Source organism: Pseudoalteromonas sp. 68 DY56-GL68 (genome assembly GCF_041414825.1).
Classification (GTDB): domain Bacteria; phylum Pseudomonadota; class Gammaproteobacteria; order Enterobacterales; family Alteromonadaceae; genus Pseudoalteromonas.
On sequence record NZ_JAOCZL010000018.1, the window covers coordinates 2,665 to 116,605 of the forward strand.

The following is a 113,941-nucleotide window of genomic DNA, read 5'->3' on the forward strand; positions in this document are numbered from 1 at the left end:
CGTGACCTCAACCTTGGCAAGGTTGCGCTCTACCAACTGAGCTAGTGCCGCATCATATTAACTCTAAGGTTAAATCTAAAAGTTTTAAAACTACACTTGGTGTTGCAGTTAACCACAAATGGTGCCCGGGGCCGGACTTGAACCGGCACGTCCTTACGAACGAGGGATTTTAAATCCCTTGTGTCTACCAATTCCACCACCCGGGCATCGGGTTGCTCTTAGAGCGTGTGGAGTGTTGAATGGAGGCGGAACCCGGAGTCGAACCGAGGTAGACGGATTTGCAATCCGCTGCATGGCCACTCTGCCATTCCGCCAAGCTAGATAATTGGAGCGGCACACGAGGCTCGAACTCGTGACCTCAACCTTGGCAAGGTTGCGCTCTACCAACTGAGCTAGTGCCGCTTTCTTTATCTTGGGGGCTATGCCCTCTCAACACGGACGCATTCTACAGAGATTATTAAACGCGTCAATATAAAAAATGCTAGTTTTGAACTGTTTGCTTATTTTTTATCTAAAACGGTGTGTAATTAGACGTTTAGGATCAATTTTTGGTCAACTCAGACCACGCAGCCATCAAATATTGCAACATAGAACTGAGCGTTAACAGTGTCGCGATATATAAAAGCCCATAACTTAAGTAGATCATCCAAGTGTCAAATTGCCAAATTAAGCCAATAATCGCTAGCATTTGTGCGGCGGTCTTGAATTTGCCCATATTTGATACGGCCACATTGTCGCGTTTGCCCTGCTCGGCCATCCATTCACGTAGCGCAGAAATAACAATTTCACGACTAATAATAACAAGTGCAGGTATTGTCATATATAAGCTCTGATAGTGACTAGAAAGCGCTACAAGTGCTGCGCAAACCATTACTTTATCGGCGACAGGATCTAAGAAAGCACCAAAAGGTGTTGACTGATCAAGTCGACGAGCTAAGTAGCCATCAAGAATATCAGTGATTGACGCAAGCCAGAATACAAATGCCGCTGCGAAAAACGCCCATGAGAATGGCAAATAAAAAATCACCAAAAAAATAGGGATTAGAAAAAGTCTAAAGGTTGTGAGTGTGTTTGGAATATTCCACATAACTACTTGGAGATGTCTTTTTTTCTATATTCGCATGAAGGCTACGCCTTGTCATGCAAATGATTAAATATCTTCTCAGCCATTTCAGGGCTGATCCCAGGAACTTGTTTTAATTGTTCTATATTAGCAGCTTTTACCCCTTGCATGCCCCCTAAATATTTTAAAATTGATTGACGACGCTTTTGCCCTACCCCAGAAATCTCTTCGAGTAGTGATTGAGTTCGCTGTTTTTGTCTTTTATTACGGTGACCTGCAATAGCAAAACGGTGTGATTCATCACGAATATGTTGAATTAAATGAAGAGCCGGCGCATCTGAATCAAGTGGAATTGTTTTGCGTCCTCCATCTATGAGTAAAGTTTCTAACCCTGGTTTTCGGCTAGTCCCTTTAGCAACACCCACTAACAGAGGCATTTTATTGTGCGGCCACGTTTCAAAATACTGTTCAGCACGAGACAGTTGACCTTTACCACCATCGATGAAAATAACATCGGGTATTTTTTCTTCGTCGACTACTTTGTTGTAGCGCTTATTTAATGCAAACTCCATGGCGGCATAGTCATCTCCACCAGTAATCCCCGTTACATTAAAACGGCGATACTCTTTATTATTGGGCCCTTGCGAATCAAACACAACACAACTTGCAACCGTGTTCTCACCCATTGTATGACTGATGTCAAAACATTCCATGCGATTAATATCGTCAAGGCGTAACGTTTCTTTTAATTGCGCATAGCGTTTATTAATTGAGTCTTGGGTACTTTGTTTTACACTGATGCTATTTAATGCATTTTTGTTAGCTAGCTTTAGATACTGTGCCCGCTCACCTCGATTGGCAACTTTTAAGCTCACTTTACGCTCTGAAATAGCGGTAAGTGCCTCACTTAAAGGCTCACCCTCTTCAATACTAAACGGTAATATAATTTCTTTGGCAATACGCCCTGTTGCACCAGGCGCTAAATAATACTGGCCTAAGAAAGAAGTCAAAATTTCTTCTTGTCCTGAATCCTTTGGCACTTTTGGAAAGTAGGTTTTACTGCCCAGCACTTTATGGTCGCGGATCATTAATAAGTGAACTGCATTTAAACCATTCAGATGAGCAAAGCCCACAACGTCCATTTCAGCATGATTACCTGAAATAGATTGTTGTTCCTGCATTTTCCTAAGTAGCATTATTTGATCGCGCACTTTTGCAGCTAATTCAAATTTCAGCTCTTTACTGGCTTGCTCCATCTTAGCAATCAAGTCAGCAATGACTTCATGTGATTTACCCAATAAAAATTTACGAACAAAATCAACTTCTTGCTTGTATTCTTCATCAGAAACTTTATTAACACAGGGTGCAGAACAACGCTTCAATTGGTATTGAAGGCAAGGACGACTTCTAGCTCGATAATAAGCATCTTCACATTGTCGAACAGGGAAGGTCTTTTGCATTAACCGCAAGCTTTCGGATACGGCACCTGCACTGGGAAAAGGCCCAAAATATTCACCTTTAATTTTGCGACTACCGCGGTGAAAAGCTAAGCGTGGATGTTTATGATCAGTCAGTAAAATATACGGATATGATTTATCATCTCGCAGTAAAATATTGTAGCGAGGCTGATATTTTTTTATTAGATTATTTTCAAGTAATAGAGCTTCGGTTTCGGTATTAGTTAGAGTGACTTCAATACCACAAATATTACTTACTAAGACACGGGTTTTACTATCAGTAACATTACTGCGGAAATAACTGCTAACACGCTTTTTTAGGCTTTTAGCCTTCCCTACGTAAATTACTTGCCCTTCATTATCAAGCATCCTGTAAACACCAGGTTCGCTTGATAATGTTTTAAGAAAGCGGGCAGAATCGAAATCAGACATTGAGCAAATTAATGCGAACTATCAATATCGATCATTTTATGGCGAATCGCTAAATGAGTTAGCTCTACATCACCACCCACATTAAGCTTTTCAAACATGCGGTAGCGATAACTATTCACTGTTTTTGAACTGAGGTTAAGACGGTCAGCGATATCTTGCGCTTTTTCACCTTTAGTAATCATTAACATAATCTGTAACTCACGCTCAGATAAACTCTGAAACGGATTTTCATCTGTTCGACCACTAACCTGTGCAAGTGCAATTTGCTGTGCTATTTCTGGTGCGATATACCTTTGCCCAGCATTTACAGCACGAATCGCGTTAACCATTTCATCTGAACCTGCCCCTTTGGTTAGGTAACCATGAGCACCAATCTGCATCACTTTACTAGGGAATGGGTCTTCGCAATGCACAGTAAGTACGATTATTTTTACGTCTGGGCAATAACGACAGATTTTCTTCGTTGCTTCTAACCCGCCTATACCTGGCATATTCATGTCCATTAACACTATATCAGGTGAATTTTGACGGCAAAATTGTACTGCTTCTTCACCGGTTTTAGCTTCACCAACCACTTTAAAACCACGAACATCATCAAGTATACGTCTGATCCCTGTCCGTACAAGTTCATGGTCATCAACTAAAAGTACATTAATCAATGGAACACCCTCGAATAACCCAAATATATGCTTTCGCACAATTTAATGTGCCACATTAGCACAGAAACAGCGAAACGATAAATCAAATATCGCCTCGCAAATTAATTTTATGACGAAGCTTTCTCGCTAAAGCGATCAACCCACAATGCAATAATACCATCGCCTGTAACATTACAAGCAGTACCAAAGCTATCTTGCGCTAAATATAGTGCAATCATTAATGCAACAGCGCCTTCATTGAAGCCAAGCATACTGGTTAAAAGCCCCAATGCTGACATCACTGCACCACCAGGTGCACCTGGTGCTGCAATCATGACGACACCTAACATCATAATAAATGGCAACATGCCGAATAATGATGGCACATCCATATTCGGTGACAAAAACATAACAGCTAATGCGCAAGTAACTATCGTAATAGTTGAGCCTGATAAATGGATGGTTGCACACAATGGTACAGTAAAGTTTGCAACATCTTCTTTTACATTATTTGCTTTGCTCGCACGTAATGAAACAGGGATCGTTGCAGCACTCGACATTGTCCCTAAAGCAGTAAAATAAGCTGGAAGCATATTTTTTACAAGTTCTATTGGATTACGTTTTAATAAAAGACCCGTACTAACATATAAAACTGTTAACCATAACCAGTGCATAATCAGTGCAGCAAGTAAGACAATACCAAACGTTTGCAGTGTATCAACGACTGTGCCTGCAACGGTCATTTCAGCAAAAACACCTGCAATATAAAAAGGAAGCGCAGGGATAATAACTTTTGCTAACAAGCCGTCAATTACATCGCGTCCTTGGTCTGACACTTTTTTTAATGTATCAAGTTGCAGTTGACTCATGCCAATACCAAACACAAATGCTGTAGCCAAGGCTGTCATAACCCCCATAAGAGGAGGAATTTCTAAATCAATAAAGCTTCCTACTTCAGTCGCAATTTCAGCTTCGTAGGTTAAGCCACCGTCAAACAACGGAATAATCGTACTAACTAGTAAGAAAGCAAGTGTGCCCGCAATAATAGTCGAGCCATAAGCAAACCCTACTGTTTTACCAAGCAAGTGACCTGAGCCCTTTGGTAAGCCTGCAATACCTGATGCAATAAAGAATAAAATGATCAACGGTATCGTAAAGGTAATCAACTGACCTATTATTTCTTTTACTGTATAAAGGAGTTCAACACCTGTTAATGGCACATATAGTCCCACTAAGATACCAGCAACAATGCCAGCAATTAACTTTAGAATTAAATTCATAACGATCACTTCAATTTTTAGGTGGTAATCTTTTACCACGTTTTGATTTACTTTTGTTATAAAACAGCCAAATTTACGTTTGATTGCGCAATTTACCATCACAACTGGCAAGAATCTAATTTGAAAATTGATCTCAGTTATAATTGTTGAATTAAATACATGCCAAGTGATTGCCTATTTGAAGAAGCCGAACTAATCACTCTCTTAATTCTTTAAGGGTAAAAACTCCCCCGACTATGTGGCAGCTCTGATGATTTTTGGCTTATTCCTAAAAGCTATAAGCCTATTCGCTATATGTTATAGCCAAACTTTACTTTCGTTTTTTATTTGGCAAAGTAAAGTGTGACTATTACAGATCGGTAGCCTAAGCTATTTGATCACGATTGATAAATTGCTTCCAAGGGAACACTATGTCTAACATTTTTGAAGATAATTCATTAACGATTGGCAATACGCCAATTGTAAAGCTTAATCGCGTTACCTCAGGTAATGTTTTCGCTAAAGTAGAATCACGTAACCCAAGCTTCAGTGTTAAATGCCGCATTGGCGCTTCAATGATCTGGGAAGCAGAAAAGTCAGGTGTTTTAACGAAAGAAAAAGAGTTAATCGAACCGACATCTGGTAATACAGGTATTGCTCTTGCCTTTGTTGCTGCTTCGCGTGGTTATAAATTGACACTGACCATGCCCAATACGATGAGCTTAGAACGTCGTAAACTATTAAAAGCATTGGGCGCCAACTTAGTCTTAACAGATGGCGCTAAAGGCATGAATGGTGCTATTGAAAAAGCAAAAGAAATTCAAGCGAGTGAGCCTGAAAAATACATTCTTTTACAACAATTCGAAAACCCAGCTAACCCGAAAATTCACTTTGAAACAACGGGTCCTGAAATCTACGAAGCAATGGATGGTAAAATCGACATTTTCGTAGCAGGTGTCGGCACGGGCGGTACTATTACAGGTGTAAGCCGCTACCTTAAACTAGAAAAAGGTTTAAATGTTCAATCTGTTGCTGTTGAGCCAACAAACTCACCTGTTATTAGCCAAACTTTAGCAGGTGAAGAAATCAAACCTGGTCCTCATAAAATTCAAGGTATCGGTGCAGGCTTTATCCCAGGTAACTTAGACCTAGAAGTTGTTGATGCTGCTGAGCAAGTATCAAATGAAGATGCGATTGCAATGGCGCATGAGTTAATGAAAAATGAAGGTATCTTGGTAGGTATTTCATCTGGTGCAGCAGTTGTTGCGGCAAAACGACTTGCAGAAAAACCTGAAAATGCAGGTAAGAATATTGTGGTAATTTTACCAAGTGCGACAGAGCGTTATTTATCAAGCCCATTATTTGCTGAAGAATTCAGTGACAAAGAGCTTGTTCAATAAACAGCTTAATTAAGATAAAAAAGGATGCATATTGCATCCTTTTTTATTATAAAATAAAAATAAACCAACCTAAAACACCTAACCTCCTTTACAAGAAAGTTATTTAGTCACACACTAAAGGCAAATTATATTTTCTAAACCATGAACAATGAAAAAAATACTTTTTATTTGTGCCCTACTAAGCAGTGTTCTACTGCTCGGATGCGGGCCTGAAGATGCTCCGAAAGGTGAAAAAAATACTCCAGGAGTAACGGCGACACTCTTCTTTGACGCTTTATATAATAAACAAGATTTAAACTTAGCGACCCAATATGCAACGCCAAAAATGGCGCGGATTATGCAATCTTATGGTACCGCTAACCAGTTTGCCCGTAATTTGGTTAATATGCAGTACGATGAAGTCGTGATCGAAGTCGACATGACGAATATGAGTTTGCGAGAGCAGTACGGTGATAAAGCCAATATCAACCTTATTTTCACTGGCTACTTCAATGGCAAAAAAATTGATGATATGCGTAGCGTTAAAATGATACGTAAGAAAGGTGATTGGTATATTGAAAAAATTAACCCCGACCCTTTTGCTAGATAAGTGAAGACAAAAAAGCCTTGCTAAGCAAGGCTTTTTAATGAACGCATTAAAGTTCGCCAGGCGCGAAATTATCCACAGCGATTGCTTGCTTACGTAGCGCATTTGCTTCACTCATACGCTCAGCGACTGTTGCATTAATTAAGTTTTTCTCAGCAGCTTCGACGATAGCATCCTCAAGCTCTAGATTACGGGAAATCGAGCCTTCTTTTTGCCATTTTCGTAATTGCTTAAAGTCTTCCTGCGTATCTATCATAGCTAAGAACGCATTTTCCATTACACCAGTTCCCGCTTTATCATCGACATAGCATAAATGGGTCAATCTATCCCTAAATACACCGGGGTTACTCATGTGCTCACACATAGTTTGTGCTAGCTCATCACTTGGGCGATGGTAATGGTTACCTAATGGGAAAACGATACGTTTCAGTAAAAAGTTAACAATCGGGTTCGAAAAGTTTTTGAAAAAGCCATCAAATGCTTGGCCAATACTATAAAGCGAATGTTCTACAGCATATTGAACAAACGGTAAATCGGCTTGTTGACGCCCTTCATCTTCGTAGCGCTTCAGAACACATGAGGCGAGATATAAGTGGCTCAGTACATCGCCTAAACGCGCCGATATCATCTCTTTGCGTTTTAACTCGCCACCTAATACCAGCATAGCAACATCAGTACAAAATGCTAAGCCTCGACTCATTCGGCTCAACTGTTTGTAATAATGACTTGTCACTCCACACACTGGAGATTTAGCAAAGTAACTGCGTGTTAAACCATGTACAAAAGCCATACCCGCATTGCTTGTTGCAAACAAAATATGCTGTAGCAGTAATGAATCAAACTCTTTCAGTGCAAGGTCATGATCTTCCATTGCAGCGGCTTCCATTTCTTTTAAAACAAATGGGTGGCAACGAGTCGCACCTTGACCAAAAATCATCAAATTACGAGTAAGAATATTTGCCCCTTCGACGGTGATCGATACAGGGATCCCCATGTAACCATGAGCAAGATAGTTATTAGGACCTACTTGAATACCCTTGCCTGAATGAATATCCATGGCATCGTTCATTACAGTGCGACCCATTTCTGTCATATGGTATTTAGCAATGGCAGTCACGACTGATGGACTCAGTTTTAAGTCTATGGCACCAGCGGTCATTAACCTTGCAGATTCAAGGGTGTATGTTAAACCACCGATACGCGCAAGCGCTTCTTGCACGCCTTCGAATTGCCCAATCGATACACCGAATTGTTGCCTTACGGTCGCATACGCCGATGTCATACGTGATGCAAGGTGGCCTGTTGCAGTGCTGAGTGCCGGCAGCGAAATACCACGACCTGCACTTAAGCACTCAACCAACATGCGCCAACCTCGACCAGCCCCCTTTTCGCCACCAATGATCCAATCAAGTGGAATAAAGACATCTTTACCATAGGTTGTGCCATTCATAAATGCCATATTGAGAGGATAATGACGCTCACCCGTTTGCACACCTTCGTGATCAGTCGGAATAAGCGCACAAGTAATACCTAACTCTTTTTTATCGCCCATCAGACCATCAGGATCGTACATTTTAAATGCAAGACCAAGCACTGTAGCTATCGGTGCAAGGGTAATGTAGCGTTTTGACCAATTAAGCTTTAAACCGATTACTTCTTCACCATTATGCATGCCCATGCAAACAACGCCAGTATCGGGAATACTACCGGCATCCGACCCTGCCTCTGGACCAGTTAACGCAAAACAAGGCACATCATCACCTTTAGCTAAGCTTGGCAACCAGCGCTCTTGTTGCTCTTTAGTTCCGTAATGAAGCAGTAGCTCACCTGGGCCTAAACTGTTTGGTACCATCACGGTTACAGCTGCCGTTAAACTTTTGGTTGCAATTTTTGATACGATGGTCGAATTAGCAATGGCTGAAAATTCACGGCCACCAAACTCTTCAGGAATGATTAACGCAAAAAAACCTTCTTTCTTTAAATATTCCCAGACTTCTTTTGGTAGGTCTTTATCTTTTTGAACAATTTGATAATCGTCAAGCATAGCAAGCAACGTCTCAACCTGCTTACTCATAAATGCGCGCTCTTTATCACTGAGTTCAGGTTTAGGAAAACTATGTAGTTTCTGCCAGTCAGGGTTGCCACTAAATAGCTCACCATCCCACCACACGTCACCCGCTTCCATGGCTTCACGTTCTGTCTGTGATAAGGGGGGTAATACTTTTTTAAACATACTAAACGTAGGTCGAGTGATCAGATTAATGCGAATATCTTTTACAGCAAAAATCACAATCACAGCAACCAGTAACAGAATGATTACGGTCGTCATTATGCAATCCTTTTATTTAAATTAACTGTCTTCAAGTATGACTGATCGTGTAATAAATACAACGTAAGCCATGTCTCGTAAATTGTTCTCATCTACATAGTTTGTTGTTTATCAAGACGCTGCTATTATGCAGGGGCAATAAATAACAATAAACTTCTAGGGAACGTTATGAAAAAGACTCCATTTAAACTCAGTGTGAGTGCTCTCATGGTGGCCAGTGCACTTGCACTTTCAGGCTGTAATGATGACGCTACAAATACCAAAACAGCTACGGCTGAAGTCAAAAAAAGTCAGGTGACGCCGCAAGATGCTGCTAAATTTATCGCCGATACAGAAAAAGAGTTAAGTGCGCTTTATTTAGAGGCTAGTCGCGCTGAGTGGATTTATGCCAACTTCATCACGCACGATACTGCAGAGTTATCTGCTGAGGTTAATCGTAAGATGACCGAAGCTGTTGTTCGTCTTGCTAATGAAGCTGCAAAATTCGATAGCTTAGAACTGGATTACGATGCGCGTCGTAAGCTAGATAAGCTAAAATTAGCGCTAACTTTGCCTGCCCCACAGGATGCTGAAAAAACAGCAAAACTCTCACAGTTAGTTGCTGAACTAGGAGGTATTTATGGTAAAGGTAAGTACTGTAAAGAAGGTGGTAGCTGCTTAAGCCTTGGCGAGATGACCGCTAAAATGGCAACAAGCCGCGACTACAATGAGCTACTGGATTTATGGCAAGGTTGGCGCCAAGTTTCCAAACCAATGCGCCCACTTTATGAACAACAAGTTGCGCTTACTAACGAAGGTGCTAAAGAGCTTGGCTATGCGGATACTGGCGCGATGTGGCGTAGTAAATACGATATGCCAGCGGATGATTTTGCAAAAGAACTTGACCGTATCTGGGGTCAAGTTAAACCGCTTTATGATTCATTACATTGTCATGTTCGTGCCAAGCTCGGTGAGAAGTATGGCGAAGATAAAGTTCCTCAAGACCAACCAATTCCTGCGCACCTTTTAGGTAATATGTGGGCACAAACATGGGGGAATATTTACGATGTAGTTGCGCCGGAAAATGCAGATCCTGGCTACGACGTAACAGAGTTATTAGCAAAGCATGATTACGACGAACTGAAAATGGTGCGTGGCGCCGAGAAGTTCTTTACTTCAATGGGCTTTGCGCCATTACCTGACACTTTCTATGAACGCTCACTATTCACTAAACCACAAGATCGTGACGTACAGTGTCACGCTTCAGCATGGAATATAGATAGCAAAGATGACCTGCGTATCAAGATGTGTATTCAGCGTACCGGTGAGGAGTTCTCTGTTATTCACCACGAGTTAGGTCATAACTTCTACCAGCGCGCCTACAACACGCAACCAACTTATTATCAAGAAAGTGCGAACGATGGTTTCCATGAAGCCATTGGTGACACTATTGCGCTGTCTGTTACACCTGACTACTTAAAAGAGATTGGTTTATTAAACGAAGTGCCTGATGAATCAAAAGATATCGGTCTATTAATGAAAATGGCACTGGATAAAGTTGCTTTTATCCCATTTGGCTTATTAGTTGACCAATGGCGCTGGAAAGTGTTCTCAGGTGAAGTAACACCCGAAAATTACAACAAAGCATGGTGGGATCTACGTGAAAAATATCAAGGTGTTCAAGCGCCTATCGCACGAAGCGAAGCAGACTTCGATCCAGGTGCTAAGTATCACGTACCGGGTAACACCCCTTACACGCGTTATTTCTTAGCGCATATTTTACAATTCGACTTCCACAGAAGTTTATGTGAAATTGCTGGTAACAAAGAAGCGATTCATCGCTGTTCAGTGTATAACTCAAAAGAGGCTGGTGAAAAGCTGAATGCGATGTTAGAAATGGGTTCAAGTCGCCCATGGCAAGAAGCCCTTGCTACAATAACGGGGAAAGAAGAGATGGATGCAACAGCAATCTTAGATTACTTTGCGCCATTACAAAAATACCTTGATGAGCAAAATAAAGACCGTCAGTGCGGATGGTAAAATACTAAAAACTAAAAAGCCCGCATGATGCGGGCTTTTTTACAATCAAATTAATGATTAGAACTGTAAGCTTACGTTAGCAAAGTATGCATCGTAATCTGAGTCATCCCAGTTGTTACCGTAACCCGCTTTTAAGCCAACGTTTTTATTGAAGAAGTGTTGAGCACCAAAGCTGTAATCATCTTCTTTGTTAAACGTTACAAATACTGACGTTGCTTTAGAGAAATAGTAGTTAGAACCTAACTCCCATGAGCTACCATTATCATCTGTATCAGAGATTGTACCTTCAACTGTAAGGTAGTTACCTTGTTGAAGATCTACGAAGTATTTAGCATTTACTGCGCGGTAATCAAACTCATCATCAGCAGTTAAAGTAAAACCAATATAATCAGTGCTGTTTAACTGATGGTTATACTTAAGATCAAACATCACTGAGTTGTCACCGTCTTCAACGTCAACGAAAGTCGCTTTTAATAATAAGTTTGGATTGAAGAAGTAACCAGCAGAAACGTTAAATACATCTGTGCTTGAACCAAAATCAGAGTCATAGTTATTGTAGCCAGCGCCGAATACAAAATCTTCTACGAAGTACTCACCACCTAAGCCTAATACATCACCAAAATCATCGTCTGAATAAGCACCATAAACGTTAGTCGTTTTGTTGATGTACTCAAACTGGTCGTAAGGACCCATAGTGTTCTTTGGTGCGAAGTAATAAATTGAATCAACACTTACTGTGTCATTGCCATCGGTGTCCGTATACCCTAAGTGGCTGATTGATTGATAACTGTCCGCAGCAGTCGCGGCAGTTGAAAGAAGCATACTCGAAATAATAACTGCTAACTTTTTCATAAACAGATTTCCCTATAAACATTGTTTTAATTGCTACAAAACTAGCCAAATGGCTAAGTTGGGCACATGCTAACGCGAGAAAACTGAACGGGAACTTAACTAACTCCTTGTTTTTAATCAACTAATTGTAATAAATTGTCGGTAAATGTAAAGAAAAAGTTGGCCCGAATTTTCAATTCAACACCAACTATATTATAAATCACTTTATTTTCATGGTGTTATAATGAAAATTCGCTAATTATTCTATAAACCTCATTAATGTTATCACCTGCTTTGAAGTCTTTGCTGATCGGAGTAGGATCTGACCCTACCCAAATTTTCAGCTCTGCATCTAAATCAAAATGCCCCGCGCTTTCTTTACTAAATTTAGTAATTTTTGAGTAAGCAATACTTAGCATTTCCACTTTAGACCCCGTAACACCTTGTTTATCAATAATAATCAATCTTTTATTGGTAAAGATAAACATATCACGGATCACCTTATAGGCCTTTTGCACTGTTTCACCCGCTATAAGCGTGTTGGCAAGTAATTCTTCTAGATCATCATTATCGACTTCGCTGGCATTACCCATTAATCCACTTAGTAAACCCATAACTAACTCTCCTTATGAAAAATTTGGTTTTCGAGTGTGTGACCATTCACTAGTTGACGATACTGCCAACCTTGTTGATAACAAAACTGTAATAGATTGATATCAAATGGTTCGGCTGTCTGTTCAAATTCAATGACATATTCTTTTGCTTGGCTCATATAAACATGATGTACATGGGCAAGACTTGCAAGCTTAGCTTCTACATCATCATAAAGTTGATTCAATTGTAGTGTTATATAATGCTTATTATCTTGTGTGCTAGAACGCGCTTGATGCTCACTCAATACCCCTTTATCTAGGTGTAATACTTGCGAACATAAACGCTCAAGTTCGGTTAGATCATGGGAGCTTAAAATAAATGTGGCTTCATTGCTTAAAGAGCTCACAAGCTCACGAACCTCACGCGCGTGGATAGGGTCAAGACCTGCAGTTGCCTCATCAAGCATTACAATTTCAGGTTCACCTATTAGTGCTTGCGCAATTGTGACTCGCTTACGCATCCCGTGAGAAAGATCATCTGGGCGCTGTTTAGCCACTTCAGATAAACCAACAAGTTCCAGAACACGTGCTGTTTCTTTTTTACGAACCGCGCCACTTAAACCTTGCAGTTGACCATAAAAATTTAATTGATGCGCAATACTAAAACGCGGATCAAGCTGTGCATCTTGTGGTAATGCCGTAAGCTTACCAAATAAAGCCGCACTACCTGGGGTCTGGCCCAACACTGATAACTGCCCGGAACTTGGTAAAATATAACCGCATAACAAACTAAATAAGGTTGTTTTACCAGCACCATTAGGGCCAACGAGTGCAACTGGCGCTCCTTTATTTATTTCAAAGCTGACATTATCAAGCGCTCGCTTAGCTCCATAGTTTTTTGATAAACCTTGTGCCTGAATTAATACTGTCATAGTGGGCTCCTTGCAAAAATTCGTTCACCCACCACAAGCAGCACAACTGTTTGTAAAACAGGTAAACCGACCCCTAACATCATGCCTGCTCTTTGTCCCGCGACTACATCGATTTGGTAGCCAGGAAATAAATAATATAGAACTTCAAGTAAAGGCAGCTGCCAAGTAAGCAAACCAATAATAATGTTGCCGCCAGCAAAAAATAAAATAGCTAATACAAATGCAAGACGAGATGAGCGCGCAAACGTATTTAGAAAACTCATTAAAGCAATAAACGGCATTACAGTAATTAGCAGAAACACCAATAGTGTCAGGCTTCTTGAAAAACCAGAAAGAAATAAACTTGGCTCACGATACGTCAACATAGCAAGCGTTGCCATCAGAGTAACAAATAACAATGCTGCTAAGATTAATAATTGCCCTAAAAAGCGGCCAATTATAATCTCTGAACGAGTTGCCCGTAGTGACAAAAAGCGTAGCGTACCACGCTGACGATCTCCCACAGTTTGGTCGCTACATAAAAACAAGCAAAAGCAAGGGAAGCTATATAAAGCGATTAGCCAGTACATCGCTAGCTCTGATTCAGGCCAATCGAGCAACCGACTGATACCAATAGCACCAAACGCCTGCCTAGCAAAGTCAGCAAACTCAGCAGAGCTAATCAAATTCACAGATTCAGCTATGGGATAGCGTAAAATAAGTAACCAACAAATGGCGAATGCAGCAACCGCTAGCAAACCACGTTTGGTCAAAAATAGTCGTACAAGTTCAAATTGAGCAATTTGCGCAAGACGTTTAGGGTGTAACTGCGTCACTCACAATCCTTAATGAATATTATTATTAGAATTACACTAAGGTGAAACAGCTTGAATTACCAGAAAAAAAAGAGCCGCATTGCGGCTCTTATGTAACAAAGTATAAACTTTTTAACTACAGATGGCTCTCGTAAACACCAAGAGCTTGATCTAGATCGGCTAGCAAATCTGTTACATCTTCCAAGCCTATATGTAAGCGGATCACTGGGCCTTGCGTCCAACCTGTTTCAGAGCGTAGCCCTTTCATCGTTAAATTTGCTGTAACTAAACTTTCGTATCCGCCCCAAGAAAAGCCCATTTTAAAGTGCTGCAAACTATCTAAAAACGCATCTATCGCTTGTTGATTTCCTTGCTTCATTACAAACGAAAATAAGCCATTACTCCCGTCAAAGTCACGTTTAAAAAACTCATGGCCTGGACAGCTCGAAAAGGCCGGATGGCGAATATGATCAACCAATGGGTGTGTTTCAAGCCATTTAGCAACTTCAATGGCGGCTTGCTCGTGCTGTTTTAAACGCACAGCCATAGTGCGTAAGCCACGTAATGCTAAATATGCATCATCAGCAGACGTACATTGGCCTAATAGATATGAGTTTTCTCTCAGTGTTGACCAGTATTTTTTATTAGCAACCGCCACTCCCATCATTACATCGGAATGGCCAACAATATATTTAGTCGCAGCTTGGATACTAATGTCCACCCCATGCTCAAGCGGTCTAAAATGCAGGCCATTACCCCAAGTATTATCTAACATCGTCATAACACCACGCTCGTTCGCTTTTGCGACCATAGCGGGTACATCTTGCACTTCCATGGTAATCGAGCCAGGTGATTCTAAAAATAATACACGGGTATTTTCTTTTATTAACTCATCAATGCCTGCACCGATACCTGGTGGATAATAGGTTGTTTCAATCCCAAGACCGGCTAATATTTTGTCACAAAAATCACGAGTTGGTTCGTAAGCAGTATCAACCATCAAAATATGATCGCCCGTTTTCACAAACGATAATAGCGCATTGCTTATTGCAGCCGCACCTGATGGATAAAGTGCACAACCTTCTCCCCCCTCAAGTTCAGCAATAGCTTCTTGTAGTGCGAAGTGTGTGGTGGTTCCACGGCGACCATAAAAAAGCGTTTTATCGCCCCGTTTTTTAGCTGCTTCTTTTAACTCAGAAACCGAGTCGAAAACCACGGTTGATGCTCGCTGTACGACTGGATTTACCACGCCTTGCGTATACGCTTTTTTACGCCCAGCACTCACTATTTGAGTATTTTTATTTGTCTTTGTCATCGTTATTCCAATCTAGTTTACAGGTTGCGCCAATGCTCAACCAAAAATCGAGAAATAGAGTCTTGTCGGGTTAATTTTAGGTGACTGCCCTGTTCATGCCATTGGCCAAATTGATTCAGATCATCACGACTAAACCACCTAGCGTCATCTAATTCATCTTTATCAACATGAATATTTTCTGACACTGCTGTTGCCATAAAACCAAACATGATTGAAGATGGAAAAGGCCAAGGTTGTGAAGCTATATACTGAATATCAGTGACAGCAATGCCAGCTTCTTCCATGACTTCTCGGGCGACAGCTTGCTCGAGTGTTTCACCTGGATCAACAAACCCCGCCAATGTTGAAAACACGCCCTCAGGCCAGCTTGCTTGACGACCGAGTAAACAGCGCTCAACACCATCAGCAAAGGTTTTTTTCACTATCATAATAACGGCAGGATCAGTGCGAGGAAACGTTTGATGCTGACACGTTTGGTTCTCACATAAGCGAGAGTGCCCTGCTTCAACCATATTATTTTCATGGCCACATCGGCCACAAAAACGATGGGTTGCATGCCAAAAACAAAGACCACGAGCAAGTGCAGCAATTGAGCCTTGCTTTAGTTCAACTTGAGGGCCTAACTTGCGTATATCAACAAACTCAGTACCATCAAGAACAGGGTCAATAAGTGAATCAGGCACATTGCTTACATCTAACGCAAAATGAGCAATTCCTTGCTCGTCAAGGCCAAGTAAAATACCTTTCGATAAATCAAGATGATCAACCTGAGATAGGCGCAAATAACACACCTCAGGGCACCCTTTAACAAATAGACTCTGATTATTTTTAACAAGTAACCAGCGACTCTGAGAATTAATGTTCGCCTTTAGCCACTTAGGATCTTTTCGATGATTAGAGGCACGGTCCAGTGGCATTTGAGAGTAATTCAGCATGGCGTTCCTTTGAAATTATTTACCCCCTAAAACTACCACAAGCTGATGATAAACCCAATTTATAACAGGCATAAAAAAAGCCCAAATGGGCTTTTTTGCTCTCTCTCACAATTTTACAAGGTCGCTAGGTGCGCTTGTAGTTTTTGGTTCTCAGCTTCAATGTGCTGATAGAACGCTAAATCTTCTAATTTACTTGCAGCCGCTTTATCAATGATGATGACAGCATCCTTATGCATTTGTAATGCAGAGGCTGGACACTTTGCCATGAGCGGGCCTTCAACCATTGCCTGTACTGCATCAGCTTTACTTTCACCCGTCGCTAATAGCACTACTTTTTTGGCTTCTAAGATAGTCCCAATCCCCATAGTGATTGATAAATGCGGTTGATATTCGCCTTCGCCAAAGAATCGTGCATTATCATCAATGGTTGCTTTGGTAAGTGTTTTTACCCGAGTGCGCGAGGTAAGACCTGAAGACGGCTCGTTAAAACCTATATGACCGTTACGGCCAATACCAAGTAATTGCACATCAACCCCTCCTGATGCTGCAATTTTTTGCTCATATTCATTGCACGCAACTAACGGGTTGATTGCATCTCCAGGCGGAACATGCGTGTTATCTTTGTTAATATCTACGTGATTAAATAATTGCTCATTCATAAAGTATCGATAACTTTGCGGATGCTCACCTGTAAGACCTAAGTATTCATCTAAATTAAATGTTGTCGCTTGGCTAAATGAAATATCACCCGCTTTATTTTTTGCGATAAGCTCCTGGTATAACGCAACAGGTGTTGAGCCAGTTGCCAAGCCAAGTACTGATGCTGGTTTTTTTATAAGTTGTTTAGCAAAGATGTTAGCCCCGTAGGCTGCCACTTGTGCGGCATCATCAAGAATGACTATTTGCATATTGATTAGCTCTAATTATAAATTGAAAAAAAATGGGATCTAAAACCCGACCCCACGTGCAATCGAATCGGGTTTTAGATCAAACTACTGCCAGGATACGGTACAGTAGCTATAACCATTATGACAACGCTGTCATTATCACTTTTAGATTTAACTTTGTAAAGTAAAAGTGAATAAAAATAACGTTTCTATCAGCGTTAACTAAACACTGACAAAGATTTTTCTACGGTACATCCAATGCAACACAAGCATTTGTACAGCAAGTAATGCTACCACGGCTATTAATGGCTGCCATGAATCAGGAACCGCGCGAATAACACCACCAAAAACACTTTGGCTTACATAACCCCAGTTCACTAAGCTCGAGGCTAGGTAAATAATGATCGAATTAGCACCTATAATAACAAATGGATACGCAACTCGCTGCCCTGGTAATATATCAACCAAGGCATAAAACACGGCTAATAAAATAGCGCTCCACCCTACCGTCACCAATACAAAAGAGCTCGTCCATAACTCTTTATTTACCGGAAACTGTAAATCCCAGAGCCACCCTAAGCTTACGCTAACAAGGCCTGAAATAAATAACACGCCAGACATTTTCCATTCACCAATTTGTTGTGCTCGTGCAATAAGCTGGCCTGCAAACACCCCCATAAGTGCGTTAACAATCGCTGGTAGATTAGACAACACGCCTTCAGGATCTACAACGCGATTTTGATAACTAATTCCCGGTAGTAAATACTTATCGAACCATGCATTCCAACTTCCAGCAGCAGATAAGTCTCCGGTACTGCCTCCTGGTACAGGCACGAAGCTAAGCAGTAACCAGTAGCCAAGTAAAATAGATACCGCTGTTATGACTTGGGTTCGTAAGCTTGTATGCCAAACCAACATGGCACAGAAAAACCACGCAATGGCTATTCGAGCTAATACACTGGCGTAGCGTATCTCATCAAACGCCATCGGCATGCCTGTACCCCAGCCGTGATTATATAAAATACCTAAAAAACAGAGCAGTAATAAGCGCTTAATAGCTTTGCGATAATAGACTTTACGCTCATCCCAACTTAAGTGATCAATGCGTTTTGGGGCAAGCCCCATAGCAACGCCAGATAAGAAAATAAATAGCGGGAATATTAAGTCGTAAAAAGTAAAACCGTGCCATTCACTGTGCACTGTATGTGCTTCAAATAGCTTCCAGCCTGTCCAGCCTGTTAGCACAAAAAGTGCTGCAAATATTGACTGACCACCTAAGATCCAAAACATATCCATGCCGCGTAATGCATCTAAAGAAGCTAAACGCTTTTTTGTAGGTTGTGTTGTTGTCATTTTATTACCTTTAATACAAAAAGCCCCGCGATACAACGGCGGGGTTTTTACAGGGAAGTTCTAAACTGCGTTACCTGCAATATAAGTTGCTTTTACATACTGATGCTCATCAAGTACAACAAAATCAGCATCGAAGCCATTTACCAGACGGCCCTTTTTGTTCAAACCAAGATATTGTGCAGGATACAAAGACGCCATTCTCAAGCTTTCGGCTAAACTCACATCCAATGTATTAACGGTATTGCGTACAGCACTTGCCATATCAAGCACACTGCCCGCAAGTTCGCCTGTTGTCGAATTTAAACGGTCACCGGTACGAATAACTTTTCGACCGTCAAAGAAATCAAACTCCATATCGTCAGTGCCCACAGGAGGCATTGCATCAGTTACTAACATAACCTTACCGCGTTGCTTAGTACGAATCGCTAACTTGGCTGACGATGGGTGAACATGATGACCATCAACAATTAAGCCACACCAGCTGTTATCATCCCAAAGAGCAGAGCCAACTACACCAGGCTCTCGCGAGGTAAATGCCGACATTGCATTAAATAAATGTGTAAAACCATCAGCGCCTGCGGCCAATGCTTTATTAGTCGTTGCAAAATCAGCGTTAGTGTGGCCAATACTTACTTTCATACCACATTCAACTAATCGCGCTATATCTTCTGCTCTGACATTTTCAGGTGCCAGCGTCACCATTTTTATGCCCAAGTCTTGACGTGCATATATCGCAAACTCTTGCTCTGAAATAGGTCTTATAAACTGTTCACTATGAGTGCCTTTCTTAGGTAAAGATAAATGTGGGCCTTCAAAATGAATACCTAACACACCTGGCACTGCTTGGGCAATTGCCTCTGCCGTTGCATCAGCAGCTTGTGCCATCACCTCTACTTTATCAGTAATGAGGGTTGGCATTATCGCAGTTGAACCAAATCGACCATGCGCTTTCGCAATATTGTGCAAACATTGTGGGGTTTGCTCTGCATTAAAAAATGCACCACCACCACCATTTACTTGCACATCAATAAAACCAGGCACCACGAGCCCCTCTAGCTTAACCGCATCGGTGCTTGCTTCAGTTAGGGTGAATACCCCACTATCTACACTAAAATAACGATCATTTAAAAATTCTTCGCCGGTAAATAGTGACTGAGCATGAAAAATCGTCATTAAATTGCTACCTCTTGGCTTTGTTCTAACACAGACTGTTGTGCGAAATATACTGCTCCCATTTCAGGTGGTTGAATTGGGTTTTCTACAAGCTTAGCGATATCAGAGTCTAGCCATTTATTTAATGGCTCAGCTAACCCACCTATCATAGACAAACGTGGTGGTTTGTTCTCTAATAAACGGTGTGCAAGTTTACTCACATACTCTGCACCGTCTTTAACAATAGCAAGTGCCACTGCATCTTGCTCATTTGCAGCATTAAACACATAGCGAGCAAGTTTTGCATAACTACTAGATGGTTGACCTGACATTTGCTCAACAATCGCCATTGCGTTATCAGCCGAGAAATGTTCGGTAATGACTTTGGTTAAACAGGTCTTTGAGCCTAACCCATCTAAATCCAGCAGCGTGGCTTTTATCGCTTCAAGTCCCATCCAGGCACCGCTGCCTTTGTCACCTAACGCAAAACCATGGCCACCAAAATTGGTGGTTTGCCCATTCACACAAGAAAAGCCGCATGAGCCCGTGCCTGTGATAATGACTGCACCGTCACTGCCTTCATGAGCGCCTATACAAGCCGTATGTAGGTCAGTCGTTAAAAACATTTGTTTGAACGGGTGTTCCCACTCCATAATTTTATCGTATAGGCTCGGCAAGTTAACACCTGCAAGGCCTAAACCTGCATAGAGTTGATGTACCGTCTCTAACGGTAACCCAGCATCACGCAACGCTAATTGAGTTGAGACCATTATAGATTCAAGTGTGCGCTCCAAACCATGTAGTGGATTTGCCGGACCGCCTAAGCCTGTCCCTAATACGCCATGTTTTACAGAGTAAATGGTTGCTCGGCACTTTGTTCCGCCACCATCGATACCAATAAACAATTGGTCCTCACTCACACTCTTCGCCATCATTTAACGACCCCTAACCTTCGTTTAGTTTTTGTATAAATCGCACTATTTTTTCTTATCAGAATGCGAAATCATCTCAACCCATGTTGATTTAATGTTACACAATAAATGACAGCGTTGTCATTACATTTTTCATAAAAATTCGTATAACTTTCATAATTATTTCTAATTTGTTGAATTAAAAAGCTTTATTAACAGAAAAGAAATTTGAAACAGACCTAGCAATTACTTGGTATGTCTTGTTCTCATTGTTTATTTGAATTAAAAGAGCCATTTCAAGTGCATATTACTATAACTATGAACGAGTCTAGCTCATATTAGCTTAGCTGAAATAATACTTTAGTTAAACAATTTATTTAAATAGGAATATTTATTGCTATTCTCTGCGGTTATTAAGTAACAAGCCGTCGTCGATAGAGTAAAAATTCTCAGCCGCATTTTTTAGTACATCAGCAGTCAATTGTTCTGCCCCATACACATCACAAGGAGTTTGATAGTTGTGTGCTAGATGCCCTAATAACAATGCAAAGTCACCATCGCCAGACAGCAACACCATTTTGTCTACTTTGCGTGCATTTTCAAGCATATCAATAGTAATACCCACATCCCAATCGCCTTTTGCACTGCCATCGCGTCGCTGAATAAACGGCTTAAGTTTTACTTCAAAGCCTATTGCTCGCAAAATATTTTGAAATTGTGATTGCTTTTCATCGCCACGATAAATTGCATAGGCAATAGCACCATCAATTGTATACAGCTCCTGCATTTTTGCCCAAAAGGCGTTGTAATCGAAGTTTTTTCCATAACTTTCTTTACAGGTGTAGTAAATATTCTGTACGTCGACAAAAATAGCAACTCTCGGCTTTTCAATTGTTTGCATAATACACCTTGTATAATTTATATCTTGCTACTGTAGCACGACTTACTTGTAATTCACTCAAAAGTAACCTAAATTGGTTACATGAACAACAGTAACCAAATTTGGTTACATATGAACAAGTAACTAGTTTTAGTTACAGTAAAAGGATGCGCTATGATTGCGGTGATCACTGGGGATTTAATTAAATCACAAAGAATCCCACAACAAGAATACGATGCAATGCTATACCAACTCGATCAAAGCTTACGTTTTATCACTCAACACTTTGAAAGTAGTTTTAGCATTTATCGTGGTGATGCTTTGCAATTACAGCTACAAACACCAGAATCTGTCTGTCATGTAGCGATACTCTTATATTTACAAATGAAAGCCGCTAACTATGAATTACGTCAAAGTATGGCCATTGGCACAGTCGATAATCCTCGCGCCGATATAAAAACAGCCACAGGGAGTGCGTATACGTTATCCGGTCAGGGCTTAGATAATATGACTCATCAGCTGTTAACAATGAAAGTGGAAAATAATCATCTCGATGAAGGATTTTTACTCAATATTGCCTTAATAGAGGTATTGCTAGAGAAGATGAGCCAAAAACAAGCGAATGCTTTATTTAATTACCTTACAGCAAGCAATAATAGCCACGCAGAACTAGCAAAAGAGCTCAATACAAGCAGAGAAAATGTGACCAAATTACTAAACCTTGCTCAGTACCAATTAGTCGAACGTTTTATCAAGTACAGCCATACAACACTCAAAGGATTGATAGCATGAGCTTTACCTTATTACTTGTCGCCCTATTTTTAGCACACTTAGTTGCTGACTTTTATCTACAGCCAATGAGCTGGGTTAATGACCGAAACAGCCGACACTTTCGCGCAACAAAGTTGTATTTGCATGTTTTAACACACGGCATTGTTTCGTTTATCATTTTAGCTCTTTGGGAGTTGAATTATGGTTGGAGTGAGCTTGCACGTGTTGTCTGCGCAACACTGCTAATTATGCTTAGTCACTTCCTCATTGATTTAGCAAAATCCTATTCCAATAAAGGGGTCGTTCCATTTCTACTTGATCAGCTTGCACATAGTATTGTGCTGGTGATGCTAGCTGTATGGTTAACCGATTATGATGAATTTTATGCGCTTATTTGGCAAAAACTAATTGCTATAGATACTCTTTTTGTTATCTGTGCTTATATACTCGTATTAAATCCAAGTTCAGTATTTATTCGCATGATGCTTGAAAAAATCACACAAGGCTTTGCTACATCTGGCAGCATTCCTGCAGCTGGCCACAGTATAGGGCTTTTAGAGCGAGGACTGATGCTAAGCTTTATACTTATGGGTGAATATGCAGGAGTAGGATTCCTACTCGCTGCAAAATCAATCTTTCGCTTTGGAGATTTAAAAGCGAGCGAAGAAAAACAACTCACAGAGTATGTCATGCTTGGCACTTTATTAAGCGTTTCTGTGACATTACTCATTGGTATGAGTACTGTTTATTTAGTTAAACTCTTTTGAGTGTTAACTTAACACCGTGTCTATTTGAACATTTGTCGCCATACCTTCACAAAGATCCGTGGTTATGGTGGCGAATGCACCATTGATCAATGCAAGGTTTGGTGCAACATGACCAATATCAGCATCGGTCAAAACAGGGAATAAGTTGCCTTGAAATGCTAACTCAATCGCCTGATATTCATCAAAGTAACAGTCATTGTTAATTGCTGGGCTACGCCCAAATATAACGGCATTGACATCAGTAAACACATCATTAAGTTTTAAAGATAATAAACACCGTGCTAACGCCATCGGACTCAGTTCTGCATTTTCTAAATAAAGAATTAATCCCTCCGGTGCATACTGTTTTTTAAATTCATGCAACGCATAGTAATTTGAAGGCAGTAATAAGCCTAGTGTGTCAATACAGCCGCCAATCAAACGACCTGATACCTCTATTTGTCGCTTATCTTTATAGTTAATACAACGCCATTGGCTTTCGGCTGTGTAGTTGAATTTTGCATCAGGTTTAGTTGCGTAATCAATCTGATCTTGCTGATAAAACGGCGCAGCAAGTTGCTTAAAGGATACTTTTTCTTCAAGGCCCATGGCGGTAAATAAAGCCGCTAGGTGTGGATCTTTATCATCGGGGTGAATCTGCATTAAATTCGCAGCATGCAGTGTAGCCCAGCCACATCGGGTAGTGAGTGCGCAAGCAAAGGTACTGATATCGGAAAAACCAACTAACCATTTAGGTTTTGCATTACTGATAGCACTAAAATCTAACAAAGGTAAGATCTCCATGGTGAGATCCCCTCCCCAAGGCGGCATAATCGCGGCAATCGAGTCATCTGTTAAAAACTGCATCAATTCGGCCGCACGTTCCTTTGCACTATTGTGTTGTTGACGTAAACAGTCTCCTTCAACAACATTAAACCCCTTCGCACTTAGCCCTTCGAGTACAACATCTAATCTTTTATGATATGCCTTATCGACACCAGAAGAAAAAGCACATATGGCGATGCTATCGCCTAAAGATAGCGCTTTAGGATATTGAATTTTCACCACTATTACCTCTTCTTTTGAATAACCAAGCAGCCAACGTACCGAATAACATACCAGAAGTAAACAGGCATAAAAAAAACCGCAGTATGAAACTGCGGTTTTTATCAATGCTTGGTTAAGCTACTAAATATACTCAACTTCAATGATTTCGTACTCTACTTCACCATTTGGCGTTTTAATGGTAACGGCATCATCGACCTCTTTACCAATTAAACCACGCGCGATTGGCGAATTTACAGAGATCAGATTGTTTTTGATATCTGCTTCATCATCACCCACAATTTGGTATTTAACCTCAGCGTCAGTGTCAACATTAACGATAGTGACCGTTGTGCCAAAAATAACTTTGCCAGTTTTTGGCATCTTAGTTACGTCGATGATTTGTACGTTTGAAAGCTTTGCTTCAATTTCTTGAATACGACCTTCGCAAAAACCTTGTTGCTCACGAGCAGCATGGTATTCAGCGTTTTCTTTCAAATCACCGTGCTCACGTGCTTCAGCGATATCAGCAACGATTTTTGGACGGGTAACTGTTTTTAATTCGTTAAGTTCTTCGCGCAGTAATGCTGCACCACGAACCGTCATCGGAATTGATTGCATATTATTCTCACTTAATCCCAAGGGCGATTGCCTCGCCCTTGGCACATTTCCTTAGTTCATTCGCTGGTGTAGTTCCTGAACTGACGTCACCTTGCTACGGTCGTCTGCTTGGTTTGCAGTACAGTTAGCAAATGCCGCGTTCAGTGTCGTTGTGTAGTTAGTTTTGTGCTGTAACGCACCACGACGTAACACCTTCGAATCTTCAATCGCTTGGCGACCTTCAGTAGTGTTTACAATGTAGCTGTATTCACCATTTTTAATTCTATCAAGAATATGAGGACGACCTTCGTATACTTTGTTCACGCGACGAACTGCAATGCCCGCTTCTTCTAGCGCTTTTGCAGTGCCACCCGTTGCATCTAGCTCAAAACCTAAAGCTGTCATGGTTTTAGCTAATTCAACAATACGTGGTTTGTCACTGTTGCGTACCGATAGTAACGCGCGACCACCGCGTGGTAAAGTGTTGCTTGCACCTAATTGTGCTTTAGCGAATGCTTCGGCGAAAGTTTCACCAACCCCCATTACCTCACCCGTTGAGCGCATTTCTGGGCCACGGATTGGGTCAACACCTTGGAACTTAGCAAATGGCAGTACCACTTCTTTTACGCTGTAGTAAGGAGGGATTACTTCTTTTGTAATACCTTGGCTTGCTAGCGACTGACCCGCCATACAACGCGCAGCAACTTTTGCAAGTGCAATACCTGTCGCTTTAGAAACAAACGGGACTGTACGTGCAGCACGTGGGTTTACTTCGATTAAGTAAACTTTACCGTCTTTCACAGCAAACTGTGTATTCATCAGACCTACTACGCCAAGCTCTAGTGCCATATCAGTCACTTGCTTACGCATTACGTCTTGTACTTCAGCAGTTAGTGAGTGAGCTGGTAATGAACACGCTGAGTCACCTGAGTGAACACCTGCTTGCTCAATGTGCTCCATGATACCACCGATGATTACTTGCTCACCGTCACAGATAGCGTCAACGTCAACTTCAATTGCGTTATCTAAGAAGTGGTCAAGTAGTACTGGCGCTTCATTTGACGCTGATACTGCTTCGGTCATATAACGACGTAAATCGTCTTCATCATAAACCACTTCCATCGCACGACCACCTAGTACGTACGAAGGACGTACAACCAGTGGGAAGCCAATTTCAGCTGACTTAACAATCGCTTCTTCTAAAGAAGTAACCGTTGCATTCTCTGGTTGAAGAAGGTTCAAACGCTCAACAAGCTGTTGGAAACGCTCACGGTCTTCTGCACGGTCGATTGCATCTGGTGAAGTACCAATAACTGGCACACCATTCGCTTCAAGCTCACGAGCAAGTTTCAGTGGTGTTTGACCACCGTACTGAACGATAACACCTTTTGGCTTTTCAACGCGTACGATTTCTAATACATCTTCTAGCGTGATTGGCTCGAAGAATAGACGGTCAGAAGTATCGTAGTCAGTCGAAACAGTTTCAGGGTTACAGTTAACCATAATTGTTTCATAGCCGTCTTCACGTAAAGCGAGTGCTGCGTGAACACAACAGTAATCGAATTCGATACCTTGACCGATACGGTTAGGACCACCACCGATTACCATGATTTTATCTTTGTCAGATGGATTCGCTTCACACTCTTCATCATAAGATGAGTACATGTAAGCTGTGTCTGAGCTAAACTCTGCAGCACAGGTATCAACGCGCTTATATACAGGCACGATATCTAACTGGTGACGCTTCTTACGAATTTCTGCTTCAGAAACACCGGCAATTTCAGCGATACGCGCATCAGCAAACCCTTTACGCTTAAGCTTACGTAAGAACTCAGCATTTAAACCAGCCATACCTACTTCACTGATTGTTGCTTCGTCTTTTAAGATGTCTTCGATTTGCACTAGGTACCAAGGGTCAATCTTAGTTAGTTCGAAAACGTCTTCAACGCTCATACCGTGACGCATTGCATCAGCAACGTACCAAATACGCTCAGCACCTGGCTCGCGTAATTCACGGATGATTTTTTCTTTTGCTTTCGGATCATCAAGGGCAACAATTGGGTTAAAGCCCGTTGCGCCTACTTCAAGACCACGTAATGCTTTATGCAGAGACTCTTGTTGGTTACGACCAATCGCCATAACCTCACCCACAGACTTCATCTGTGTTGTTAGACGGTCGTTTGAACCTGCGAATTTTTCGAAGTTAAAACGTGGGATCTTAGTAACAACGTAGTCAATTGACGGCTCGAAAGACGCTGGTGTTTTACCGCCAGTGATGTCGTTTTGTAGCTCGTCAAGCGTGTAACCTACAGCTAGTTTCGCTGCGATTTTCGCAATTGGGAAACCCGTTGCTTTTGATGCGAGTGCAGATGAACGCGATACACGAGGGTTCATCTCGATGATAACCATACGGCCATCAACTGGATTCACACCAAACTGTACGTTTGAACCACCTGTTTCAACACCGATTTCACGAAGTACCGCCATCGATGCATTACGCATGATTTGGTATTCTTTATCAGTTAGTGTTTGCGCTGGAGCAACCGTGATTGAGTCACCAGTATGAACACCCATAGGGTCAAAGTTTTCGATAGAACATACGATGATACAGTTGTCGTTTTTGTCACGAACAACTTCCATTTCGTACTCTTTCCAACCGATTAATGATTCGTCGATTAAAAGTTCATTTGTTGGTGATAAATCTAAACCACGCTCACAAATTTCATCAAATTCTTCTTGGTTGTATGCAACACCACCACCGGTACCACCCATAGTGAATGATGGACGAATGATACATGGGAAGCCGATGCGGCTAAGAACATCGTGTGCTTCTTCCATTGAGTGAGCGATTTCTGCACGCGGACACTCAAGGCCAATGTTCTTCATTGCTACGTCAAAACGCTCACGGTTTTCAGCTTTATCGATTGCATCAGCAGTTGCACCGATTAACTCAACACCGTGTTTTGCCAGTACGCCGTGCTTATCTAAATCAAGCGCACAGTTTAATGCTGTTTGACCACCCATAGTAGGCAGTACTGCATCAGGCTTTTCTTTTTCAATGATTTTCTCTACCACTTCCCAGTGAATTGGCTCGATGTACGTCGCATCCGCCATTTCAGGGTCAGTCATGATAGTTGCAGGGTTCGAGTTTACAAGAATTACTCGAAAGCCTTCTTCTCGTAGTGCTTTACACGCTTGTGCACCAGAGTAGTCAAATTCACAAGCTTGACCGATTACGATCGGGCCTGCGCCTAAGATAAGAATGCTTTTTATGTCGGTACGTTTTGGCATTGTTACTCCGGTTAAATTAGTTAGAACGTGCTTGCATCAAATCGATGAAGTGGTCAAATAATGGCGCCGCATCATGTGGACCTGGGCTTGCTTCAGGGTGACCTTGGAAGCTAAATGCAGGCTTATCTGTGCGGTGAATACCTTGTAGCGTGCCATCGAATAATGAAACGTGAGTTGCACGTAAGTTCGCTGGTAATGTTGCTTCATCAGCTGCGAAACCGTGGTTTTGAGCAGTGATCATTACAACATTTCGGTCAAGGTCTTTAACTGGGTGGTTACCACCGTGGTGACCAAACTTCATTTTCACCGTTTGTGCACCTGAAGCAAGTGCAAGTAATTGGTGACCTAAACAAATACCAAAGATTGGCGTGTCTGTTTCTAGGAAAGTTTTGATTGCTTCAATCGCGTAAGTACACGGCTCAGGGTCACCAGGGCCATTTGATAAGAAGATACCGTCTGGGTTTAATGCCAGTACGTCTTCTGCAGATGTTTGTGCAGGAACAACGGTTAATTTACAACCGCGGTCAACTAACATACGTAAGATATTACGTTTAACACCGAAGTCATAAGCAACAACGTGGAACTTCTCGTCTGCTGCTTCTAGCGTTTTAAAGCCTGAACCTAACGTCCAGCTTGATTCGCGCCACTCAAAATTTTCCTTGGTTGAGACAACTTTTGCTAAATCCATGCCTTTTAAGCCTGGGAAGGCTTGCGCAGCTTCAAGCGCTTTTTTCTCATCTAACTCGTCGCCTGCAATGATACAACCATTTTGAGCGCCTTTATCACGTAAAATACGTGTTAATTTACGAGTGTCGATGTCAGCAATACCTAAGATATTGCGTTCTTTTAAGTAATCACTTAACGATTGCTCGTTACGGAAATTACTTGCTAGCAGTGGCAAATCACGGATCACTAGGCCTTTAGCCCAGATTTGACCCGCTTCTTCGTCTTCGCTGTTAGTACCCGTATTACCGATATGTGGGTACGTCAAAGTTACGATTTGTTCCGCGTATGAAGGGTCAGTCAAAATTTCTTGATAACCAGTCATAGACGTATTGAATACTACTTCACCGACTGACATGCCGTCAGCGCCGATTGCAGTACCGCGAAACACTGTGCCGTCTTCTAGGACTAACAGAGCGGATTTAGTCAAGTTAACCTCCTAACAGTAAAAAACGGGAGTAAAGTCATTTGCTCTACTGCCCGTTTAAAGCGATTGGAAACACGCATTTATGAATTTTTGGCAAATTGGCGCTATTCTACAGTAAATTAGCTTTTAGATCTAACCTTAATTAATAAAACAGTAAAAATAAGCGTTATTAACTAAAAATTCACTGAAACTGCCAAAAAAGAAACTAAACTACTTCAAGTCAAGCACATCTTGCATGTCATAAAGTCCAGCTGGTTTATTTTTCAACCAGCCCGCAGCTCTTACTGCACCTAACGCGAAGGTCATTCTTGAACTTGCTTTATGAGTTAATTCTAGCCTTTCGCCAGAAGTTGCGAAGTATGCGGTGTGTTCACCTACTATATCTCCGCCCCTCATGACCGAATAACCGATTTCATTTTGCGATTTTGCGTGTTCGTCTTTGCTTCTATCAAAACGCGCGACCTCATCATGCTGCCAACCTTTTGCCTCGGCAATAGCTTCACCAATTGCCAATGCAGTTCCTGATGGCGCATCGATTTTGTGACGATGATGAGCTTCAAATATTTCGATATCCATGTCATCGCCAAACTTCACAGCCGCAGTCTGCACTAAGTTAAGCAGTAAATTCACACCTACGCTATAGTTGCGGGCAAAAACAATCGGAATGTGTTTCGCCGCTTCATTAAGCGCATCAATGTCATCTTGGTTAAGGCCCGTAGTACCAATTACCATGGCGATATTTTTTTCGACCGCTGTTTTTAAATGGTTGCGCATTCCTGCCGGTAAAGTGAAATCAATCAATACATCAGCATCTTTTACGTCAGTTTCTTTACTAAATGTTACATCTGATGATGCAGCGCTGTTTAATTGATTAACCGCTATCTCTAAAAGTGGCGAGTTATCACGCACGTACGCGCCGGTTAATGTTGCATCATCTTTTTTTGAGACAGCTTCTAAAAGTGCAAGTCCCATGCGGCCGTTTGCGCCAAATACACCTATGCGGTTCATGTAGTTACCTTATCTATTCTTCTTAGCTGGCTGGATTTTATCGAAAACTCATGTAATAGTCAGGTTAGCTTATAAAAAATACAGAGCTAATTTTAGATTTTATTGAATAACAACAATAATAACAGATAGTCTTTGCATTTAGCCATCTATACATTTAAACTTCTTCCTTTGCGCCGATTTGGTCTTTGGCTTGCGGGCGCTGTTGCAGCAGTATTGCCTTTTGGTAATGCGGGCAACTAAATACAGCTAAAAGAAGTCTTTGGCTGTGTTATTGGTTATCTAACGAGGAATATGATGCAGCCATCATTTAATAAAACAAAAGCAAAACTTTCTTTGCTGCCGCTTTTGGTGTTTGTCGGCTTATTTTTAGGCGCTGGCTTATACTTACAATCTCAAGGTGTCGATTACGCCTTCTATCAATTGCCTGCGCCTGTGGCAATTTTACCTGCCATCATGCTGGCGTTTATCTTAAATAGAAATACCATCAACCACAGCGTTGAAACCTTTATAAAAGGTGCTGGCCATAGCAACATCATCACTATGTGTTTGATTTATCTACTTGCCGGTGCATTTTCTGCGGTTGCCGGTGCAACCGGTGGTGTTGATGCCGTTGTTAATGCAGGCTTATCACTTATTCCACCGGCTTTATTACTCCCTGGGTTATTTTTAATTGCTGCGGTTGTATCGACTGCGATGGGTACTTCAATGGGTACTATTGGAGCCATTGGCCCGATTGCTTATGCAGTTGCGCAAAAAACGGGGATTGATCCATCACTGATGGCAGGCACGATTGTATCGGGTGCCATGTTTGGTGATAACTTATCAATCATCTCTGACACAACCATTGCTGCAACCCGCACGCAAGGCTGTGAGATGAAAGATAAATTCCGTGAGAACTTAAAAATCGCCTTACCCGCAGCGGCATTAACTATTGGTTTGTTATTCTTCTTAACCCCTGCTGCAGAAGCGGTAGAGACGCAAGACTTCGATATTTTATTAGTGTTACCTTATGCCTTTATCTTAGTGCTCGCGGTAATGGGCTTTAATGTCTTTGTGGTGCTGTTTAGCGGTATTATTTTCGCTGCACTCATGGGCTTTACTGGCAGCTATGAAGGTGCAAGCTTTGTTAAAGATATCTATAAAGGCTTTACTGACATGCAGGAAATTTTCTTGCTGTCGATGTTTATCGGTGGTCTTTCTGAGTTTATCCGCATTAATGGTGGCCTTGATTACATTGCTAACAAAATTCAAGCAATCACTAAAATCATTGCAAAATGGCACCGTAAAGTTGCGGATCAATTAGGGATTGCAGCACTGGTTATGACCAGTAACTTATGTATCGCTAATAATACCGTGTCTATTATAGTTGCAGGCCCGATTGCTAAAAAATTAGCGGATGATGGTGAAATTACAGGAAAGCGTTCAGCAAGCTTACTTGATATTTTTGCTTGTGTTACGCAAGGCTCATTACCGTATGGCGCACAAGCGCTTTTACTCGGCGCGACTTTCAAAATTAGCCCGTGGGAAGTTTCTACCTCTTCTTACTACTGCTTTATTCTTGCTTTCACTGCGATAGCAGTAATTTGCTTACGCCGAAATAAAGCATAAGTTAAATAATTTTTCTCTCGATACGCCCAAATATGGGCGTATCTGCTATAATCTTCTTGTATATACCCAAACCACCTCAAAGTGTGAGTTTCAGTTGGAATTAAAAGCGATTTAGGCAAGGCATTGATTGCAAGTAATAGTGGTTCTATTGTTAAAATCAATAACGCAGTATAAATCGCTTTTAAACCAACCCTTTGGGCGCTTCACAGGCACTCACTCTCATCGTTGTTACTTCTTAAAAGGGACTGCCATTCTTGCAAAGTAACGCCTTGATATTGGGCACCTGTGAAACGCTGAATTCTGCACCTTGAGGTGGCTTGGGTATATAACCCTTTACACCATCAATATTGAGATATGAACTTGAAAAAGATCCTTTCTGTTGCTGCGCTTTGTGCAGTGAGTACTTCGAGCTATGCCGCTAATTGGAGCTCTACACAATTACACATTAATAACGGCGATCAAAAAAACCCGTTCACACTAGCCGAATCAAATACCACTGTGGTATCGCTACAGCATGCATCAGGCTATGACTATGGCGATAACTTCTTTTTTATCGACTACAGTGATGATGGCTTACAAGACGGCTATCAAGATAAAGATTTTTATGGTGAGTGGTATTCAACCTTCAGTTTATCAAAAATCTCAGGTAGTGATTTCTCATATGGCGCAATCAGTGATATGGGTTTAACGGCAGGTTTTAACGCTGCTGGCGACTCGAAAGTTCTTAAGTATTTACCCGGTGTAAAACTTAGCTGGCAAGCACCTGGGTTTAGTTTTTTATCGACTTTATTCACAGCGTATATTGATGACAGCGAAGGTGTAGCACGTGGTGGTGCTCCGACTGAAACAAACAGCTGGATGATTGATGTTGCTTGGGGCTACCCATTCACTATCGGCTCACAAAAATTCAACGTAACGGGCCATGTTGAATACATTGCAGAGCGTGAAAATGAATTTGGCGAAGACGTTAAAGCGTGGATATTAGCACAGCCAATCATCACGTGGGATTTAGGTCATGCAATGAGCATGAAAGAAAACACCCTACTGCTGGGCCTTGAGTGGCAATACTGGCACAACAAGCTAGGTACAAATACAACTGAATCAGTCCCGCAGCTTCACGTTGAGTGGACGTTTTAATTAACTAGCAATTATAGAATAACAAAAGCCTGCTGTTATCATTCACAGCAGGCTTTTTTAATTATTTCGATTAAAGTTTACACTGAGGAGTTTTGCCTTTTGCTCTAGCCGTTTGTTGGGCTTTTAACGCATCTGGCATATGTTTTTGCAACTCTTTAATACGGTTACCAGGAGATGGGTGAGTCGACATAAACTCTGGTGTACCACTGCCACCTGCTGCACTCATGTTTTGCCATAATGATACCGACTGCTCAGGATTAAAGCCCGCTTCTGCCATTAAATCTAAGCCAACAATATCCGCCTCTGATTCATGTGAGCGACTAAATGGTAGTACCACACCGTATTGCGCTCCTAACCCTAAGGCTTGCATGATTTCACCTCGATACTGCACATTACCCATATCAAGTGCTGCGCCACCGACTTGCAGGCCCGTTTGTAAAAGAGAGTTTTGCGATACACGTTCATTTGAGTGCTCAGCGATAACGTGCGCGACTTCGTGGCCAAGTACCGTCGCTAATTGATCTTGATTAGTTGCGACTTTTAATAAACCGGTATGCACACCTATGTAACCCCCTGGTAATGCAAATGCATTTGCAGAGTCCTCTTCAAATACAACCACCTCCCATGACTGGTCAGCATATTCTTGAGGTAGTACCGCAATTACATCATTGGCAATACATTTCACATAGTTATTTACACGAGGATCGGAGTTAATCGGCTGTGTTTTTTTCATTTCTGCAAAGCTTGCTTGACCCATTTGGCTCATTTGCTGGTCTGAATAAAGTGCAATTTGCGTACGTCCCGTTGGAGATGTTTTACAGCCTGCTAAAATAGTCGTAGCGAGCACTGCCATAACTAACTTTTTCATACTAATCCTTCAAAATACTAAGAGTGGTGATAGTTAAATATACCAAAACCTTGCTTAATTTTATATGAAAATGAATAACTACCTAGGCAATTGTTATTTTTTAGTTAATTCTTTTACTTAGCAGGCAAACTAAGTTCACCCCTGCGTGCGACGCTGCTACAATAGTGACCTATTAAATGATTAATGAGTATGCAATGCCTTCCCCTGACTCGATAAATAAACGCATTTTATTACCTTTACTCGCAAGTATTGTTGCTATTACACCACTGGCGATTGATTTGTATTTACCTGCAATGCTTGTAATTGCTAACGATTTACAAACCACGATGCCAAACGTGCAGATATCTCTGAGTATCTATTTGGCAGGCTATGCTTTAGGTATGTTATTTTTTGGGCCTATTGCAGATGAGTTAGGCAGGCGGCTACTTGCAAAAGTGGGGTTAGTGCTATTTGGAATAACATCATTGGCCTTAGCTTTTTGTGATGATATTGAGTTATTTTGGACGCTCAGAGCCATACAAGCATTTACAGGTGCAGCTGCAACAGTGGTTGTTCCTGGTATTATTCGCCATATCTACCGTGAGCATACAGCCAAAGGTATGTCGTATGTTTCAATGATCATGATGGTTGCACCACTCATCGCACCAACCTTGGGTTCTTTGATCATGGGAATTTCAACATGGCAAGTGATATTTATTGCTTTAGCATCATACAGCTTTGCGATTTTAGCCTTAGTACAAATATACTTAATAGATATCCCTATTTTTAAAAGTCAACAACGTGGTTTTGCACTATTTTTTAATAGTTATAAAACCGTGTTTTCACGTAAAAGTGCATTAGCAGATATTGCCAGCTCAATGTTTGCTTCGTTTGCGTTCTTCTGCTTTTTAACATCAGTGCCTTATGTCTACCTCGACTTTTTTAAAGTTGATGAGCAGCTATTCGGTGTGTTGTTTGCGTTTAATGTTTTGGCATTAATGTTTGGTAACTTTATGAATACTCGTTTGGTACCACGCTTAGGTTCTAGAAAGCTGTTATTTATCGGCCTTGGTATTGGTTTTGTTTCTGGTGGGGCATTGCTGTTATTCAGTGTGATGCATTTATCACTTTACTTTATCGTTGCGGCAATAGCGCCACTAATGATGAGTTTAGGTATTGTAGCAAGTAATGCAGACTCGTTAATATTGATGCAATTTGAGGAAAAGTCAGGTACAGCAACGGCGGTGATTGGTACACTTCGGTTTGGCAGTGGTGCTTTAGTCGGCCCTATCCTTGCGTTTGTTCATCCACAAAGCGCTATTCCATTTTCTGCGATGATGTTCAGTGCACTGATACTTATCTTACTCGTACAGCTGTGGCACAGAAAACGATACCAATCGACTTAAATATTTAATCATCCTAGCAGCTAAACGGTTGGTAACTTAACAAAAAAATGCCTGTGATTAACAGGCATTTTTTATATATTTTTAAAGCTTATTCAGCTTCTTTCGATACCATTACCATCGCAGGGCGAAGTAAACGACCGTTTAGTGTGTAACCTTTTTGCATCACAGCTAATACCGTATTAGGTGCTACATCATTACTTGGCTGAATTGACATTGCTTGGTGGAACTCTGGGTTAAACTGCTCGCCCTGTGGGTTTACAATTTCAACACCAAACTTAGCAACTGCGTCATTAAAGCTCTTAACTGTCATCTCAATGCCTTCAAGTACAGGCTTAAGCTCTTCATTTTCTTTATCAGAAAATTCAATTGCACGCTCTAAGTTATCAATCACTGGAAGTAACTCATTAGCGAACTTCTCTAGTGCAAATTTATGCGCTTTTTCTACATCTTGAGCAGCGCGACGACGCATGTTCTCAACGTCTGCGGCAGCACGTACAACACTGTCTTTTTGATCATTAATAGTCTGTTTTGCAGCTTCAAGTTCACTATGCAGTAATGCAATTTCTGCTTCAGGGCTCATTTCTTCGCCTTCCATTTGCTCTGCTGCTTCTACAGCTGCATCAACGTCCGCTTGCATCTGTTCAAATTCTTCGTTTAATTCAACTTCTTGCTCTGGTGATTTTGTCTGCTCTGACATAGCTTAAATGCTCCAATTCTTTACAACTGCGGTAATTATGGGGATAGAATCAAAAGATTCAAGAGGCACGTGACCCGATTGACTTAAATTCTTGGATGATTGCTTCAATTTGTGCTGATTTTGGACAAATAACACAAAATCTACTTTGATATTGTTGGTTGTAAAAGTACGGCACACTCAATACCATTAACTCATCACAATCAGTGAAAGGTAATTGCTCGGTATTTAATACCGATAAGCCATTTCTAAACGCCAGCTTATCTTCAACATAGTTCAAAAACGAGACCCCGATATTTAAGCTCGTTTGGCAATCAACTTGACGATATAAATAATTTTCCCCAACCACTATGCTGTTATCAGAACCGAGCTTCTGACTCAACTCTCGTGTCCACTGCGTTAAAGAATCATGGCAATTGTGGGGAGCGGTATTAGCCATCGCTTGCATACGATACAAACCTTCCATAAGTGTTTGTTGACTAAACACCGTATTCAACCAAGTAGCAAACTGATAACGAACCGTATCGCTGGCATCTTGTGGTTTAGAAATGCATATATTGTTACTTTGTCCTGCACGGTCTATTAGTAGAATAAGCCAATTAGAGCCGTCAAAATCTAACACTTCAACTCGAAACACTAACTGCGAACTTACCTGAGGTAAGCCAACACAACAACATACCTTGTAACGCTGACTTAAACCATGTGCAAGCTCAACTAATTGAGCTTGTTCAGGCTGCCAATAAGCTGCCACTTCTGACAATGCAAAAAACTCCGACAACCAGTAATCGAAGCCCGCATTCGTTGGCACCCGCCCTGCCGATGTGTGAGGAGAATAAAGTAACCCTTCTTTTTCAAGTCTCGACATTGCATTTCGTATCGTCGCAGAACACACTGCCATGCCTTTTTGTTTTGCAATGCGCGTAGATGCTACCGGTTGGCCTTCACCATTACAGTAGAGGCTCATCACAGCTGAAAAAATTTGTTGGTCTCGAGGGTTTAATTTCATAAATTCATACATCTTATCTCTTGCAAGTTAATATCTGGGCATAGCATGTTTATTTCAAGGTATTTTCAAAGCTTTAATTTTTAATGTACTCTATCTGCATGACATCGCTAAGTGCACACAATATGGATTCACCGTTCAAAACTATCGGCTTAATCGGCAAGCCCAACCACTCAGGTGCGGCCAACACATTACAACGTCTTCATACTTTTTTGCTCGCATTAGGTTTTGAAGTCCTTGTTGAACAACGTACTGGAAGGCAACTTGAAGATGTGCCCAGTGAGCAATTAGTAAAGCTAGTCGATTTAGGCGAACGTGCGGATTTAGCCATTGTAGTAGGTGGTGATGGAAATATGCTGGGTGCGGCAAGAGTTTTAGCACGCTTTGATGTTGCTGTTATTGGCGTTAACCGTGGCAATTTAGGCTTTCTAACAGACCTCAACCCAGAAGGCTTTGAAGCCAGCTTAGAACACGTTCTTAGTGGGCAATATATTGAAGAAAAACGCTTTCTGCTAGAAGTAGAAGTGTATCGCCACGCTGAGTTAAAAAGCGCAAATTCAGCCGTAAACGAAGCGGTGCTGCATGCTGATAAAGTCGCTCATATGATCGAGTTTGAGGCCTTTATTAATAACGATTTCGTTTTTTCACAGCGTTCAGATGGTTTAATAGTCTCAACACCCACAGGCTCAACAGCTTATTCATTATCTGGCGGTGGGCCAATTTTAACCCCTGAACTGAACGCAATATCACTTGTGCCTATGTTTCCTCATACACTTTCAAGTCGCCCTTTGGTTGTTGATGCCGACAACGAAGTTCGCCTGAAACTGAGCCTTGAAAACACCGACAGTTTACAAGTTAGTTGTGACAGTCATGTGGTGCTGGCAGTATTACCTGGGGATGAAGTGGTGATAAAAAAAGCTGATAAACGTTTACGGCTAATCCACCCTAAAGACTATTCTTACTACAATGTTCTGAGAAAAAAACTGAATTGGGGAAGTCGGTTATTTTAAAACACATTTTTTACTTTAAATAATTGCCAAGTCAAAGTGATTAGCGCAAAATATTCAGACTTAAAGCTGTAATTATTTAAGGAATCTAATCCGAAATGGGCTATATCGTTTTTCTTGCTCTACTGTTGCTGATCACCTTGCTAGGTTGTTACTGGATCATCGAAAGTAATCGTCAAAAAGCAATCGAAGCAGAAAAAAAGCGCTTCAATCAACGCGTAAAAGAAATCAACAATGACTTCAAAATCAAATTAATTGAATTTAGTGAAGCCAAGCTCATTCGCCCTAAAAATATAGGCAGCTTACATCAAATAACAAGTAACTATTTCGTCGTGCAAGCACATAATGAAGAAAATTTAAATCAACTCGAATATATCAGTGATTTATTTATCAATACGGTCATTGCAGAGGCAAGTCGCTTACAAAGTGAAGCTGAACATGACCAACTTGCAGACCGTTTGCAATATTTTATGGCGCAACTGCCTCGTAATGGTATCGAGTTTAATAAAACCTTTTATCAAGAAACATTTCCTTCATTGGTTGAGACTATCAAGTTCTATCCTTCTATCGAATCAATTGATGAACACCAGCAAAGTATTGCCCCCCAAGAGATTGAAGATTTAAACCAACAAGAACAGCTCACAGAATTAACCTAAAATAAAAATTTAGTTTGCAAAACCCAAAAACACTGTATAAATTAACAGTTAATTAGCTGGATGGATAAACAGTATGTTAATTGGGTTAGAAATTAAAAACTTTGCCATTGTGAGTAGTTTAAGTACGGAATGGCATCATGGTATGACAGCCATTACCGGTGAAACAGGTGCCGGTAAATCAATTGCAATAGATGCACTCTCATTGTGTTTAGGTGAACGAGCCGATGCAACAGCCGTTCGCCCTGGCACTGACCGTGCAGAAATTTGTGCGCAGTTTGATATTTCAACGCTTCCTTTAGCGCAGCAATTCTTAGAGCATCATTTGTTATCGAATGCTGAAGGCGAATGTCTGTTACGTCGTGTGATTTGCAAAAATGGTCGTAGTAAAAGCTACATCAATGGCAGCACAGTGACTGCTGCACAACTCAAAGAGCTTGGCCAGTACTTAATATCGATTCATGGCCAACATGCCCACCAGCATCTATTAAAATCTGATCATCAACTGCATTTACTTGATGCGTATGCTGGTCACACGACATTGCTTGCTGATGTTAAAGAGCGCTATAAAGCCTACCAAGCATTATTAAAAGAGTTTAATCAGCTTGAGCAACAACAACAGCAGCAAGCTGCGCAAAAGCAATTACTCGAGTATCAAGTTGCCGAATTAGATGAATTTGCTTTACTACCTGGTGAGTTTGAAGAAATAGAAGTCGAGCATCACAAATTAAGCCACAGCCAAACTATTTTAGAATCATGCCAACGTGAATTGCAGCATTTATATGAAGCTGATGAGCAAAGTGCATGCTCACTGCTACAGCACAGTGCCCAGCAATTTACTGAACTTGCAGGGTATGATGAGAGCCTCTCTGGTATTGCCACGCTTTTAAATGAAGCCGCAGTGCAAGTCGAAGAAGCTAGCCGAGAGATCCGTGGTTATGTTGATATGACAGATCTAGACCCTGCCCGTTTAGACGATGTAGAAACTCGCTTAACTGGCATCATGGACCTGGCGCGTAAGCATCACATTAAACCTGAAGAACTTGTTGAGTTTCATCAATCAATCGCAGAAGAATTAGCATCAATTAGCTATAACAGCGACCGCCTTGGCGCACTTGAAAGCGAAATTAGCGACGCGCTTGAACAATACAGGCAAGCGGCTCAATTATTAAGTGAAAGTCGCCATCGTTACGCTGATACGCTTAATCAGCTAATTAGCGATAGCATGGCTAATCTATCAATGGAAAATGGCAAGTTTGCGATTGATATACAACAAACACCCGACAAATCACCTAGCGCAATGGGTTTTGACACAGTCTCGTTTTTGGTATCGACTAACCCTGGTCAACCTTTACAAGCCCTATCAAAAGTTGCATCCGGTGGTGAGTTATCGCGTATTAGCTTAGCTATTCAAGTTATTATTGCAGAGCGCGTGACCACGCCAACTTTAATTTTTGATGAAGTGGATGTGGGTATTTCAGGCCCGACAGCATCCGCCGTAGGAAAGCTGCTGCGCCAACTTGGGAAATCAACTCAAGTTATATGCGTTACACATTTACCTCAAGTTGCCAGCTCTGGGCATCAACAGTTTTTTGTTGCCAAAGAAATTGCTCATGGCGAAACCTTTACACAAATGAATACACTATCAAAAGATGGCCGTATAGACGAAATTGCACGTCTACTTGGGGGCGATAATATTAGCAAAACAGCAAGAGCAAATGCGAAAGAGTTAATAAGCGCACATGCATAATTTGTTAAGAGAAGTAATGGGCGCTTAAGCGCTCATAAATTGGACATTAAAATAATGATATTTCGCAAATTAGCTTTATTTGTGACAGCTTCAATAGCGATGACATCAACCCCAGTAAGTGCATCACAATCTGTGGATACAGCAAGCCCTTTTATATCTGTTTGGCTGTATTTAGTCGAAGCATTAGTGATTGCTTTGCCTATTGTTGCTTTACTTTTACTGGTATTTAGTCGCTGGAAACACTTAAGATTTAAATTACAGCTACAATCTGTTCTAAATGTGTCTGCTTTTTTGATGATCGCATTGGGTGGTATTTTAGGCTACTTTAGCCAAGCATTATCGACCATGATTTGGTTGTTTATGGGTAGCCACCTTATTGTAGTTGGTACAGCCTATTTACTTCTAAAACGTCATAAAATGAAAGTAAGGAATGCCTTGATTGGATGTTGGTAATGACCAATAGCGTAATAAATAAAACAACTAGCCTAAAGTAAAAAAGCAAGCTGAGCGCTTGCTTTTTTACTAACCAAGAGAGTCTAATTAAACCTCTAGGTAATCCATAATACCTTCAGCAGCATTACGGCCTTCAAATATGGCAGTCACGACTAAGTCTGAGCCTCGTACGATGTCACCACCAGCAAATATTTTCGGATTGGTTGTTTGATGCGTAAACTCACCTTTTTCTGGTGCATTAATGCCGCCCCAATGGTTTATTTCAACACCATAAGGTTCTAACCAGTCCATTTTATGAGGTTTAAAACCAAACGCCATGAGCACTTTGGTGGCTTCAATAACATGTTCAGAACCGGCAACCTCTTCAGCACGACGACGACCATTTTCATCCGGCTCACCAAGTTGTGTTTTTACCATCTTAACGCCAGCGACTTTACCATGCTCGTCTACAACAATACCTTTAGGTTGAACGTTAAAGGTAAACTCAACGCCCTCTTCACGGGCATTTTTAACTTCGCGTTTTGAACCTGGCATATTTTCTTCATCACGACGATACGCACAGGTTACTTTCGTTGCGCCTTGACGGATTGATGTTCTAACACAGTCCATTGCAGTATCACCGCCACCAAGCACGACTACTTTTTCGTTAGCCATATCAATGTAGGCTTGCTTATCCTCAGCATAACCCATAACACGATTTGTGTTACCGATTAAGAAAGGCAATGCATCAAACACACCATCGGCGTCTTCGTTCTCAAAACCTGCTCGCATACTTTGATAAGTACCTACGCCTAAAAACACGGCATCATATTCTGCCAATATTTCATCAAGGGTAATATCAACACCCACTTCAGTATTTAGCTTAAACTCAACACCCATTTCAGTGAAAATTTCGCGACGCTTTTGCATCACTTCTTTTTCAAGTTTGAATGAAGGAATACCAAATGTAAGTAAACCACCAATTTCAGGGTGACGATCAAACACCACAGGTTTTACACCGTTACGTACTAAAATATCTGCACAACCTAAGCCTGCTGGGCCTGCACCAATGATAGCCACTTTTTTGTCAGACCAAACAACATACGACATATCTGGTTTCCAGCCCATCTTAAAGGCCGTATCAGTGATGTACTTTTCGATATTACCGATAGTAACAGCACCAAATTCTTCATCAAGTGTGCATGAGCCCTCACATAAGCGGTCTTGTGGACAAACTCGGCCACACACCTCCGGTAAACTATTGGTTCGATGAGAAAGCTCAGCTGCTTCTAAAATACGACCGGTACGAATTAACTTTAACCACTGTGGAATATAGTTATGGACTGGACATTTCCATTCACAATATGGGTTACCACAATCTAAACAGCGGTCCGCTTGTGAGTTAACTTGTGTTTCAGAAAACGGCTCGTATATTTCTACGAAAGACTGTTTACGTGCAGAAATTGGCTTTTTGCGCGGATCTACACGTTGTACATCGATAAACTGGTATACATTTTCGCTCATACTACCCCCTACTGAGCCTGAACACGAAGCTCTGCGCTGCTGCGCGCTCGGTGTCCGAGTAAACTTTTTACATCACTAGATTTTGGCTTGACCAATTTAAACATCGGCATGTATAAATCAAAGTTAGCTAAAATCTGCTCAGCGCGGTTTGAGCCTGTCAACTCTAGATGCTCAGCAATTAGACCACGTAAATGTTCTTGGTGAGATGCTAAGCCCTCAAGCGTAACGATTTCAACGAGCTCTGGGTTAATGCGTTTTTCAAAGTCTTTGCCTTCATCAAGAATATAGGCAAAGCCACCTGTCATGCCCGCACCAAAGTTGATACCCACTTTGCCAAGTACGCAAACCACACCGCCTGTCATATATTCACAGCCGTTATCACCCACGCCTTCTACAACCGCTTGCACACCTGAGTTACGAACAGCAAAACGTTCACCTGCAGAGCCAGCAGCAAATAACTTACCGCCTGTTGCTCCATATAAACAGGTATTACCTGCAATCGTGGCCTTATGGCTTTCAAACGATGAACCGAGCGGCGGACGAATTACCAGCTTACCGCCAGCCATGCCTTTACCAACATAGTCATTGGCATCGCCAACTAGGGTCATTTCAAGACCACCGGCATTCCATACACCGAATGATTGACCCGCCGTACCATGAAGCTCAATAGAAACAGGATCAGCAGCCATGCCTTGGTTGCCATGTTTTGAGGCTATATAGCCTGATAACATGGCGCCTACAGAACGGTCGGTATTACAAATTCGGCTTACCAATGAGGTGCCTGACTTTTCGTCAATTGCTTGTTTTGCTTTTTCAAGCAAGGTTTCATTTAGCTGACCTAAGTAGTGTGAGCTATTTGGCACACTACAATACAGGGTTTCACCTGTTGGGTTGTTTGGCACAGCAATCACAGACGACAAATCCACTTTCTTTTGTTTCTCTGTCTTGCCTTCAATCGCTTCAAGTAAATCCAAACGACCAATTAAATCAGTTAAGCGTGTTACACCTAAGCTTGCCATGATTTGACGTGCTTCTTGAGCAATAAACTTGAAGTAATTCATCGCCATTTCTGGCAAGCCATGGTAATGCTTTTGACGTAGTGTATCGTCTTGCGTTGCAACACCAGTCGCACAGTTGTTTAAGTGACAAATACGCAGATATTTACAACCAAGAGCCACCATAGGACCCGTACCAAAGCCAAAGCTTTCAGCACCTAAAATAGCTGCTTTAATGATGTCTAGGCCTGTTTTAAGTCCGCCATCAGTTTGTAAGCGAATGCGGTGACGTAAACCATTTTCTACTAGCGCTTGTTGAGTTTCAGCAAGGCCAAGCTCCCATGGGCTACCCGCATACTTAACAGAAGTAAGTGGGCTTGCCCCGGTACCACCGTCATAACCCGCAATGGTAATTAAATCGGCATACGCTTTGGCAACACCCGTTGCAATCGTCCCAACACCTGGTTCAGACACTAATTTCACCGAAATCAGTGCATCTGGGTTGACTTGTTTTAAATCGAAAATAAGCTGGGCTAAATCTTCAATCGAGTAAATATCGTGATGCGGCGGTGGCGAAATCAATGTCACACCTGGCACTGAGTAACGTAACTTTGCAATATACGGCGTTACTTTTTCTCCCGGTAATTGACCACCCTCGCCTGGTTTTGCACCTTGAGCAACTTTAATCTGAATTACATCAGCGCTACGTAAGTAATGTGGTGTTACACCAAAACGACCTGAAGCAACTTGCTTAATACGCGAGTTTTTCTCTGTGCCGTAACGAAGTTTATCTTCACCACCTTCACCAGAGTTTGAACAACCACCTAAACGATTCATCGCAATCGCTAGCGCTTCATGCGCTTCTGGCGATAGCGCACCAATACTCATTGCTGCTGAGTCAAAACGCTTGTATAGCTCAGTTGCAGGTTCCACGTCATCAATACTAATACCTGCATCTGGCACTTTTACTGCCAACATGTCACGTAAGTTGGTGATCGGGCGATTATTTACTAAATCAGCATAGGCAACATAATCACTGTACTCACCAGAGCGCACTGCTTTTTGTAGTGTTTGAATAACATCTGGGTTATACGCGTGATACTCACCACCGTGAACATATTTTAGTAAGCCGCCATGACTTAATAATTTACGTTTACTAAATGCCAACTTATGAAGCTTACGTTGATCGTCATCAAAATCAGTAAAACACGCCCCTTTAATGCGACTTGCCACACCATTAAAACAGGTTTCGACGATAGCCTCAGACAAACCAACGGCTTCAAATAACATTGAGCAGCGATAAGATGCAACAGTGCTAATACCCATTTTCGACATGATTTTATAAAGACCCTTGTTTATCGCATTACGATACGCAAGCGTTACTTCGCAATAAGTCTTATTGATCACCTTGCTATCACTCATAGCAACCAGTGACTCATAAGCAAGGTACGGATAAATAGCCGTCGCGCCAAAACCAAGTAATACAGCGAATTGATGCGCATCGCGAACACTACCTGATTCAATGATAATGTTTGATTCACAGCGCAAATTATTATCAACTAAACGTTTTTGAATAGAGCCTACCGCCATCGCAGCAGGAATAGGCAACTGTGTTTCGCTGAAGTTACGGTCGCTTAACACTAACATCACACAACCAGCAGCCGCTTTCTCTTGCGCTTCGTCACAAATACGTGTGATGGCGCTTTCAAGCCCTTCTTCTACTGTGTAAGTGATATCAATTTTACAGTAGCTGTAATATTTATCATCAGCATTAAGTAACTGCTGCATATCTGCATACATCAGGATTGGTGTATCAAACTGCAAACGCTTAGCGTGACCTGTGGTTTCGTTAAATACGTTTTGCTCACTGCCTATACAGGTAGCTAATGACATAACGTGATTTTCACGAAGTGGATCAATCGGTGGATTCGTTACTTGCGCAAACTTTTGTCTGAAGTAATCAAATAACGAGCGATGACCTTCTGAAAGTACGGCAAATGGTGTGTCATCACCCATTGAGCCTGTCGCTTCTTGACCATTTTCACCCATCACACGAATAACACTATCAAGCTCTTCGTTGGTGAAACCAAACATCTTTTGATATTTAAGCAATGTTTCGTCATCAAATGAACGATTACCCGCATCTTTTTCAGAGAGCTGCTCGAACGGTGTTAAACGCTTAACATTTGCTTCGAGCCATGCTTTGTATGGGTGACGTGATTTAAGATCTTGGTCAATTTCATCTGAATGCCAAATTTTACCTTGATGAGTATCAATAACTAACAGCTCACCAGGGCCAACACGGCCTTTTTCAACGACCTCGTCTGGTGCATAGTCCCAAATCCCCACTTCTGAGGCGAGTGTTATAAAACCATCTTGGGTGATCACATAACGCGCTGGGCGTAAGCCGTTACGGTCAAGGTTACAGGCTGCAAAACGGCCATCAGACATAACAATACCAGCAGGGCCATCCCATGGTTCCATATGCATTGAGTTAAAGTCGTAGAATGCACGTAGATCTTCATCCATAGCACGGTTTTTTTGCCATGCTGGCGGCACAAGCATACGCATTGCACGGAATAAATCCATGCCACCCGCTAAGAACAGCTCAAGCATATTGTCTAAGCTTGAAGAGTCAGAACCGCTTTCGTTAACGAACGGTGCAGCTGATTGCAAATCAGGGATAAGTGGTGAGGCAAACTTATACGCACGGGCACGGGCCCACTGGCGGTTACCTTGAATAGTATTAATCTCACCATTGTGTGCTAAATAACGAAATGGCTGCGCTAATGGCCAACGAGGTTGTGTATTAGTAGAAAAACGTTGATGGAATACACAAATCGCACTGGTCATGCGAATGTCAGCTAAATCTAAATAAAAGTTAGGTAAGTCAACAGGCATCATCAAGCCTTTATAGACAGTTACCAAACCAGATAAGCTGGCAATATAAAAATGTTCATCGTTTTCAAGGCGCTTTTCAGCACGACGACGCGCAACATATAAACGGCGTTCTAAATCTTTTGGACGCCAGCCTTCTGGGGCGCTAACAAAAATTTGTTCAAAGCCTGGTAGTTGTTTTTTTGCAATTGGCCCTAAACATGACGCATCGGTCGGTACTACGCGCCAGCCTTGAATGCTCAAGGTTTCTTTTTCGAGTTCTTCACTCAACACATCTTTAGCTGTTTGCGCAAGTACAGGATCGGCATTCAAAAATACCATGCCTACGGCGTAGTTCTTTCCTAGATGCCAGTCATGTTCGCTAGCAATAGCACGAAAGAAACTATCGGGCTTTTGCATTAATAAACCACAACCATCACCGGTTTTACCATCGGCAGAAATACCGCCACGGTGCTCCATGCGATCAAGCCCTGTGATTGCTGTTCGGATCAAGCGGTGACTCGCTTGCCCATTGACTTGGGCTATCAAGCCAAAGCCACAATTATCTTTTTCTAATTTTGAGTCGTATAACATAGACCCCTCCCCTTGCTACAACGACCAGCCCTTTAGTCTCTTGTGACAGGGCTAGCAGACGAACAAAACTATCGCCAAATAATCTCTGAGTCAATAGAGTTTTGAATACATATTCATATTCATGAATATTTCTCATTTAAATGCACTTAGTAAATTCTATGCTAATTTTTTACATTTAGACGTATTTTCACCGTTATTTTTTTATGACACTGGTGTCATATTTAACAACTTGTAAAAGAAAAATTTCAAAAACCACTCTTTACGTTAACGTAAACTGATAATCAAAATGAATAAATATTCACTTTGTGAATGATAATGCAGAATTTAGATATCACCTACTCACATAAACCAGACTCGCTGGACACTTGCTGTAACTCTTTCGATAGCTATTTACGCTTACACTCCTAAAAGCTTGCTCTTTACGCACACGTAAACCCACTTTTTAAAAAGTGTCCGCTGCGGACACTTTTTCTGTCCGCGGACATTGAAATAACATCAACAAGATAAATAAACCCCTTATAAATCAACAAAGTAAAAGTTGGCATGTTGTTGGTATATAAGATCACATCAGCAGATTTAAGGACATGACATGTTCACTTTTAGTTTATTTATTGCATCGCCACTCACCATGCTAGTAGTGGGTTTCATGATTATGTTAGTTGAAAACATTAAGGAACTATGATGATAAAAGATACCAGTGCTCAGGATATCTCGGTGACAAAGAAGAATAACTTTGCAAAACCAGTTGCACTAATTATCGGTGTATTATTAATTGGCTCGGTTGGTATAGGTAGTATTTTTGCAGACACCGAAGGCAGTATTTCCGTTGAAAAAGCAAGCCTACAAATCAGCAAAGTAACTCAGCAACCTCTCATTAGAGATGTCGCCGCCAGTGGCAAAATCGTTGCTGCAAATGCGCCCAAAGTATACAGCCCTGAACGCGGTTTTGTGGATTTGAAAGTAAAAGCAGGTGACAGCGTAAAAAAAGATGACGTCATCGCAATAGTAAAAAGCCCTGAGCTAACAAATGAGCTAAAACAGCAACAATCTGTACTTGCAAGGCTTGATGGTGAGCTTCAACGCAAGCAACTTGAAGCACGTAGACAAAAATTAAGCTTAACGAAAGCGCTCGACCTTGCTCAGGTCGAACTTAATGCTGCTGACCGTGAAAACCGTCGTGCCCAATTATCTATAAAGAAAAACTTAATAAGCCAAATTGATTTAGAAAAAGCAGTCGATGATTTAGCAAGAGCAAAACTTTCTTATAAACATGCTGAGCAAGAGGTTACGCTTGCTAAAGATACCCTTGCCTTTGAGTTAAAAGCCGCAGAGCGAGATCTAGCAAGACAGCAGCTTATCGTTGATGATTTATTTCGCCAAGTAAATGACCTAACTATCATAGCCAGTGTGAGCGGCATCGTGGGGAATTTACTTGTGCAACAAAAAGAGGCCGTAACTCAAAGTCAGCCATTAATGACTTTGGTGGACTTAAGTAACTTTGAAGCAGAGCTTCAAGTGCCAGAAAGTTATGCCAATGAATTAGGTTTAGGGATGCAAGTCGAACTAACGCTCGGTGCTCGTCATGTGACGGGAACATTGTCAGCAATATCACCGGAAGTAAACAACCGTGAAGTGACAACACGAGTGCGATTTGATGATGAACTGGTTGGAATTCGCCAAAATCAGCGTCTCACAGCCCGCATTCTCTTAGAAAATCGCGACAATGTTTTACAAGTAAAGCGCGGCGCCTTTTTACAACAAGGTGGGACGCGTGCTTATCGAATCGATGGTGATATGGCTTACTTAATCGATATAAAAACAGGCGCTAGCAGTATTAACGCCGTGGAGCTCTTAGAAGGCGTTCAAGCTGGCGATCAATTAATCATCTCTAACTACGACCGTTATAAACAAGCACCGGTACTCGTTTTACGTTAACAACAAGGAATTATAATTATGCTTAAAATGAATAACATCAATAAAGTGTATCAAACTGAAATGGTACAAACTCATGCACTTCGTGATTTTAACCTACAAGTAGATGAGGGTGAATTTATTGCAGTGACAGGCCCAAGCGGTTCAGGTAAAACCACTTTTTTAAACATTGCAGGAATGCTAGAGCCATTTAATGAGGGCCAATATCTATTAGACGGTATTGACGTCGGTAAACTCAATGACAATCAGCGTGCCGATCTTCGTAATCAAAAAATCGGTTTTATTTTCCAAGGTTTCAACCTCATCCCTGACTTGAACCTATACGAAAATATTGAAGTACCACTTCGTTACCGTGGGATTAAAGCAGCCGAGCGTAAACGTCGAATTGAGCAATGTTTAGAGCAAGTTGGTCTAGCGTCACGTGCTAAACATCTCCCTCAACAGCTCTCTGGCGGACAACAGCAACGTGTAGCTATTGCTAGAGCCCTTGCTGGTGAACCTCGTTTTTTACTTGCCGATGAGCCAACGGGTAACCTTGATAGCTTAATGGCTCGCCAAGTAATGGAATTGCTTGAACAAATAAATCGTGATGGCGCAACTATTGTGATGGTTACTCACGATCCTGAACTTGCTCGCAGAGCACCTCGAAACATTCAGGTCGTTGATGGTCAACTCGCAGACCTCACCTTGTATCAAGGCACTCAAAACTTAAAAGCTGCAGGGGTGTAGTCATGTTCCTTCATTATTTAGATTTAAGCTGGCGTAGCTTTAAGCGCACGCCATTAGTGAGCTTTTTAATGGTACTAGCCATTGCTATTGGTATTGGTGTCACGATGACAAGCCTATCTGTTTATCACATGATGTCGGCGGATCCGATCCCTGAAAAAAGCAGCCAACTTTACAGCGTACAGCTTCAAATTATGGACGATGGCAGCACTTGGTGGACTAAGGACAACCTACCCTTACAATTGACCTACCAAGACGCTGTGAATTTGAATAAAGCGGATGCAGGTGGCAAACGTGTCACTATGGTACGCACTGGCTTTTCGGTTTATTTAGACTCAGACAAAATAAAACCTTTTATAGGCCAAGCTCGCCTCACTACACCTGACTTTTTCGATATGTTTAATTTGTCATTTTTATATGGAGGTGTTTGGAGCGAGCAACAAGAGGCAAATGCCACACCTGTTGTCGTGATCAGCAAAGAACTTAATGACAAATTATTTGCTGGCGAAAATTCGATTGGAAAAATTATCTACCTTGACGATGCCAGTTACGAGGTGGTGGGTGTTATTGATGATTGGGATATTACAACTAAGTATTACGATTTAAATAACGGCTCATTCAATAAAACAGAGCAACTATTCCTCCCTTTTAGCCTTATGAAAGCGCGTCAGCTAGAAAACTGGGGTAACACAAATGGATGGAAACACGAAAAAACCAATACATTCAACGATAAGTTAAATTCAGAGTTAGTGTGGCTACAATTTTGGGTTGAACTTAAAACGCCTGAGGAAAAACAAGCTTACCAAGATTTCTTGATGGCTTACATGCAAGAACAACAAAAGCTAGGTCGCTTCAATCGTGAGCAACTAGAGGCCAAACTACGGGACGTGAATGAGTGGATGCAATACAACAATGTAGTCAGTGAAGATAATGAGATTCTTGTTGGTCTGAGCTTTATGTTTTTGGCTGTATGCCTTGCGAACATTCTTGGTTTACTGCTTGCTAAATTTTTACGAAGAGCTTCAGAGGTGGGTGTACGAAGAGCCCTTGGCGCGAGTAAACGACAAATTTTTTACCAGCACATCGTCGAAGTAGCCATGCTAGGGTTTTTAGGCGGTATTTTTGGGATCATTCTTGCTCAAATTGGCCTTTTAGGTGTGCGCCAAAGCTATAGCTATTATAAAAGCCTAGCAACCATGGATTTAAGCATGCTCTTGAGTGCTCCTGTTATAGCTATTAGTACCTGTGTTATTGCTGGACTTTACCCTGCTTGGCTGGTGTGCAAAACCAACCCTGCTATTTATCTGAAGAGCCAATAAGGAAAGTAACATGTTTGAAATTAAACCTATTTTTAACGCCTTATGCCGCTCAAAGGTTGGCGCAGTCTTATTACTTATACAAATTGCCATTACCACAGCAATTGTCAGTAATGCTGCATTTATTATCCAAGACAGAATTAGCTATTTAAGCCAAGAAACCGGCTACCCTGAAGAAGATATCTTGGTATTTCATGTAATGATGTTTGGTCAAGACGTATCACTGTCTCAACAGTATGAACTTGATGAAGCCATGCTTCGCCAAATACCTGGCGTAGTCGATGCTGCGTATTCAAGTAATACACCGCTTTCAGGCAGTGGCTCATCGTCTGACTTTAGCTTAAAGCCAGCGCCTGAAGAGAGTAAATCAGCCCGTACTTCTTACATGTTTATCGATGAACATGGTATCAATACTTATGGTGTAAAACTCATTGCTGGGCGCAACTACACCGAAGACGAAGTGATTGTCACTGACAATTACGATGAGCTTTCAAAGGTCACTGTTGTCACTAAAACTCTACTCGATGAGCTGTTCCCTGACGGCAACGGCCTTGGGCAAACCATTTATTTTGGTGATATCCCAATGAAAATCATCGGCGTGATTGATTTAATGAAAGGCCCATGGCTTAAAGATAGCCGCCCTGATAATGTCGCATTGCTCCCTTTTATTAAAGCCGGTAGTAATGCACGATTTGTAGTAAGAACTGAACCAGGTCAACGTCAATCTGTAATGAACCGAGTTGAAGAGGCTATGTTAAAAAACTACAACAAACGTGTTATTTCTCGCATTCGTGGCCTTGATGAAGACAAAGAACAATATATGGCAGAAGATACATTAATGATGCGTATGCTGATTGTACTTATTACTATCTTAGTCTTGGTGACTGCCCTGGGTATTTTTGGCCTGACGCTATTCAATATTAGTAAACGCACAAAACAGATCGGTACTCGCCGTGCATTAGGTGCAAGAAAATCTGCCATCATCAGCTACTTCTTAGTTGAAAACGCCATGATTTGTAGTGTTGGTTTAGTCATTGGCATCATTGCTGCTGTTTATTTAGGGCAGCTACTTATGCAGCATTTTTCTATTGCACAACTAGAGATTAGTTATGTACTTGGTACTGCTTTGTGTGTGTTCGTTATGAGCTTATTGGCTGTACTTGCTCCAGCAAAACGTGCGGCGAATATCTCACCGAGCATTGCAACCCGAACAATTTAGTTCTCCCAACCTATGCTACACTGGATTAACAGTGTAGCATTTACCTTGCACCTGATTAGGAAAAAACTAAAACAATAATATGGAAAAAATACTTATCGTTGATGATAACCCTGCTATCTTAGATGCGTTGTCATTATTACTCGAAATTCATAATTTTGAGGTTGTTACAGCAAGCAACCCTTTTGAGGCAACTCAGGCTGTACAATACCAGCGTATTGCACTTGTTATTCAAGACATGAACTTTACCGCCGACACAACCTCAGGCGAAGAAGGCAAAGAACTCTTTTATGCCTTACGAGAGATTAATCCTCATTTACCGATCATTTTAATCACCGCTTGGACAGAGCTTTCAACGGCCGTTGAACTCGTCAAAGCAGGTGCTGCTGATTATTTACCAAAACCATGGGACGATACAAAGCTGCTTACCTGTGTAAATAATCTGATAGAACTGGGTAAGGCAAAACAACAAAACGAAACCTTTGCCCGCCACCAGCAAGAACGTGAAGCATCTGTGCATAATGCCAATTTAGTTGGCTTAGTTTATAAAAGTACGGCTATGGAGCATATCGTCAATCTTGCTATTCAGGTTGCTAAGTCGGATATTTCAGTTTTAATCACAGGCCCTAACGGCAGTGGTAAAGAGCGGATTGCACAAATAATTCAAGCCAATTCATTATTAACGGATGCACCTTTTATCACTGTGAATGCAGGAGCCCTACCAAGCGAACTTATTGAAGCTGAGCTATTTGGTGCAGAAGCTGGCGCCTATACCGGCATTACTAAACAACGTATTGGTCGTTTTGAAGCGGCCGACGGTGGCACCTTATTTTTAGACGAAATTGGTAACTTGCCGCTATCGGGGCAAATGAAACTATTACGCATTTTACAAACCGGCGAATTTGAACGTTTAGGTTCAACACAAACCCGTAAAGTGAATGTTAGGGTTATTTCAGCAACCAATGAAGATTTAAGCCACGCCATTAAAACAGGTCAATTTCGTGAAGACCTCTACTACCGCTTAAATGTGATTGAGTTAAATTTACCACGTTTAGCTGATCGCCCAGATGACATTTTAGCCTTGATTGCACACTTTTTACCTGAGCGCACGCTGTCACTTAGCACTGAAAAAGCCCTTCTCGCCCATAGCTGGCCTGGTAATGTGCGTGAACTTGAAAACGCTTGTAAGCGTGCTGCGGTATTAAAACCAACGGGCATCATTGAACTTGCCGATTTTGGCTTACAAGTTGAAAAAGAAAATACCGTAAAGAGCAAAGCGGAGCCAACAAAACAAGACATTGAACTAGCGATGCGAGACTACCAAGGCGTAATTGCTAAGGTAGCACGCCATTTTGGTCTTAGCAGACAGGCTCTGTACCGTAGACTTGATAAATTTAAGATAGAATATTGATGCTCCGCTATAAAATCATCGCTTTATGCATTATGGCAGCGGTTCTGCCGCTACTGGCCACTAGCTACTTTTTGGCTATACCTTGGGCAAATATAGTACTAGCTTCTTTACTTTGTGCTTTTATATCAGGCTTTCTTGCTTATAAGTTGAGTGCGCCACTGGTCAATGGCATGGCCGCCCTTGAAACTGGCTTACTGAATTTTAAAGATGGCGAACTTGCTTCATTACTTGCATATAACGGCAAGGACGAATTAGGCAATTTATGCCACCTTTATAATCAAACCGCCAAACAACTTCGCCAAGAAAAGCAATGGATTTACCAACGCGAATTAATGCTCGATAAAGTATTACAAAGCTCGCCGCAAGCGGTATTGCTCGTAAACGACCAGGACTTTATTGTATACAGCAACCACAGCGCACGCAGCCTATTTGAAAAACAATCAGCACTTGAAGGATTAACACTCAAAAGCTTGCTTACGCACAGCTCTGAGCAACTTACACGCGCCGTAAACAAAGGTATTGATGGGTTATTCACTTTAGATAGAGCTGAGCAAGAATCACAAACTTGGCATATGGCTACCGGCCGATTATTACTAAACAACCAATTTCACCAACTACTTGTCTTTAAGCAGTTAACGAGAGAGCTCAGTCGTCAAGAGGTCGAAGTGTGGAAAAAGGTCATTCGCATTATTAGCCATGAACTTAATAACTCGCTTGGTCCTATGTCATCCATGCTACATAGTGCTCAACTACTCACTAAAGAAGTTGATGAGCCACGTTTAAAACGAGTGTTTACAACAATAGAAGATCGTATCAAGCACTTAAATGAATTTGTACAAGGTTATGGTAAATTTGCCAAACTGCCCACCCCGCAATTAATCACAATAAATTGGACTAACTTAATTGAACAATTAAAAAATCAGTGGCAGGTCAATGTGACTCTTAATGATGATGTATCAACGCAGGCCGATCATACACAACTGGAACAACTGCTGATAAATCTGTTAAAAAATGCCCATGAGTCAGGCTCAACCCCAGAAGATGTCAGTTTAACGGTACAACAAGAAACAAGCGGCACCCACATCACAGTAAGCGATAAAGGCAAAGGCATGAGTGAAGCCGTAATGGCAAATGCACTTATTCCCTTTTACTCAACCAAAGCAACAGGCAGTGGCCTAGGTTTAGCACTTTGCAGAGAAATAGTAGAGGCACACCACGGGCAAATTAGCTTACACAACCGTGAGCAAGGTGGTTTGAGCGTGCATGTTTTGCTGCCTGCTTAATAAAATTGCTATAAAAAAGCCGCAATTGCGGCTTCTTTCTACACTAAATACGGTTATTCAGCGTCTTCTTCTTTGTACTTTGCAGCAGTTTCTGCAATCAGTGGTTGTAATTCACCACGCTGAAACATCTCAATGATAATATCACAACCACCGATAAGCTCACCTTCAACCCAAAGCTGTGGGAAGGTTGGCCAGTTAGCGTATGCAGGCAACTCTGCACGGATATCAGGGTTTAGTAAGATGTCGACGTAAGCAAACGGTTCACCACACGACATTAATGCTTGTGATGCTTGAGAAGAAAAACCACAGTTAGGTAATTTTGGTGATCCTTTCATATACAAAAGGATTGGATTTTCAGAAATTTGCTGTTTAATTTTATCGATGGTTTCCATTTACAACCTCAAAATACATTGGCTTACTACATTGGCCTTGAAAAAGATTCACTGTGGCCTCAGATATATTACTTAGAATGGCAAACACAGCCACAATTTTAAATAGTCGTAGCAAGAGCATTGCTGTTTGCTAAAACTTGAGTAAAATACTCAACAATTATAGTAACACTATAATACCACTTGGTATAGGTGAGTACGCTGTTTAGCTTGCTATTACCTATAACTAGGTGGACTATCAACCAAGAAGATGGAGATAAAAAATGGCATTTGAACTACCGTCACTACCATACGCAATCGATGCATTAGAGCCACATATTTCAAAAGAAACTCTAGAGTTTCACCACGGTAAACACCACAACACGTATGTTGTAAAATTAAATGGCCTGATCCCAGGCACAGAATTCGAAAATAAATCTCTAGAAGAAATCGTATGTTCTTCAGAAGGTGGTGTATTTAACAATGCTGCACAAATCTGGAACCACACTTTCTACTGGAACAGCCTATCTCCAAACGGTGGTGGTGAGCCTACTGGCGCTATCGCTGATGCTATCAACGCTAAATGGGGTTCTTTCGAAGCATTCAAAGATGCATTAAACGACAAAGCTGTAAACAACTTTGGTTCAAGCTGGACTTGGTTAGTTAAACTAGCTGACGGCACACTTGATATCGTAAACACATCAAATGCTGCAACTCCGTTAACTGATGAAGGTGTAACACCAATCCTTACTGTGGATCTGTGGGAACACGCTTATTACATCGATTACCGTAACGTTCGTCCAGATTACTTAAAAGGTTTCTGGGCACTAGTTAACTGGGACTTCGCGAACGCTAACTTCGCTTAATCTTCTGTTACTAACAGTAATCAAAAAAAGGCGCTTCGGCGTCTTTTTTATTGCTATTGCACGCCCCTTCTAAGCCGCAGCCAAGCCCTCACTCAAAAAGCCTAATCAAGATGAGCTTTTTTCAATTAAATTCTTAATTTTCTTGCGCAAAAAGTCAAAATCGTGACTAAGCTTTAAATAACCTTTGCTTTTCTCTTAATCTAATTACACGTCATTTTAGCGGGTTTTCGGAGGTCTCTATGAGTATTTTTGAGCATTACCAATCACGATACGAAGCAGCGCAAGAAGAAGAATACAGTATTGAGGAATTTCTCGAGATCTGTAAAAAGGATAAATCAGCTTATGCCAGCGCGCCTGAGCGGCTTTTAATGGCCATCGGTGAGCCTGAAATTATCGATACATCAACCGATGCGCGCTTAAGCAGGCTGTTTTCAAATCGCGTTGTTGCACGCTACCCTGCCTTCCACGATTTTTACGGGATGGAAGATGCAATAGAGCAAATCGTTGCGTACTTAAAACACGCAGCTCAGGGGTTAGAAGAGTGCAAGCAAGTTCTCTATCTACTTGGTCCGGTGGGGGGTGGTAAATCATCAATCGCTGAAAAGCTTAAATACTTGATGCAACAAGTGCCTATTTATTCAATTAAAGGCTCGCCTGTTAACGACCACCCATTAGCGTTATTTGACCCAAATGAAGACGCTGAGCTTTTAGAAAAAGAATACGGTATTAAACCGCGTTATTTAAAAACAGTGATGTCGCCATGGGCTGCAAAACGTTTAAGCGAATTTAACGGTGACATTAGCCAATTTAGAGTGGTTAAGCGCTACCCATCCATTTTAAACCAAGTCGCAATTGCTAAAACAGAGCCCGGCGATGAAAACAATCAAGACATCTCAGCACTCGTTGGTAAAGTCGATATTCGCCAACTTGAACACTTTGCACAAAATGACCCCGATGCATATGCCTACTCGGGTGCGCTTTGTTTAGCAAACCAAGGCTTAATGGAGTTTGTGGAAATGTTTAAAGCGCCCATCAAGGTGCTACACCCACTGCTTACTGCAACGCAAGAAGGTAACTATAATGGGACTGAAGGTATCAGTGCCTTACCGTTTAACGGCATGATTTTAGCTCACTCAAATGAATCTGAGTGGCAAACATTCAAAAACAATAAAAACAATGAAGCATTCCTAGACCGTGTTTACATCGTCAAAGTACCTTATTGTTTACGTGTTTCTGAAGAGGTTAAAATTTATAATAAACTGCTTGAAAATAGTGAATTACACGATGCACCATGCGCACCTGGTACATTAAAAACACTGGCGCAATTTACCACGCTTTCGCGAATGAAAGAGCCTGAGAACTCAAGTATTTATTCAAAAATGCGGGTATATGATGGCGAAAGCTTAAAAGACACCGATCCGAAAGCTAAGTCGTATCAAGAGTACCGCGACTATGCCGGTGTTGACGAGGGCATGACAGGGCTTTCTACCCGCTTTGCGTTTAAGATTCTATCGCGGGTATTTAACTTTGATACCACTGAAGTGGCTGCAAACCCAGTGCACTTATTCTATGTTCTTGAACAGCAAATTGAGCGTGAGCAATTTACTGCCGATGTTGAAGAACGTTACTTAAGCCACTTAAAAGGCTACCTTATTCCTCAGTATGTGGAGTTTATTGGCAAAGAGTTACAAACGGCCTATTTAGAGTCTTACTCTGAATACGGGCAAAACATCTTTGACCGCTACGTCACTTATGCAGATTTTTGGATCCAAGATCAAGAATACCGTGACCCAGATACCGGCCAGCTATTTGACCGCGCTGCACTTAACGCAGAGCTTGAGAAGATTGAAAAACCTGCGGGTATTTCAAATCCGAAAGACTTTAGAAATGAAATAGTCAATTTCGTACTGCGTGCCCGTGCACACAATCAAGGCAAGAATCCGCTTTGGACCAGTTACGAAAAACTTCGCACGGTTATTGAGAAGAAAATGTTCTCAAATACTGAAGATCTCCTACCGGTTATTTCCTTCAATGCGAAAACTTCGGCTGAAGATCAGAAAAAACACGAAGACTTTGTCAATCGTATGGTTGAGAAAGGCTATACCCAAAAACAAGTACGTTTACTTTCTGAATGGTATTTACGCGTTAGAAAATCGCAGTAAAAAACGTTTGTTTTAAGGGGGTTGTTATGGCGCATTTTATTGACCGACGCCTGAATGGAAAAAACAAAAGTACCTTGAATCGTCAACGATTCATCAGGCGTTATAAAAAACAAATTAAAGAAGCGGTATCTGATGCCATTAATAAGCGCAGCGTAACCGATACCACCAGCGGCGAGAGTATCTCTATTCCGCAACGTGATATCAGTGAGCCTATTTTTCATCAAGGACGTGGTGGCGACCGTGAGCAGATCCACCCAGGTAATGACCAATTTTCTACGGGCGACAAAATCAAGCGCCCGCAAGGAGGCGGTCAAGGGGGTGGTAGTGGCGAAGGTGAAGCCAGTGATTCAGGTGAAGGACAAGACGACTTTGTATTTTCTATTTCAAAAGATGAATACTTAGATTTATTGTTCGAAGATCTTGAACTACCTAACCTGCAACAAAATCAGCTCGATAAACTGGTGCAGATGAAAACCCATCGTGCTGGTTTTTGTAACGACGGCATGCCCAGCAATATTGATATTGTTCGTTCCCTGCAGGGGTCACTTGCTCGCAGAGTAGCAATGACCGCTGGCAAAAAACGTCATCTTGCTGAGCTTGAGGGTCAGTTAGCCTTATTACAAGCTGAAGAAGAGCCAGATAAGGCCGCTATTGCTTTACTTGAACGGCAAATCGAGGAGCTACAAAGCCGTATTAAAGCAGTGCCCTTTATTGATAATTACGACTTACGTTTTCGTAACTATGAAAAACGACCTCACCCTACAAGCAAAGCCGTAATGTTTTGTTTAATGGATGTGTCAGGCTCAATGGATCAAGCGACTAAAGACATGGCAAAACGCTTTTATATTTTGCTGTATCAATTTTTAACCCGTAGCTACAAAAATATAGAAGTTGTCTATATTCGTCATCATACCCAAGCTAAAGAGGTGGATGAACAGGAGTTTTTCTATTCTCAAGAAACCGGTGGCACCATCGTATCGAGTGCATTAAAACTGATGAACGAAATCATTGCTGAACGCTATAACCCAGAGGAATGGAACATTTACGCAGCGCAAGCCTCTGATGGTGACAATTGGGCAGACGACTCGCCAAATTGTGGCGAAATTTTACGTAATAAACTGTTAAAGGCGGTGCGCTATTACGCCTATATCGAAATTACCGCCCGTGCTCATCAAAGTTTATGGCGTGAGTATCAATCTATAGCGCAAACCCACGACAATTTTGCAATGCAACATATCCGTGGCGTTGAGGACATTTACCCTATTTTCCGTGAATTATTTAAAAAGAATCGTCAGCAGCAAGGCGCCGCATAGCCTTGCGAGTGAGGTAAAGTATGGCCGATAAACGTATTAGCGACGGTCCTGATTGGACATTTGATTTATTAGCAGAATATCAAACTGAGATTGAACGGGTAGCGAACATTTATAAGCTCGATACTTACCCGAATCAAATCGAAGTAATAACCGCTGAGCAAATGATGGATGCCTATTCGAGTGTGGGTATGCCGATTGGTTATAGCCACTGGTCGTATGGTAAAAAATTCATTCAAACCGAACAAAACTATAAACGTGGGCAAATGGGTCTTGCTTATGAGATTGTTATTAACTCAGACCCGTGTATTGCCTATTTAATGGAAGAAAACACCCTACCAATGCAAGCTTTGGTGATGGCACACGCTTGCTATGGTCACAACTCATTTTTTAAAGGCAATTACCTTTTTAAAACCTGGACTGATGCCAGTTCAATCATCGACTACTTGTTATTTGCCAAAAATTATATTGCTAAGTGCGAAGAAAAATATGGCATCAATGAGGTTGAGAATCTCATCGACTCATGTCATGCCTTAATGAATTATGGTGTTGACCGCTACAAACGCCCGCAACGTATTTCGCTATACGAAGAGCAAAAGCGTCAGCAAGAACGTGAAGATTACTTACAATCGCAGGTCAATGAACTGTGGCGCACTATACCTACTTCACAGCAAGAATCTAAAAAACGTGAGCGTCGCTTCCCAGAAGAGCCGCAAGAAAATATCCTGTATTTCATTGAAAAAAATGCGCCACTACTTGAGTCATGGCAACGAGAAATCATTCGTATTGTGCGTAAAATTTCGCAATATTTTTACCCCCAAAAACAAACTCAAGTGATGAATGAAGGCTGGGCTACGTTTTGGCATTACACCATTTTGAACCACCTGTACGATGAGGGTAAGCTCACCGACGCCTTTATGCTCGAGTTTTTACAAAGTCACACCAATGTGGTTTATCAACCGCCCTACAACAGTAATTATTATTCAGGGATTAACCCCTATGCGCTTGGTTTTAACATGATGGTTGATATTCGCCGCATTTGTGAGAACCCGACTGAGGAGGATAAAAAGTGGTTTCCAGAATACGCGGGTAGTGATTGGCTGGAAACACTCCATTTTGCAATGCAAAACTTTAAAGACGAGAGTTTTATAAGTCAGTTTTTATCACCAAAAATTATCCGTGATTTTAAGCTCTTTACCATTATCGATCACGAAAAAGAACCAACGCTTAATGTCGGTGCTATTCATGATGAAATAGGTTACCACCAAGTAAGAGAGACGCTTTCAGCCCAATATAACCTAAGCAATCACGAGCCTAATATACAAATTTATAATGTAGATATAAGAGGCGATCGCTCACTCACTTTGCGCTATGTGCCTCATAACAGTATCCCCCTTGCTAAATCTAAAGATGAAGTATTAAAACATCTTTATAGATTATGGGGCTTTAAGGTAAAACTAGAGCAAGAGTCAGCAACTGGTGAGGTATCTGTAATAGGTGAGTGCCCCGCAAGTGATACAAGGCATGCTACAGAGTAGCTTGGGCTATTTATAAGTGCAGACTATCGCGACTGGTTTGTTAAAAATGAAGGTTAGCGTATGCAACCTTTAAGCTTAAAATTAGTTGGAATTTTAAAAGACTAAAGCGCTAAACACCTTTAGTCTTTTAAATCTGAATAAGCTGTTACTTTGTTTCGACCATTTTCTTTTGAATGGTAGAGCGCGTTATCTGCCGCTTCAATCCATTTTTCATAGCGGTCAAACTTTTCGTCAAAACAAGCAAAACCAATACTGACAGTTAGTTTTATTTGCTGTTCTTTGTAATAGATTGACGAGTTCTCAATTAACTCACGTAACCTTTCAGCAAATATAACAGCACCATCATAATCGGTATCCAATAGCGTAATGGCGAACTCTTCCCCACCATAACGGCCTGCTAAATCGGTTTCTCGAAGGGTTTTGCGTAGTAAATCGGCAACATGGCGTAACGCTTCATCGCCACCGCTGTGTCCGTGTTCATCGTTGACGTTTTTAAAATGATCAATATCAAACATCAATAATGTACTGCAACCACCACTTCGAACAATTCGCATGTATTCTTTGCGAAGCTTTTGTTCCCAAAACCCGCGGTTTGTAAGTTGCGTTAATGCATCTGTACGGCTCATTAATTCAAGTTTTGAGTTTGCTTCTTCAAGCTCTTTTTTATTAACTGCTTCGTCAGTAACATCGTAAATAATGATACAAATGTGAGAAACTTCACCTGTCGTCGTGGTTAGCGGTATAAAAGTCGCGTTTTGATACATATGATCCGCTTTGCCGGTAATAGGTCGGTAGTTTTTAAAACGGAAAATATACGGTTGCTGCTCCCATATAGTGAATGAGCGATTATTAAGAATAAATACCGACTCAGATTTACTTCGAAACCACTTTTCATCGATTGATGGAAACAAATCGAACAGATCTCTATCTTTCACCGCACTTGGTAATAGCCCAGAATGGTTCTCCATAAAGCCATTCCAAATACACACTTTATAGTCCCTGTCGAGCACCACAAGGCCTACATCAACTGTATTAAACATATCCATTAACCAATGGAGTTCATTCATATTAAAGTCGGCTGCTGGCATAAGTTTAATCTTCTAGTAAATAAGCTACTTTATATTTTAAGGTCTTCAACGAGTCCTCGGTGAATAGCAACATCAAATCACAATTAATATTATGATTTTCAATGCCGTAGCTGATCTCAATGGCCAACGTTCGTTGCCAACGAGATTTATTAGCTTTGACTAAGTCAGAGACATCACAGTGTTGACCAAGAACAACGGGGTGTCCTTGGCTAAAGCGCATATCAAGCTGCTTAGAAAGCCCTGATAAAATAGCACCAATTAGAATGTTGCTGACGTCCATTAATAATTCAAGCTCAACTTTATTGTTTAACTCACCTTCATAGTTCATTAATGAGGCGATTTCTTTAAAGCTTGAATCATTCAAAAGAAGCAACGCTTCACCTGATACCCCACCACCAATAAAGCCCTGGCAAACACCAGACGTTGAGGCATTGGCATCAATAGAACGAAGTGCCATATCCAGCTCATTTACTTCTAAGACATTCACATTAGGAATAGGCAACTTGACAAACACATTGAGTAAACGCGCGAGTAAGTCACCTGCCTGACCCATCGCTACATTTGTGAGTTCTTGATATATATCTCGTACGTCAGGATCAACCTGCTCACCCAACTTATTTGCTAAACGCTCACGCATGGCTTTGTCTTTAATGCCATGATGCTCAATGATATTGGCGAGTTTTTCAGGTGAACAAGGCTTTTGAATAAAGTCGATAGCCCCTAACTCAAGGACGCGTTGATGTGCATTAGGTTGAATATCACCGGAGACAACGACTGTTAGAACATGCAGCCCTTGCTCTTGAATGGCTTGAAGAACTTCATAACCATCCATTTCAGGCATGTTTAAATCCAGAAATAATATTTCTGGTTGGAGTTTCTTAATTTGCTCGATGCAATGAACTCCATTTTCTGCAAATTCAATTTTGATATCCCAATCATCTGGTAAAGAGCGCGCTAATTGCCTACGCGCTAATTTTGAATCATCACATACTAATACCGATGTCGACATACACTCTCTCTAAATCCGCACTTTTTAACTAGTCAGAAAAGCAAAATACTAACTTTATTATTGTTATTATTAATAAAAATTGGGCTGCGTATATATGTTAATCAAACTACCCTTTATTTACAATTTTAAATTACTGTAAACCTTGGAGCTATTAACTCAGTATAATACACTGATGTAAAATGCGTTAATTTGAAGGAATGAAGTTATGATACGCCCATTGATATTTGCACTTGGCTCACTATGTACATTTAGTTACGCAAGTGAGTTACCAGAAAACACGCTTGATGCAGGTAAAGTATCTGCTCAATCAAAACCAGTTACTTTACTAGGTCAAGGTGTTGAAGTTGGTCAACAAGCACCTAATTTTAAAGTAGTAGATGATAGCTTTACACCTGTCACTCTAAATGACTACAAAGGCAAAGCAGTACTTATTAGTGTAGTGCCAAGTTTAGATACCGGTGTATGCAGTATTCAGACTAAACACTTTAATGAAAAAGTAGCTGCCGAATACCCTAGTATCGCGATGCTGACTTTAAGTGCTGATTTACCGTTCGCGCAGAAGCGCTTTTGTAAAGCGGAGAATATAGACAAAGTGACGGCACTCTCGGACTCTGTGTGGCGTAATTTCGGCGAGCAATATGGTTTAATTATTAAAGATATGGGTTTATTAACTCGCGCCGTATTTGTTTTAAATGACGAGCACAAAATCGTATACAAACAACTTGTCGATAACTTATCGAAAGAGCCTGATTACAGTGGTGCAATTGAGGCTTTAAAAAAGCTTTAAAGTTACATTCAGCAAAAAACCGCCAAAGGCGGTTTTTTATTGCTCAGTTAATCCTAAGATTAACCAAGTAACTCACCAAGTTGTTGGCTTACTGTTTCAACAGCTTGTGTACCGTCTAATTTATGGTACTGCGTGTTACCTGCTTTTGCTTCAGCTTGGTAGTAATCAACTAATGGTTTAGTTTGGTCATGATAGATACCTAAACGTTTACGCACTGTTTCTTCAGTATCGTCATCACGAATGATTAGGTCTTCACCAGTGATGTCATCTTTGCCATCAACTTTAGGTGGGTTGTAAACAACATGGTATACACGACCAGAACCTGGGTGTACGCGACGGCCGCCCATACGTTCAACGATGATTTCGTCAGCAACGTCAAATTCGATAACGTGATCAACTACCACGCCATTTTCTTTCATTGCATCTGCTTGAGGAATAGTACGAGGGAAACCATCTAGCAAGAAACCTTTTTCGCAATCTGGCTTAGCAATACGTTCTTTAACTAGACCGATGATAATTTCATCAGATACTAATTGACCTGCATCCATTACTTTTTTAGCTTCAAGACCAAGTGGTGTACCTTCTTTAATTGCTGCACGCAGCATATCGCCCGTAGAAATTTGTGGAATACCGTATTTGTCCATCAAAAACTGAGCTTGAGTACCTTTACCTGCACCCGGCGCGCCCAAAAGAATAATGCGCATATCATTGTCCTCTGTGTGATACTAATCTTAAAAATGGTCGATCAGTGGAGTTTTGTTTTTAAAGCCTGAATTCTTCCACAACTGAGGCTATACCTCAAGTAACTTATACCAATTGCCTATATTAACGGCAATAAAAAAGGGAGCCTTGCTCCCTTTCCCAACTCATTCAGCTAAAACGCTTATTTGCTTATATCTAGCATGAGTTTGTTTAAGCGAGTTACAAAGCCAGCAGGGTCTTTTAAAGTACCGCGCTCAGCCAGTAATGCTTGATCTAGAAGTACGTGTGACCACTGGGCAAACTTGTCTTCATCTTGCTCAACATTTAAGTGTTTAACAAGCTGATGCTCTGGGTTAAGCTCAAAAATTGGCTTTTGCTCAGGCACTGTTTGACCAACAGATTCCATTAATTTTTGCATTTGTGAGCTCATATCATGCTCATCTGCAACAACACACGCAGGCGAGTCAGTTAGACGATGCGTAAAGCGTACGTCTTTAACATTATCACCTAGGGCTGTTTTAATACGCTCAACTAGGCCAGCAACTTCTTTTTCTGACTCTTCTTGCGCTTTTTTCGTTTCTTCGTCATCCATGTTGCCTAAATCTAAGTCACCACGGGTAATTGACTGGAATGATTTTTCGTTGAACTCTGTTAAGTAGCTCATCATCCACTCATCAACACGGTCGCTTAGAAGCAATACTTCGATGCCCTTTTTACGGAAGATCTCTAAGTGTGGTGAGCTCTTCGCTGCGGCGAATGAGTCTGCAACTACATAGTAAATTTTATCTTGCTCAGGCTTCATACGCTCAATGTATTGTTCAAGCGATACATTTTGTGTGCTTTCGTCGGTGTGTGTAGAAGCGAAACGCAGTAGCTTAGCAATGGCTTCTTTATTAGCCGCATCTTCAGCAGGGCCTTCTTTTAACACCTGACCAAACTCATTCCAGAAAGATTGGTAATCTTCTTCACGGTTTTTCGCCATGCGCTCAAGCATTTTAAGTACACGCGATGTACAACCTTTACGGATTGCTTGCGTTACTTTGTTGTCTTGCAAGATTTCACGCGACACGTTTAGTGGTAAGTCGTTTGAATCAAGTAAACCTTTCACAAAACGTAAGTAGCTTGGCATGAATTGCTCAGCGTCATCCATAATGAAAACACGTTGCACATACAGTTTTAAACCTGATTGACGCTCACGGTTCCATAAATCGAAAGGTGCTTTTTTCGGGATGTATAACAAGCTCGTGTATTCTGTTTTACCTTCAACCTTGTTATGTGCCCAGCTTAGTGGCTCTTCCCAATCATGGCCAATGTGCTTATAAAACTCTTTGTACTCTTCGTCTGTGACTTCTGACTTATCGCGAGTCCATAATGCAGTTGCGCGGTTAATACCTTCCCACTCGCCTGGCTGTGCTGGAATTTTCTCGCCGTCAGGCCCTTCAGATTCAGGTACTTCTGCTTTATACATTTCAACTGGAATAGAAATGTGGTCTGAGTATTTAGTCACGATGCTACGTAAGCGGAATTCATCAGCAAACTCTGTTTCGTCTTCACGAAGATGAAGGATGATTTCCGTACCACGTGATGGTTTATCAATCTCTTGTAAAGTGTACTCGCCCTCGCCCGCTGACTGCCATTCAATACCTTGGCTTTCACCCGCTTTACGCGTGCGCACTGTTACTCTATCAGCAACGATAAATGCTGAATAAAAACCAACACCGAATTGACCAATCAATTGTGAATCTTTGCTTTGGTCACCAGTTAGGTTTTGGAAAAATTCTGCGGTGCCTGATTTTGCAATTGTACCTAGTGAATTGATCACATCTTCACGGCTCATACCAATACCGTTATCAGTAATGGTGACCGTGTTTGCTTCTTTATCGGCACTGATACGTACTTTTAGTTCCGCATCGTTTTCGTATAAATCGCCATTAGAAAGCGCAAGGAAACGTAATTTATCTGCCGCATCTGACGCGTTTGATACAAGCTCACGTAGGAAAATCTCTTTATTAGAGTAAAGAGAGTGAATCATCAGGTTTAATAGTTGTTTGACTTCTGTTTGAAAGCCTAATGTTTCTTTTTGTGCTGCAGTCATTGTGTAAATCTCCAATTAACAAAGTGTCTAATCTGCACTATGACTCTTTATATGGGGCAGGCTTTTTGAACTTCAAGGCAAAAAGCTAAATTTACGGGTAAAATAGCGGATAGACACAAAAAAGCCTGCATAAAGCAGACTTTTGATACCATTTGCGGTATTAGTTTTGGTTTACTGCGCGTCGCCCGCTAAAAGCATGCATCAGTGTCATACCATCGAGCAAGTCAAGCTCACCACCAACAGGGACACCATGAGCAATACGGGATGCTCCTACTTGATACTTATGACAAAGCTCAGCAATGTAGTGGGCTGTGGTTTCCCCTTCAACACTTGGGTTGGTTGCGAGGATCACCTCATTAATGCCGCCTTGTTGCAACTTGCTTTCAAGAATATCAAGGCCAATCTCTTTTGGTCCTATGCCATCGATTGGCGACAAGTGACCCATTAAAACAAAGTAAAGACCTTGGTATTGACCAGTTTGCTCAATAGCCAGCACATCGGTTGGTGATTCGACAACACATAATAAACCACTATCTTGACGTTTAACACTTGAACATATATCGCACACGGGTTGCTCGGTAAAAGTACGGCACGACTGACAATGCCCTACTTCATCCATGGCTTTAGTCAATGCATGACCAAGCTGCTTGCCACCTTGACGGTCTCGTTCAAGCAAATGAAAAGCAATGCGCTGTGCCGACTTAGGACCAATGCCAGGTTGGCATCTTAGTGCTTCAATCAGCTGTGTTAAACTAGGCGATAGTTGCATATAGAGTCACTTAGAAAGGCATTTTCATACCTGGTGGTAATTGCATACCGCCAGTTACTTTGCTCATGCGCTCTTGTGTTTCTTCTGCAACACGGCGTACAGCATCATTACACGCTGCCGCAAGCAAATCTTCGATCATGTCTTTGTCGTCTTCCATTAGGCTTTCATCTAATTCAACACGACGTACATTGTGGTTACCAAGCATAGTTACTTTAACTAGGCCTGCACCAGCTTCACCTACTACTTCTAGGTTAGCGATTTCGTCTTGGGCTTTTTGCATGCGCTCTTGCATTTGCTGCGCTTGCTTCATCATGTTACCCATTCCACCTTTAAACATAACTGTCTCTCTTTCTAAAACTACTTTAATTGGCATGAAGATAAGGGCTATTGTAACTAATTACAATGCCTGAATACTGTTTTCATCGATTATAGCGCTAAATAACTGCTGAAATTGCACTATGTTTTCATCACTATTTATTACATCAATGGCTTGTTGATGCCGACCTGCATCAATCTTTTGTTGGATCAAATACGGTGAATCAATTACGCCATCAGCAAACTCGATACTCAGTTCTACATTATGACCGTAAATTTCACTTAATGCAGCATTGAGCTTTTGCCTTAGTACTGCACTGTCTAAGTGACGCTGTGATGAGTCAACTTCAATGTGCATTTGATTATTATTCTTTGTGAAAATCGAATGCAATGCAAATTGTCGCATTCGGCCACCTAGCCCCATACGTTTTATTAAATACGCCCATTCATCTTGTTCGTGTGCAAATTTAATACTGCTGATCGGGCTTTCAAAATCATCAGGTATCGGAATACTGGCTTCTTCAATCACAGGCTCTGGCGCTTTTTGTGGATTGATTTGCTCAAGCAACTCAGGCGCTAAATTTTCGGTGATTGTTTGATGCTTTTCTCTAAAGTCGACTTTTTTTACTTTATTATTGCTCTCCCCCGTCGGCTGGGGGCTGGGCTTTTTTACTTCTGCAGCCACTTGTTGCTGCTGAGGTTGATGATTCGTAGCAGCTGTGCTTTGTTGCGCTGGCGGCTTAGCTTCAGACTGTTGTTCTGCTTTAACATTAGTTTGCGTAGCTGTACCACTTAAGCGACCAGCACCTGAGATATTGCGGTCTTGTAAAATACGAGCAATGGCCGACTGCGCCTGACTTTGCTGCTGTTGTAATTGTGCTGGTGCAGTTTGCTGTTGCTGAGGCGCTGTAGATGCTTCATTGGCAGTAAAGCCCTGATCATAAGCGCTATTCATCACATCATCGTATTGCGCTGCAAGTGATGAGTCCATTTGTGCATCATGATCATCCATATAATCTTGCGAAGAATACTCCTGTGGAGAGTATTCAGCTGTAGGCACTTGCTCTGAGTGGCTTTGCTGTTGTGGCGCAGGTTTAACTTCTGCGGTTAATTCAGTTGTAGCGTTTTGTTGGGGCTGCTGATTAGCATCTGGCTGCTCTACTGCTGTTGCTTCAACTTGCTGAGCAGGCGCATGGCTATGTGCTGTTTCTGCTGCGGCAGCTTGAATAGGTTCTGCTTGAATAGATTCTACTTCAACAGGTTCAGCTTGTGTTGGCTCAGGCTCTGAAGGTACAGCCGTTGTCTGTGCAGAGCTATGTGCAACTGGTGCTTGCTCTGAAGCTGCTTGCTCACGTTGCGCCATTGATTTTTTCAAAATATCACGCAGTGCACCGGCACCGCTAGGTTTAACCTGCTGTTGACTATTCGTTGGTGTTTGACTTTGAGCAAATTGCGTTGGTTGGAATGCGAGCAAGCGCAACATGACCATTTCAAAACCTAGTTTGGCATCCGGCGCCCATTGCAGATCTTTTTTACCATTCAACAGTAATTGGTAATAAACTTGTATCTGCTGCGCATCAGTTGTTTGCGCAACCTGTTCTATAAACTCACGATTACTCTCATCAAGTGCCGCTGCGCTGGGTACTAACTGTGCAAGCTGAATTAGATGTGTAAGTGCAATCAGGTCATCAAGCAAAGCAACAAAATTAGGGTTGCGACTGACAAGGTTTTTTACCTCAGATAACAGCGCATCTCCATCTTGGCAAAGTACTGCAGCTAACATAGTTTGACTGTAGTGTGTATCCATCAAGCCAAGCATACTTTGTACGGCCTGGTAACTTATATTGCCATTCGTTTGGGCAACTGCTTGATCAGTTAAGCTTAGCGCATCGCGCATACTACCATCGGCGGCTTTCGCAAGTACTTGCAAGGATTTATCATCAAAGCTGAGTTGCTCTTGCTGTAAAACATGGGCAAGCTGCTCATGAATTTCTGATTGCGACAACGCATTCAAATTAAACTGTAAGCAACGAGATAAAATCGTCACTGGCAGTTTTTGTGGATCGGTTGTCGCTAATAAAAACTTCACATGCTCTGGTGGCTCTTCCAATGTTTTTAGTAAAGCATTAAAACTATGCTTAGATAGCATGTGAACTTCATCGATTAGGTATACCTTGTAACGACCACGTGTTGGTGCGTATTGAACGTTATCAAGGATTTCGCGGGTATCTTCTACCTTTGTGCGTGAAGCCGCATCGATTTCTAATAAATCAATATAACGGCCTGCTTCAATGTCAGTACAACTTGAGCATTGGCCACATGGCTCAGCAGAGATACCCTTATCGCAGTTGAGGCTTTTTGCGAATATACGTGCGATGGTAGTTTTACCCACCCCACGGGTTCCAGTAAAGAGGTAAGCATGATGGAGTCTATTTTGTGTTAATGCATTAACCAATGCCTGCTTAACATGAGACTGCCCCACTAACTCGTGAAAGGTTTGTGGTCGCCATTTCCTTGCTAGAACCTGATAACTCATTAATTATTCGCCTTCGAATTCAACCAACTTTAAAATTTTGATGCCCATATCAGCAACTCGTTGCTCACCACCTAGCTCAGGCAAAGATACAACAAACGCAGCATCAGTTGCATTACCACCTAGTTTAGCCACTAGTTTTGCAGTCGCTTCAATTGTGCCACCTGTAGCAAGTAAGTCATCAACTAATAACACTTTATCACCAGCAACTATAGCATCGGTATGAAGCTCTAATGTATCTTCACCATACTCTAATTGATAGTTTTGTGAAATGACTTCACGAGGAAGTTTACCTGGCTTACGAACTGGAATAAATGGAATACCTAGTGCATATGAAAGTGGTGCACCAAAGATAAAACCACGTGATTCTGTACCAATTATTTTTGTAAAACCTTGATCTTTATATGCTGATATAAAGCTGTCAATTGTTGCTTTAAACGCGTCAGCATTGGCCATTAAGGTTGTTACATCACGGAACATAATGCCCGGTTTTGGGTAATCAGCAATAGTTGCAATGCTCTGTTTAATGAGCGTTGAAGTTGCTTGAGTCATAATTATACTGCTCAAAAATTTTATCTAACAAAGCTCGAGAGTATAACATCACCTTAGTAGAAAGTCGGTAGCAAGATCCAAAATTAATCCTTGAACTGCATCAATAGTAATAAAAAAGGCTGCATAATGCAGCCTAGTGTCTTAAATTTACTTTCGCAAATTAAGATAAAGCAGTGATCCAACCAAGGATAGCGTTTAGACAGCCAATACCAACAAATACAGCTAAAAACGCAATAAAATAAGTTGCATTGAACGGATCTTTAAAGTCTTTATCATTCGACATAGTTACTACCTTTATTTAAGCACGACACAATAAGGCGCACATGATAGTCGATGTATCCCTATCAATAAAGGCTTTTTGCTGTATTTTAGACCTATGATTTAGTAACGATCACGCCACGCTCAGCCATTGCACTTAAAGTATTAAGCGCCCCTTGATATAGCTGTTCTTGACTAAATTGAGGAGCGTGTCTTGCCACTTCTTGGCAAAGCAGATTTAAATTTATACCCGGTTGCGCTTCAATGATACTTAATAGCAATGCTGTCATCGCATTTGTTGATAAAAACTGCACCTCATCGTCACTATCTCGATAAACAACGAAATAACACGGCTCCGTAAGCGGGCTTTCTGGTTGGTAGTCTTTACTGATTGTATGAACGGGATATGTGTAACTTAAATTACGTGCCAAACAACTTAAAAGCAAACCTGCATTTGTAACTTGATTTGTTTGTAAAACTGCTTCGTGTTCCTGCGCTTGTGCAACGGATACATCCAGTTCAACCCACTCATAATGTGCCAGTTCTAACATAAAATCAGGATCTGTAGATTGCTTTGAGTAACTTGTAGCTAGAAACTCTAAAAACTCACCGGCAATATCAAGAAAATATGGAGACTTACAATTATGTTGACTAAAAAAGAGGCGTATTAAATTTTGCCAACCACTTTTTGTATACAGACTTTTTAGAACAGGAAAAGCAGAACTAACAAAACCTTCAACATTATTGAAAAATAGATCACGATAAATTGCCATTCTTCGCTCTTCAATATTTATTGGCTTTTTATTGTGATTTGGGTCACGAATATGGGCCATAAATTGTTGCTGAACTTCTATAAAATGACTAGGCACTGTATTTCACCTTATTTGCTGAAAATTGTAATTTCTCAATAATATTTAGCTCTGCTAACAGTTCCGCCATCGGTGGAATATTAAAATCGCGTTCAAGAAGAGTTGGAAACACCCCATGAAAAGCATAGGCTTTTTCAAGTAGTTGCCAAACAGGGTCAATGACAGGTGAGCCATGTGTGTCAACCAACAAGTCTTCGGCTTCTGTATAGTGTCCTGCAATGTGTCCATAAGCAATTCGTTGACTAGGTAAACCTTTTAAAAATTGCTCCGCATCATAACCATGATTAATTGAGTTTACATAAATATTATTAATATCAATTAAAAGCTTACAATCAGACTCTGCTAACACAGCGTTGGTAAACTCCAGCTCTGTCATTTCTTGACCTGGCGCAGCGTAATATGAAACGTTTTCTATAGCAATCTGCTGTTCAAGAATATCTTGCACTTGCTTAATGCGCGTAACAACATGCTTGATTGCTTCTTCTGTAAATGGGATAGGCATTAAATCATACATATGCCCTTCGCCTGAGCAGTAGCTTAGATGTTCACTAAATAAACGAACGTTATGCTCTTTAAAAAAAGCCTTTAGTGATTTCACAAATTCTACATCAAGTTCAGCAGGTGAACCTATAGATAAAGATAAACCATGACAAACAAACGCGTTACGTTCAGTTAACTGCTTAAACTGTTTTCCAAACCGACCACCCAGCTTTAACCAATTTTCAGGTGCTACCTCCAGAAAATCAATTGGCCTAGGCACGCCTGTTAACATTTCATCAAGCATTTCTCGGCGTAAGCCTAACCCTATTTGCCCAAACACTGATGTTGATTCAAAAGACATACTACCTCCTACTAAAAAGGGCCTAAATGGCCCTTTTAAAAGCTAAGTGAATGCTTAGTGGTTTGAACCACATTTACCTTCGCCACACTTACCTTCTTTTGCAGCTTTTTTATCTCCGCCGCATTTACCTTCACCACACTTGCCTTCTTTTGCAGCTTTTTTGTCGCCACCACATTTGCCTTCGCCGCACTTGTCTTCTTTGCTAGCTTTTTTATCGCCACCACATTTGCCTTCGCCGCACTTGCCTTCTTTGCCAGCTTTTTTATCGCCGCCACATTTACCTTCGCCGCACTTGCCTTCTTTTCCAGCTTTTTTATCGCCGCCACATTTACCTTCGCCGCACTTACCTTCTTTACCTGCTTTTTTATCGCCGCCACATTTACCTTCGCCGCACTTGCCCTCAGCAGCATCTAACTGATAACCAGCTTGCATTTGCTGAAACTCGAATGGGTTTGCGTGCGCATCACTTGCTGCGAAACTTGACGCACCAACAACGACTGCACCTAATGTTAATGCGATTGAATTATGTTTAATTGTGTTCATATGATGACTCTCTTTTTCATAACGGTTATTAGATTAGACCCGACAAATAAAAATTACTTTCACACTTTTTCAATTTAATCGACACTCTACAAATACAAATTACGATTTATCAAAGTGGCAATAACAGGTAGAATACGCATCCATTTTTTGTTAAGTAAAATTTATCCATGCAATTAGTTTTAGCACCGATGGAAGGCGTTGTCGATTTTAAGATGCGCCAACTCCTTACAGATTTAGGTGGATTCGATTTATGTGTCACAGAGTTTGTACGTGTTGTTGACGCAACACTACCAGAACGTGTATTTCATCGCTACTGCCCTGAACTGCAAGAAGGTGGTTATACGCGTGCTGGTACACCGGTCAGAATACAACTACTTGGACAAGTCGCGAATGCTTTAGCTGATAATGCTGTCAAAGCGATCCGCCTTGGCTCACATGGGATAGACTTAAACTTTGGATGTCCAGCAAAAACAGTCAACAAAAGTAAAGGCGGTGCGGTACTTTTAAAAGATCCTGAGCACATGTACGACATTATTAAAACAGTCAGAGAGGCCGTCGATCCAGCTCATCAGGTGAGTGCTAAAATTAGACTTGGTTTTGATGATGATAGCAATAGTCAAGAAATTGTTGATGCCGTTGTTAGCGCTGGAGCATCAAGCTTAGCAATTCACGCTAGAACAAAACGTGATGGTTATAACCCACCTGCTTATTGGGAGAAAATTCCTCCTTTAATCAAAGATAAAGCGATTTCGGTTATCGCGAATGGCGAAATTTGGCAGATTGAAGATGCCCTACTTTGTCAAACAAGAAGCCACTGTAATGATTTAATGATAGGTCGCGGTGCATTGGCTATGCCCGATCTCGCAAGGCAAATTAAAGCCCATGTAAATGGTGAAGCTTATACACCAATGCAATGGGAGCATGTTATTTACCATATTATTCACTCTTCCATGCACCAAGATGAAAGTAAATGTGAAAAATACTTTGCATCACGTACCAAGCAATGGCTAGGTTACTTAAAACGCCAGTACCCACAAGCGCATGCCCTTTTTGATGAAATCAGGCGCTTGAAAGCAAAGGATGAAGTCGCTGATGTACTAAGAAAGTATGCCAAAGCGCCGAGTATTGATACAAATCATAATTAGCTAACGCATTTTGTTTGATAATGCCAGTATTGCCCACTTGGAAGAAACCGCGATGAACAATACTGAAATACAAACAAAGCTATCTGCTGAACTTGCGCAGGTAAGACAACGTTTACTTGATATGCTGGCAGATTCTGATCAAGGCTATCATCAGCAACTGCTATCGCAACTTAAGGATAACCCTCCTTCAGATTGGCTTGAGCTTACAGCAAATAGCTTAGGCCCTGAATATCAAATCCTCATCTCACGGCTTGAAAAATTAGAAGCCGCCCTATGCCAAATAGATATTGGCCAATATGGCTATTGTTGTGATTGCGAGGAAAAAATTGATGATGAGCGGTTATTGGCTGACCCTGCCACTCAACGCTGTAGACGCTGCGCTCCTTAGAGCGCGGTGCCCTCTTTACTTACAAAAATAAAGCTCATACCTGGATATAATACAATATCTTCAATAAGCCACTCAGCTTGTGCTTGCTTCACGCCTAAACGTTTCATTAAGTTCACACGCGCTTGTTGCTCACTCCACGTGTGATAATGAATGCCCAGATCTGTTTCCATCATTACCTGCCAAAAGTACTGCTCACCTTGTGTTAATTCGCGTTTACTTTGTCGCGGGTCGACAAATTCTAACTGCCAGTCAAGACCGTTATGTTGATGATTATCTGAAAAATAATTCATGACTAATGGCGTCGAATGCGAGTCTGACACTGGTAATAAAAAATCAGTACTTACCTGTTGTTTGAGTGAAATTTGTATCTCACTAAGCCAGTTTAATGGAGGTTTAGTCTCACCACTAAAATAGTTTAATTTACTTTGATACCAATCTTTACCATTTGCTAAGCCAACTAAACCAAGTTTGCTGCGCGGCTTATATTGAGTTAAGTATTGATCAAGCTTATTTAGGGCGGTTTGTACACTCTCATCATTGTTATCAAGGTGAGATTTGACCATGTCATGTAAAAGCTTTAATTCAATTTTATTAAGCTTTAGATTACTTTGCTCTGCTGTAATTAGCTGGGTTTCTACTAATTCTAACCAACTAGCTAATGACTGTGCGGAGAAATCATCTTGCGAGCTAGCTTGACTTAGAACATCACGTTGCACAGGCCATACAAAATAACGTTCAGGGTATCGCTCGGCAATGATTAAATAGTTTAGTTGAGCCTGCTGCGACTCGGTTAATTGGGTGCTTTTTAAACCTTGATAAGCAAGATGGCGCGCTTCTAAATAGTGCTCAGAAAAAGGCCAAACACTTGCTTTTGAGGAGTTTGTTGTGTTCAGTAATAAATGATTAATATTACGAAGCTCTTTTTGCCCTTCTTGAAACGTGTGGAATTTTGTAGATTGCTCAGAGCAAGCTAGCAACATTACACTCGCAACAAGTAACAATACGATCTGTCTTAGCATTTTAAAATTCCATAAAAAAAGCCCCAGAGGGGCTTTTTAGTTTAAAACAACATCAATTAGATTTTTACACCGTTACGAGCGGCTTTATCTTTGATGAAGGTTGACCAGCTCTTCGCGAATTTACGCGTGCGCGGGTCATCCATTGCTTTAACAATAGCGTTGTAAGCTTGCTTGTACTTTTCTTGGTAGTAGTAAGCTTCAGCTAAATCAGAGTAGATAGTTCCTTTTTTATCAGAACCTAACTCTAATGCCTTATTCAAGCGAATAACGGCAGCACTATAATTTTGCGATTGTAAAAGTAACGAACCAGCTTTGCGATAAAGTTCTGCATCGTCGTCAAATTTAGCTGCTTCTTCATAGTACTTAGCTGCTTTCTCAATATCTTTTGAGCGGTGGTAATTAGATGCCACTGCACTGATATTTTGCTTAGTACGCTTAACTTTTTCTTCGTTAATTGCCTTCTCAAGCACAACAGCTGCTTTATAAGGAATTTCTGTTAACGAATAAAAGTTTGAAAGTACTTTGTATTCAACTTCATTTTCAAAATAGCCATTTTTATAGGCAACTTCCATGGTCGCAAGACCTTTTTTGAAGTCTTCGGTTTGTAGGTAATATTTACCTAAACCAACCCAGGCTTTTTTGTCTTCAGGCCAAACACGAACAATCTCTTCAGCTACACCAACCATGTTTTTGTACTGTTTAAGTTCAAAATAGGCCGCTAGCTTTAATTGGTAAGAAGCTTTAGCAGGTTCTTTTGCCAATTTGATTGCTTTGTCTGCAGCAGGAAGTACGTCTTTATATTGTTTTAACTCGTAGTTTGCTTGCGCAATACGTGTATAAACTTTGTCGTCTTCCTCACCTGTGAAGTCCATCCAAGCATAATACGCATCTTTTGCTTTTGCGTATTGCTCAGTACCCGCGTACATATCACCTAGTAGCTTAAGACCTTGCTCTTGATCGGCAAAGTTTAAAACATCAGGCTTTACTGCCGCTGAAATATGCTTGATCGCTAGGTCGTATTGCTCTTTCTGAGCATACATTTGACCTAGATAGCGATCGACTGTTGCCTTATCGAATTCATCCGAAGGATCAATTTCTTTAAGAAGTGCAATCGCTTCATCAAGCTTTTCTTCGTTGTACAAGTCAAACGCTTTAATAACCTTTTTACCAACGCGCTCACCCATCACTTTAGTTTTTGCTTTTTTACGCGCTTCAATTTTCGCGTAATCTGGCGCTGCTAAAGCTGGTGCAGTGAAAGCTGCACCCGATAGTGACATAAGAATTGCAAGTGCAGTTACTTTAGATAAATTTCTCATTACTCGCCTCCTTAGTTGCCTTGGTTAAGTTTAAAGTCTAGTTGTACTTGAAGACCAAATTGCTTTTGTGGTTTTCCGTCAATAACTTTAGGACGGTACTTCCACTTACGCAATGCACGCTTAGCTTCGCGGTCGAAGATACGTTTAGGATCTGCATCGATTACCTCAACGTCTTCTACCCCACCCACTTCATTGATAGTAAATGAAAGTTGAACCCAACCTTCTTTACCATCACGCGCTGCTTGCGTTGGGTATTTTGGTTCAATACGAACGATAGGTGTCGCATCACCGTCACGTCCAAATGCACCTGGACCACTTAGGCCACCGGCTGTGCCACCCACATCGATACTTGGCATATTAAATGACAAGGCACCAGTGTTAGGGTTGCTGTTTTCCGGCTGAGGCGGCTGCGGTTTAGGCGGCTGCTTTGGCGGTGGTGGAGGCGGAGGCGGAACACGCTTCCTCTCCTGCACCTTAGATTCAGGCGGATTCGTCATAATTTCGACTACGATCTGCTCTTTTTGTTCAGTCGCACGGTCAGCTCCACCGGAGATGAGGTACGCCATGAAGTAGAACAAGCCGAAAGTAACTGCCCCACCTGCAATCAGTGAAAACAGAAAACGAATCATTACTGATCTCCAGCTATTGAAATTCTTAGGTTGTCACCCGTCGCTTTAATCTGGTCCATAACTTTAACCACTACGCCGTGTTTTGCTTCTTTATCAGCTTGCAAAATTACAACTTCAGTAGGTTGTTCTGCTAATAAACTTTCAATTTTTGCTGAAACACGTTCAACATCAACTTGCTGTTTATCAATCCAGATTGCACCGTCAGCACGAATAGCAACAAAAATGTTCGCATTTTTCTGCTTCGTAGCTTGGGCAGCTTTAGGTTTATTGACTTCGATACCAGCCTCTTTAACGAACGATGTAGTTACGATAAAGAAAATAAGCATGATAAATACGATGTCAAGCATTGGCGTCATATCAACCGCTGCTTCTTCTTCTTCACGAAAACGTTGTTTACGTGCCATATTTAATTCTCTCTCTAGTGATGAGGCATGCTATCTACAAGTTTAGCTTTCGCCATTCTCGCTCTCGCTTCAAGACGTGAGCTAAAGAATACTCCAGATAGTGCCGCAACCATTCCAGCCATTGTTGGGATCGTTGCCATTGAAATACCTGATGCCATTAAACGTGCGTTACCAGTACCTTGAGTTGCCATGGTTTCGAAAACCGCGATCATACCCGTTACAGTACCTAATAAGCCAATTAAAGGACAAACAGCTACTAATGTCTTAATCAACAACATACGCTGATCTAATTTTTCAGACGCTTCAGAAATCCATGCTTCACGGATTCTGTGTGCGTACCAAGACGTAGTGTCTTGGCGGGCATCCCACTGAGCTACAATGTTCTTCGTCATACGAGGAAACTCAGCTAGTAGGAACCAATAGCGCTCAATCATTAAAACCCACATAAGAAAGAGTGCTATCGCGACCACGTATAATACCTGGCCGCCTGTGCCAACAAAATCCCTGATAGATTCCCAGATCTCCATCAGGACTAGCATTAGGCTTTCTCCTTCTCCGCGTGAGCTGCGATGATACCAGCGCTTTGCTCATCAAGGACATGTAGAACCGACTTACTACGACCCGCAACAATTGAGTGAAGTAGAATAAGTGGTAGAGCTGCAATTAGACCTAACGCTGTAGTAACAAGTGCTAGAGAGATATTACCAGCCATGATCTTCGGATCACCTGTACCGAACAATGTGATTGTTTGGAACGTAAGGATCATACCGATTACCGTACCTAGTAGACCTAGTAATGGAGCGATTGCTGCCAAGATCTTGATGATGTTGATACCAGCTTCGATGCGAGGCGTTTCACGTAGGATTGCTTCGTCAAGTTTAAGCTCAAGGTTTTCAACGTCTTGATTCTTGTTGTCAGCATAAACCTTAAGAATACGACCCAGTGGGTTGTTTGTATTCGGCGTAGAAAGGTTTTTAAGCTGGCTCTTAATCTTAGTGCTAGTAAGCGCAAGATCAATGAAACGTACTACGAAGATTAGTAGACCAACAAGTAATAATACTGTGATGATGTAACCTACTTCAGCACCTTGCTCGTAGTATTCCATAAGAGATTTTTTCTGCGTGTTGATACGTAAGATTGCGCCACGTGTAGGGTCAACAAATACGCCTGTGTAGTTATCAGCAGAAGTGTTTTCTAAATCAGAAATACCAGAAAGGATGTAGCTATCAGGTTGCTTACCTAGTGGTTGAATTGATTTAGTTTCTGGAGAGTAAATTAAATAACCGTCGTCAGTTACTAAGTTGAAGTTACCGATACGTGTTACTTTTTTCACTGTAGCTGAACCGTCAAGACCAGCCACTTCAGTTTCGAAAGTTGAAACCTTAGCTGATTCTGTCATTTCAGTTTGAAGTGCAATCCAAAGCTCTTCTAATTCACGAACTGTTGGTAGCTCTTTAGCTGCCGCAAGTGAACGAAGTACTTCAGCACGTCCTGGTTTTTCAGCAGAAACAAGTGATGCTTCGATAGTACCGATTGCATCTGCAGCTGAACGACGTACAACACCGAACATTTCGCCTAACGTACCTTGTGCATTAAGAAGCTCTTGCTCTTTTTCTGCTAAAGTATTTTCGTTTTGCGCATATTCTTTAGATAAGCGATCGCCACGTGCTTTTTCAGCAGCTAGCTCGCTTTTCGCTTTATTAAGTAACGCTTGCTTGTCAGCACGAGCTGAAAGGAACTCTTGTTCACGTTGCTTATTTAATTTACCTTCAGAGATACGCTCTTGCTTTACTTGCTCAAGAATTTTGTCTAAAGCACCAGTGTTTGCGTGTGCATTAAGCGCGGTACCTGCAGAAACAGATAGTACTGCTGCAACAGCAAAACCTTTAAATAGTTTCTTCATTATTGATTACTCCGCGCCAAAGATTGGTAGTTTAACAAGTTCTAATGTCGCTTGTTTACGCGCCATACGGATAACTTCTTTAACAGGTTTTAGGTATTCTTCACCTAATGTTTTCCACTGTTTTGTATTGTTATCCCACACCCACGCATGCTTAAGGTCGAAAGACTGAGCTACGTATGTGATGCGGCCTAAACGACCAAAGTCAACGTTGATGCTTTTACCATCAATTTCAAGTGTACCTTGAGAAGCTGTTACTGCTGAGCTGTATGCAGCTTCAACTGTGTATGCTTCTAGCACTTGGCGGAATTTTTCAGATGTAGTAACTGACGCTGATGCCATGATGTCACGAAGTCTTTCAACACGTGCAAGACGGTTTTCAAGATTGAACGGAACGTCCGCTTTGATGAATTGCTCAAGCGTATCGATCATGCGATACATCAAAGGCACAACGTTTTGTTTCGTGTTATCGATTGTCGCGATTTGACGGTCAAACGATTCGATAGATGCGTTTTGGTCAGCGACCAAACGTGCTACGTGATCGTTGTACACTTTCATAAGCTCAGTTTCATCAACAATGCTACGGTACTCAGCGATTAGCTCTTGAGTTTGACCATAGATATTGTCAATTTTAGTTTGAGACTTAACAGCAGCCTTTTGAATTTGTTGACCTGCATCTTGCACATCTTTCAAAGGATCTGCAATCACATTGCTGCTTGCAAATGCAAATGCGCCAACCAACGCAGATGCTACAAGACTCTTTCTGATTTTAACAGACATAGTTCCCAACCAATTAAGTAATGTTACTTTTATAATTTAATTATCCTCCGAAGAGGACAACCCTGATATCTTTTAATAGATATCAACCCTCCAATAATGCTAAATGCATCTAGCTCTGTCAACTTGATGTTCGGGTTTCATCGGAAAAAATTGGTTACTCGTCGTTGCAGGGAAAATAGCCAAAACAACGAATTAACAAAAAAATAACAGAGGTATTTAAAGGAAAGTTCTATAGCCCTTTACTGGTAAACATTGGGTCTTGTTTGTGTTTTTGCTTAAACATAAATGTAACATTTTGTAAAAACAGTAAAGGGCCATTTAACTCGAAAAAAAAAATCTTTTAAATCGTCTAAAAAATCTCTTTTGAAGAATTTTTATGCACTCAATGAGCAATATTGTACAGCTTGCGTACAATACTGAGGTACCTACTTGGGTGAGTGTATTGACTAAACCCCATGATTTAGGGTGGTCGACTAAAAAATAGCGCGGTCTTTTACAAGCTTTGCTAATGAAATGATTGAGTCAACTTCAAGCTTTTCAAATATTTTTGCTTTATAAGTACTTACCGTTTTGTTACTTATAAAAAGCTTTTCCCCTATATCCTTGTTCGAGAGGCCCTGTAATAGATAGTTCATAACAGCTAACTCTCGCTCTGTCAGTAATTCATCGATATCTTTCTCTGAAGCAATTAGATGCTCTTGAGGGAAAAACGTATAACCTCGTAAAATCATTTCGACAGCAGCCGAAATATCTTCTAGGCTTTCAGCCTTGTTTACAAAGCCTTGTGCCCCCAACTTTGCAGCTGTGCGAATAATATGCTTATCGTGTTTTGCTGATAGAAAAAGCACCTTCCCCGCAAAGCCATTACTCACAGCGCGCTTGTAAAGACTGAACCCATCTGAGTCTTCAAGTTCAATATCTAAAATTGCAAGTGCAATATTATGGGTTTTTAGAAACTGTAACGCTTCCTTTTGACTTGCAACAGCGTGAACTTCGTTTACGAGAGTTGATTTTGCTAGCACCATTTTAATTGCAGTAGCCACCATTGGGTGATCATCTACTAGCAGAATATCATTTCCTATGCTCATCAATTAGTAAACCTTCATTATAATTCATCAAACAACTGTCACTAAACCCAGATTTTTTTCTGTTTTAAGTTTAACTAAGTTTAGCGGGTTATTTTAAGATTGGTGAAATAAATGCAATCGAGCGTAGAACACTTCACGCCTAGCATTATCATTCCCACAACAACAGTATATGTATTTTTTATAAAAACTGTTGATACAGCATATAATACTTTAATTATAGAAAGTAGGTTTTTAAGGAATAGTTAGCTAGTTACAGGATAACTACTGAGAAGAATTTACTTAAATAAGCCTTTAGGAGGAAATGTAATTCGGGACGTTTTGATATTTTTAAATGGGAGGAATGAATTTTGGTGAAACAGAGACTGCCCCACCAAAATATATTCAGGTTCACATAATTACTTATGCTACTTCTACATTCTCAGCTTCAGGGCCTTTTTGACCTTGTTTGATGCCGAAAGATACTTGCTGACCTTCGCTAAGAGTGCGGAAGCCTGTACCTGTAATAGCGCTGAAGTGTACAAATACATCAGGACCATTTTCTTGTTCAATAAAACCAAAGCCTTTTGCTTCGTTAAAGAACTTAACTTTACCAGTAACCGTGTTTGACATACTAAATTTTCCTGTAAGTCAATAATTAAAAATTCAGCCGTAGTGGCTCTATCCTCCCTGAGTGAATGCCCAATAAACTTGGGGTAAAGTACAGGAAGAACCAATAACCAAACCGGTAACCGTACAAGCCGCACATTATCCGTAAATTCAATACGCAAAAACTCAAAGCAACTACAGACTAACACATTAATTTTATTTTAGCTCTAATAATCGAAAATTATTTTGAGGTCAACTGCCACAGCAAAAAAATATGACGATAGTATTTATAAGCAATTAAAATATAATGAAAAAGCCCACTAAAAAAAGTGGGCTTTTTGGTTGATTGCTATATAGGCTTATTTAACTTGCCAATCCATTTGTGCTTCAGCCTTGATTGGAACCACTTTTGAATCGCCTAGCTTGTAGCTTGCAGGCACCGTCCAGCTTTCTCTTACTAGCGTGATAGTGTCTTGATTTCGCTCCATGCCATAAAAATCAGGACCAAAATGACTCGCGAAGCCCTCAAGCTTGTCCAAAGCGCCCGCTTCTTCAAACGCTTCAGCATATAATTCAATCGCAGCGTGGGCAGTATACGCACCAGCACAACCACACGCCGCTTCTTTTTTGTCTTTATAATGCGGCGCAGAGTCTGTGCCTAAAAAGAATTTTTTACTTCCGCTTGTAGCAGCTTCAATTAGCGCCTGCTGATGAGTATTTCGCTTTAAAATTGGTAAGCAATAGTAATGTGGGCGGATACCACCGGCTAACATATGATTACGGTTATAAAGCAAATGATGCGCTGTAATTGTTGCAGCTACATTCTCAGAGGCCTTGTTAACAAACTCGACAGCATCCTTTGTAGTGATATGCTCAAGAACAATTTTAAGTGTTGGAAAGTCATTAACTACATCGGCTAACACTGTTTCTAGAAATACTTTCTCGCGGTCAAAAATATCAATTGATGAATCAGTGACTTCGCCATGTACAAGTAACAACATACCCACTTCTTGCATTGCCTCAAGCACTGGGTAAATATTTTTAATTGACGTCACACCTGAATCTGAGTTTGTTGTCGCGCCTGCAGGGTATAATTTAGCCGCAACAATTTTACCTGTTGCTTTGGCTTTTTTAATTTCTTCAGGCGTTGTTTTATCAGTTAGGTAAAGCACCATTAGGGGCTCAAAATTACCTTGCGGGCCAGCGGCTTTAATTCGCTCATAGTAAGATAATGCGCTTTCTGTACATGTAGCCGGTGGAACAAGATTAGGCATAATGATCGCACGCCCCATATAACGGCTTGCATCACGAACAGTGTCGGTGAGTTGATCACCATCACGTAAATGAATGTGCCAATCGTCTGGGCGAGTGATTGTTAAAGTTTGCATCGAATTTAAATCTGACATTGCTGGTTTCCACGGCTAAAGTTAGAGGGATAGCGTAAACTATAGGCAAATAACCTCGCTTATTTACCCAAGTTCATATTCAGGTGACTAGTTTACACCAGTTAAAGTTTTTTTTGAAAATAACTTTGTGGATATATAAATAGTAGGTTAAGTTAATAAATTAACAGCTAATTTGAGTCAGTTTTCTTTTTATGTCTAAAAGGTTAGATACCGCATTTGCACTTGAGGTCAAAACAGACCAACTACGTATAATAAATCAGTTTTCATCGTCATTGATGCAGCTAGATACGCTAGAAGAATTACTCGATTATGTAACATCTCAGGTTGTAAACCGCCTTGGTTTTATTGAATGTGTTATCTATTTAGCTGATGACGAAACACGTACATTAAAAGAAGTTGCTTCACTGGGAACTGCGAGTTCTTCAGATACCTACCATATAGACAGAACTGAAATCAACTTTGACCAAGGGATCACCGGTTATGTTGCATCATCAGGACTCCCTCTGATGGTTGGCGATGTCACTCAAGATAGTCGTTATATAGCGGATGCCCGCCCTGCTCTTTCTGAGTTATGTGTGCCCCTTGTTTATAAAGAAAAGGTCTTAGGGGTGATTGATTGCGAGCACCCACAAAAACATTATTATACAGATGCACACTTAGAGGTGCTCTCAACGGTTGCTCATTTACTGAGTGCGAAGATAAATCAAGTTCGCACCGTTGAAAATTTACAGCAAACTGTAAAGCAATTAAATGATGCTCAAAAGCTTGAAAACAGTATGTTGCAAATTGCAAACTTAACCTATCAATCAAGCGAACTAGACAGCTTTTTTGAATCGCTTCACAGTATTATTACCTCTTTACTGCGAGCTGATAACTTCTTTATCGGTTTGTATGATAAACAACTAGATGTACTTGATTTAGTCTATATTATTGAAGAAGGTGTTCGTTCAAACGCACACAAAAAGATTTCCAAAGAATTACTCAAGGACACCGCTTCGTATTATCTTTTAACGATAGACCAGTCTCTATTATTTAATAAAGAAGAGTTTGAAAAACATATAAAAGCAGGCCATTTTAAGATGGTTGGTAGGCAAGCAGAATCTTGGCTCGGTGTGCCTTTTAAAGTAAATGAACGTATCAGTGGTGTAATTGCAGTTCAAAGCTACAGTAAACATTACCATTACAGTGAACATGATCGTGCTCTTCTCACGTATGTAAGCCGGCAGATAAGTATGGCAATTGACCGTCAGCTTTCGCGCCAAGAACTGGAACATAAAGCACTGCACGACGAACTCACAGGCCTGGCAAACCGCTCATTACTTATCGAGCGAGTTAAACACGGGATTTTACGCTTAGCTCGCTCTGATGAAAAAAGCCAACATGCCCTACTTTATTTAGACTTCGATCGCTTTAAGAGTATTAACGATTCGCTCGGCCATGAGGTTGGCGATCATTTTTTAGTAAAAATTTGTGAGCTAATACAAGGAACGATTAGAAATACAGATACATTCGCGCGCTTGGGCGGTGACGAATTTGCTATTTTTATGGAAAACATTACTGACAAACAACAAATTGATGATGCACTTGCACGTATCCAATTGGCACTTGCAGAGCCTCTCAATATCGATGGTCACCTATTGCAAGCTTCAACGAGTATCGGTGTTGCATTTTGTACGACTGAAAAAGACAAGGCTTATAAGTTACTGCAACATGCTGATGCAGCTATGTATGAAGCAAAATCTTCAGGTCGCGGACAAGTCAAATTTTTCAATAACACAATGCGCAAGAAATTAAAGTCACATGCAGATATTGAAAATGACCTACAACATGGCATCGAGCATAACGACTTTGAACTTTACTACCAGCCTATTTTTACTATTCAAAGTAATGAAGTTGTTGGTTTTGAAGCGCTTGTTAGATGGCATCACCCTAGCAAAGGTTTAGTGGCCCCTAATGATTTTATTCCGATTGCTGAGGACACAGGGCAGATCATTAATCTTGATTTGCACTTATTAGAACTTGCCGCAAAGCAGATATTCGCTTGGCATAAACAAGGAACACCTTTTTTACGTGTCACTGTCAATGTGTCATCTAGGCATTTTGCCAGCCTCGACTTTGTGAGTCAGATACATGACTTATATAAAAAGTATCAATTACCGCTGGGCTCTTTATGTTTAGAAATAACAGAGTCAGGCTTAATTGGTAACCTAGAGTTGGCAACAAAAATAATAGAAGGCCTTGCTCCGCTTGAAGTCAAACTATGTTTAGATGATTTTGGTACAGGTTACTCTGCACTTGGTTATTTACATCAACTACCCATTCATATTTTAAAAATTGATAAAAGCTTTATTGATCATTTAAGGAAAGAGCATAACCCACTTGTTGACGCTATTCTTTCCTTAGCCCAATCATTAAAGCTGGATGTAGTCGCAGAGGGAATTGAAACAGAGCAACAATTAAACATTTTAAAACAAACACAATGTAAGTTTGGCCAAGGCTTTTTAAAGGCCAAACCTATGCCAGCCAGTGAAGCTGAAAAAATAATTCTAAATGGTCTTTAAAGCCTAAGAGTCACTTAGGCTTAGTATGTTTATGAGGTTAGCCTAACTCTCGGCGTAACTCTTTAGCGGCAGTAACCATATTTTGTAATGCTAAGCGTGTTTCTTCCCAACCGCGGGTTTTTAGACCGCAGTCAGGGTTGACCCAGAGCCTCTCTACTGGTACTTTTTTAGCCGCTTTATGAATTAAGTTTTTAATCCAAGCAATATCGGGGATATTTGGGCTGTGAATATCATATACCCCAGGCCCGATATCATTCGGATAGTCAAAATCCTCAAATGCTTTTAATAGCTCCATATTTGAACGAGATGTTTCTATCGTGATGACATCTGCATCCATGTCTGCAATACCCGCGATGATGTCGTTAAACTCCGCATAACACATATGAGTATGAATTTGTGTTTCATCTGCCACTTTCGATGCACAAACACGAAACGCATAAGCAGCCCAATCCAAGTACGATTGCCAGTCACTTGATTTTAATGGCATACCCTCTCTAAAAGCGGGCTCATCGATTTGAATTATCTTTATACCAGCTTGCTCTAAATCGACAACCTCATCACGAAGCGCTAATGCTATTTGCTTAGCAATAGTAGGTTTATCTAAATCATCACGGATAAATGACCAAAATAGAATAGTCACTGGGCCAGTTAGCATTCCTTTCATTTTTTTCGTTGTTAGAGATTGTGCATAACGCGTCCATTCAACTGTCATAGATTGCTCTCTCGACACATCGCCCCAAATAATCGGGGGTTTTACACAACGCGTGCCATAACTTTGTACCCAACCAAATTGGGTGAATGCAAAGCCTTGCAAAAACTCCGCAAAGTACTCAACCATATCGTTACGCTCTGCCTCACCATGCACCAAAACATCGAGCTGTAACGCCTCTTGCTCTTCAACAGCATAGCGAATTTCTGCTTCCATCTGCTGACGATACTCAGCAGCAGGCAAAACCCCCGCTTTAAATTCTTTACGTGCTTTACGTATCGATTGAGTTTGCGGGAAAGATCCTATCGTGGTGGTCGGTAGTAAAGGTAGCAGAAGTGCGCTTTGCTGTTTGGCTATTCGAGCTGAGAATGGACTAGACCGTTTAGCATCTTTGTTAGTTAATGTACTCAGACGGTTTTGTACATCTTGATTATTAACTCTTGCTGATATTAAACGTTTCTTAACTGGCTCACTGTAATCGCACAGCAACTGTGTTTGCCCTGTGTTAAGCGCATTACGCAATAGTTGTAACTCTTCGCCCTTTTGTTTGGCAAAAGCAAGCCACGATTTTATTTCACTATCTAATTGCTGCTCTTGATCTAAATCGACAGGTGTATGAAGCAACGAACAAGATGGTGCAAGCCACAGGTTATCGCCTCTTTTTTTAGCTAACGCGTGTAATACAGAATACTTCTGCGTTAAATCACTGCGCCATATATTACGACCGTCAATAATACCCAGTGAAAGTACCTGCTGTTGTGTTATTAAGGTATCAAGCTTTGATATATCGTTATTTCCTGCAACACAATCAAAATGCACACCGTCTACAGGGTAATTAGCTATATCGGCAAAATAATCATCTACCGAGTCAAAATAACTGGCAAGTAGTAACTTAACACCTTGTCCTGAAAGCGTCGCAAAACTTGTTTTAAGTGCCTTTTGCTGGCCATCGTTTAATTCTAAAGCAAGAACTGGTTCATCTATTTGAACCCACTCAACACCCAGCTTTGCAAGCTTAGCTAATACCTGTCGATAGACAGGTAAAAGTCTTTCGAGTAATGATAACGTATCAAACGACTTTCCAGCAGGCTTAGCCAAATGTAAATAAGTCACAGGACCAACCAACACAGGCTTCACCTTGTGGCCTAATTGATGAGCTTCTTGCACATGCTCAAATAGTTCAGTCCAAGTCAGTTCGAATGTTTGATCTTCCGATAACTCAGGAACAATATAGTGATAATTTGTATTAAACCATTTTGTCATCTCACTTGCCGCACATTGACATCCAGTAGGCGCTTGCCCTCTAGCAATTCTAAAAAGTGTATCTAAGTCAACGTTACCTTCCTCACTATGATGGCGCTTTGGAATTGCTCCCACCAAAAGTGATGTATTCAAAACATGATCATACCAAGCAAAGTCACCTACAGGCAGTAAGTCAATACCGGCATTAGCTTGTAGTGCCCAGTTTTCTTCTCGAATAGACTTACCTCGTTCGAGTAATACCTGTTGGTTTATTTTTCCTGCCCAATAAGATTCTATTGCGAACTTTAACTCACGTTTCTTTCCTATTCGAGGAAAGCCTAAATTATGTAATTGTGCCATATCCATTCCATTTAGCTGTTTAGATGTCTAAAACATTAGCGATGAGATAAACCTAATTCAACTGATGCTTTCTCAGTTTCAACTTGAGGTAATTTCATGGATTTAAAAAACTATTTAAATAAAAAACAAATGACAACGCTGTCAATTTAAGTAATAAAAGTATATTGTAAATATGAGGTAAAATTCCTCTGAAACTTTAGACGTCTAGACGTTGAAAAAACATAATTGTAGGCGTACTATGTCTGTAATCTGAGTTTGACTCACATTTTTCATGAGATTTTTTAAAGATGATCGATATTAAACACTTAAAAACCATAGCAACCCTTAAAGAAACAGGATCTTTGGTCAATACAGCCCGAGAGTTGTTTTTAACTCAATCGGCTTTATCGCATCAAATTAAAGATCTTGAGAATAAGTTAGACTGCCAACTTTTCGAGCGTAAAACTCAGCCCGTACGCTTTACCCCACAAGGTATGCTGTTACTGGAGTTAGCAAACGAAGTTTTACCACGTGTTGAAGCAACAAAATGTCGTTTAAAAGAAAGCCTTAATCAACCAATTTCAAACCTGCGTTTAAGTGTCGAATGCCATGCTTGCTTTCACTGGTTATTACCGACGATAAAAGAGTTCAACAACTTTTGGCCAGATATTAAAGTCGATTATGAAAGAGGCTTTAGTTATGATGCTATTCCTGATTTGATGAATGATGAATTGGACTTAGTACTCACATCTGATATCCGTGAGCCAGACAAATTAGAGTATGCGCACTTATTTGATTTTAAGTTAAAACTGATTGTTTCGCCTGATCATGAACTGGCTAAAAAAGCCTATGTCACCGCACTGGACTTAAAAAACGAAACGATAATTTCTTACCCCATCCCACGTGAACGCCAAGATATCTTTAAACATTTTATTCAAAATGCACGATTTGATGGCACGCTGAAAACGGTTGACCAAGGCTTATTGATATTCCAATTAGTGAGCGCAGGTATGGGGGTTGCGGCTTTGCCGGATTGGTTAGTGACCCCTTATGAAAGCCAAGGGCTCATTAAATCCATTCCGTTAGGTGCATTAGGGTTAACACGCCCGATGTATTTAGCAATGAAAAAAAATATGAAAGATAACCCTGTTTATCGTCACTTTTTAAATACGTGTAAACAAAATAACGGCCGTTAATAAAAGCCCCCTTACTGGTTTAGTCCATTTTACCAGTGAAATATGCGCCACTGGTTTGATGCAGGGGCGCAGAAGTCTCCATAGAGTCAGACTGGATTATCGATATCAATAAAGGTGACATCAAAACCATGCTGCTCAGCTAATAGCTCACCCAGCGCTTTAATGCCGTAACGCTCTGTCGCGTGGTGACCTGCTGCAAAAAAATCGATACCTTGTTCACGTGAGCTGTGAATAGTTTGTTCAGATGCTTCACCTGTCAAATAAGCGTCAATATCCTGCGAGGCAGCTAAATCAATATACCCTTGTCCACCACCCGTACACCAAGCAATAGTGTCGATTTTCTCTTCTCTAACTAAGCTTGTTAACGGTGCGCGATTGAGTACTTGGGTTATTTTGTCGGCAAATTCTTCAGCAGTTAATGGTGTTTTTAAACGTCCTTTTACTGGCACACTATTTGGACCGGATTCAAGCCCTCCAGTGAACTCAATATCGAGTAACTTTGCCAATTGTGCGTTATTACCAATGTCAGGGTGTATATCTAGCGGTAAATGATAGCCGTATAAATTAATATCATTGTTTAAAAGCGCTGCAATACGGCGCTTTTTCATCCCCGTAATTGGCTGCGACTCTCCTTTCCAGAAATAGCCATGGTGCACCAAAATCGTATCTGCATTTTCTGCAATAGCGGCATCAATCAATGCTTGGCTAGCTGTGACACCCGTTACTATTTTTTTTACTACGCTCGAACCTTCAACTTGTAAACCATTGGGGCAAAAATCAGCGATTGAGTCAGGTTTAAGAATATCGTTTAGTAATTGAGTAAATTGTTTGCGTTGCATATAAAAATCGTTCTCCAACCCTCTATTTTGTGCAAATTTTGGCGGTTATGAGCGAAAAATGGAAGGAAAATCGCAAAAAATTGAAAAGTAAGCTAAAAATAGGTATAAATAAATATTCTTAATCTGTGTTTACAACGTATAGGGTCTCTGATGAGCAAACTAGACAAAACAGAAGTGTTAAATGCCTTCGAAGCAGCATACGAAGCAGCGAATGGTAAGAAACCTGAAATTACTACAAAACCTGGTTGGTATAGCATCGATGGTGGCAAAAACTTGCGCCTAGCCGATGTTGCAGCGCTGACTGAAGAGCTTACTTCTGGTAAAACAGCTGAGCCTAAGGCAGAAGAAGCACCAAAAGCCCCAGCGAAAAAAACCAAAACTAAAACCGCTGAGCCAGCTAAAACAGCAAAAAAAGCATCGTTCACAGTTGTTAAAGCAAACGATGATGGTTACAAAGCTGAAGAGCTATGGATTGTTAACCTAGCTGAAAAAGACCACGATTGTCGTTTACCGCGTGGTGTTGTGTAATCAAATTACACTTAGCAATTTTAAAAACCGCTACTCGTTAGCGGTTTTTTTATATCCTTCCAGCAGGATATTTAATAGCCATTGACTAAAATAACCAAATAACACAATAAAAACAGTGCCAATCAATACAGGCATCACTAAAAAATCCCAACTTTGCAAAGATTGTATAATCAAAATTGGGTTTGCGCCTGCCGCTGGATGTATTGTGTCTGTCAGCATCATGAGACTGATTGCCAGCCCTGTGGCGATAGCAATTTCAACAGGCCCTACACCGACATAATTTACAAATACAACACCGATTAATGCAGTCAAAAGATGCCCACCGATAACATTCTTCGCTTTCGCAAGCGGACTGTGTGGCACACCAAATACCAACACGGCAGTTGCACCAAACGGTGCCATCAACCAAATACCGTAATTTCCTAATTGCTGTAAATAGGCCAACACAAAAATTGCCATACAAGCAAACACACCTGCGATAGCCGCTCTACTCACTTTATTTTCCATAACGCCTCCCAAAAGTAGACCGAGTTGTCTACCCGACAAATAGTAGACAACTCGGTCTACTTCTGTCAAGATATTATTAGTCACCAATTGAGAGCTTGTTATGGATAAACGAACACATATTATTTTGAACGCCCTGTCACTTTTTTATCAAAAAGGCATTCATAGTGTGGGAATCAACGAGATTATTAGTGTCGCGGGTGTCGCTAAAAAAACCATGTACCACCATTTCGCAAGTAAAGATGAACTACTACTAGCGTGCCTTAATGAGCGACATAGCCGGTTTTTAAATTGGTTAACGCAAGCCACCAGCAAGCAAACAACTATTGAAGAATTTAAAGTCGCTTTGATCAGCTGCCATGAAGCTTGGTTTAACTCTGAGGTGACTGAGTTAGGTGATTTTAATGGCTGTTTATTTATTAACACTGCTGCTGAATTTGCTGATCCTGCAAGTCCAATTAATCAAGCCTGCAAAGAGCATAAAATGGCGGTACAGCAGTTAATAAAACAGCGTTTATCAAACTGTAACAACATGGATAGTTCTCAGCTGAACTCACAGAGCCATTATTTGATGACGCTTGTAGAGGGCATGATCTGCCAAGCAAAGCTAGTTGGAATTAAACAGTTTCCTCATTTAAAACAATAAGTAAATTATAAAAAGCGGCACTATGGCCGCTTTCAGTTTAGATTTTCGCTATGTTAGATTTTTTCAAAATATAACTTTTCGCGTTTTTTCTCACCCACTTCGTTCATGGTTGCAGCATCAAATAAACGACCATTAATCATGGTGTAATCGATTTTATCTGTATCACGAATATTCGTTAGTGGGTTACCGTCAATAACGATTAAATCGGCAAGCTTACCCGCCTCAAGTGAACCGATATTTTTATCAAGGCCAATGTATTTAGCAGGATCTAAGGTTGCTGCACGAATTGCTTCAAGTGGTGTCATACCACCTTGCGCAAACATCCAAATTTCCCAATGTGCGGCTAAACCTTCACGTTGGCCGTGAGCACCTAGGTTCACTAAAACACCTAAGTCTTGCAGCTCTTTTGCAACACGGGCGTTGTTAAAGTGGTTATAGTGATGATCGGGCGCCTTAACACGACGCATTGAGCGAGGTAAAAGCTGGTTCTTTGGTACAAACTTACTCAAGCGTGGGTGATTCCACACATCTGTCTTGTCGTACCAATAATTTTCACCCCAAATACCACCGTATGCGACACCCAGTGTCGGTGTGTAACCTACATCACTTTGTGACCAAAGCTGGCGAATATCATCATAGATATTGGCAACAGGAATTGAGTGCTCAATACCCGTATGACCATCAACCACCATGGTTAAGTTGTGCTGCAGTAATGAACCGCCCTCTGGCACAACCATCATTTCAAGTTCACGACCTGCTTCAATGACTTGCTGACGCTGTTCACGACGAGGTTGGTTATATGATTTAACACTAAACGCGCCCACTTTCTTTAAGCGCTCAAGGTGGAATTTGGCATCTTCTAACGAATCAATATGCGACGTGTAACCAGGCATATTCGCACCATATAAAATAGTACCCGTTGAGAAAATACGAGGGCCGACAATCATGCCTGCTTTTTGCATTTCGCTTGCAGCAAAAATCTCAGTGGTGTCGTTTGATGGATCGTGAATCGTTGTCACACCTAACGCTAAGCCTGCTAAGTTCTTCCAGTTTTGCTGTGGAATGATCTCATCGCTACCTTGCGAGCCGTGCGCATGCGCATCAACAATCCCAGGCATAATCGTCTTACCAGTTACATCAATTACCTCAGCGCCTTTAGGAATAGCAACACTCTCTTTACTGCCAACCGCTTTAATATGCTTACCATCAGTAACAATAACGCCGTTTTCAATAACCTGCTCACCATTCATAGTGATAATGCGTGCGCCAGTTAAAGCGAATACTGATTTCGGCTCGGCCATGGTTTTTGTAAAACCGATGTTATCACCACTTTTAACTTTAAAATCAGTCTCAGCATTTTGGTTAATATCAAATAAACCCGCTAGGCTTGCATGATATAACTCAGGGCCTAAGCTCCAATAAAGTTTATCGCTTGTGCCACTCCAACTGATGTTTTCACCCGCGCGAACAGAAAGCTGCTCAATTGGGAATTGGCTATCTTTCGGACCAATGTTAATGGTTTTACCACGCTCAACAAATGGCGTAACAAATACTTTAAAACGCTCTGCAAACGCTAAGTATTGACCATCTGGTGATACTCTAAACTCTGTTGCATGTTCTGATTCGTAAAGTTTACGAACTTGCTTTGATTCAAGCTCAACAACACTTAATGTTGGTTTTGGCCAAGGACTCATCACATATATACGGTCGTTCGCTGCACCAAATTGCGGCTGATAACCTGATTTAGTGATAAGTGTTGAATCACCGCCTTTTGCATTTACTGAGTAAATACCCGGCTCTAATGACCATGTTGGGTTAAGGACACTGCCGCCAGACGCTTTACGGTAAACAACCGTTTTGCCATCAGGGCTGAAAGTTGGCTCTACATATTTACCTGGCTCTTGAGTAATGGTATCGCCACGGCCACTGCGCGCAGATACAACACGGATTGAGCCCTGTTCGTTATCATCCCATGTGGTGTAAACAATTTTCTTACCATCACGAGAGAACTGCGGGAATAATTCAAAGTGATCGTCTTGCTTAGTCAGGCGTTTCACTTTGCCAGACTCTAAATCACGTTTATAAATATGACCAAGCGCTTCAAATATAGCCGTTTCACCATCCGGTGAAATTTGTACATTGCGCAGCATTTTCACATCAAAATTATCGCTATCGATGTTTTGTGTAAAACGCACGGCTTTTTGAATTTGCTTATTGGTCTCAACTTTAAATGGAATAGTCGAGACAGACTTATCATCCACCTCTAGCTTATGAATGGTACCACCCGCCCAAAAAACCAATTGTTTGTTATCTGGTGTCCAAGCAATTGTTGGGTATACGCCATGAATAGCCCATGTTTCTTGCATATCACGCTCAAGCTCGCCATAGAGCTTGGTATGCTCACCGGTGTGAAGATCATATAAGTACAAGCTTGTTTGGAAATCATCACGCTTTATATACGCAAGTTTTTTACCATCTGGTGAAGGTGTCGGTCGAATAGCCCCACCCATGCCATCAATGATAGTTTCAATCTCGCCGGTTTCACGGTCATAGCGTTTAATTTTATAAATACCCGCTACAGAGTCTTTAGAGTAATGAAATGTTTTGCCCGGCGTTGCATCATGCGAAAAATAAACATAACGACCATCCGGTGAGAACATTGGCTCGCCTAAGTCTTTTTGGTCGTTTTCGCGTGCAGTTAGCTGTACACCTTTACCACCCGCTTTGTGGTAAAGCCATACTTCACCAGCCCCTAAAGAGCGGCTTGCAGTAAAGTGCTTGCGCGCAACTAAGTAATCACCATCAGGGCTCCAAGCTGGGCTATTTAACAGACGAAATGTTTCGCTCGTGACTGCTTTTTGATTTTCACCGTTTAAATCCATAACCCAAATGTTATCGCCACCACCTTGGTCTGAAGTAAACGCAATGTGCTTACCATCAGGGCTAAAGCGTGGTTGCATTTGCCATGCAATATCACTGGTTAATTGCGTTGCTGTGCCACCCGACATTGGCATGGTATAAATATCGCCAAGTAGGTCAAACACCAGAGTTTTACCATCAGGGCTAATATCTACGTTCATCCACGTGCCCTGCTCAACACTAATTTTAGCGTCTAGGAATTGGCCTTTTGGTGCGTCCACCTGCCATTTGTCATCATTTGACTGCTCAGCTGCCACCACTTGCCCAGTTAGAGCAAGTGAAATAGATACAGCTAGGGCCGTATGAAGCATTTTCTTCATTGAAGTCTCACTTTTTATTGTTTTGCTTATTTGCACACTTTTAAGATTGCACCAAATAGCATAGCAAGATTCCAGTGATTCGTGTTAAACAGACGTAAATAGTCGACTAATGCCACGCAATGGGATCAAACTGATAATAGCCAACCAGCAAGTGATAAATCTCAGGGTCAAATTGTCTCAGTTCAGCAGGTTTTTCTAAAAAGGTTTCGGTGATGACAGCAAAAAACTCTGCCTCATTGGTCGCACCATAACTATGAATAACATGAGGCATGCCGTAAGCTAAATGGGTTTTGAGTTGATTAAACGCGCGGCTAAATACTTTTGCCCATTTTTGGTAATCTTCATTACTAGCAAGCAGTGGTGTGCCCGTGGTTTTACCGGTTTCTTGGTCGAGCTGATGGGCAAATTCATGAAACACTAAATTATGACCATCACTTGGTAAGCGGTTCCCCTCTAGGACATCATGCCAACTCAATACCAGCGTTCCGCCTGGCCATGATTCCCCTTGACGAACAGCGTTGTGATAACTTACCAAACCGGCACCATCTCGCGAGGTCTCGGGCGCATAATATGCACTAGGATACAATAAAATTTCTCTAACATTACGGTACAAAGGCCAGGGTTTATTGAGGACTAACAAGCACGCATCAGCAGCAACTATCAACTTCATAGATTCGTTAAGTTTTAAGCCATCACAACCAATAAAACGTTTTTCATTTAAAAACCAAACGATATGTCGTTCCAGCTTTTCACGATCGGCGTCGGTCATTCTTTGGTAGATGGGCATGTACTTTAGCAACAAATTCTTTTGCTGTGAGTTAAGAGCAAAACGATGGTACTTTTTTTGCCAAAAATGATTTCTAATATCATCCCAGCGCCAATAACACACAATAAAAATAACTAAGGAAAGTAACAAAAATAGGTTAAGCATTACCATCGCCTAAAAAACGGTCTTAGTAGTTAAATGTGTGCAAACAAAAAAAGATCAATACTTGAAAAATTAATTGAACATTAAAAGCCGTGTTAAACACGGCTTTTACCATCATTAACGGTATAAGGGTTGCCAAGCACAGGTTCTACGTCCGTTGCGCTCAAAATAAAAGTTATTACAATTTGAATCATAGTTACTATTACCAACATCAATACGATAATTACTGATATAACGGTTATGTAATGAAACTTGCTGACCATTTTGTAATAAAGTGAAGTGCACGTGTGGACCAGATGATTGTCCGCCTTCGCACAGTGCTTGGTTATAACTATTCGCATAACGACCTAGCAACGTTCCAGGCTGCACAGTGTCACCATTATTGTATTGTAAGTTAGACATGTGGTAATAATTAGTTGCAAAGCCACTTGAGTGCGTTACCCGTATATTACATGACGAAAAACGAGTGATGACTCCACCATGTGCGGCTTGAACCCAAGGCGTATTACTTCCCCATCCACCAGAACCATTGTTAAAGTCTAATGAAGAATAAGGATAACCTGAGCCAGTGTTTGAATGCGCTCCACCACTATACCAATAATACCCTTGAGACCAAGGTAAGTTCATAGTAAATGTGGCTTGAACCGACTGCTCTTCCCCTGAGAAAGTGACCTGGTCTGTGTTCAAGATTAGAGACTGTTCGGGTGATAGTTGCTCGAATATATCTAAGAAGCGAGTTAAAGAATCATTTGGCTGACCATGCAAATTATGCTGCTTACTCATCATGCTGGCAAGCGCAGCTGTAGCAGCAGTACTCACTTGTGAAGGCCTAATTAGATGCTTTATGGAATTTGAGTTTTTATCATGCTTTACGGCTTGCTCTTGCCAGTGTTTGAAGGCATAGAAACGTTGACTTAATTTAAATACAACGTCTTTCACCTGCTCATCAAACCCTTGCTTATCAGAGATAGTGTTAAACACGCTTTCTAATTCAACCGAAGGATCAGAAAGTCCCTCACTTTGCTGTTCAATCAGGGCCAAAATCACTTTTGGGTTAATACTATAATAGCCAGCCCAGTGTAGTATAAAAGCTTGTTTACTTTGAAGCTCAGGGGCATACGATGCGAAGTAGTTATCCCAATCTTCATTTAATAGATCATTATTAAATACAAATGTTTGGTCATCCATAATTAATAATGAATTAAGATTCAGTTGTTCAACTGCTTGGTCTGAAAATTCAAACGTTTCATGGTTATGCACACCGGCAAACGCTATAGAAGAAAAACCAAGTCCAGTCGTAACCGCAAGTGTTAGTAAATGTTTATTCATCTTTTTGTTCCCTTTTATAAAACCCCATACGGGGAACAAAAATGTAGATCAAAAGTGAATTAATTGTTAATTTTATATTCTTATGTAAACATTTACGTAAGTAATGTACCTTTAATAACACCACCTTGAAGCCGAAAACGTGTACAAAAATAAAACATTTTATTTTGTAATCAATAGCTGATTGAGCAACTAATTATTCACTGCGGTAAATAACAACCTGATTTCGTCCTGCGGATTTAGCGCAATATAATGCCTTATCGGCTTGTGCTAAAAGCCGATCGTAATCACTTGCACTTTGACTGTCAGCTAAACCAAAGCTAACCGTAACAGACAAACCACTGGCGATATGCGAGAAATCATAGTTTGCAATCTCAAGGCGAATAACCTCACATACTCGTGCTGCCTCTTTTGCTGTTTTTTCTGGGAATAAGAGCGTAAATTCCTCGCCACCCCAGCGAGCAGCTTGACCTATATGGGTACAATTTAAAGTGAGTAAGCGCGCTATTTCACAAATTACTTTGTCACCTATTAGATGAGAAAAATTGTCGTTAACTGATTTAAAATGATCAATATCCATGATCGCAATAGAGAAGAATTTATTCTCTTTTCTAAATTTATCAAAACTTTGTGACAAACAAACATCGAAAGCGCGTCGATTAGGTAACTGAGTTAACTGATCATGATTAGCCAAATGTGCAAATGCATCCGCTTGGTTTTTCAAGTCATGCATTTGTTGCTCTACTTTTTCGGTTAACTCTATTTCAATCCGCTTGTAGTGATATAAACGAAATTTATAAATACTGTAAGCTATTAAAATAATGGCAAAAACGACTAAAAGTTTGAAGCTTGTCTTCTGCCAAAAGTAAGGGGCTATCCTAAAGCGTAAAACTTGTTCGTTATCTTGCCAATCGCTGTTGGGATAGCCTGCACGCACTTTAAAAGTATACTCACCTGGCGCTAAATTCGTGTATTCAGTAATAGCCAAGCGCCCTCTATCAACCCACTGTTCATTGTAACCGCTCAGTTGGGTCTGATAGTTAAGTCGCTGAGGCATTATAAAACTCAACCCCGCATAATTAAACGATACACGAGAAATCCCAGGCGGCAGGTTAAGTAGTTCATCACTAGGTGGCAGTGCAACCGCTCTGCCATCCACATCAAAACTTTCAATGACTGTCGATAACTGACGTGTACTGGCTTCTTTTAATCGCTCAGGCGTTGCCACAGCAACGCCACGTGCGGTCGCAACCCAGATTTGTCCGTCAGAGTGAAGGGTTGCTGCTGGAGTCGAGCCCCCATTAGCCTGGGCGCTCAGCATTCCATCACCCTCATCATAGAGTTGCATAGACACGGTCAGTGGATTAACGCGTTTAGGCTGATCTAAAAATGCGACTAACTGCGCCTTATTTACTTGAATAATTCCCCTATTACTTGTCAGCCAAAGTGAATCACCTTGCTCAACAATCTGAAATAATTTATCGACAGGTAGTCCTTCTTGACGACCAAATAGTGACATTGTGTCGTTTAGCATATTGTAACGAACCAAGCCTCTGTCAGTCGCTAACCACATGACAGTATCGTCAACATAAAAACCAAACGCATACTCAGTGCTAAAGTATTCTGGAAAAGTAATAGTGGCAAAGCTGTCCTCAGACGGCGTATAGATAGAAACACCGACTCCGGTACCAATCCATAATCGACCTTGCGTGTCCTCCGCCAAGGCCATAATAAAGTCCCCCGCTAAACCATGTTCTGATGTATAAGAATGCACTTGCCCATCTTCGGTTAGCTTTGTTAAACCACTGGCTGTACCTATCCATAAATTATTTTCAGAATCAAAAAGTAACGAACGAACTTCATTGCTGATTAAACCGTTTTTTCTATTCTTTACAGGGTAAATTTTATTATTGACGACTTTCATTAAACCAGCCGTATACGTGCCTAACCAAACATCACCTTTTTTATCTTCGGTTAAGCTCAATACCGATAAAGGATCACGCTCATAGGCTTGTCTTAAAGTGCTAATTTCACCCTTTTCAATGCGGTTAAGCCCATTGCTACTACCAACCCATACACTGCCATCTGAATGTGAGAGAACCGTTCTGACGTAATCAGATGCCAAACCCCGACTTTGACTCCAGTTGGTAAATGGCGCTTCTCTTAATCTAAATAGTCCTGCATTAGTACCAACCCAGATACTTTTTTCACGATCTTGCAAAAGAGATAAGATCCGGTTGTTAGGCAATCCATCATCTGCATCTAGATTCTCAAGCCCTCGCTCACTTAACCTAAAAACACCTTTATTAATGGTGCCAAACCATAAGTCCCCTTGTGCATCTTCAAGCAAACTCGATATTGATTCATTGTTTAAAACATCATTTATGGAAACGAATACATCTTGTTGCTTTTTCCAAGCTCCACTCTCAGTCCCAACAACTAGATCACCTGATTGAGTAAGCAACAAGGTAAAGACAGATGCATCAGGTAAGCCTGAACGTGGGCTCACTTTACTGACTTTTTTATTGATAATTTGATATAAGCCATCGCTCGTTGCGGCCCAGATAACATTATCATTATCTTGCAATAATCGATAAACGCTGAGTTTATCTAGTAACTGTTGTTCTGGTGCTTGTTCAGACGAGCGGTAAAGTATACCTTGCCCCTCAAGAGCGAGCCAAAGCTCTCCACTTTTTGTAATAAGGGCATGATTTACCATTGTTGATGAAGCTGGCAGTGCCTGCCAATGACCTTGCGACCTTTTCGCAATTCCTCCACGAGCTCCGACTATGTACAAATCTCCATTTTCTGTGGCAATCAAGCTTCGTAGACCAGAATCAGGTAAGCCAGGAATTTCTGTGCGTGTTAAGAGTTTAAATTCTCGTCCGTTAAAACGTGCTAACCCTTCCCACGTCGCCACCCAAATATAACCATCTTTTGTTTGGCTAACACTATTGATACTGTTATGCGGTAGGCCAGAGCGAGTACTCCATGTTTCAGTGAAGTAATCTGTTAATGACAGACGCGCAGGTTTGGCTGTAAGCCCAAAACTTAAAAACAACAACACACAGCAGATTACCCGCGCCATAAAATAAAACCTTGATACTTATTATCATTATTACTGTGTATAGTTTTGCAGAATAAGCGAAGATTCAGCCAACTGAGCAAATACTACCTAAGTGCTAATTTTTACTCAGTTTAATCACAATTAGCAACAATCATTTACAAAAATTATTAATTTTTTCTTGCAGTAGTTTTACAAAACGTGCGACATGTAACCCGTCCATCAATGCGTGATGTACATCGATTGATAGCGGCATCTTGCCAGTTTGTAGGTCAAACTGACCAAATACAAATTTAGGAATACCGAGACCATGACCTTCACTCACAGCGTGAGAAAAACCGGTAAAGTTTAACCACGGTAGCACTGAGATATGAATAAGATCAGGCTGCCCTTCTGTTGCAGCAAATGCATCAGAGAAAAACGGTTTTGCTTTACTTGTTTTACCCACAGTAATAGCGTGTTTTGAGAAATCTTCAATCGAGGCGTGCTTTTCAAAATAACTAAAGCGGAATGTTTCATCTTCTGCCAGCTCAACCACACTGCCACGTACAGATGACAGCTGCACAGGTAAAAAATCAACGATACGTTGACGCATTGGCGCATAGTCATGGCATGCTTCAAGTGTTAGGTAAACATAACTATGAAAAAATGAATACGGCTCGGTTTTGCACTTGTTATAAAGAGCTGCCATGTCGAGTGAAACACACACATTAAAATAAGGCAGAGAAAATTCTTTAAAAAAAGCGAAATGCTGTTTACGAGGCCAAGTATTAAGATCAATTGGGGTAATTTCACAAGATGGAGTTTTCATTAGGCGTCCTCGAGGTTTAAAAACCGAGTGTACCTAGCAAGCATTACTTCGTCACCTTGATGCGATAAATAACAGAGACAAAAAAGGTGCGACTTACGCACCTTTTTTAACTATAAATTTAGTCAATTTACTAAATTATAAACCGTTTTCGATAATTTCTAATGCTAGTTCATCGGCAATTAAATGCGTTGATTTTTGCTCTTTTTCAGAGCGAGCAAAGATTTCAGTTAGCGTATCAAAAATGCCTTCAACGTGTTTAGTTGATGCTTCTGCACTATAACCTTCTGGTGCAGTTTCGTAGTAAACGTTGATGATACCACCTGCGTTAATTACGTAATCTGGTGCGTATAAGATACCTTTTTCGCGGATGATCTCACCGTGACGAGACTCTGCTAATTGGTTATTCGCACAACCTGCAATAATTGTTGCTTTTAAACGCGGGATAGTCGTGTCATTTACCGTTGCGCCAAGTGCACATGGTGCATACACATCAACATCTAAGTCGTAGATTTCATCAATACCCACAGCCGTTGCATTGAAGTCATTAACAACGCGCTCAACAGCTTGCTCGTTGATATCAGTTACAAATAATGTTGCGCCCGCTTCGTGTAGGTGTTTACAAAGGCCATATGCCACAGCACCTAAACCTTGCACGGCTACTTTAATACCAGCAAGATCTTGATGACCACGTTGATGCTGTAAAGCTGCTTTAATACCTAAAAATGTACCGTACGCTGTGAAAGGTGATGGATTACCACTTTTACCTTCAAGGCCTAATACATAGTTAGTTTCTTTATTCATGATAGCCACATCATCACAGGTGATGTTTACGTCTTCAGCTGAATAGTAGCTACCGCTTAAACGCTCTAACTGGCGACCAAATGCACGGAAAAGTTGCTCTGATTTAATTTCTTTTGCATTACCAATAATAACTGACTTACCGCCACCAAATGGTAAACGTGCCACAGCATTTTTATACGTCATACCTTTTGATAAACGAAGTGCATCTGTTATAGCAGCTTCATCTGTTGCGTAGTCCCACATTCTACAGCCGCCAACAGCTGGACCTAACTTGGTATTGTGAACCGCAATGATAGCCTTAAGGCCTGATTCTTTATCTGAACAAAACACCACTTGCTCGTGGTTATCAAAGTCGACTTTATTAAATACAGCCACAGTTAAATACTCCGAAATTTTTTACCCCAAAGGGTGTGAGCGCTGAAATTGCCGAGACTTTATCACTTCGAATGCTCCCTTGCCACTAAATGAGATGATAAAACTAAGCAAAGTTCTCACACTGAAACAACAACTCAACAACCAACAGTTTATAGAAAAAATATACCCAGCAAGGCAAATAACAAGCATTATTAATTCAAAACAAGCGATTTACATCAACAACTTTATTACGTGAACGTAAAGGTAAAGTATAGCGTAAAGAAAAAGTGACAAGAAAAATGTGCCTATAAAGCCTAGCAGCATCAGCTTTATAAAGGTATTCAAAGAAAAGAATTCTGACTGGTCAGAGCTGAAAAAAACGGCGCAGGTGCGCCGTTTTTATTAAAAGTATTGCAAGATGGTTATTTTAATTTGCCATCAAGTTCTTCGATTTTTGCTTTCCAAATAGCTGGGCCTTGCGTATGCGCATTTGCACCTTCACTATCAACAGCAACCGTTACTGGCATATCTTCTACTTCAAACTCGTAGATTGCTTCCATACCTAAATCTTCGAATGCAACAACGCGTGCTTTCTTGATTGCTTTAGATACAAGGTAAGCTGCACCACCTACCGCCATTAAGTAAATAGACTTATTGTTTTTGATTGATTCAACTGTTGCAGGACCACGCTCAGCCTTACCAATCATACCGATGATGCCCGTTTTTTCTAACATCATATCAGTGAATTTATCCATACGCGTTGCAGTTGTAGGGCCAGCAGGACCTACCGCTTCATCACCCACTGCATCTACAGGGCCAACGTAGTAGATAAACTTGTTATCAAAATCAACGCCTTCAGGTAAACCTTCACCTGATTGGATCATATCTTGTAGGCGTTTATGTGCTGCATCACGACCCGTTAAAATAGTACCAGACAGAAGAACTGTTTCACCCATCTTCCATTCTTGCGTGTCTTCTTTAGTCAGCGTGTTTAAATCAACGCGACGTGTACCTTCACCCACTTCGAACGTAACTTCTGGCCAATCTTCAAGTTTAGGCGCTTTAAGATCAGCAGGGCCTGAACCATCTAACGTGAAGTGAACGTGACGAGTTGCTGCACAGTTAGGAATCATCACCACTGGTTTTGATGCTGCGTGAGTCGGTGCCGTTTTAACTTTCACATCAACCACGGTTGTTAAACCACCAAGGCCTTGTGCACCAATACCTAATTTATTAGCACGTTCGAAGATATCGATACGCATTTTTTCTTCAGTTGTTTCTGCGCCGCGCTCAATCAGCTCATGAATATCAACCGGATCCATTAATGATTCTTTAGCAAGTACCGCAGCTTTTTCTGCAGTACCACCAATACCTATTCCTAGCATGCCAGGTGGACACCAGCCCGCCCCCATCGTTGGTAATGTTTTTTCAACCCATGCAGCCACATCATCAGATGGGTTAAGCATAACCATTTTCGTTTTATTTTCTGAGCCGCCGCCCTTCGCTGCCACCATTACTTCTACTTCAGCGCCTGGCACTAAGTCGATATGAACAACTGAAGGGGTATTATCTTTGGTGTTTTTACGCGTACCAGCAGGGTCTGCAACAATTGATGCACGTAACGGGTTATCTGGGTTCAAGTATGCGCGACGTGTACCTTCATCAACCATTTGCTGTACAGTCATGTCTGTTTTATCCCACTTAACATCCATACCTACTTTTACGAAGCAGGTAATGATACCTGTATCTTGACATAGTGGACGTTTACCTTCAGCAGACATACGAGAGTTAATTAAAATTTGCGCAATGGCATCTTTTGCCGCTTTGCTTTGCTCTTTGTTGTAAGCTTTTTCTAAGGCTTGTACGAAATCGAGAGGGTGATAAAAAGAAATGTATTGCAATGCATCTTCAATGCTATCAATGAAGTCTTGCTGACGAATTGTGCTCATTACGGGTTCCTTAAGTTTTTATCACGTAGCGCTGTACGTGATCCTGAGTAAACCGGTGACGAAGATTTACTCTACGGGTTAGTCATGGCATCACTATAAAGGAAATCATAACGCTGCCAATCAAATTTAACTTATGATACCCTCCTCGCCCGTTTCGGGCTAGTTATTCAGGGCAATGTAGATGATAAACGATGAAAATTTGTGCATTAAATTAGATTTAAGCGGTGATTGTATCGCGCTATTTAGTCATTTTGCTCATTTGCCCCATGCTGTGTTGCTCGATTCAGCTAATAGCGAGCATATAAATAGCCGCTTCGATATCATTGCTATTGCGCCATTAAAACAATTAGAAGTGCGCGAAAATCAGTGTTTTGTCGACGGCAAAGCGCAATTAAGTGATTGTTTTAGTTTGATGAAAGCAGGCCTTCAGGAATTTAATCACACAGCAAACCCTAACAATCTGCCTTTTACGGGCGGTTGGCTTGGTTATTTTGGTTATGACTTAGGTCGTGTAATTGAAACCATGCCAAGTACTGCCGAAAACGACATTAACATGCCGCAAATGGCTGTCGGTCTTTATCCAGATGCCCTTATTTTCGATAAGCAACAACAAAGCTGGTTTTACGTTTGTCAGCCAAATCAAAATCGCTTAGCGCTATACCAGCAGCACCTAAACGAAACGCCAGCAAGTGCAGAGTTCGTGCTACAAAGCAACTGGCAGTCAAATATGAGTAAAGCCAGCTACAGCGAAAAGTTCGAGAAAATTCAGGCTTATTTAAAAAGTGGTGACTGTTATCAGATCAACCTTGCGCAGCGTTTTAAAGCTGAATTTTCAGGTTCAACATGGCAAGCATATAAACAACTCCGAGAAGCGAATAAAGCACCGTTTTCAAGCTATATAAATCACCCAGATGGCGCTATTTTATCTATCTCACCTGAGCGTTTTATTTCTATTAATCAAGGCCAAATAGAAACCAAGCCAATTAAAGGCACACTCCCTCGTTTGGCTGACTCTGAACAAGACCAAGCGCAGGCAACTCGCTTACAACAATCAGAAAAAGACCGCGCAGAAAATGTCATGATTGTTGATCTGCTGCGCAACGATTTAGGCAAAGTGGCTCGTCCAGGTAGTGTCACAGTACCTTCGCTATTTGCCATTGAAAGCTTTCCAGCTGTACATCATTTAGTAAGTACTGTGCGCGCAGAATTAGCGGATGGCAAAGATGCTATTGACCAAATTCATGCCGCTTTCCCAGGTGGTTCAATTACCGGAGCACCGAAAATTCGTGCTATGGAAATTATTGAAGAGCTCGAACCACATCGCCGTAGTGTGTACTGCGGCTCAATTGGCTATTTAAGTGCCTGTGGCAACATGGATACCAGTATCACAATTCGCACTTTAGTGTGTCACAAAGGTGCAGTTTATTGCTGGGCTGGCGGCGGCATTGTGGCTGATTCAAAGGTCGACTTGGAGTACCAAGAAACTTACGATAAAGTAAATAAAATACTGCCCTTATTAAAGTAAAAGTTGAAGTAACAACATTGAATAGTCAGCAACTAATTGCCCGTTTTAGTTTAAGTCAAACCACAGAGCGCCCTGCTACCATTCGCTTTAATGCCGAAAAGCGTGCCAGTGCCGTGATGCTGCCTCTGCTCGATGTGAATGACAAAGCGCATTTGTTGCTGTGCAAGCGACCAAGTTATTTACTTCATCACCCTGGGGAGATTTGCCTGCCCGGAGGTAAGTATGAAGAGCAAGATGAATCTTTGCTGCACACTGCTCTTCGAGAGCTTAATGAAGAGCTCAGCATTGCCAAACATCAAGTGACAGTCCATGGTAAGTTGCACCAATATGCGACCTTAACCGGTTTTACGATTGAGCCCTTTGTTTGTACACTTAGCGAAGGCACAACATGGCAAGCGGACCCTAACGAAGTTGCTGCCAGTTTTTTAATGCCCTTGTCTTATTTGAGTAATCAACAAAACTGGCAACCTCTCCCCTTTGAGCGAAATGGTAAAACCATTATGTTGCAAGGCTTGATGACTCCGCACGGTCTGCTGTGGGGGGCAACAGCCAGCATTATTAATAACTTTATCAAACAGCTCGCCCTACCAGTTTAATTATCCTGCTTTTAGGGTTACACAGACACGTTTAAACGTTATCATGTGGCACCGTTCAAAGGCAGGTAGTATGCCGTTAAAAGGAAAATGAGTAGCAAATTATGATCAGTGCATTCGATATGTTTAGTATTGGTATTGGCCCATCGTCATCTCACACTGTTGGCCCAATGCGCGCTTCGCGTTTATTTGTAAACGAATTAGAAGAAAAAAACTTACTTGCAAACGTTACCGATATTAAAGTTGAGCTGTTTGGCTCATTAGGTCAAACGGGAATTGGCCACGGCTCAGGTAAAGCCGTGATCTTAGGTCTTGCCGGTTATGATCCAGAAACCATTGATGCTGATTTGGTCGACGATATCCTCGCGAAAATCGAAAAAGAGCAGGTTATTTACTTAAACCAACGTCATAAAGCCAATTTCCCTAAGCAAGGTGCAATTGTATTCCATCGTCGTAAAACACTACCAAAGCACTCAAATGCGATGGAAATCATTGCTAGCCAAAATGGCGAAAAGTTATTTAGTAAAGTGTATTACTCAATCGGTGGTGGTTTTATCGTAAGTGATGAAGAGTTCGAAAACGAAAAACAAAAAGCACTCGAAATACGCGAAGAAAACCCTGCTCCTTATCCGTTTAATACGGCTAAAGAGTTGTTAGAACTGTGTCGTGAATCAGGCTTTAGTGTATCAACACTTATGATGCACAACGAGAAAACCCTGCGTAGCGAAAAAGACATCAAAGATGAGCTGTTTAATATTTGGCAAGTAATGAAAGCCTGTATTGAACGTGGCATGCGCACAGAAGGTATTTTACCAGGCGGTTTAAAAGTAAAACGTCGCGCACCAAGCTTACACCTTAAATTAAATATTGAGGTAAACAACGACCCATTACGTGCTATGGATTGGGTTGATTTATTTGCTCTTGCAGTAAACGAAGAAAACGCTGCCGGCGGCCGTGTTGTTACTGCACCAACCAACGGTGCTGCAGGTATTTTGCCAGCGGTATTAATGTATTATCACACTTTCATCAAAGAAGTAGACCGTGATATTGCGACTCGTTATTTATTAACAGCAGCAGCCATTGGTATTTTGTATAAAAAGAACGCGTCAATTTCGGGTGCTGAAGTAGGTTGCCAAGGTGAAGTGGGCGTTGCTTGCTCAATGGCAGCGGGGGCACTAACTGAAATCATGGGTGGTAACGTTGTTCAAGTTGAAAACGCTGCTGAAATCGGTATGGAGCACAACCTAGGTTTAACCTGTGACCCTGTTGGCGGCCTTGTACAAGTACCATGTATTGAACGTAATGCGATGGGTTCAATTAAAGCGATTAATGCATCACGCCTTGCAATGCGTGGTTCTGGCGAGCAAAAAGTAACCCTAGATAAAGTAATAAAAACCATGCTCGACACAGGTAATGATATGAAAACAAAATACAAAGAAACCGCGCGCGGTGGCTTAGCAGTTAATATCATCGAGTGTTAATTTCAGCACAATAAAAAAGCCGCTTAAGCGGCTTTTTTATTGTTTATTTTACTGGTAACTCAATGTTTTCGAAAAGCTTATCAACATCTTCTTGGTTACGTAATAAGCTTGCTCGTTCAACCAGCTCTTTAGTTAAGTGTGGTGCAAAACGCTCGATAAAGTCATACATGTAGCTGCGTAAAAAACTGCCTTTTCTAAAGCCAATCTTGGTGGTGCTGGCTTCAAACAGGTGGCTAGCGTCAATGCACACTAAATCAGTGTCTGTTACTTGATCAATCGCCATCGATGCGACAACGCCCACACCTAACCCTAAACGTACATAGGTTTTAATCACATCAGCATCTGTTGCAGTAAATACGATATGTGGCTCAAGCCCATGAGCATTGAAAGCTTTATCTAATTCAGAGCGGCCAGTAAAACCAAATACGTAAGTAATAAGTGGGTATTTAGCCACATCAGCAACCGTAAGGTTATCAGCTTTTTGCGCAAGCGGGTGTGTTTTTGCCACTACAATACTGCGATTCCAGTGATAGCATGGCAACATAACTAAATCAGAATATAAATGAAGCGCTTCTGTTGCAATGGCAAAATCAGCGTCGCCTCGTGCTGCTGCATCAGAAATCTGCTGCGGCGTACCTTGATGCATGTGCAAAGACACTGCAGGGTACTTTTTCATGAAGCCTTGAATAACATTAGGTAATGCATAACGTGCTTGCGTATGCGTAGTCGCAATATTTAACTTTCCTTGATCAGGCAAAGTATGTTCATTGGCAACCGCTTTAATCCCCTCAACTTTCGATAGTATTTCGCGGGAAATATTAATTATCTCATGACCTGCACTAGTGACATGCGTTAAATGCTTACCACTTCGACCAAAAATCTGTACGCCAAGCTCGTCTTCTAGCATACGAACCTGTTTAGAGATCCCTGGCTGGGATGTAAATAAGCTTTCAGCTGTCGCTGAGACATTCAGTTTATGATTTTGGACTTCGACGATGTATCTGAGTTGTTGTAGTTTCATGGCTGCATTGTAAATGTTGTTATTCTTTATTTATAAAGGCTGCTAAGCAGGATGCCAAGTAATATTTACTCACATTATAATTTTTTTGTTTTCAATCTGACTTTTTATAGCAATTCTGTCTAAGGCTAACACATCCAACGTTAACTCGATAGAGATGATTCATCTGAAAATACTCAATAAACATGCTAACTTAGTCTTGAGTTAGTAAAAAATAACTAGTTATTATAACTTTATTACACATTAGTATGCGCAAAACTACCCAGATGTAATATTTTTAATGTAAGATAAAAAAATTAGATAGTGAAAACTGAGATTTAGCTATGATCGTTTCTATCATCATTATGCTCATTGTTGCTTTGATTGTCATTGCTCTTTGGGTCAGTGCGGTTCAACAGCATAAAGAAAAACAAGAAGCTGAACGCCGAAAAGAATTAGCCAAACAAAAAAAGATTATTGAAGAAGCTGAAGATGTACTTATCAATAGTACAAATATTCCTATGTCTGAAAATCTTTTGCGTATTATTCAACGTCGAGTCTACGATGCTCTAGCATCAATGGTGCAATTATCACCTACCTCAAAAGAATTAAAAAACCGCCTTAATGAATCTAAAGAACGATTAAGTGCACCAATTGATGGAAATAACTCAGAGTCATTAGTGCTACCAGATAATGACAAACAGCTAATATCACTCATTCAAGGTATAAAAAAATTACGCTCTGTACTTCGCTCTGAGCATGGAAAAGGGAAAGTTGATAGCCAAATATTTGTTGCCGAAGATAAACGCCTCGAAAAGCTGCAACTGAGAATTAACGTAGAGAGTCAAATCAAACGAGGAATTTCTGCTCGTTCAGCGAACATGATTGGCTCTGCAAGACAATATTTCGAAAAAGCCCTTGCGACGCTCTCTTCAATTAGTTACAGCGACGAATACACAAATGCAAAGCGTAATGAAGTGGAAAGTTATTTAGAAGCAATTAGCACTGAATTAAAAGCATCAAATGCAACGTCACTGAAGAAAAAAGCAGAACAAGAGCAAGACGATTTAGATGTTTTGTTTGCACCAAAGAAAAAGTGGTAAGCCACTTTTTCTTTGTGCCTTTGTGTTAAGTCATATTTTAAGATAAAAACGCAAACTTAATAATAAATAATGCAGTCAGAATCCATACACTCATACTGATTTCATCTTTTTTACCACATACTAATTTCACCGCAGTATACGAAATAAAACCAAGTGCAATACCGTGCGCGATAGAAAAAGTTAATGGGGTCATCAATAGTACAACACTGACAGGGATCGCATCGGTCATGTCATCCCAATTAACCAGCTTTAAATTTTGCATCATCAACACTGCAACATATAAAATCGCTCCTGCTGTTGCATAGGCAGGGATCATCGCAGCAAGCGGTGCAAAGAACATCATTAATAAGAAGCAAATACCCACAACAACCGCAGTTAACCCCGTACGACCACCAACAGAGACACCTGAAACCGATTCAATATAAGACGTGGTCGTTGATGTACCTAGCATTGAGCCTGCAATAGTTGCGGTGCTATCTGCACTTAATGCGCGTCCTAAACGTGGCATTTTACCATGTTCATCGGCAAGGCCTGCTTTTTGCGTTACAGCGACAAGCGTGCCCGATGTATCAAACAAATCTACAAACAAAAACGCAAAGACAACCGTTAACATTGATATTTCAAACGCGGCGGCGAAATCAAGTTGCATAAAGGTCGGTGCGATCGATGGAGGCAAAGACATAACACCTTGGTATTCAACTAAATCTAAACCTAACGCAATGGCAGTGACTAATAAAATACTGATAAGTACACCGCTTTTCATATCGCGATATAAAAGCGCCGCAATTACAAAAAAGCTAAAAATAGCGAGTAAAGGCCCTGGAGCCGTTATATCCCCTAACTGTACAAGTGTTGCAGGACTTGCCACGATAATGCCCGCATTCTTCAAAGCAATAAGTGCTAAAAATGCCCCAATGCCCGTTGCAATTGCACGCTTTAAAACTAAAGGAATCGCATCAATAATCCACTCACGGACTTTGAATAAACTTAAGAACAGGAAAATACAGCCTGACATAAAAACAGCACCTAGCGCAGCTTGCCAGCTATAGCCCATTCCTAGCACAACACCATAGGTGAAAAATGCATTCAGACCCATCCCTGGTGCAAGAGCTAAAGGATAATTAGCCCATAATCCCATAATAAAACAGCCAATCGCAGCAGCAATACATGTAGCAACAAAGGCTGCACCTTGATCCATACCCGCTTCAGCTAACATCGCAGGATTTACAAATACAATGTAGACCATGGTGATGAAAGTGGTAATACCCGCAATGGTCTCGCGGCGAATAGTGGTGTCGTTATCGTTTAATTTGAAGAGTCTGTCGAGCATGTTGAACTTTAAGTTAAGATTAATTGGCTAATTTTATCATATTTTAACTTAATTAGAGGACATTTTACCTTGCAATGTTCTAAACTAATAAGGTCTTTTATTTCAAGAAAATAACTAAACTATGTCTGATAAAACACCTGTAGGCTTAGATTTAGAACAACAACTCGATAATGTACTTGCCTTCATAACCCAACCAGACACTGGTGGGGAGCCAGCAAAAAGTACAGACTCTGTCGAAAATGTACTAAATAAAGCTTTGTATTACTTAAAAAATGATCAGCCCCCTTTAGCAGCCAAATGGATGCGCCTTGCAGCGATGGCAGCGAATCAAAGAGCGCAATTTTATATGGGGCTATTTTTTATTAAAGGGCAAGGTGTGCCCCATAGCGTTTTTCATGGTGCGGTATGGTTAACTCTGGCAAGTAGCCAAGGCTATGAACCAGCAACAGCGGCACTTAACGATTTGCGTAAGCACATTAGCACACGCCGCTTACATGATGCACAAAGCTATGCAGCTACCCTATATGAACAGATCCACCAGCAACAGTTTGCTCATTTGATTCCCCGAGAACCTGACGCCATTTAACAGGCGTCAGGTTCTACAACACATTAATGCTGTCTTGTCAGTTTACTCTCAAATATGATGAGGCCTGCACCAATTACAACCAATAAGATACCGATAAACTCAAACCACACATGGCCTTTATGGGTCTTGATAATAGGTGTTTTTGAGGTAAGGTTATACAAACGCTTGCCTTGTTCGCTGGGCTCTACAAAAGAAGTGCCCTTATATTCAGCTGAGATAATAAATTTAAAGTCATGTCTGCTAATCATTTCACGACGTTTTGCATCTACTTTCTCGCGACTTTGTTCTACGAGTAGCGTACGCCAATCATGAAAAATGCCTTCTGGTTCATTATCTTTGACTACACCATATGATTTGTACTCATAGAACGTTGTATTGAATAGCTTTTCTTGATGCCCTAAATAAAACATGGCACAGCCTAGCGCACTTAACAGTATGGCAATATAGATCAATGAGCGCTGTTTAATGAATTGCTTATTACTTTGTTGCTTATACCAAGCTTCAATGTCAGGCACATTAATCAATCTCGCTTTATCTACAGAATGTTTTAATGGCTCCATAAAGTCGCAGATTGTTAGATTGAGCGCCGTTAATATTGAACGAAATGTGTCATTCGAAGGCACTGATTTATCGTTCTCTAGTTTTGAAAGATAACTTTGCTCTATTCCAACTTGCTCTGCAAATTCTGGCTGGCTTAGTTTTAGCTCACTGCGATAGTGTTTTAATTGTGTTCCGAATGTACTCATAACGCATTTCCTTTTTGTTGTGGAACCGCCATTCTTTGCTATTCATGCAGATATAAGAAGCTGAATAAATAGGAATAATGAAGAATATTAGCAAGATAGGATGAAAGATACGAGATACGAGATACGAGATACGAGATACGAGATACGAGATACGAGATACGAGATACGAGATACGAGATACGAGATACGAGATACGAGATACGAGATACGAGATACGAGATACGAGATACGAGATACGAGATACGTTGTCAGTATAAGGAAATAGTAAAGTGTAACGTAAAGATTTATTTAATCATCTGCTTGAGGAAAACAAATGGCGGAGTGGACGGGACTCGAACCCGCGACCCCCGGCGTGACAGGCCGGTATTCTAACCAACTGAACTACCACTCCGCAGTGGTATGTGCATGGGGTAATGCACTTAATTTGTTTATGACATCAAATGGCGGAGTGGACGGGACTCGAACCCGCGACCCCCGGCGTGACAGGCCGGT

The 113,941-nt window shown here is 41.1% G+C and carries 96 protein-coding genes and 4 tRNA genes; 34 read left to right on the forward strand and 66 right to left on the reverse strand.

The features are described from left to right. Positions 1-119: 119 nt before the first annotated feature. The 7 genes from NYF15_RS08475 to NYF15_RS08505 all read right to left on the reverse strand — a co-directional run bounded on the left by NYF15_RS08475 (position 120) and on the right by NYF15_RS08505 (position 4,870). Positions 120-206 (reverse strand) — tRNA-Leu (locus tag NYF15_RS08475). A 34-nt stretch (positions 207-240) separates the two neighbouring features. After that, positions 241-314 (reverse strand) — tRNA-Cys (locus NYF15_RS08480). A 12-nt stretch (positions 315-326) separates the two neighbouring features. Then, positions 327-402, reverse strand: a tRNA-Gly gene (locus NYF15_RS08485). Positions 403-541: 139 nt separating this feature from the next. Next, positions 542-1,087, reverse strand: coding sequence for a CDP-diacylglycerol--glycerol-3-phosphate 3-phosphatidyltransferase (gene pgsA, locus NYF15_RS08490; protein WP_062570777.1), 546 nt, complete (start codon positions 1,085-1,087; stop codon positions 542-544). 41 nt (positions 1,088-1,128) lie between these two features. Next, positions 1,129-2,952: an excinuclease ABC subunit UvrC gene (gene uvrC / locus NYF15_RS08495; RefSeq protein WP_371353324.1), complete on the reverse strand. Its 1,824-nt coding sequence runs from the start codon at positions 2,950-2,952 to the stop codon at positions 1,129-1,131. An 8-nt stretch (positions 2,953-2,960) separates the two neighbouring features. Then, positions 2,961-3,611 (reverse strand): UvrY/SirA/GacA family response regulator transcription factor, encoded by a 651-nt coding sequence (uvrY, locus tag NYF15_RS08500; RefSeq protein ID WP_062570775.1) that lies wholly within the window; start codon positions 3,609-3,611, stop codon positions 2,961-2,963. A 107-nt stretch (positions 3,612-3,718) separates the two neighbouring features. Beyond that, positions 3,719-4,870 carry a dicarboxylate/amino acid:cation symporter gene (locus NYF15_RS08505; RefSeq protein ID WP_130151449.1) on the reverse strand — a complete coding sequence of 384 codons (1,152 nt, stop codon included), beginning with the start codon at positions 4,868-4,870 and terminating at the stop codon, positions 3,719-3,721. Positions 4,871-5,280: 410 nt separating this feature from the next. Here NYF15_RS08505 and cysK point away from each other — a divergent pair, with 410 nt between their 5' ends. After that, on the forward strand, positions 5,281-6,249 hold the full coding sequence (gene cysK / locus NYF15_RS08510) for a cysteine synthase A (protein WP_237119340.1): 969 nt from the start codon (positions 5,281-5,283) through the stop codon (positions 6,247-6,249). Positions 6,250-6,397: 148 nt separating this feature from the next. Then, a complete protein-coding gene (locus NYF15_RS08515) occupies positions 6,398-6,838 on the forward strand; it encodes a hypothetical protein (protein ID WP_371353325.1) in 441 nt (146 codons plus the stop codon). 46 nt (positions 6,839-6,884) lie between these two features. Here NYF15_RS08515 and NYF15_RS08520 read toward each other — a convergent pair whose 3' ends face one another. Then, on the reverse strand, positions 6,885-9,164 hold the full coding sequence (locus tag NYF15_RS08520) for an acyl-CoA dehydrogenase (protein WP_371353326.1): 2,280 nt from the start codon (positions 9,162-9,164) through the stop codon (positions 6,885-6,887). A gap of 168 nt (positions 9,165-9,332) precedes the next feature. Here NYF15_RS08520 and NYF15_RS08525 point away from each other — a divergent pair, with 168 nt between their 5' ends. Further along, positions 9,333-11,183, forward strand: coding sequence for a M2 family metallopeptidase (locus NYF15_RS08525; protein WP_371353327.1), 1,851 nt, complete (start codon positions 9,333-9,335; stop codon positions 11,181-11,183). A gap of 57 nt (positions 11,184-11,240) precedes the next feature. Here the strand turns inward: NYF15_RS08525 and NYF15_RS08530 are convergent, their stop codons facing one another. The 11 genes from NYF15_RS08530 to NYF15_RS08580 form a co-directional block, all read right to left on the reverse strand. Next, a complete protein-coding gene (locus NYF15_RS08530) occupies positions 11,241-12,035 on the reverse strand; it encodes a putative porin (protein ID WP_062570770.1) in 795 nt (264 codons plus the stop codon). A gap of 218 nt (positions 12,036-12,253) precedes the next feature. Continuing rightward, the gene (locus NYF15_RS08535; RefSeq protein ID WP_062570769.1) at positions 12,254-12,628 is read right to left on the reverse strand and encodes a PH domain-containing protein; all 375 of its coding nucleotides are present in this window, start codon (positions 12,626-12,628) and stop codon (positions 12,254-12,256) included. A gap of 2 nt (positions 12,629-12,630) precedes the next feature. Further along, positions 12,631-13,539: an ABC transporter ATP-binding protein gene (locus NYF15_RS08540; protein WP_371353328.1), complete on the reverse strand. Its 909-nt coding sequence runs from the start codon at positions 13,537-13,539 to the stop codon at positions 12,631-12,633. Further along, entirely contained in the window at positions 13,536-14,354 is an 819-nt protein-coding gene (locus NYF15_RS08545; protein ID WP_371353329.1) for an ABC transporter permease, read from the reverse strand. The genes NYF15_RS08540 and NYF15_RS08545 overlap by 4 nt, the downstream gene beginning before the upstream one ends. 115 nt (positions 14,355-14,469) lie before the next feature. Beyond that, positions 14,470-15,648: a cystathionine beta-lyase gene (locus NYF15_RS08550; RefSeq protein WP_237119345.1), complete on the reverse strand. Its 1,179-nt coding sequence runs from the start codon at positions 15,646-15,648 to the stop codon at positions 14,470-14,472. Between the two features lie 17 nt (positions 15,649-15,665). Beyond that, entirely contained in the window at positions 15,666-16,583 is a 918-nt protein-coding gene (gene nudC / locus NYF15_RS08555; protein WP_371353330.1) for an NAD(+) diphosphatase, read from the reverse strand. A gap of 113 nt (positions 16,584-16,696) precedes the next feature. Beyond that, positions 16,697-17,491: a glucosamine-6-phosphate deaminase gene (gene nagB / locus NYF15_RS08560; protein ID WP_130151439.1), complete on the reverse strand. Its 795-nt coding sequence runs from the start codon at positions 17,489-17,491 to the stop codon at positions 16,697-16,699. A gap of 201 nt (positions 17,492-17,692) precedes the next feature. Further along, positions 17,693-18,823 (reverse strand): transmembrane glucosamine N-acetyltransferase NagX, encoded by a 1,131-nt coding sequence (gene nagX, locus NYF15_RS08565; RefSeq protein WP_130151438.1) that lies wholly within the window; start codon positions 18,821-18,823, stop codon positions 17,693-17,695. Positions 18,824-18,883: 60 nt separating this feature from the next. Then, positions 18,884-19,996: an N-acetylglucosamine-6-phosphate deacetylase gene (gene nagA, locus NYF15_RS08570; RefSeq protein ID WP_371353331.1), complete on the reverse strand. Its 1,113-nt coding sequence runs from the start codon at positions 19,994-19,996 to the stop codon at positions 18,884-18,886. After that, the gene (gene nagK, locus NYF15_RS08575) at positions 19,996-20,910 is read right to left on the reverse strand and encodes an N-acetylglucosamine kinase (RefSeq protein ID WP_371353332.1); all 915 of its coding nucleotides are present in this window, start codon (positions 20,908-20,910) and stop codon (positions 19,996-19,998) included. Before nagK ends, nagA begins: the two co-directional genes overlap by 1 nt. A gap of 373 nt (positions 20,911-21,283) precedes the next feature. Beyond that, entirely contained in the window at positions 21,284-21,787 is a 504-nt protein-coding gene (locus tag NYF15_RS08580) for an NYN domain-containing protein (RefSeq protein WP_371353333.1), read from the reverse strand. Positions 21,788-21,940: 153 nt separating this feature from the next. On the opposite strand from NYF15_RS08580, the gene NYF15_RS08585 reads away from it, so the two are divergent. Both NYF15_RS08585 and NYF15_RS08590 read left to right on the forward strand, forming a co-directional pair. Further along, the gene (locus NYF15_RS08585; RefSeq protein WP_371353334.1) at positions 21,941-22,558 is read left to right on the forward strand and encodes a hypothetical protein; all 618 of its coding nucleotides are present in this window, start codon (positions 21,941-21,943) and stop codon (positions 22,556-22,558) included. Then, positions 22,555-23,304, forward strand: a complete 750-nt coding sequence (locus NYF15_RS08590; protein WP_371353335.1) for a DUF3307 domain-containing protein — start codon at positions 22,555-22,557, stop codon at positions 23,302-23,304. Before NYF15_RS08585 ends, NYF15_RS08590 begins: the two co-directional genes overlap by 4 nt. Positions 23,305-23,307: 3 nt before the next feature. On the opposite strand, the gene NYF15_RS08595 is transcribed toward NYF15_RS08590, so the two are convergent. From NYF15_RS08595 to dapB, 5 genes are all read right to left on the reverse strand, one after another. Beyond that, complete coding sequence (locus tag NYF15_RS08595) at positions 23,308-24,351, reverse strand: S66 peptidase family protein (RefSeq protein ID WP_371353336.1); 1,044 nt, start codon at positions 24,349-24,351, stop codon at positions 23,308-23,310. A gap of 120 nt (positions 24,352-24,471) precedes the next feature. Further along, complete coding sequence (greA, locus tag NYF15_RS08600; protein ID WP_062570756.1) at positions 24,472-24,948, reverse strand: transcription elongation factor GreA; 477 nt, start codon at positions 24,946-24,948, stop codon at positions 24,472-24,474. A gap of 51 nt (positions 24,949-24,999) precedes the next feature. Next, on the reverse strand, positions 25,000-28,218 hold the full coding sequence (gene carB, locus NYF15_RS08605; protein WP_371353337.1) for a carbamoyl-phosphate synthase large subunit: 3,219 nt from the start codon (positions 28,216-28,218) through the stop codon (positions 25,000-25,002). Between the two features lie 16 nt (positions 28,219-28,234). Beyond that, positions 28,235-29,371 (reverse strand): glutamine-hydrolyzing carbamoyl-phosphate synthase small subunit, encoded by a 1,137-nt coding sequence (gene carA, locus NYF15_RS08610; protein ID WP_130151430.1) that lies wholly within the window; start codon positions 29,369-29,371, stop codon positions 28,235-28,237. A gap of 207 nt (positions 29,372-29,578) precedes the next feature. Next, positions 29,579-30,376 carry a 4-hydroxy-tetrahydrodipicolinate reductase gene (dapB, locus tag NYF15_RS08615; protein WP_371353338.1) on the reverse strand — a complete coding sequence of 266 codons (798 nt, stop codon included), beginning with the start codon at positions 30,374-30,376 and terminating at the stop codon, positions 29,579-29,581. 294 nt (positions 30,377-30,670) lie between these two features. Here dapB and NYF15_RS08620 point away from each other — a divergent pair, with 294 nt between their 5' ends. After that, on the forward strand, positions 30,671-31,984 hold the full coding sequence (locus NYF15_RS08620) for a Na+/H+ antiporter NhaC family protein (protein ID WP_130151455.1): 1,314 nt from the start codon (positions 30,671-30,673) through the stop codon (positions 31,982-31,984). 354 nt (positions 31,985-32,338) lie between these two features. Beyond that, positions 32,339-33,121, forward strand: coding sequence for a nucleoside-binding protein (locus tag NYF15_RS08625; RefSeq protein ID WP_130151428.1), 783 nt, complete (start codon positions 32,339-32,341; stop codon positions 33,119-33,121). A 70-nt stretch (positions 33,122-33,191) separates the two neighbouring features. On the opposite strand, the gene NYF15_RS08630 is transcribed toward NYF15_RS08625, so the two are convergent. Continuing rightward, positions 33,192-33,989: a M48 family metallopeptidase gene (locus NYF15_RS08630; protein ID WP_371353339.1), complete on the reverse strand. Its 798-nt coding sequence runs from the start codon at positions 33,987-33,989 to the stop codon at positions 33,192-33,194. A 176-nt stretch (positions 33,990-34,165) separates the two neighbouring features. Between NYF15_RS08630 and NYF15_RS08635 the strand changes: the two genes are divergently transcribed. Next, positions 34,166-35,374 carry a Bcr/CflA family efflux MFS transporter gene (locus NYF15_RS08635; protein ID WP_341804157.1) on the forward strand — a complete coding sequence of 403 codons (1,209 nt, stop codon included), beginning with the start codon at positions 34,166-34,168 and terminating at the stop codon, positions 35,372-35,374. 88 nt (positions 35,375-35,462) lie between these two features. Here NYF15_RS08635 and grpE read toward each other — a convergent pair whose 3' ends face one another. Both grpE and NYF15_RS08645 read right to left on the reverse strand, forming a co-directional pair. Further along, a complete protein-coding gene (gene grpE / locus NYF15_RS08640; RefSeq protein ID WP_062570750.1) occupies positions 35,463-36,071 on the reverse strand; it encodes a nucleotide exchange factor GrpE in 609 nt (202 codons plus the stop codon). Positions 36,072-36,129: 58 nt separating this feature from the next. After that, positions 36,130-37,074 carry an HrcA family transcriptional regulator gene (locus NYF15_RS08645; protein WP_130151427.1) on the reverse strand — a complete coding sequence of 315 codons (945 nt, stop codon included), beginning with the start codon at positions 37,072-37,074 and terminating at the stop codon, positions 36,130-36,132. Positions 37,075-37,196: 122 nt separating this feature from the next. Between NYF15_RS08645 and nadK the strand changes: the two genes are divergently transcribed. The 4 genes from nadK (at position 37,197) to NYF15_RS08665 (ending at position 40,934) form a co-directional block, all read left to right on the forward strand. Continuing rightward, positions 37,197-38,081, forward strand: a complete 885-nt coding sequence (gene nadK, locus NYF15_RS08650; protein ID WP_130151426.1) for an NAD(+) kinase — start codon at positions 37,197-37,199, stop codon at positions 38,079-38,081. Between the two features lie 95 nt (positions 38,082-38,176). Continuing rightward, positions 38,177-38,734, forward strand: a complete 558-nt coding sequence (locus tag NYF15_RS08655; RefSeq protein ID WP_371353340.1) for a hypothetical protein — start codon at positions 38,177-38,179, stop codon at positions 38,732-38,734. A 73-nt stretch (positions 38,735-38,807) separates the two neighbouring features. Further along, entirely contained in the window at positions 38,808-40,481 is a 1,674-nt protein-coding gene (gene recN / locus NYF15_RS08660; RefSeq protein WP_237119356.1) for a DNA repair protein RecN, read from the forward strand. A gap of 54 nt (positions 40,482-40,535) precedes the next feature. Next, positions 40,536-40,934 (forward strand): hypothetical protein, encoded by a 399-nt coding sequence (locus NYF15_RS08665; protein WP_371353341.1) that lies wholly within the window; start codon positions 40,536-40,538, stop codon positions 40,932-40,934. Positions 40,935-41,021: 87 nt separating this feature from the next. Here NYF15_RS08665 and NYF15_RS08670 read toward each other — a convergent pair whose 3' ends face one another. Together NYF15_RS08670 and gltB are read right to left on the reverse strand one after the other, a co-directional pair. Next, positions 41,022-42,437: an FAD-dependent oxidoreductase gene (locus NYF15_RS08670; RefSeq protein WP_062570744.1), complete on the reverse strand. Its 1,416-nt coding sequence runs from the start codon at positions 42,435-42,437 to the stop codon at positions 41,022-41,024. Between the two features lie 8 nt (positions 42,438-42,445). After that, positions 42,446-46,903 carry a glutamate synthase large subunit gene (gene gltB / locus NYF15_RS08675; protein ID WP_237119358.1) on the reverse strand — a complete coding sequence of 1,486 codons (4,458 nt, stop codon included), beginning with the start codon at positions 46,901-46,903 and terminating at the stop codon, positions 42,446-42,448. Positions 46,904-47,584: 681 nt separating this feature from the next. On the opposite strand from gltB, the gene NYF15_RS08680 reads away from it, so the two are divergent. The 6 genes from NYF15_RS08680 (at position 47,585) to NYF15_RS08705 (ending at position 54,787) form a co-directional block, all read left to right on the forward strand. Further along, positions 47,585-48,838: an efflux RND transporter periplasmic adaptor subunit gene (locus tag NYF15_RS08680; RefSeq protein WP_371353614.1), complete on the forward strand. Its 1,254-nt coding sequence runs from the start codon at positions 47,585-47,587 to the stop codon at positions 48,836-48,838. An 18-nt stretch (positions 48,839-48,856) separates the two neighbouring features. Beyond that, a complete protein-coding gene (locus tag NYF15_RS08685) occupies positions 48,857-49,564 on the forward strand; it encodes an ABC transporter ATP-binding protein (protein ID WP_062570741.1) in 708 nt (235 codons plus the stop codon). A gap of 2 nt (positions 49,565-49,566) precedes the next feature. Continuing rightward, positions 49,567-50,880: an ABC transporter permease gene (locus tag NYF15_RS08690; RefSeq protein ID WP_371353342.1), complete on the forward strand. Its 1,314-nt coding sequence runs from the start codon at positions 49,567-49,569 to the stop codon at positions 50,878-50,880. 10 nt (positions 50,881-50,890) lie between these two features. Beyond that, complete coding sequence (locus NYF15_RS08695; protein WP_130151418.1) at positions 50,891-52,096, forward strand: ABC transporter permease; 1,206 nt, start codon at positions 50,891-50,893, stop codon at positions 52,094-52,096. Positions 52,097-52,175: 79 nt separating this feature from the next. Continuing rightward, positions 52,176-53,504: a sigma-54-dependent transcriptional regulator gene (locus NYF15_RS08700; RefSeq protein WP_371353343.1), complete on the forward strand. Its 1,329-nt coding sequence runs from the start codon at positions 52,176-52,178 to the stop codon at positions 53,502-53,504. Further along, the gene (locus NYF15_RS08705; RefSeq protein ID WP_371353344.1) at positions 53,504-54,787 is read left to right on the forward strand and encodes a PAS domain-containing sensor histidine kinase; all 1,284 of its coding nucleotides are present in this window, start codon (positions 53,504-53,506) and stop codon (positions 54,785-54,787) included. The genes NYF15_RS08700 and NYF15_RS08705 overlap by 1 nt, the downstream gene beginning before the upstream one ends. Positions 54,788-54,840: 53 nt before the next feature. Here NYF15_RS08705 and NYF15_RS08710 read toward each other — a convergent pair whose 3' ends face one another. After that, complete coding sequence (locus NYF15_RS08710) at positions 54,841-55,179, reverse strand: Grx4 family monothiol glutaredoxin (RefSeq protein WP_062570736.1); 339 nt, start codon at positions 55,177-55,179, stop codon at positions 54,841-54,843. 260 nt (positions 55,180-55,439) lie between these two features. Between NYF15_RS08710 and NYF15_RS08715 the strand changes: the two genes are divergently transcribed. From NYF15_RS08715 to NYF15_RS08730, 4 genes are all read left to right on the forward strand, one after another. Beyond that, positions 55,440-56,021 (forward strand): superoxide dismutase, encoded by a 582-nt coding sequence (locus NYF15_RS08715; protein WP_036967613.1) that lies wholly within the window; start codon positions 55,440-55,442, stop codon positions 56,019-56,021. A gap of 239 nt (positions 56,022-56,260) precedes the next feature. Then, the gene (locus tag NYF15_RS08720) at positions 56,261-58,183 is read left to right on the forward strand and encodes a PrkA family serine protein kinase (protein WP_237127611.1); all 1,923 of its coding nucleotides are present in this window, start codon (positions 56,261-56,263) and stop codon (positions 58,181-58,183) included. 26 nt (positions 58,184-58,209) lie between these two features. Then, complete coding sequence (locus tag NYF15_RS08725) at positions 58,210-59,496, forward strand: YeaH/YhbH family protein (protein WP_130151414.1); 1,287 nt, start codon at positions 58,210-58,212, stop codon at positions 59,494-59,496. Between the two features lie 20 nt (positions 59,497-59,516). Then, positions 59,517-61,031 (forward strand): SpoVR family protein, encoded by a 1,515-nt coding sequence (locus NYF15_RS08730; protein WP_130151413.1) that lies wholly within the window; start codon positions 59,517-59,519, stop codon positions 61,029-61,031. A 119-nt stretch (positions 61,032-61,150) separates the two neighbouring features. Here NYF15_RS08730 and NYF15_RS08735 read toward each other — a convergent pair whose 3' ends face one another. Next, positions 61,151-62,119 (reverse strand): diguanylate cyclase, encoded by a 969-nt coding sequence (locus tag NYF15_RS08735; protein ID WP_130151412.1) that lies wholly within the window; start codon positions 62,117-62,119, stop codon positions 61,151-61,153. Between the two features lie 4 nt (positions 62,120-62,123). Then, positions 62,124-63,128, reverse strand: coding sequence for a response regulator (locus tag NYF15_RS08740; protein WP_130151411.1), 1,005 nt, complete (start codon positions 63,126-63,128; stop codon positions 62,124-62,126). A gap of 205 nt (positions 63,129-63,333) precedes the next feature. Here NYF15_RS08740 and tpx point away from each other — a divergent pair, with 205 nt between their 5' ends. Next, positions 63,334-63,915 carry a thiol peroxidase gene (gene tpx, locus NYF15_RS08745; RefSeq protein ID WP_130151410.1) on the forward strand — a complete coding sequence of 194 codons (582 nt, stop codon included), beginning with the start codon at positions 63,334-63,336 and terminating at the stop codon, positions 63,913-63,915. 59 nt (positions 63,916-63,974) lie between these two features. Here the strand turns inward: tpx and adk are convergent, their stop codons facing one another. From adk to NYF15_RS08795, 10 genes are all read right to left on the reverse strand, one after another. Further along, positions 63,975-64,619 (reverse strand): adenylate kinase, encoded by a 645-nt coding sequence (gene adk / locus NYF15_RS08750; RefSeq protein WP_058585238.1) that lies wholly within the window; start codon positions 64,617-64,619, stop codon positions 63,975-63,977. Between the two features lie 179 nt (positions 64,620-64,798). After that, positions 64,799-66,712: a molecular chaperone HtpG gene (htpG, locus tag NYF15_RS08755; protein WP_371353345.1), complete on the reverse strand. Its 1,914-nt coding sequence runs from the start codon at positions 66,710-66,712 to the stop codon at positions 64,799-64,801. Between the two features lie 160 nt (positions 66,713-66,872). Next, positions 66,873-67,481 (reverse strand): recombination mediator RecR, encoded by a 609-nt coding sequence (gene recR, locus NYF15_RS08760; protein WP_130151408.1) that lies wholly within the window; start codon positions 67,479-67,481, stop codon positions 66,873-66,875. Between the two features lie 10 nt (positions 67,482-67,491). Continuing rightward, positions 67,492-67,818, reverse strand: a complete 327-nt coding sequence (locus NYF15_RS08765; protein WP_016707773.1) for a YbaB/EbfC family nucleoid-associated protein — start codon at positions 67,816-67,818, stop codon at positions 67,492-67,494. Between the two features lie 60 nt (positions 67,819-67,878). Continuing rightward, positions 67,879-70,332, reverse strand: a complete 2,454-nt coding sequence (gene dnaX / locus NYF15_RS08770; RefSeq protein ID WP_371353346.1) for a DNA polymerase III subunit gamma/tau — start codon at positions 70,330-70,332, stop codon at positions 67,879-67,881. A 3-nt stretch (positions 70,333-70,335) separates the two neighbouring features. Next, the gene (apt, locus tag NYF15_RS08775) at positions 70,336-70,881 is read right to left on the reverse strand and encodes an adenine phosphoribosyltransferase (RefSeq protein ID WP_130151406.1); all 546 of its coding nucleotides are present in this window, start codon (positions 70,879-70,881) and stop codon (positions 70,336-70,338) included. 160 nt (positions 70,882-71,041) lie between these two features. Then, on the reverse strand, positions 71,042-71,164 hold the full coding sequence (locus NYF15_RS08780; protein ID WP_267136360.1) for a hypothetical protein: 123 nt from the start codon (positions 71,162-71,164) through the stop codon (positions 71,042-71,044). A gap of 91 nt (positions 71,165-71,255) precedes the next feature. Next, the gene (locus tag NYF15_RS08785; RefSeq protein WP_371353347.1) at positions 71,256-72,008 is read right to left on the reverse strand and encodes a DUF2063 domain-containing protein; all 753 of its coding nucleotides are present in this window, start codon (positions 72,006-72,008) and stop codon (positions 71,256-71,258) included. Next, positions 72,001-72,849: a DUF692 domain-containing protein gene (locus NYF15_RS08790; RefSeq protein ID WP_237119367.1), complete on the reverse strand. Its 849-nt coding sequence runs from the start codon at positions 72,847-72,849 to the stop codon at positions 72,001-72,003. Before NYF15_RS08790 ends, NYF15_RS08785 begins: the two co-directional genes overlap by 8 nt. Before the next feature lie 54 nt (positions 72,850-72,903). After that, positions 72,904-73,392 carry a hypothetical protein gene (locus NYF15_RS08795; RefSeq protein ID WP_371353348.1) on the reverse strand — a complete coding sequence of 163 codons (489 nt, stop codon included), beginning with the start codon at positions 73,390-73,392 and terminating at the stop codon, positions 72,904-72,906. A gap of 167 nt (positions 73,393-73,559) precedes the next feature. Between NYF15_RS08795 and NYF15_RS08800 the strand changes: the two genes are divergently transcribed. Together NYF15_RS08800 and NYF15_RS08805 are read left to right on the forward strand one after the other, a co-directional pair. Next, a complete protein-coding gene (locus NYF15_RS08800; RefSeq protein WP_237119369.1) occupies positions 73,560-74,537 on the forward strand; it encodes a tRNA-dihydrouridine synthase in 978 nt (325 codons plus the stop codon). A gap of 52 nt (positions 74,538-74,589) precedes the next feature. Further along, positions 74,590-74,925 carry a TraR/DksA C4-type zinc finger protein gene (locus NYF15_RS08805; RefSeq protein WP_130151401.1) on the forward strand — a complete coding sequence of 112 codons (336 nt, stop codon included), beginning with the start codon at positions 74,590-74,592 and terminating at the stop codon, positions 74,923-74,925. Here NYF15_RS08805 and NYF15_RS08810 read toward each other — a convergent pair. From NYF15_RS08810 to pyrC, 10 genes are all read right to left on the reverse strand, one after another. Continuing rightward, the gene (locus NYF15_RS08810; protein WP_371353349.1) at positions 74,922-75,944 is read right to left on the reverse strand and encodes a hypothetical protein; all 1,023 of its coding nucleotides are present in this window, start codon (positions 75,942-75,944) and stop codon (positions 74,922-74,924) included. The two genes, NYF15_RS08805 and NYF15_RS08810, sit on opposite strands and share 4 nt — an antisense overlap. Before the next feature lie 56 nt (positions 75,945-76,000). Further along, entirely contained in the window at positions 76,001-77,260 is a 1,260-nt protein-coding gene (locus NYF15_RS08815; protein ID WP_130151399.1) for a tetratricopeptide repeat protein, read from the reverse strand. A gap of 11 nt (positions 77,261-77,271) precedes the next feature. Next, a complete protein-coding gene (locus tag NYF15_RS08820; protein WP_062570717.1) occupies positions 77,272-77,889 on the reverse strand; it encodes an energy transducer TonB in 618 nt (205 codons plus the stop codon). Beyond that, the gene (locus tag NYF15_RS08825; protein ID WP_058585247.1) at positions 77,889-78,293 is read right to left on the reverse strand and encodes a biopolymer transporter ExbD; all 405 of its coding nucleotides are present in this window, start codon (positions 78,291-78,293) and stop codon (positions 77,889-77,891) included. The genes NYF15_RS08820 and NYF15_RS08825 overlap by 1 nt, the downstream gene beginning before the upstream one ends. A 14-nt stretch (positions 78,294-78,307) precedes the next feature. Continuing rightward, the gene (locus NYF15_RS08830; protein WP_054551558.1) at positions 78,308-78,832 is read right to left on the reverse strand and encodes a MotA/TolQ/ExbB proton channel family protein; all 525 of its coding nucleotides are present in this window, start codon (positions 78,830-78,832) and stop codon (positions 78,308-78,310) included. Next, entirely contained in the window at positions 78,832-80,196 is a 1,365-nt protein-coding gene (locus tag NYF15_RS08835) for a MotA/TolQ/ExbB proton channel family protein (RefSeq protein WP_062570715.1), read from the reverse strand. The genes NYF15_RS08830 and NYF15_RS08835 overlap by 1 nt, the downstream gene beginning before the upstream one ends. 6 nt (positions 80,197-80,202) lie before the next feature. Then, the gene (locus NYF15_RS08840; RefSeq protein WP_130151398.1) at positions 80,203-80,973 is read right to left on the reverse strand and encodes a DUF3450 domain-containing protein; all 771 of its coding nucleotides are present in this window, start codon (positions 80,971-80,973) and stop codon (positions 80,203-80,205) included. Positions 80,974-81,446: 473 nt separating this feature from the next. Beyond that, on the reverse strand, positions 81,447-82,061 hold the full coding sequence (locus tag NYF15_RS08845; RefSeq protein WP_130151397.1) for a response regulator transcription factor: 615 nt from the start codon (positions 82,059-82,061) through the stop codon (positions 81,447-81,449). A gap of 399 nt (positions 82,062-82,460) precedes the next feature. After that, positions 82,461-82,670 carry a cold-shock protein gene (locus NYF15_RS08850; RefSeq protein WP_036967526.1) on the reverse strand — a complete coding sequence of 70 codons (210 nt, stop codon included), beginning with the start codon at positions 82,668-82,670 and terminating at the stop codon, positions 82,461-82,463. A 335-nt stretch (positions 82,671-83,005) separates the two neighbouring features. After that, on the reverse strand, positions 83,006-84,052 hold the full coding sequence (pyrC, locus tag NYF15_RS08855) for a dihydroorotase (RefSeq protein WP_371353350.1): 1,047 nt from the start codon (positions 84,050-84,052) through the stop codon (positions 83,006-83,008). Positions 84,053-84,243: 191 nt separating this feature from the next. On the opposite strand from pyrC, the gene NYF15_RS08860 reads away from it, so the two are divergent. After that, the gene (locus NYF15_RS08860) at positions 84,244-86,613 is read left to right on the forward strand and encodes a GGDEF domain-containing protein (RefSeq protein ID WP_237119372.1); all 2,370 of its coding nucleotides are present in this window, start codon (positions 84,244-84,246) and stop codon (positions 86,611-86,613) included. Between the two features lie 37 nt (positions 86,614-86,650). On the opposite strand, the gene metE is transcribed toward NYF15_RS08860, so the two are convergent. Further along, positions 86,651-88,924, reverse strand: coding sequence for a 5-methyltetrahydropteroyltriglutamate--homocysteine S-methyltransferase (metE, locus tag NYF15_RS08865; protein WP_371353351.1), 2,274 nt, complete (start codon positions 88,922-88,924; stop codon positions 86,651-86,653). A 287-nt stretch (positions 88,925-89,211) separates the two neighbouring features. On the opposite strand from metE, the gene NYF15_RS08870 reads away from it, so the two are divergent. Further along, positions 89,212-90,099 (forward strand): LysR substrate-binding domain-containing protein, encoded by an 888-nt coding sequence (locus NYF15_RS08870; protein ID WP_237119374.1) that lies wholly within the window; start codon positions 89,212-89,214, stop codon positions 90,097-90,099. A gap of 86 nt (positions 90,100-90,185) precedes the next feature. Here the strand turns inward: NYF15_RS08870 and NYF15_RS08875 are convergent, their stop codons facing one another. Then, positions 90,186-90,938 (reverse strand): Nif3-like dinuclear metal center hexameric protein, encoded by a 753-nt coding sequence (locus NYF15_RS08875; protein WP_371353352.1) that lies wholly within the window; start codon positions 90,936-90,938, stop codon positions 90,186-90,188. 150 nt (positions 90,939-91,088) lie between these two features. Between NYF15_RS08875 and NYF15_RS08880 the strand changes: the two genes are divergently transcribed. Next, complete coding sequence (locus NYF15_RS08880) at positions 91,089-91,466, forward strand: hypothetical protein (protein ID WP_371353353.1); 378 nt, start codon at positions 91,089-91,091, stop codon at positions 91,464-91,466. A 30-nt stretch (positions 91,467-91,496) separates the two neighbouring features. Here NYF15_RS08880 and NYF15_RS08885 read toward each other — a convergent pair whose 3' ends face one another. Continuing rightward, a complete protein-coding gene (locus NYF15_RS08885; RefSeq protein WP_371353354.1) occupies positions 91,497-91,973 on the reverse strand; it encodes an HPP family protein in 477 nt (158 codons plus the stop codon). A 100-nt stretch (positions 91,974-92,073) separates the two neighbouring features. On the opposite strand from NYF15_RS08885, the gene NYF15_RS08890 reads away from it, so the two are divergent. Continuing rightward, positions 92,074-92,616 carry a TetR/AcrR family transcriptional regulator gene (locus NYF15_RS08890; protein ID WP_371353355.1) on the forward strand — a complete coding sequence of 181 codons (543 nt, stop codon included), beginning with the start codon at positions 92,074-92,076 and terminating at the stop codon, positions 92,614-92,616. Between the two features lie 53 nt (positions 92,617-92,669). Here NYF15_RS08890 and NYF15_RS08895 read toward each other — a convergent pair whose 3' ends face one another. The 7 genes from NYF15_RS08895 to NYF15_RS08925 all read right to left on the reverse strand — a co-directional run bounded on the left by NYF15_RS08895 (position 92,670) and on the right by NYF15_RS08925 (position 105,088). After that, positions 92,670-95,855 carry an amidohydrolase family protein gene (locus tag NYF15_RS08895; RefSeq protein WP_371353356.1) on the reverse strand — a complete coding sequence of 1,062 codons (3,186 nt, stop codon included), beginning with the start codon at positions 95,853-95,855 and terminating at the stop codon, positions 92,670-92,672. 106 nt (positions 95,856-95,961) lie between these two features. Continuing rightward, complete coding sequence (locus NYF15_RS08900; protein ID WP_130151387.1) at positions 95,962-96,786, reverse strand: M90 family metallopeptidase; 825 nt, start codon at positions 96,784-96,786, stop codon at positions 95,962-95,964. A 114-nt stretch (positions 96,787-96,900) separates the two neighbouring features. Next, a complete protein-coding gene (locus tag NYF15_RS08905) occupies positions 96,901-98,112 on the reverse strand; it encodes an elastinolytic metalloprotease pseudoalterin (protein ID WP_371353357.1) in 1,212 nt (403 codons plus the stop codon). A gap of 193 nt (positions 98,113-98,305) precedes the next feature. Further along, complete coding sequence (locus NYF15_RS08910) at positions 98,306-101,197, reverse strand: two-component regulator propeller domain-containing protein (protein WP_371353358.1); 2,892 nt, start codon at positions 101,195-101,197, stop codon at positions 98,306-98,308. Between the two features lie 130 nt (positions 101,198-101,327). Then, positions 101,328-101,984 carry a CatA-like O-acetyltransferase gene (locus NYF15_RS08915; RefSeq protein WP_130151384.1) on the reverse strand — a complete coding sequence of 219 codons (657 nt, stop codon included), beginning with the start codon at positions 101,982-101,984 and terminating at the stop codon, positions 101,328-101,330. 135 nt (positions 101,985-102,119) lie between these two features. Continuing rightward, positions 102,120-103,160 carry a Glu/Leu/Phe/Val dehydrogenase gene (locus tag NYF15_RS08920; RefSeq protein WP_237119380.1) on the reverse strand — a complete coding sequence of 347 codons (1,041 nt, stop codon included), beginning with the start codon at positions 103,158-103,160 and terminating at the stop codon, positions 102,120-102,122. A gap of 401 nt (positions 103,161-103,561) precedes the next feature. Continuing rightward, on the reverse strand, positions 103,562-105,088 hold the full coding sequence (locus tag NYF15_RS08925; protein ID WP_054551614.1) for a fumarate hydratase: 1,527 nt from the start codon (positions 105,086-105,088) through the stop codon (positions 103,562-103,564). Positions 105,089-105,269: 181 nt separating this feature from the next. On the opposite strand from NYF15_RS08925, the gene pabB reads away from it, so the two are divergent. The 3 genes from pabB to NYF15_RS08940 all read left to right on the forward strand — a co-directional run bounded on the left by pabB (position 105,270) and on the right by NYF15_RS08940 (position 108,687). After that, the gene (gene pabB / locus NYF15_RS08930; RefSeq protein WP_371353359.1) at positions 105,270-106,613 is read left to right on the forward strand and encodes an aminodeoxychorismate synthase component I; all 1,344 of its coding nucleotides are present in this window, start codon (positions 105,270-105,272) and stop codon (positions 106,611-106,613) included. A gap of 17 nt (positions 106,614-106,630) precedes the next feature. Continuing rightward, positions 106,631-107,209, forward strand: a complete 579-nt coding sequence (locus tag NYF15_RS08935; protein ID WP_371353360.1) for a CoA pyrophosphatase — start codon at positions 106,631-106,633, stop codon at positions 107,207-107,209. A 101-nt stretch (positions 107,210-107,310) separates the two neighbouring features. Continuing rightward, positions 107,311-108,687, forward strand: a complete 1,377-nt coding sequence (locus NYF15_RS08940; RefSeq protein ID WP_237119384.1) for an L-serine ammonia-lyase — start codon at positions 107,311-107,313, stop codon at positions 108,685-108,687. Positions 108,688-108,730: 43 nt separating this feature from the next. Here the strand turns inward: NYF15_RS08940 and cysB are convergent, their stop codons facing one another. Next, positions 108,731-109,708 (reverse strand): HTH-type transcriptional regulator CysB, encoded by a 978-nt coding sequence (gene cysB / locus NYF15_RS08945; protein ID WP_062570695.1) that lies wholly within the window; start codon positions 109,706-109,708, stop codon positions 108,731-108,733. A gap of 320 nt (positions 109,709-110,028) precedes the next feature. Here cysB and NYF15_RS08950 point away from each other — a divergent pair, with 320 nt between their 5' ends. Next, the gene (locus NYF15_RS08950; protein ID WP_371353361.1) at positions 110,029-110,787 is read left to right on the forward strand and encodes a hypothetical protein; all 759 of its coding nucleotides are present in this window, start codon (positions 110,029-110,031) and stop codon (positions 110,785-110,787) included. Positions 110,788-110,824: 37 nt separating this feature from the next. Here the strand turns inward: NYF15_RS08950 and NYF15_RS08955 are convergent, their stop codons facing one another. Continuing rightward, entirely contained in the window at positions 110,825-112,117 is a 1,293-nt protein-coding gene (locus NYF15_RS08955; RefSeq protein WP_371353362.1) for an NCS2 family permease, read from the reverse strand. Between the two features lie 121 nt (positions 112,118-112,238). Here NYF15_RS08955 and NYF15_RS08960 point away from each other — a divergent pair, with 121 nt between their 5' ends. Further along, complete coding sequence (locus tag NYF15_RS08960) at positions 112,239-112,703, forward strand: sel1 repeat family protein (RefSeq protein WP_341804129.1); 465 nt, start codon at positions 112,239-112,241, stop codon at positions 112,701-112,703. A gap of 23 nt (positions 112,704-112,726) precedes the next feature. Here NYF15_RS08960 and NYF15_RS08965 read toward each other — a convergent pair whose 3' ends face one another. Both NYF15_RS08965 and NYF15_RS08970 read right to left on the reverse strand, forming a co-directional pair. After that, complete coding sequence (locus tag NYF15_RS08965) at positions 112,727-113,449, reverse strand: helix-turn-helix domain-containing protein (protein WP_371353363.1); 723 nt, start codon at positions 113,447-113,449, stop codon at positions 112,727-112,729. Positions 113,450-113,763: 314 nt separating this feature from the next. Then, positions 113,764-113,840: transfer RNA gene (locus NYF15_RS08970), tRNA-Asp, on the reverse strand. Positions 113,841-113,941 lie beyond the last annotated feature (101 nt).

Excerpts from the sequence above, each read along its gene's own strand:
- pgsA (WP_062570777.1), bottom strand. The coding sequence starts at position 1,087 with ATGTGGAATATTCCAAACACACTCACAACCTTTAGACTTTTTCTAATC.
- uvrC (WP_371353324.1), bottom strand. The coding sequence starts at position 2,952 with ATGTCTGATTTCGATTCTGCCCGCTTTCTTAAAACATTATCAAGCGAA.
- NYF15_RS08505 (WP_130151449.1), bottom strand. The coding sequence starts at position 4,870 with ATGAATTTAATTCTAAAGTTAATTGCTGGCATTGTTGCTGGTATCTTA.
- cysK (WP_237119340.1), top strand. The coding sequence starts at position 5,281 with ATGTCTAACATTTTTGAAGATAATTCATTAACGATTGGCAATACGCCA.
- NYF15_RS08515 (WP_371353325.1), top strand. The coding sequence starts at position 6,398 with ATGAAAAAAATACTTTTTATTTGTGCCCTACTAAGCAGTGTTCTACTG.
- NYF15_RS08520 (WP_371353326.1), bottom strand. The coding sequence starts at position 9,164 with ATGACGACCGTAATCATTCTGTTACTGGTTGCTGTGATTGTGATTTTT.
- NYF15_RS08525 (WP_371353327.1), top strand. The coding sequence starts at position 9,333 with ATGAAAAAGACTCCATTTAAACTCAGTGTGAGTGCTCTCATGGTGGCC.
- NYF15_RS08530 (WP_062570770.1), bottom strand. The coding sequence starts at position 12,035 with ATGAAAAAGTTAGCAGTTATTATTTCGAGTATGCTTCTTTCAACTGCC.
- NYF15_RS08535 (WP_062570769.1), bottom strand. The coding sequence starts at position 12,628 with ATGGGTTTACTAAGTGGATTAATGGGTAATGCCAGCGAAGTCGATAAT.
- NYF15_RS08540 (WP_371353328.1), bottom strand. The coding sequence starts at position 13,539 with ATGACAGTATTAATTCAGGCACAAGGTTTATCAAAAAACTATGGAGCT.
- NYF15_RS08550 (WP_237119345.1), bottom strand. The coding sequence starts at position 15,648 with ATGACAAAGACAAATAAAAATACTCAAATAGTGAGTGCTGGGCGTAAA.
- nudC (WP_371353330.1), bottom strand. The coding sequence starts at position 16,583 with ATGCTGAATTACTCTCAAATGCCACTGGACCGTGCCTCTAATCATCGA.
- nagB (WP_130151439.1), bottom strand. The coding sequence starts at position 17,491 with ATGCAAATAGTCATTCTTGATGATGCCGCACAAGTGGCAGCCTACGGG.
- nagX (WP_130151438.1), bottom strand. The coding sequence starts at position 18,823 with ATGACAACAACACAACCTACAAAAAAGCGTTTAGCTTCTTTAGATGCA.
- nagA (WP_371353331.1), bottom strand. The coding sequence starts at position 19,996 with ATGACGATTTTTCATGCTCAGTCACTATTTACCGGCGAAGAATTTTTA.
- nagK (WP_371353332.1), bottom strand. The coding sequence starts at position 20,910 with ATGATGGCGAAGAGTGTGAGTGAGGACCAATTGTTTATTGGTATCGAT.
- NYF15_RS08580 (WP_371353333.1), bottom strand. The coding sequence starts at position 21,787 with ATGCAAACAATTGAAAAGCCGAGAGTTGCTATTTTTGTCGACGTACAG.
- NYF15_RS08585 (WP_371353334.1), top strand. The coding sequence starts at position 21,941 with ATGATTGCGGTGATCACTGGGGATTTAATTAAATCACAAAGAATCCCA.
- NYF15_RS08590 (WP_371353335.1), top strand. The coding sequence starts at position 22,555 with ATGAGCTTTACCTTATTACTTGTCGCCCTATTTTTAGCACACTTAGTT.
- greA (WP_062570756.1), bottom strand. The coding sequence starts at position 24,948 with ATGCAATCAATTCCGATGACGGTTCGTGGTGCAGCATTACTGCGCGAA.
- carB (WP_371353337.1), bottom strand. The coding sequence starts at position 28,218 with ATGCCAAAACGTACCGACATAAAAAGCATTCTTATCTTAGGCGCAGGC.
- dapB (WP_371353338.1), bottom strand. The coding sequence starts at position 30,376 with ATGAACCGCATAGGTGTATTTGGCGCAAACGGCCGCATGGGACTTGCA.
- NYF15_RS08620 (WP_130151455.1), top strand. The coding sequence starts at position 30,671 with ATGCAGCCATCATTTAATAAAACAAAAGCAAAACTTTCTTTGCTGCCG.
- NYF15_RS08625 (WP_130151428.1), top strand. The coding sequence starts at position 32,339 with ATGAACTTGAAAAAGATCCTTTCTGTTGCTGCGCTTTGTGCAGTGAGT.
- NYF15_RS08630 (WP_371353339.1), bottom strand. The coding sequence starts at position 33,989 with ATGAAAAAGTTAGTTATGGCAGTGCTCGCTACGACTATTTTAGCAGGC.
- NYF15_RS08635 (WP_341804157.1), top strand. The coding sequence starts at position 34,166 with ATGATTAATGAGTATGCAATGCCTTCCCCTGACTCGATAAATAAACGC.
- grpE (WP_062570750.1), bottom strand. The coding sequence starts at position 36,071 with ATGTCAGAGCAGACAAAATCACCAGAGCAAGAAGTTGAATTAAACGAA.
- NYF15_RS08645 (WP_130151427.1), bottom strand. The coding sequence starts at position 37,074 with ATGAAATTAAACCCTCGAGACCAACAAATTTTTTCAGCTGTGATGAGC.
- nadK (WP_130151426.1), top strand. The coding sequence starts at position 37,197 with ATGGATTCACCGTTCAAAACTATCGGCTTAATCGGCAAGCCCAACCAC.
- NYF15_RS08655 (WP_371353340.1), top strand. The coding sequence starts at position 38,177 with ATGGGCTATATCGTTTTTCTTGCTCTACTGTTGCTGATCACCTTGCTA.
- recN (WP_237119356.1), top strand. The coding sequence starts at position 38,808 with ATGTTAATTGGGTTAGAAATTAAAAACTTTGCCATTGTGAGTAGTTTA.
- NYF15_RS08665 (WP_371353341.1), top strand. The coding sequence starts at position 40,536 with ATGATATTTCGCAAATTAGCTTTATTTGTGACAGCTTCAATAGCGATG.
- NYF15_RS08670 (WP_062570744.1), bottom strand. The coding sequence starts at position 42,437 with ATGAGCGAAAATGTATACCAGTTTATCGATGTACAACGTGTAGATCCG.
- gltB (WP_237119358.1), bottom strand. The coding sequence starts at position 46,903 with ATGTTATACGACTCAAAATTAGAAAAAGATAATTGTGGCTTTGGCTTG.
- NYF15_RS08680 (WP_371353614.1), top strand. The coding sequence starts at position 47,585 with ATGATAAAAGATACCAGTGCTCAGGATATCTCGGTGACAAAGAAGAAT.
- NYF15_RS08685 (WP_062570741.1), top strand. The coding sequence starts at position 48,857 with ATGCTTAAAATGAATAACATCAATAAAGTGTATCAAACTGAAATGGTA.
- NYF15_RS08690 (WP_371353342.1), top strand. The coding sequence starts at position 49,567 with ATGTTCCTTCATTATTTAGATTTAAGCTGGCGTAGCTTTAAGCGCACG.
- NYF15_RS08695 (WP_130151418.1), top strand. The coding sequence starts at position 50,891 with ATGTTTGAAATTAAACCTATTTTTAACGCCTTATGCCGCTCAAAGGTT.
- NYF15_RS08700 (WP_371353343.1), top strand. The coding sequence starts at position 52,176 with ATGGAAAAAATACTTATCGTTGATGATAACCCTGCTATCTTAGATGCG.
- NYF15_RS08705 (WP_371353344.1), top strand. The coding sequence starts at position 53,504 with ATGCTCCGCTATAAAATCATCGCTTTATGCATTATGGCAGCGGTTCTG.
- NYF15_RS08710 (WP_062570736.1), bottom strand. The coding sequence starts at position 55,179 with ATGGAAACCATCGATAAAATTAAACAGCAAATTTCTGAAAATCCAATC.
- NYF15_RS08715 (WP_036967613.1), top strand. The coding sequence starts at position 55,440 with ATGGCATTTGAACTACCGTCACTACCATACGCAATCGATGCATTAGAG.
- NYF15_RS08720 (WP_237127611.1), top strand. The coding sequence starts at position 56,261 with ATGAGTATTTTTGAGCATTACCAATCACGATACGAAGCAGCGCAAGAA.
- NYF15_RS08725 (WP_130151414.1), top strand. The coding sequence starts at position 58,210 with ATGGCGCATTTTATTGACCGACGCCTGAATGGAAAAAACAAAAGTACC.
- NYF15_RS08730 (WP_130151413.1), top strand. The coding sequence starts at position 59,517 with ATGGCCGATAAACGTATTAGCGACGGTCCTGATTGGACATTTGATTTA.
- NYF15_RS08735 (WP_130151412.1), bottom strand. The coding sequence starts at position 62,119 with ATGCCAGCAGCCGACTTTAATATGAATGAACTCCATTGGTTAATGGAT.
- NYF15_RS08740 (WP_130151411.1), bottom strand. The coding sequence starts at position 63,128 with ATGTCGACATCGGTATTAGTATGTGATGATTCAAAATTAGCGCGTAGG.
- tpx (WP_130151410.1), top strand. The coding sequence starts at position 63,334 with ATGATACGCCCATTGATATTTGCACTTGGCTCACTATGTACATTTAGT.
- adk (WP_058585238.1), bottom strand. The coding sequence starts at position 64,619 with ATGCGCATTATTCTTTTGGGCGCGCCGGGTGCAGGTAAAGGTACTCAA.
- htpG (WP_371353345.1), bottom strand. The coding sequence starts at position 66,712 with ATGACTGCAGCACAAAAAGAAACATTAGGCTTTCAAACAGAAGTCAAA.
- recR (WP_130151408.1), bottom strand. The coding sequence starts at position 67,481 with ATGCAACTATCGCCTAGTTTAACACAGCTGATTGAAGCACTAAGATGC.
- NYF15_RS08765 (WP_016707773.1), bottom strand. The coding sequence starts at position 67,818 with ATGTTTAAAGGTGGAATGGGTAACATGATGAAGCAAGCGCAGCAAATG.
- dnaX (WP_371353346.1), bottom strand. The coding sequence starts at position 70,332 with ATGAGTTATCAGGTTCTAGCAAGGAAATGGCGACCACAAACCTTTCAC.
- apt (WP_130151406.1), bottom strand. The coding sequence starts at position 70,881 with ATGACTCAAGCAACTTCAACGCTCATTAAACAGAGCATTGCAACTATT.
- NYF15_RS08780 (WP_267136360.1), bottom strand. The coding sequence starts at position 71,164 with ATGTCGAATGATAAAGACTTTAAAGATCCGTTCAATGCAACTTATTTT.
- NYF15_RS08790 (WP_237119367.1), bottom strand. The coding sequence starts at position 72,849 with ATGTCTTTTGAATCAACATCAGTGTTTGGGCAAATAGGGTTAGGCTTA.
- NYF15_RS08795 (WP_371353348.1), bottom strand. The coding sequence starts at position 73,392 with ATGAACACAATTAAACATAATTCAATCGCATTAACATTAGGTGCAGTC.
- NYF15_RS08800 (WP_237119369.1), top strand. The coding sequence starts at position 73,560 with ATGCAATTAGTTTTAGCACCGATGGAAGGCGTTGTCGATTTTAAGATG.
- NYF15_RS08805 (WP_130151401.1), top strand. The coding sequence starts at position 74,590 with ATGAACAATACTGAAATACAAACAAAGCTATCTGCTGAACTTGCGCAG.
- NYF15_RS08810 (WP_371353349.1), bottom strand. The coding sequence starts at position 75,944 with ATGCTAAGACAGATCGTATTGTTACTTGTTGCGAGTGTAATGTTGCTA.
- NYF15_RS08815 (WP_130151399.1), bottom strand. The coding sequence starts at position 77,260 with ATGAGAAATTTATCTAAAGTAACTGCACTTGCAATTCTTATGTCACTA.
- NYF15_RS08820 (WP_062570717.1), bottom strand. The coding sequence starts at position 77,889 with ATGATTCGTTTTCTGTTTTCACTGATTGCAGGTGGGGCAGTTACTTTC.
- NYF15_RS08825 (WP_058585247.1), bottom strand. The coding sequence starts at position 78,293 with ATGGCACGTAAACAACGTTTTCGTGAAGAAGAAGAAGCAGCGGTTGAT.
- NYF15_RS08830 (WP_054551558.1), bottom strand. The coding sequence starts at position 78,832 with ATGCTAGTCCTGATGGAGATCTGGGAATCTATCAGGGATTTTGTTGGC.
- NYF15_RS08835 (WP_062570715.1), bottom strand. The coding sequence starts at position 80,196 with ATGAAGAAACTATTTAAAGGTTTTGCTGTTGCAGCAGTACTATCTGTT.
- NYF15_RS08840 (WP_130151398.1), bottom strand. The coding sequence starts at position 80,973 with ATGTCTGTTAAAATCAGAAAGAGTCTTGTAGCATCTGCGTTGGTTGGC.
- NYF15_RS08845 (WP_130151397.1), bottom strand. The coding sequence starts at position 82,061 with ATGAGCATAGGAAATGATATTCTGCTAGTAGATGATCACCCAATGGTG.
- NYF15_RS08850 (WP_036967526.1), bottom strand. The coding sequence starts at position 82,670 with ATGTCAAACACGGTTACTGGTAAAGTTAAGTTCTTTAACGAAGCAAAA.
- pyrC (WP_371353350.1), bottom strand. The coding sequence starts at position 84,052 with ATGTCAGATTTAAATTCGATGCAAACTTTAACAATCACTCGCCCAGAC.
- NYF15_RS08860 (WP_237119372.1), top strand. The coding sequence starts at position 84,244 with ATGTCTAAAAGGTTAGATACCGCATTTGCACTTGAGGTCAAAACAGAC.
- metE (WP_371353351.1), bottom strand. The coding sequence starts at position 88,924 with ATGGCACAATTACATAATTTAGGCTTTCCTCGAATAGGAAAGAAACGT.
- NYF15_RS08870 (WP_237119374.1), top strand. The coding sequence starts at position 89,212 with ATGATCGATATTAAACACTTAAAAACCATAGCAACCCTTAAAGAAACA.
- NYF15_RS08875 (WP_371353352.1), bottom strand. The coding sequence starts at position 90,938 with ATGCAACGCAAACAATTTACTCAATTACTAAACGATATTCTTAAACCT.
- NYF15_RS08880 (WP_371353353.1), top strand. The coding sequence starts at position 91,089 with ATGAGCAAACTAGACAAAACAGAAGTGTTAAATGCCTTCGAAGCAGCA.
- NYF15_RS08885 (WP_371353354.1), bottom strand. The coding sequence starts at position 91,973 with ATGGAAAATAAAGTGAGTAGAGCGGCTATCGCAGGTGTGTTTGCTTGT.
- NYF15_RS08890 (WP_371353355.1), top strand. The coding sequence starts at position 92,074 with ATGGATAAACGAACACATATTATTTTGAACGCCCTGTCACTTTTTTAT.
- NYF15_RS08895 (WP_371353356.1), bottom strand. The coding sequence starts at position 95,855 with ATGAAGAAAATGCTTCATACGGCCCTAGCTGTATCTATTTCACTTGCT.
- NYF15_RS08900 (WP_130151387.1), bottom strand. The coding sequence starts at position 96,786 with ATGCTTAACCTATTTTTGTTACTTTCCTTAGTTATTTTTATTGTGTGT.
- NYF15_RS08905 (WP_371353357.1), bottom strand. The coding sequence starts at position 98,112 with ATGAATAAACATTTACTAACACTTGCGGTTACGACTGGACTTGGTTTT.
- NYF15_RS08910 (WP_371353358.1), bottom strand. The coding sequence starts at position 101,197 with ATGGCGCGGGTAATCTGCTGTGTGTTGTTGTTTTTAAGTTTTGGGCTT.
- NYF15_RS08915 (WP_130151384.1), bottom strand. The coding sequence starts at position 101,984 with ATGAAAACTCCATCTTGTGAAATTACCCCAATTGATCTTAATACTTGG.
- NYF15_RS08925 (WP_054551614.1), bottom strand. The coding sequence starts at position 105,088 with ATGAGCACAATTCGTCAGCAAGACTTCATTGATAGCATTGAAGATGCA.
- pabB (WP_371353359.1), top strand. The coding sequence starts at position 105,270 with ATGATAAACGATGAAAATTTGTGCATTAAATTAGATTTAAGCGGTGAT.
- NYF15_RS08940 (WP_237119384.1), top strand. The coding sequence starts at position 107,311 with ATGATCAGTGCATTCGATATGTTTAGTATTGGTATTGGCCCATCGTCA.
- cysB (WP_062570695.1), bottom strand. The coding sequence starts at position 109,708 with ATGAAACTACAACAACTCAGATACATCGTCGAAGTCCAAAATCATAAA.
- NYF15_RS08950 (WP_371353361.1), top strand. The coding sequence starts at position 110,029 with ATGATCGTTTCTATCATCATTATGCTCATTGTTGCTTTGATTGTCATT.
- NYF15_RS08955 (WP_371353362.1), bottom strand. The coding sequence starts at position 112,117 with ATGCTCGACAGACTCTTCAAATTAAACGATAACGACACCACTATTCGC.
- NYF15_RS08960 (WP_341804129.1), top strand. The coding sequence starts at position 112,239 with ATGTCTGATAAAACACCTGTAGGCTTAGATTTAGAACAACAACTCGAT.
- NYF15_RS08965 (WP_371353363.1), bottom strand. The coding sequence starts at position 113,449 with ATGAGTACATTCGGAACACAATTAAAACACTATCGCAGTGAGCTAAAA.